Genomic DNA, 115,343 nt, shown 5'->3' with positions numbered 1-115,343 from the left:
TTGCGTGATAATTGTGCACCGTTTTGGTGCTGTATCGTGGTGCGTTCGTCCATTTTGGTGCGCGGAAAAGAAAGTCTCCGATTTCTGCTCAAGTCTTGAGCAATTTCGGATATAATTCCGCCCCTTTTTTTCAGTCCCATGGCAATCGCCCGATTCGCATGAAACTCATCGTCAAGGTCTTCCAGGAAATCACCATCAAGAGCCGGCCGGTGCGCAAGCGCTTCATCCGCCAGCTGGCGAAGAACATTCGCACGGTGCTCCGCGACCTCGACCCCGAGCTGCTGGTCGAAGGCGAGTGGGACAACCTCGAGGTCGAGACCAGGGTCACCGACCCCAAGGTCCTGCGCGAGATGATCGAGCGCCTGACCTGCACGCCGGGCATCGGCCACTTCCTGGAAGTGCACGAATACCCGCTGGGCGATTTCGACGACATCCTCGAGAAGTGCAAGGCCCATTTCGGCGACAAGCTGCCGGGCAAAGTCTTCTCCATGCGCTGCAAGCGCGCTGGCAAGCATCCGTTCACCTCCATCGACGTCGAGCGCTATGTCGGCGGTGGCCTGCGCCAGCACTGTGGAGCGGCGGGCGTATCGCTGAAGAACCCGGAAGTGGAAGTGCGCGTGGAAATCCGCCATGACCGCCTCTATGTCATCCATGCCCAGCACGATGGCCTCGGCGGCTACCCGCTGGGTGCGCTGGAGCAGGTGCTGGTGCTGATGTCCGGTGGCTTCGACTCCACCGTGGCGGCCTACCAGATGATGCGCCGTGGCATGATCAGCCACTTCGTGTTCTTCAACCTCGGCGGCCGCGCCCACGAACTGGGCGTGATGGAAGTCGCGCACTACCTGTGGAAGAAGTACGGCAGCTCCCAGCGCGTGCTGTTCGTCAGCGTGCCCTTCGAGGAAGTGGTCGGTGAGATTCTCACCAAGGTCGACGACAGCTACATGGGCGTGACCTTGAAGCGCATGATGCTGCGCGCCGCCAGCCGAGTGGCCGAGCGCCTGGAGATCGACGCGCTGGTGACCGGCGAGGCGATTTCCCAGGTTTCCAGCCAGACCCTGCCGAACCTCTCGGTGATCGACCGGGTGACCGATACCCTGGTCCTGCGCCCGCTGATCGTCAGCCACAAGCAGGACATCATCGACACCGCGACGAAGATCGGCACCGCCGAGTTCGCCAAGCACATGCCAGAATATTGCGGCGTGATCTCGGTGAACCCGACCACCCAGGCCAAGCCGCACCGAGTCGACTACGAAGAAACCAAGTTCGACATGGCCGTGCTCGACCGCGCCCTGGAGCGCTCCACCCAGATGACCGTCGACCGCGTGATCGACGAACTGGGCAAGGACCTGGCGGTGGAAATGGTCGATGAAGTGCTGGCCGGGCAGATCGTCGTGGACATCCGCCACCCGGACGCCCAGGAAGATGAACCGCTGGCCATCGAGGGCATCGAAGTACTGCCGATGCCGTTCTACGCGATCAACAGCAAATTCAAGGAACTGGACCCCAATCGCCAGTACCTCCTGTATTGCGACAAGGGCGTGATGAGTCGTCTGCACGCCCACCACCTGGTCAACGAAGGGCACACCAATGTGCGTGTTTACCGTCCGCAATAAAGGCGCGGACCAACGCCGCCAGCCCGGACTGTTCGGCGGCAGCATCCGCCACCGACCTCCCGACACATTGGGTGCGTAAGCTCACGCCCTGACCATTTGCACCGCCGCGCCACGGCCCGGCCCCCGCTGCCGAAATCGGCAGCCGAAGATTCACTATCGAGACTGACACTGTGATCGAAAAACTGCGCAACATCGCCATCATCGCCCACGTCGACCATGGCAAGACCACCCTCGTAGACAAGCTCCTGCGCCTGTCCGGCACCCTCGACCGCAAAGAAGCGGAAAACGAGCGTGTGATGGACTCCAACGACCAGGAAAAAGAGCGTGGCATCACCATTCTGGCGAAGAACACCGCGCTGAAATGGAACGACTACAGCATCAACATCGTCGACACCCCCGGCCACGCCGACTTCGGTGGCGAGGTTGAGCGCGTGATGTCGATGGTCGACTCCGTACTGCTGGTGGTCGACGCCCAGGACGGCCCCATGCCGCAGACCCGTTTCGTGACCCAGAAGGCCTTCAAGGCCGGCCTGCGTCCGATCGTCGTGGTGAACAAGATCGACCGTCCGGGCGCGCGTCCTGACTGGGTCATCGACCAGATCTTCGACCTGTTCGACAACCTCGGCGCCACCGACGAGCAACTGGACTTCCCGATCGTCTACGCCAGTGCCCTGAACGGCATCGCCGGCATGGACCACGAGAAGATGGACGACAACATGGACGCGCTGTTCCAGGCGATCATCGACCACGTCCCGGCGCCGAAAGTCGACGTCGACGGCCCGTTCCAGATGCAGATCTCCCAGCTGGACTACAACAGCTTCCTCGGCGTGATCGGCATCGGCCGCATCGCCCGCGGCAAGGTCAAGACCAACACCCCGGTCGTGGCCATCAGCGACGACGGCACCAAGCGCAACGGCCGTATCCTGAAGATCATGGGCCACTCGGGCCTGCAGCGCATCGAAGTCGCTGAAGCCGAAGCCGGTGACATCGTCTGCGTCTCGGGCATGGACGAGCTGTTCATCTCCGACACCCTGTGCGACCCGCAGAACGTCGAAGCGCGCCCGCCGCTGACCGTCGACCAGCCGACCGTGAGCATGACCTTCCAGGTCAACGACTCGCCGTTCGCCGGCAAGGAAGGCAAGTTCGTCACCAGCCGCAACATCAAGGACCGTCTGGACAAGGAACTGCTGCACAACGTGGCCCTGCGCGTCGAGCAAGGCGACTCCCCGGAGAAGTTCAAGGTCTCCGGCCGTGGCGAACTGCACCTCTCGGTACTGATCGAAACCATGCGTCGTGAAGGCTTCGAGCTGGCCGTAGGCCGTCCGGAAGTGGTCATCATCGAGACCGCCGAAGGCGAGAAGCAGGAGCCTTACGAGAACGTCACCATCGACATCGAAGAGCAGCACCAGGGCTCGGTGATGGAGCAGATGGGCCTGCGCAAGGGCGATCTGACCAACATGATCCCCGACGGCAAGGGTCGCGTGCGCCTGGAATACACCATCCCGGCGCGTGGCCTGATCGGCTTCCGTAACAACTTCCTGACCCTGACCTCGGGCACCGGCATCCTGACCTCGACCTTCAGCCACTACGGCCCGATCAAGGCCGGCGAAGTGACCAACCGTCAGAACGGCGTACTGGTCTCCATGGCCACCGGCACCGCGCTGACCTACTCGCTGGAAACCCTGCAGAGCCGCGGCAAGCTGTTCCTCGGCCCAGGCGACGAGATCTACGAAGGCCAGCTGGCCGGCATCAACAGCCGCGACAACGACCTGGTGATCAACCCCACCAAAGGCAAGAAGCTCGACAACATGCGCGCTTCGGGCAAGGACGAAGTCATCGCCCTGGTTCCGCCGATCCGCTTCACCCTGGAGCAGGCGCTGGAATTCATCGCCGATGACGAGCTGGTGGAAGTGACGCCGAAGTCGATCCGTCTGCGCAAGAAGATGCTGAACGAGAACGACCGCAAGCGCTACGAGCGCGCCAAGGTCTAAGTCGACCAGCAGTACGAGAAAGCCGGGCTTATGCCCGGCTTTTTTTTGCCCGTGGTAAAGGCCGCCAGCAATTGTAGGAGCGAGAGGGTGTCGTAGGACGCGTCTGATTTTTCCTCGGAGCGTGGCTGAAAGGCAGTCTCGCGACGTCAGAGTATTCGAAGCTGTGAGATCGTGGACGCAGGCCACGGAGCCGGGCCGATATACTCAGCTATCCGGGCGTACGCGTCCGGGTCGGGATGGATTCGCACAGAACCTCAAGGATTCGAAAGCATGCAATGGATTTTCATGCTGGTCGGCCTGGTCATCGGCGCCGCTGCGGGCGAGTCGATTACCGGGGCGGTACTCGGCGCGGTGGTGGGCCTCGCGCTAGGGCAGACCTTCGCGCTGCACAGCCTGCAAAGGGAAAATGCCAGCCTTCGTGGCGAACTGAAGGCCTTTGGCGAGCGCTTCGACCAGGGCACCAAGGCTCTCTATGAGCGGCTGCTGCAGGTGGAGCGCGGCGCTGCCGGGCAGGTGCCGCCGGCCGGCGTCGAGTACACCGCGCCCGAGGTGCCCGTTGCTCCGCCCAGGGCTGAGGTAGGCGCCGACGGCGAGCCTGAATTCGAGGCACCCACCCGCGAAGCTGTTGCCACCGAGCTGGAGTGGAGTATCGAGCTGCCTGCCGACGAGCAGGCGCCCGCCCCAGCGGCCGCTGCGCGGGAGGGAGCAGCTGTCGAGTGGTCGGACCTGGTGCTCGAACCCCTGGACAAGCCAGCAACCCAGGCGCGTGTCGAAGAGCCCGAGGTTCAGCCGCACGCGGCTCCTGCCGCCCCGCCGGCGCCACCACAACCGCCAGTTCCTTCACTGTTCGACCGCGCCTTCGGAGCCGCCCGCGACTGGCTGCTGGGCGGCAATACCGTACTGCGCGTCGGCGTGCTGCTGTTGTTCCTCGGCCTGGCCTTCCTGCTGCGCTACGCCACCGAAGGCATGACCATGCCGCCGCAGGGGCCGTACATCGGCACCGCGGCCGCCGCGCTGGCGTTGCTCGGCCTGGGTTGGTGGCTGCGTCATCGGCGCCCGGCCTATGCGCTGATTCTCCAGGGCACCGGCATCGCCGTGCTCTACCTGACGGTGTTCGCCAGTATCAAGCTGTACCCGGCGATGAACCACGGCGAAGTGCTGATCGATCCGCAGGCCGGGTTCGTGCTGCTGGTGGCGGTCACCCTGTTCTCGGCGATCCTGGCCATTCTCCAGGACGCGCTGGGCCTGGCCGCCGCTGCCGCGCTGGGCGGTTTCGCCGCGCCGATCCTGGCTTCCACCGGCGGCGGTAGCCATGTCGCGCTGTTCAGCTACTTCGCCCTGCTCAACGCCGGTATTTTCGCCATCGCCTGGTTCAAGGCCTGGCGCCTGCTCAACCTGATCGGTTTCTTCGGCACCTTCGGCATCGGCCTGGCCTGGGGCCTGCGCTCGTACCAGCCGGAGCTGTTCGGAACGACCGAGCCGTTCCTGGTCCTGTTCTTCCTGACCTACGTCGCCATCGGCCTGCTGTTCGCCCGCCGGCGCCTGCGCGAGGCGGCTGGCGCGCCGGAGGATGACTCCCGCGAGGCGCTGCTGCGCTGGTCGGCGCGGCAGACCGACTACGTCGACGGCACCATCCTGTTCGGCACGCCGCTGGTGGGCTTCGGCCTGCAGTACGGGATCATCCAGCACCTGGAGTTCGGCGCTGCGTTCAGCGCCCTGGCGCTGGGCCTGTTCTACATGGTGCTCGCCCGCGTGCTGGCCGGTCGCACTGCCGGCCGCGCGCTGCTGCTGGTGGAAACCTGCCTGGCGCTGGGCGTGGTATTCGGCACCCTGGCAATTCCACTGGGCCTGGATGCGCGCTGGACGTCTGCCGCCTGGGCCGTGGAAGGCGCCGGTATCTTCTGGCTCGGCCTGCGCCAGCAGCGACCGCTTGCGCGGACTTTTGCCCTGCTGTTGCAAGTGGGCGCAGCGCTGGCGTTCCTCGCTGGGCTGCATGCCGACCCGCAATCGCTGACGCTGCTCGAAGGTGCACCGCTGGGCGCGTTGATGCTCGGCGTGGCATTGCTGTTCAGCTTCTGGAACCTGCGCAACGCCGATCCACACATTCTGCGCAGCTGGGAGCCGAGTGCGCGCCCGGTCCTGGCAGCTTTCGGCCTGGCCTTCCTCTACCTGATCGCGCCCCTGCTGCTTGGCGCGGACGGCACGGCCATGACCTGGGCCATCGCCGGGCTGGCCACGCTGTTCGCCGCGCTGCGCCTGCGCTCGCGCACCTTCCTGGCCTGCGCATTTGCCGTGCAGCTGTTGGGCGGGGCGGTGTTCCTCCTGCATCTGCATGGCGCGCAGGAAGGCGGTGGTGTGCTGGGCTCCGGCTGGCGCGGGCTGGTAACGGCCTCGCTGATTGGCCTCGCGCTGATCGCTGGCATGCTGGTCGCTGCGAGAGACGCCATGGTCCGCGACGACCGCCGGCTGATGCTGGGATTGAGCGTGGTCCTGCTGCTGGGCCTGGCCTTCGTCAACCTCGCCGTGCTTTTCGTGCTGCCGTGGCAAACGGCGGCGGCGGTGTGGGCGGGCAGCGGCTTGCTGATCCTCTGGTTGAGCCTGCAATTGCAGCAACGCGCTGCTTTCGTCTTCGGCCTGGTGCTGCAGGTGATTGGCGCGGGCGCTTTCCTCTTCGGTGGCGCCGCGCTGTTCGGCGACCTGCCCAGCGAGGGCCTGAAGCCGTTGGCGCACATGGGCTTCTGGACTCCGGCAGTGCTGGCGCTGGCCGCTCTGGTCGGCGCTTGGCGCCTGCACCGAGCCAGCGAGCGCGAGCGCAACCTGGCGCTGGGTGGTCTTGGAATGGAGCAGCTTTCGCAGTTGCTGCTGGTCTGGGGCGCCGGTTGGTGGGCATTGACCGCGCTGTGGGAGATCGCCCGCTTCGTGCCCAGCGAGATGCGTGAGCACGTAGCGGTGCTGGTGGCTGCGATCAGCGTGGGCTTCTGGTCGCTGCTGGCGCGCCGCGAGCAATGGCGCGCGCTGGCGCTGCTGTGCCTGGCGCTGGTGCCGGTGTCGCTGGTGGCCCTGGCCAGTGCCTGGAACCTGCAGTACCACCCGCTGGCAGAGCTGGGCTGGCTTGGCTGGCTGGCGGTGTTCGTGGTGCACTTCTTCATACTGCGCCGCCTCGATGCGCTGCTACCGCGCCTGGCCGCGCGCACGGCCCATGTGCTGGGCTGCTGGTTGATCCTCGGCGTGCTGGCGCTGGAGCTGCGCTACCTGTTCTTCGCCCTGGCCGAGCACTACAACGCCTGGCGCTGGCTGGGTTGGGCGCTGGTACCGAGCCTGTTCCTGATCCTCATGGGCGGTGTGGCGCGCCTGCCGTGGCCGGTGGCCGCCTTCGAGCGCGAGTACCGCGCCATCGCCGCCGCTCCGGTAGCCCTGGCGCTGCTGGGCTGGTTCTGGCTGGTCAACCTGTTCAGCAACGGCGCGGCCGACCCGCTGCCGTACCTGCCGCTGCTGAACCCGCTGGAGCTGGGCATGCTCATCGTGCTCGCGGCGATCTTCCAGTGGACGCGCCTGGGGCTGCCGCAACTGGGCGTGGCCGAATCGACCCTGCGCCTGCCGGTGCAGGCGCTGCTGGGCGCCTCGCTGTTTGCCCTGCTGACCATGGCCGTGTGCCGTACCGCGCACCATTGGGGCGGCGTGCCGTTCGAGTTCGATGCCCTGAGCCAGTCCATGCTGGTGCAGGCCGGGCTGTCCATCGTCTGGGCCCTGATCGCGCTGGGCCTGATGATCGCCGGGCATCTGCGTGGCCGGCGTGATTTCTGGCTGGTCGGCGCGGTGTTGCTAGTCGTGGTGGTGATCAAGCTGTTCCTGGTCGACCGCGCCAGTGGCGGCAGCCTGGAACGCATCATTTCCTTCATCGGTGTCGGCGTGCTGATGCTGATCGTCGGCTACTTCGCGCCGCTGCCGCCGCGCCGGCCTGTGCCCGAAGAGTCATCGCAACAGGAGCAACCCTCCGCATGAAGCTCAAGACACTCGTACTTTTCATCGGCGCGTGCCTGCTGGGTAATTACGCCAGTGCTGCGCCCGCGCCGGCGGATTTCGCCAATCGCGTGCCGCTGGAGGTTTCCGGCAACGGCCCGTGGTACCGCGTGCAACTGCCCATCGAAGTGCTGTTCGCGGCCCGCCATGGTGACCTGCGCGACGTGCGCATCTTCAACGCCGAGGGCGAGGCGCTGCCCTACAGCCTGCGCACCAGCGCGGCGAGCGAGAAAGAGGTGCGCAGCGAGGTGCAGGCGCGCATCTTCCCGCTGCGTGGAGCCTCCGGCAGTGCGGCCGGCGACAACCTGAAGATCGTCCGCAGCACCACCGGTACCATCCTGGAAATCACCCCGAATGCGCCGACGCCGGACAAGGCCCAGGTGCTCCGCGGCTGGCTGCTGGAGACCGGTGCCGACGACCTGCCGCTGGACCGTCTGCAGCTTGACTGGACGGCCGACGGCGACGGCTTCCAGCGCCTGCGCATCGAGGCCAGCGACGACCTCGAACACTGGCGCTCGCTGGGCGAGGGACAACTGGCGCGGCTGGACTTCAACGGCCAGCGTATCGAGCAGAACGACATCGCCCTGCCGGGCGAAACAGCGCGCTACCTGCGCCTGTGGTGGGAGTCGCCGGAGCAGGCTGCGCAGCTGGTGGGCGCCACGCTCAGTGGCAGCCGCAGCAGTAGCGGCCCGGTGCCGATGCTCTGGTCCGAACCGCTGGCGGCCAAGGCCGACACTAATGGTGACTTCAGCTGGAGCCTGCCGCTGGCACTGCCGGTGGAACGCGTGCGGATTCCTCTGCAGCAGGACAACACCCTGGCGCCGGTGGTCATCTCTGGTCGCCACGACGGCAACGTGCAGTGGACTCCGCTGGCGCGCGGCGTGCTGTATCGCCTGCCGGGGCAGGGTGGCGAGATTACCCAGGAAGAACTGGAGCTGCCTGGCAGCACGTTGGGCCAGTTGCGCCTGCAAGTAGATTCGCGCGGTGGTGGCCTCGGCGGCTCGACAGCGCACCTGAGCGTGGGCGTGCGCGCCAGCGAACTGGTGTTCCTCGCGCGCGGCGGTGCGCCCTATGAGCTGGCGGTGGGCAACGGTTCGATCACCGATGGCAGCCTGCCGTTGACCACCCTGGTGCCCGGCTACGAGCCCAAGCGGCTGGCGGGCATGGGCGAGGCACGGCTCAAGGGCACTCTTCAGGCTCCTGCCACACCCGCGACGGCCAAGGAGGCGAAGGCCGATACAAACTGGAAACGCTACGGCCTGTGGGCGCTGCTGCTGGCGGGCGTCGGCCTGCTCGCGCTGATGGCGCTGAGCCTGCTGCGGAGCAATCGCCAGGCCAGCTGATCGACGCGGATCGCCGCAAGATAGGGGTGTCGCCTGTAGAAATTCTGATACTGTCTTGGTTGTTCTGATTACCGAATAACAACAAAGCATGGAGTAGCAGAATGATCAGAAAGGCGCTCACCCCGCTGGCGGCTGCGTGCGCGATGGCCATTGCCGCACAGGCCTCCGCAGCCCCTTCGCCGTATTCCACCATGGTCGTCTTCGGCGACAGCCTGAGCGATTCCGGACAGTTCGCCGACGCCGGCGGCCCTGCCGGTGCCAGCACCCGCTTCACCAACCGCGTCGGCCCCACCTACCTGGACGGCAGCGGCGAGATTTTCGGCCCCACAGCGCCGATGATCCTGGGCGGCAAGCTGGGCATCAATGGCACCGACCTGAACCCCTCCACGTCGCTGTTCCCCGGCACCGTGGACGGCAACAACTGGGCGGTCGGCGGTTATCGCACCGACCAGATCTACGATTCCATCACCGCGCCCGGTGGCTCTGTCGTCACCTCCGGCTCCGACAGCCGTACCCGTGACGGCTACCTGGTGAACAACCGCGCCGACCCGAACGCACTGTATTACCTCACCGGCGGCGGCAACGACTTCCTCCAGTTCCGCATCACCGACGACCCCACGGCCCGCGCCGCCGCTGGCCGCCTGGTGGACAGCGTCGATGCGCTGCACAACGCCGGCGCGCGTTACATCATGGTCTGGCTGCTGCCTGACCTGGGCCAGACGCCGGCCACCAACGGCACCGCGCTGGAATCCTTCGGCACCCAGCTGTCGGGTATTTTCAACGAGGAGCTGGCCGCGCAGCTGGCCGCCTCCAATGCCAACGTCATTCCGCTGAACATCCCGGCGATGTTCAAGGAAGTCCTGGCCAACCCGGGCGCCTATGACCTGGCCACCGACCAGAACCTGATCGGCACCTGCTTCAGCGGCAACAGCTGCCCCGAGAACGCGGTGTATGGCCGCCACGGCAGCAACCCCGATCCGACCAAGCTGATCTTCAACGACGGTGTGCACCCGACCATCGCCGGCCAGACGCTGATTGCCGACTATGCCTACTCGGTGCTCTCTGCCCCGTGGGAAGCGACCATGCTGCCGGAGATGGCCCTGGGCACGTACAACGCCTACCAGGACCAACTGCGCAGCCAGTGGCTGGCGGACTGGGAAAGCTGGCAGGGTGTGAACCAGTGGCGTGGCTTCGTCAGCGGCGGCGCGCAGCACCTGGACTACGACGACCAGGACAGCGCGGCCGACGGCTCCGGCTACGGCGCCAACCTGACCCTGGGCACCAGCTATCGTCTCGACGATGCCTGGCGCGTCGGTGGCTCGCTGGGCTTCTACCGGCAGAAACTGGAACTGGGTTCCGACGACTCCGACTACAAGCTCAACAGCTACCTGGGCAGCCTGTTCGTGCAGTTCCAGCAGAACCGCTGGTGGGCTGACGCCTCTGTCACTGGCGGCAAGCTCGACTACGAAGATGCGAACCGCAAGTTCAGCATCATCAACCACGAAGTCGAAGAAAAGGCCGACACCGACGGCAGCCTGCTGGCCTTCAGCGGTCGCCTGGGCTACGACATTGCCCAGGGCGGCGAGAACTGGCACCTGTCGCCCTTCGTTAGTGCGGACTGGGCGCGGGTGAAAGTGGACAGCTACGAAGAGGGCAGCGGCCGTTCCACCGCGCTGGCCTATGACGAGCAGAATCGCTACTCCCGGCGCCTCGGCGTGGGCCTGCAGGGCAAGTTCGACGTATCGCCGCAGACCCAGTTGTTCGGTGAAGTCGCGGTAGAGCGGGAATATGCCGACGACACCCAGAACGTCGGCATGAACTTCACCAGCCTGCCGGACATCGGCTTCAGCCTGCAGGGCTATACCCCGCAGAGCCACCTGCAGCGCGCCACCATTGGCGTTGCCCAGAAGCTGACCCCGGAGCTGACCCTGCGCGGCGGCTACAGCGCACACCGCAGCAGCGACGACCTGGCACAGGGGGTGAACCTGGCGCTGAGCCTGGACTTCTGATCGTCTGAGGTGAATGAGGCGGGGTGACGGGCGGATACGGCCGTCACCCCGTTTTCTTTCACGTGGGCCGCTCGCCGCGCGGCCGAAGGTCGCGGGGCCGACCGGCGTTGGGGAACTGCCCGTGAGCGGCGGGCTCCAAGCATTCGGTGAGCCTCCGTGCAAGGAGGCATCGCGGTCGTTTCCACGCTAGAATGCGCCCTGATTTTTTCCATCTTCTCCCCTGGAGTCTTCCATGTCCCGCGTTACCCTGAGCCGCTACCTGATCGAGCAGACCCGCAGTCACAACACCCCGGCCGACCTGCGTCACCTCGTGGAAGTGGTGGCCCGCGCGTGCAAGGAAATCAGCCACGCCGTTTCCAAGGGCGCGCTGGGTGGCGTGCTGGGCAGCATGGAGACCGAGAACGTCCAGGGCGAGGTGCAGAAGAAGCTCGACGTCCTCTCCAACGAAATCCTCCTGGAAGCCAACGAGTGGGCCGGCAACCTGGCCGGCATGGCTTCCGAGGAAATGGACCACCCCTACCAGATCCCGGGCAAGTACCCGAAGGGTGCGTACCTGCTGGTCTTCGACCCGCTGGATGGCTCCTCCAACATCGACGTCAACGTCTCGGTTGGCACCATCTTCTCCGTGCTGCGTTGCCCGCAGGAATACCTGAGCCAGAACGACAGCCTGCGCGAGGAAGCCTTCCTGCAGAAGGGCACCACCCAGGTCGCCGCCGGCTACGCTATCTATGGCCCGCAGACCATGCTGATCCTGACCCTGGGCAACGGCGTCAAGGGTTTCACCCTGGACCGTGAGCTGGGCAGCTTCGTGATGACCCACGACAACATCACCGTGCCGACCCAGACCGCCGAGTTCGCCATCAACATGTCCAACCAGCGCCACTGGGAAGCTCCGGTGAAGCGCTATGTCGATGAGTTGCTGGCTGGCAAGGAAGGCCCGCTGGCCAAGAACTACAACATGCGCTGGATCGCCTCGATGGTGGCCGACGTGCACCGCATCCTGACCCGCGGCGGCGTGTTCATGTACCCGCGCGATTCCCGCGAGCCGGAGAAGCCCGGCAAGCTGCGCCTGATGTACGAAGCCAACCCGATGTCCTTCATCATCGAGCAGGCCGGCGGCGCCGCCACCAACGGCCGCCAGCGCATCCTCGACATCCAGCCCGACAGCCTGCACCAGCGCGTCGCGGTATTCCTTGGCTCGAAGGAAGAAGTCGAGCGCGCCACCGCCTACCACCAGGAAGGCTGATGGCCGCCGCGCCCTGGCAGTCGTTGCTCGACTGGTGGTTTGGCAACGCGCTGGACGCCAACGAAGTCGCCGCCCAGCGCAACGCCCTGTGGTTCGGCAAGAGCGCCTGCCAGGACGTGGACTCGGAAAACCGTTTCGGCGGCCTGGTACGCCAGGCCCTGGACGGTGGTCTGCAGGAATGGGAGCGCGAGCCGCAGAGCTGGCTGGCGCTGATCCTGCTGCTGGACCAGCTGCCGCGGATGATCTTCCGCGATACCCCGCGCGCCTACGCCGGTGATGCCCGCGCCCAGCAACTGGTGCGCCAGGGCCTGGCTGCCGGTTTTGACCGCCAGCTGCCGCGCATCGAGCGGGTGTTCGTCTACATCGTGCTGGAACACGCCGAGGACCTGGCCAGCCAGAACGAGGCGGTGCGCCTGTACGAAGAACTACAGAGCGAATCCAGCGATAGCGAGAAGGTGCTGTTCGCCGGCTACCTCGCCTATGCGCGCAAGCACCAGGTGGTGATCGACCGCTTCGGTCGCTTCCCGCACCGCAATCTCATCCTGGGCCGTGATTCGACGGCCGAAGAAGCGCAGTTCCTCACGGAACCTGGCTCACGTTTCTGACTCCAACCCGGCGGCCGAACCGGTCGCCCTGTGCCAAGCTTGTTGGCCTGCCCCCCAAACAATGGAGTTGTCGATGTCCTTCCGCCGCCTCGCGCTCGTCGCGTTCTGTGTCGTCCTGGCCGCTTGCAGCAAAGTGAACCAGGAGAACTATTCCAAGATCAAAACCGGCATGAGCAAGGCCGAGGTGGAAAGCCTGCTCGGCAAGCCTGCCGAATGCTCCGGCGCACTGGGGGTTTCCAGCTGCACCTGGGGAGACGAGAAGGCTTTCATCAGCATCCAGTACGCTGGCGACAAAGTGCTGCTGTTCTCGGCCCAGGGCCTGAAGTAAGCCTGGGGGACGGGGCGGGCAGCCAAGGAGCAACGCAATGCGTCGATCCCTTATCTGGCTGGCCTGCCTCGCCGCGTTGAGCGGTTGTGCCGGTTCCTCGCCGCAACCGCCGCAGACCGTGCAGGTCGACCTCAAGCGCTACGAGGGCACCTGGTACGAGCTGGCGCGCAAGCCGATGTTTTTCCAGCGCCACTGCGCGCAGTCGGAAGCCCACTATCAGTTGCAGCCTGATTCCAGCATTGCGGTGACCAATCGCTGCCTGACCACCGACGGTGAGTGGGACCAGGCCACCGGCCGCGCCGAAGCGCAGGTGCCGGGCCGCACCGACAAGCTCTGGGTGCGTTTCGACAATACCTTCACGCGGATCTTCCCGGGGCTCGCCAAGGGTGACTATTGGGTGCTCTACGTCGACGACGATTACCAGACCGCGCTGGTGGGCAACCCGAATCGCGAGTACCTCTGGCTGCTGTCGCGCAAGCCGGTGGTGCCGGATGCCACCCGCATGAAGCTGCTGGGGCTGGCCCATGAGCGCGGCTACCAGACCGACGACCTGATCTGGCGGGTAGCCGATTCCAGTTCGACAAGCCAATGAAAAACGCCCCGGGGGCGTTTCTTCAGGGTCGGTATATGCCGAATTTCACCGGCTGCCTCGACGTAGGATGGTGTGGAGCGCAGCGATACCCATCGATGGCGCGCGCTGACAGCATGGGTATCGCTGCGCTCCACCCATCCTACGAGAGCGATATAGTCAGCTCAGCAGCTCGCGGAGGACGTGGGCGAAATCGCGGGCGCTTTGCTCTTCAAGCGCGTGCCGGCCTTCGCGCACGCGCCATTGTCCGGCGACCATCACATCGCGCACCTGGCGGTCGCCGCCGGCGAACAGCCAACGGTTGAGGATCGCGTCACCACGGGCGGTCTGCAGGTAAGGGTCGCCACCGTTGAGCACCAGCAGGTCGGCGCGCTTGCCGACAGCCAGTTCCCCCGTGGGCTGGCCAAGCGCCTGGGCGCCGCCGCTGAGGGCGGCATCGAACAGGGTGCGGCCAACCATCGGCTGGTCCTTGCCGTAGAGGCGGTTGCGGCGCTGGTCGCGCAGGCGCTGGCCATATTCCAGCCAGCGCAGTTCCTCGACCACGCTCAGTGATACATGGCTGTCCGAGCCGATGCCGAAACGACCGTTCTGGGCGAGGTAATCCACCGCCGGGAAGATGCCGTCGCCCAGGTTCGCCTCGGTGGTCAGGCAGAGGCCGGCGACCGCGCCGCTACGGGCCATGGCGGTGACTTCGCCGGGTTCGGCGTGGGTGGCGTGGACCAGGCACCAGCGTTCGTCCACCGCGACGTTCTCGTACAGCCACTGCAGCGGACGGCGACCGCTCCAGGCCAGGCAATCGTCGACTTCCTTCTGCTGCTCGGCGATGTGGATGTGCACCGGGCAGCCGCTGGAATCAGCGCCCAGCACCTCGGCGATCTGCTGCGGTGTCACCGCGCGCAGGGAGTGGAAGCACAGGCCAAGGCCCTGCTGTGGCTGGTCTGCCAGGTGCGTGCGCAGCCCGTCGATCAGTTTCAGGTAGCTGTCCGTGCTGTTGATGAAACGGCGCTGGCCTTCGCTCGGCGACTGGCCGCCGAAGCCGGCATGGGAGTAGAGCACCGGCAGCAGGGTCAGGCCGATGCCGGCATCCGCCGCGGCCTGGCTGACGCGCAGCGCCAGTTCCGCCGGGTTGGCGTAGGGCTGGCCGTCGATGTCGTGGTGCACGTAATGGAATTCGGCGACGCCGGTGTAACCGGCCTTGAGCATCTCGATGTACAGCTGGCGGGCGATCACCCCGACCTGCTCGGGCGACAGGCGACCGACCAGGCGATACATCAGGTCGCGCCAGGTCCAGAAGCTGTCGTTGGGGTTGCCGGCAACTTCCGCCAGGCCCGCCATGGCGCGCTGGAAGGCGTGGGAGTGCAGGTTCGGCATGCCCGCCAGGACCGGCCCGGCGATGCGCTCGGCGCCTTCTGCGCTGGCGTCCGGGGTGATCGCGGTGAACAGGCCCGCGGCATCGATCTCGAAGCGGACGTTGCGCGCCCAGCCAGAAGGCAGCAGGGCAGTTTCGGCGAACAGAACGGACATGCGGGAGGTCCTCGCAGGTTTCTTGGAATTTGTATATACATATACAGACGTTTGCCGGGACCGTAAACTGCAAGGCAACCCGGCGGTCGTCAGAGGACTTGTATGCACGGGTCGAATCCGGTACATGCCGGAGTCAGACCGCAGTCGCCCTCCAAAGAAAGAACACCGTCGCCACGACAAGGAGTTTCCCGTGCCCGCATCGCCCACGCCTACCCCGCCCGCCGAGGGTTCGTCGCTCGCCGCGCAGATGGGGGAAATTCCCGCGCCGCTGTACGCTCGCGTCAAGCAGATGATCATCCAGCAGATCCAGTCCGGAACCTGGCCGCCGCATCACCGCGTGCCGTCCGAGGCGGAGCTGGTCGCCGAGCTGAGTGTCAGCCGCATGACCATCAACCGCGCACTGCGCGAGCTGACTGCCGACGGCCTGCTGGTGCGCATGCAGGGCGTCGGCACCTTCGTCGCCGAGCCCAAGGGCCAGTCCGCGCTGTTCCAGGTGCAGAACATCGCCGAGGAAATCACCGCCCGCGGGCACAAGCACCACCTCGTGGTGATCAGTCTGGTGGAAGAGCTGGCCAGCGCCGAGCGCGCGCTGGCGCTGGACGTGCGCGAGGGCCAGCGCATCTTCCACTCGGTGATCGTGCACTACGAGAACGATATCCCGGTGCAGATCGAGGACCGCTACGTCAACGCGGCCGTGGCGCCGGACTACCTCAAGCAGGATTTCACCGGGCAGACGCCCTTCGCCTACCTCACCCAGGTCGCCCCGCTGAGCGAGGGTGAGCACGTGGTCGAGGCGGTGCTGCCCAGCTCCGAAGAGTGCAAGCTGCTGTCCGTCGACCGCCATGAACCATGCCTGCTGATCCGCCGGCGCACCTGGTCGGGACGCAATACCGTGACCAGCGCACGCCTGCTCTATCCGGGTTCGCGCTATCGCCTGGAAGGACGATTCAGTTCATGAGTGACGTGCGAATTCTGCGCGCCGCCGACTACCCGGCGATGCCCTGGAAGAACGGCGCGGGCACGACCCGCGAGATCGTCCGCGATGCTGGCGATGGCCTGGAAGGTTTCGGCTGGCGCGTGTCCATTGCCGATGTCGGCGCCCCCGGGCCGTTCTCCGCCTTCACCGGCTACCAGCGCGTCATCAGCGTACTGGAAGGCGAGGGCATGCGGCTGAACGTCGACGGTGTCGATTCCCGCGCTCTAAAAGCGCTCGACGCTTTCGCCTTCGATGGCGCGAGCGCGGTGGAATGCACGCTGCTCGGCGGCGCGATCCGCGATTTCAACCTGATCTATTCGCCCACGCGCTACCGGGCGCGACTGCAATGGTTGAAGGTGGACGGCGCGACGCATTTCTTCAGCAGCGCTTCCACAGTGCTGTTGTTCAGCGCGGGCGAGGGCATCCATTCCAGCCTGAACGGCGAGGCGGGCGGTGTGCTGGGCCTGCATGACACACTGATTGCCGAGAGCGATGGTGCGCTGCGGGAGTGGCGGTTCGCGGTGGCGGGCTGTGCGGACATCTGCGTAATCGAACTCGACCCACGCTGAACGAGAAAAGGGCGCCTTCGAGGCGCCCTTTTTTATCAGGGGGACGGCAGGACGCTGTGAGTAGGATGGCGTGGAGCGATACCCATCAATTGCCGCGCGGCGATCCGCATGGGTATCGCTCCGCTCCACCCATCCTACGGCCCTCAGGGGGAGGGCAATCCCGAGCGCAGATTCCACCTGTGGCGACGGAGCTCATACGCCCTGTGTGGGTGTCAGTCATATAACCGCTCGTAGCCAATCCACCGACTCATCACCCCATCCTCCACCCACGCCCGTGCGGCGGCGATGTCCGGAGCGAAGTAGCGGTCCTGCTCGTAGTGCGGCACTTCGCTGCGGATCAGCGTGCGCACTTCCTGCAGTTGCGGCGAGCTTTGCAGCGGCGCATGGAAGTCCACGCCCTGGGCGGCGGCGAGCAGTTCGATGGCGACCACACCGGCGCTGTTGGCGGCCATGTCCTGCAGGCGGCGGGCGGCGAAGGTGGCCATGGACACGTGGTCTTCCTGGTTCGCCGAAGTCGGCAGACTGTCCACCGACGCCGGGTGCGCCCAGGTCTTGTTCTCCGATGCCAGGGCCGCCGAGGTGACCTGGGCGATCATGAAGCCGGAGTTCAGCCCGCCTTCCTTGACCAGGAACGCTGGCAGTCCGGACATCGCCGGGTCTACCAGTTGGGCGATGCGCCGCTCGGACAGCGCGCCGATCTCCGAGATCGCCAGTGCCAGCACATCCGACGCCATGGCCACCGGCTCGGCATGGAAGTTACCGCCTGACAGAACATCGCCGTCAGCGCTGAATACCAGCGGATTGTCGGAAACCGCATTGGCCTCGCGCAGGAAAATGCTGGCGGCGAAGCGCAGGTGATCCAGGCACGCGCCCATCACCTGCGGCTGGCAGCGCAGCGAGTACGGGTCCTGCACGCGCTTGCAGTCGATGTGCGACTGGTTGATCGGGCTGTCATGCAGCAACTCGCGGTACAGCGCGGCGACCGTGATCTGCCCCGGCTGGCCGCGCACCTCCTGGATGCGCGCGTCGAACGGCACGAACGAGCCTTTCAGCGCCTCCACGGTCAGGCTGCCGGCGACCACCGCGGAGATGAACAGCCGCTCCGCCGCGAACAGCCCGCGCAGGGCCAGCGCAGTGGACACCTGGGTGCCATTGATCAGCGCCAGTCCTTCCTTCGGCCCCAGCACCAGTGGCTCGGCCCCTGCGATGGCGAGGCCCTCAGTGGCGTCGAGGATGCGCCCTTCATGGCGCACCTGGCCGACGCCCAGCAGGGTCGCGGACATGTGCGCCAGCGGCGCGAGGTCGCCGGAGGCGCCCACCGAGCCCTGGGAGGGAATGCACGGGTAGACCCGCGCGCGGTAGAGCTTGAGCAGCGTTTCGATCACTGCCGGGCTGACGCCGGAGAAGCCACGCGCGAGCGAACCGATCTTCAGCGCCATGATCAGTGCCACGCTGGCGTCATCCAGCAGCGCTCCGGTGCCGGTGCAGTGGGAAAGGATCAGGTTGCGCTGCAGTGTGGCAAGTTGCTCCTCGGGAATGGAGGTGCGCGCCAGCAGGCCGAAACCGGTATTGATGCCGTACACGGTGCGCTGGTCCGCGATGATCTGGCTGACCGTCTGCGCGCTACGCAGGATGGCCTCGCGGCATGCGTCGGCAAGCTGCAGGTCGGGCTGGTGCTGGTAGATGGCGCGCAGCTGGTCGAGGTCGAACTGGCCGGGCGTCAGGAGCAGGGATTCGGGCATGTCGGCATCCTGGATTCGGTGAAGTGTTACCGTGGATTGTTCCTGTATATACAGGTATAGCATTCGCTGTGCCATGGCGCGCCAGGGCCCATGCCTTCGTTGCCGGTCGCGCTGTGAGGCCACTCGAGAGAAAGTGAATGTCACCCGCGGTGGCATTTCCAGTCCGATGGTTGTGGGCAAACCGCGCCGTGGCGGCTAAACCCTAAGGACATCAACGCGCCCGGAGTCGCCCATGTCCGCCCCCCGTTGCCTGTTCGCGCTGCTACTGGCCTTCGGCTTGTGTGCCCAGACCCTTGCTGCCGGCTGTCCCTATCCGAAACCCGTGGTATTCGCCGGGCTGAACTGGGAGAGCGGGATGTTCACCACCGAGGTCCTGCGCTTCATCCTGGAGAAGGGCTACGGCTGTCAGACCGATGCCGTGCCGGGTAACACGGTGACCATGGAGAACGCGCTGAAGCAGAACGACATCCAGGTCACCGGCGAGCAGTGGGCTGGGCGCAGCACGGTGTGGCAGCAGGCGGAGCAGGCCGGGCAGGTGTTCTCCGTAGGGGAGACAGTGAAGGGCGCCAGCGAAGGCTGGTGGGTGCCGGACTACGTGGTGCACGGCGATGCCAAGCGCGGGATCAAGGCCTCGGCGCCGGACCTGAAGTCAGTGAGCGACCTGCCTAACTACAAGGCCCTGTTCAAGGACGACGAGGAGCCCGGCAAGGGCCGCTTCTACAACTGCCCCACCGGCTGGACCTGCGAGATCGTCAACACGCAGAAGCTCAAGGCCTATGGGCTGGACGGCAGCTACGTGAACTTCCGCACTGGCGCCGGCCCCGCCCTGGACGCTGCGATCACTTCGGCCATCGCCCAGGGCAAGCCGGTGCTCTTCTATTACTGGGCGCCGACGCCATTGCTGGGCCGCTTCAAGCTGGTGCAACTGGAGGAGCCGCCGTTCGACGAGGCGGCCTGGAAGACCCTCACCGACCCGAACAACCCCAATCCCAAGGGGTCGCGCTCGCTGCCGGCGAAGATCAGCATCGGTGTGTCCCGCGATTTCCACGACAAGGCGCCGCCACTGGTGCAGGTGTTCGAGAAGGTCGAGTTGCCGCTGCCCATGTTCAACGCGCTGCTGGCGGATATGGCGCAGCACCACCGCGACGTGGCGGATGTGCGGGCGAAGTTCTTCCGCGAGCACCGGGAGTTGTGGTCGAAATGGGTGACGGCGGAGGCGGCGGGGAAGATCGACGCCGCATTGAAGTAATGCTGTGGCGTTGGTTCGCGAGCAAGCTCGCTCCTACAGGCCGACCACCACCGCGCTCTTTGTAGGAGCGAGCTTGCTCGCGAACATCGCCGCTGCGGACTGGCATTCCCTGCTCGGAAAACACTTGTCTATACAACCTGTGTCCCTTCGTAGCGAGCGGTGTTACCGAACGCAACGAAACGGTGCATGGAAGCCTTCTTCTGGTGCGGTTGTCTGTCAGCCGCCCCTTTCCGTCATCCGCTGTCGATGGCCGTAATTTCGTTTTTAATTCTTATAAATCAATACCTTGATATCAACTGTTGGCGGCCCATGCACGGCATCAGTCAAGGTTGGCCTTTGCTTTGCTTATACTTGTACATACAAGCATAGACATGATGGTGGCGAACCCCTCGGCACTGTCGAACGAACCGCCAAAGCCCTCACCGGCTTAACGATCCGAGCAAGCGAAGGAGCCTTCCGTGACCAAATTCCGCGACGTCGAAATCCGTGCCCCGCGCGGCACCCAACTGAACGCCAAGAGCTGGCTGACCGAAGCGCCGCTGCGCATGCTGATGAACAACCTCGACCCGGAAGTCGCCGAGAACCCCAAGGAGCTGGTGGTGTACGGCGGCATCGGTCGCGCCGCGCGCAACTGGGAGTGCTACGACAAGATCGTCGCCACCCTGAAGGAGCTGAATGAAGATGAGACCCTGCTGGTGCAGTCCGGCAAGCCGGTCGGCGTCTTCAAGACCCACGCCAACGCCCCGCGCGTGCTGATCGCCAACTCCAACCTGGTGCCGCACTGGGCCAACTGGGAGCACTTCAACGAGCTCGATGCCAAGGGCCTGGCCATGTACGGCCAGATGACCGCCGGCTCGTGGATCTACATCGGCAGCCAGGGCATCGTCCAGGGCACCTACGAAACCTTCGTCGAAGCCGGCCGCCAGCATTACGACGGCAACCTGAAAGGCAAGTGGGTGCTCACCGCCGGTCTCGGCGGCATGGGCGGTGCCCAGCCGCTGGCCGCGACCCTGGCCGGCGCCTGCTCGCTGAACATCGAATGCCAGCAGAGCCGCATCGACTTCCGCCTCGCCAGCCGCTACGTCGACGAGCAGGCCAAGGACCTCGATGACGCCCTGGCGCGCATCGCCCAGTACACCGCCGAAGGCAAGGCCATCTCCATCGCCCTGCTGGGCAACGCCGCGGAAATCCTCCCGGAGCTGATCAAACGCGGCGTACGCCCGGACATGGTGACCGACCAGACCTCCGCCCACGACCCGCTCAACGGCTACCTGCCGGCCGGCTGGACCTGGGAGCAGTACCGCGACCGCGCGCAGACCGACCCGGCCGCCGTGGTCAAGGCCGCCAAGCAATCCATGGCCGTGCACGTCAAAGCCATGCTGGAGTTCCAGAAGCAGGGCGTGCCGACCTTCGACTACGGCAACAACATCCGCCAGATGGCCAAGGAAGAGGGCGTCGCCAACGCCTTCGACTTCCCCGGCTTCGTCCCGGCCTACATTCGCCCGCTGTTCTGCCGTGGCGTCGGCCCGTTCCGCTGGGCCGCGCTGTCCGGTGACGCCGAGGACATCTACAAGACCGACGCCAAGGTCAAGGAACTGATCGCCGACGACGCCCACCTGCACAACTGGCTGGACATGGCGCGCGAGCGCATCAGCTTCCAGGGCCTGCCGGCGCGCATCTGCTGGGTCGGCCTGGGCCAGCGCGCCAAGCTCGGCCTGGCATTCAACGAAATGGTCCGCAGCGGCGAGCTGAAAGCACCGATCGTGATCGGCCGCGACCACCTCGACTCCGGCTCGGTGGCAAGCCCCAACCGCGAGACCGAAGCCATGCGCGACGGCTCCGACGCCGTGTCCGACTGGCCGCTGCTCAACGCCCTGCTGAACACCGCCAGCGGCGCCACCTGGGTCTCGCTGCACCACGGCGGCGGCGTGGGCATGGGCTTCTCCCAGCATTCGGGGATGGTGATCGTCTGCGACGGCACCGACGAAGCTGCCGAGCGAATCGCCCGCGTACTGACCAACGACCCAGGCACCGGCGTGATGCGCCATGCCGATGCGGGTTACCAGATCGCGATTGATTGCGCCAGGGAGCAGGGCCTGAACCTGCCGATGATCACTGGCAAGTAAGGCGCAGCCGGGCCTGCGCGTAGGGCGCATAACCTGGAACAGGTTATCCGCCGTTGTGCCGGCGGATAACGCTGGCGCGTTATGCGCCCTACGGCGGCCAGGCAGCCGTGAGTGATGCAACAAGGACCAGGGAGAGGGCCGCCGCACGGCGTGGTGCGGCGGCTCGGTCCGTCAAGCAATGCAGTACATCGACAAGACAAGAATCCCTTCGGGAGAACAATAACGATGTCCCAGGCCAGTGATAGCTCCAAACCCCTGATCGAGGTGCGCTCGATCGACTACATCCCCGAGGCCGAGCGCCACGGCAAGCTCTACAGCCAGTTCACCCTATGGCTGGGCGCCAACCTGCAGATCACCGCCATCGTCACCGGCGCCCTCGCCGTGGTGCTGGGCGGCGATGTGTTCTGGTCGCTGATCGGCCTGCTCATCGGCCAACTGCTGGGCGGCGGCGTAATGGCGCTGCACGCCGCGCAAGGGCCCAAGCTCGGCCTGCCGCAGATGATCTCCAGTCGCGTGCAGTTCGGCGTCTACGGCGCGGCCATTCCGATCGTGCTGGTGTGCCTGATGTACCTGGGCTTCACCGCTACCGGCACGGTGCTTTCCGGCCAGGCGCTGGGTCAGCTGTTCGGCGTCAGCGACAGCGTCGGCATCCTGATCTTCGCCAGCGTCATCGTGCTGGTCACCGTGCTCGGCTACCGCGTCATCCATGTCATCGGCCGCATCGCCAGCGTCATCGGCGTGATCGCCTTCGTCTACCTGTTCAGCCGCCTGATGAGCCAGACCGATGTCGGCGCGCTGCTGGAAATCCGCCATTTCAGCTGGAGCAGCTTCCTGCTCGCGGTGTCGCTGGCCGCTTCCTGGCAGATCGCCTTCGGGCCGTATGTCGCGGACTACTCGCGCTACCTGCCGAGCAAGACGTCCTCGGTGAAAACCTTCTTCGCCGTGGGCGCCGGCTCGGTGATCGGCGCCCAGGTGGCGATGATCTTCGGCGTGTTCGCCGCGGCCATGGCCAATGGGCAGTTCGCCGGCCGCGAAGTGGCGTACATCGTCGGTCTCAGCGGCAGTGGCGCCGTCGCCGCACTGCTGTACTTCACCATCGCCTTCGGCAAGATCACCATCTCGACGCTCAACTCCTACGGCAGCTTCATGTGCATCGCCACCGTGATCAGCGGTTTCCGTGGCCACCTGGAAGTGACTCGCCTGCAACGACTGGTCTTCGTGCTGGTCATCGTCGGCGCTGCGACCCTGATCGCACTGCTCGGCCAGCATTCGTTCCTCGGCGCGTTCAAGTCCTTCATCCTCTTCCTGCTGGCGTTCTTCACCCCGTGGAGCGCGGTCAACCTGGTGGACTACTACTGCATCACCCGCGAGCACTACGACGTGCCGGCGCTCTCCGATCCGGATGGCCGCTACGGCCGCTGGAATGTTCCCGGCATCAGCGTCTATGTGATCGGCGTCCTGGTGCAATTGCCGTTCATTTCCACCAAGTTCTACACCGGCCCGCTGGTGGATGCCCTCGGCGGCGTGGATATCTCCTGGATCATCGGCCTGGTGGTCCCTGCGGTTCTCTATTACCTGGTCGCCCGGCGCGTCACGCGGGCAGTACCGGACCGGCTGATCCTGCCGGCCCGCACCTGAACAGACCGGCCCGGCCGCGCAGCCACAAGCCCGCGCGGCCCTTGCACTGCCCAACCTCATTCACGTTTAGGAGCATCAGATGAACAACACCAAGAAGACGCTGCTGGGCCTGTTCCTGTCCGCCGGTCTGCTGGGCGGCACCCAGGCATCGGCCCAGGCCGCCGGCTGGTGCGAGAGTGGCAAGCCGGTGAAATTCGCCGGGCTGAACTGGGAGAGCGGCATGCTGCTCACCGACCTCATGCAGATCATCCTGAAGAACGGCTACGGCTGCGAAACCGACAGCCTGCCGGGCAACTCCATCACCATGGAGCAGGCGCTGGCGAACAACGACATCCAGATCTTCAGCGAGGAATGGATTGGCCGTAGCGACGCCTGGAACAAGGCTGCCGCTGCGAACAAGGTGGTCGGCGTGGGCGCGCCCATCGTCGGTGCCACCGAAGGCTGGTACGTGCCGCGCTTCGTGATCGAAGGCGACAAGGCGCGCAACATCGAAGCCAAGGCGCCGAACCTGAAGGCTGTCACCGACCTCGCCCAGTACGCCGAGGTCTTCCGCGATCAGGAAGAGCCGGGCAAGGGCCGCTTCTACAACTGCCCGGCCGGCTGGACCTGCGAGCTGGAAAACTCCGAGATGCTCAAGAAGTACGGCCTCGAGGACAAGTTCACCAACTTCCGCCCCGGCACCGGCCCGGCCCTGGATGCCGCCGTATTGTCGAGCTACAAGCGCAAGGAGCCTATTCTCTTCTACTACTGGTCGCCGACGCCGCTGATGGGCCAGGCCGACCTGGTGAAGCTGGATGAGCCGGGCGTGAACAAGGACGTGAAGATCCAGGTCGGCCTGTCCAAGGCCTTCCACGACCAGGCGCCGGAACTGGTGGCCGTGCTGGAGAAGGTCAACTTGCCCATCGACCTGCTGAACCAGAACCTGGCGAAGATGGCCAAGGAGAAACTGACCTCCGAGCAACTGGCCAAGGCCTTCCTCAAGGAACACCCGGAGGTGTGGACCACCTGGGTCAGCGAGGACGCTGCGAAGAAGGTCCAGGCCGCGCTCTGATGCCGCCGATTCCGGGGATGCCCAGCGTCCCCGGTGATGCCCCACTCCTGACGAGTACGTGCCATGTTTCCCGAACGCTTCACCTTCTCCATCGCCGACTGGGTCAACGGTTGGGTCGATGCCCTGGTCACCAACTACGGCGACGTGTTCCGCCACATCTCCGACACCCTGCTGTGGGCCATCGTCAACCTGGAGAGCGTGCTGCGTGCGACGCCCTGGTGGCTGATGCTGGTCATCGTCGCCGGCATCGCCTGGCACGCCACGCGGCGTATCCTGCCGACCGTGGTGATCGTCGGGCTGCTGTTCCTGGTGGGTGCCGTGGGCCTGTGGGACAAGCTGATGCAGACCCTCGCGCTGATGATGGTCGCGACCATCATCTCGGTGCTGATCGGCATTCCGCTGGGCATCCTCGCCGCGCGCAGCGACCGCTTCCGGGCGATCCTGCTGCCGCTGCTGGACATCATGCAAACCATGCCCAGCTTCGTGTACCTGATCCCGGTGCTGATGCTGTTCGGCCTGGGCAAGGTGCCGGCGATCTTCGCCACGGTGATCTACGCCGCGCCGCCGCTGATCCGCCTCACCGACCTGGGCATCCGCCAGGTTGACCGCGAAGTGATGGAAGCCATCACCGCATTCGGCGCCAACCGCCGCCAGCAACTGTTCGGCGTGCAGCTGCCGCTGGCGCTGCCGAGCATCATGGCCGGCATCAACCAGACCACCATGATGGCCCTGTCGATGGTGGTCATCGCCTCGATGATCGGCGCCCGTGGCCTGGGCGAGGACGTGCTGGTGGGCATCCAGACGCTAAACGTCGGCAAGGGCCTGGAGGCGGGGCTCGCCATCGTCATCCTCGCCGTGGTCATCGACCGCATCACCCAGGCTTACGGCCGCTCGCGCCACCATGAGGCCAGCAAATGAGCAAGATCCAGGTCAAGAACGTCTACAAGATCTTCGGCGCCAAGGCCGATGCGGCCCTGGCGATGATCCGCCAGGGCAAGAGCAAGGCGGAAGTGCTCGCCGCCACCGACTGCGTGGTCGGGGTGAACGACCTGTCGCTGTCTATCGAGGCCGGGGAAATCTTCGTCATCATGGGCCTGTCCGGCTCCGGCAAGTCGACCCTGGTACGCCACTTCAACCGCCTGATCGACCCCACCAGCGGGCAGATTCTGGTCGACGGTGAGGACGTGCTCGGCTACGACGCGGCCGCGCTGGAAAACTTCCGCCGCCGCAAGATCAGCATGGTGTTCCAGAGCTTCGGCCTGCTGCCGCACAAGAGCGTGCTCGACAACGTCGCCTACGGCCTGAAGATCCGTGGCGAGAGCAAGGCGCTGTGCCAGGAGCGCGCGCTGCACTGGATCAACACCGTGGGCCTGAAGGGCTACGAGAAGTCCTACCCGCACCAGCTCTCCGGCGGCATGCGCCAGCGCGTCGGCCTGGCCCGCGCCCTGGCGGCGGACACCGACATCATCCTCATGGACGAAGCCTTCAGCGCCCTCGACCCGCTGATCCGCGCGGACATGCAGGACCAGTTGCTGGAGCTGCAGAAGACCCTGCACAAGACCATCGTCTTCATTACCCACGACCTCGATGAAGCCGTGCGTATCGGCAACCGCATCGCCATCCTCAAGGACGGCCAGCTGATCCAGGTCGGCGCGCCTACCGACATCCTGCACAAGCCTGCCGACGAGTATGTCGACCGCTTCGTCCAGCGCCGCGTCGCTGCGATCTAACGCCATTTATCGGCGGGGAAGGGGGCTTCCCCGCCTACAGGAGTTCCGCATGTCGTCCTCTTCCACCATCACTTTCGGCAACGGCCCGCTGCGCTGGCAGGACCTGGTCGCGGTGGCGCGCCAGGGCGCGCGCCTGCAACTGTCGCCGGCCGCTTGGGCGCGCATCGACAACGCCCGTGGCATCGTCGAGCGCATCGTCAGCCGGGGTGAGCGGGCCTATGGCATCAGCACTGGCCTGGGCGCGCTGTGCAACGTGGTACTGCAGGGCGAGCAACTGGCGCAGCTGTCGCGCAACACGTTGCTCAGCCATGCCTGCGGTGTGGGCGAGCCGCTGAAGGACGAGCAGACCCGCGCGATCATCGCCGCCGCCATCGCCAACTACAGCCACGGCAAATCCGGCCTGCACCGCCGCGTGGTGGAAGCGCTGCTGGCGCTGCTCAACCACGGCATCACCCCGCGCGTGCCGTCGCAGGGGTCGGTCGGTTATCTCACGCACATGGCCCACGTTGGCGTGGCGCTGCTCGGCATCGGCGAGGTGAGCTATCGCGGCGAGGTCGTCCCCGCTGCCCGCGCCCTGGCCGCCGAAGGCCTGGAACCGGTGCAGCTGGGCGCCAAGGACGGGCTCTGCCTGGTCAACGGCACGCCGTGCATGACCGGCCTGAGCTGCCTGGCACTGGACGACGCGACCCGCCTGACGCAATGGGCCGACGTGATCGGCGCCATGAGCTTCGAGGCCCTGCGCGGGCAGATCGACGCCTTCGACGCCGAGATCATCGCGCTCAAACCGCACCCGGGCATGCAGAAGGTCGGCGCCAACCTGCGCGCGCTGCTCGAAGGCAGCGAAGTCATCGCCAGCAGCAAGGGTATCCGCACCCAGGACGCGCTGAGCATCCGCTCCATGCCGCAGATCCACGGCGCTTGCCGCGACCAGCTGGAACACGCGGCGAAGCAGATCGAGACCGAATTGAATTCCGCCACCGACAACCCGTTGGTGCTGGGCACGCCGGATGACTACCGCGTGGTATCGCAGGCCAATCCCCACGGCGAATCCGTGGCCATGGCCGCCGACCTGCTGGCCATTGCCGTGGCCGAGTTGGGCGGCGTGGCCGAGCGCCGCCTGGATCGCCTGATCAACCCGCTGGTCAGTGGCCTGCCGGCCTTCCTGGTCAGCCAGCCGGGCGTCAACTCGGGAATGATGATCGTGCAGTACGTCGCCGCCTCCCTGGCCGGTGAGAACCGCCAGCTGGCGCAACCGGCGGTGGTGGACAACTTCGTCACCTCCGGCCTGCAGGAAGACCACCTGAGCCTGGGCACCAGCGCGGCACTCAAGCTGGGCCGCGCCATCGACAACACCCGACGCATCTTCGCCATTGAATACCTGCTGGCCGCCCAGGCCTTCGAATTCCTCAAGCCGCAGCGCTTCGGCGCCGGCACCGACTGTGCCTGGAGCCTGTTGCGCGAACAGGTACCGGCCTACGACAGCGACCGCTGGCTGGCGCCGGACATCGACCGCGCCACCGCGCTGCTGGCTGACCCGGCGGCGCTGGATAGCGTTGGTGCGAGCATCGGGAGACTGCAATGAAACATCTTTGGCACCACTGCCACGCGGCAACCATGAAGGGCGGCCGCTACGCCATCATCGAAGACGCCGCGATCATCACCGAGGGTGAACGCATCAGCTGGATCGGCCCGCGCGCCGAGCTACCCGAGCGCCCCGTGCAGAGCACCGACCTGGGCGGTGCGTGGGTCACGCCCGGCTTCATCGATTGCCACACGCACCTGGTGTTCGGTGGCGACCGCAGCGGCGAGTTCGAGCAGCGCCTGAACGGCGTCAGCTACGCCGAGATCGCGGCGGCTGGCGGCGGCATTGCCAGCACCGTGCGCGCCACCCGCGAGGCCAGCGAGGACGAACTGCTGGCCAGCGCCATCAAGCGTGCCCGCCCGTTGTTGGCTGACGGTGTGACCGTACTGGAAGTGAAGTCCGGCTATGGCCTGGACCTGGACAGCGAACGCCGCATGCTGCGCGTCGCTCGGCGCCTGGAGCAGGAGCTGCCGGTGACGGTACGCACCACTTGCCTGTCCGCCCATGCGCTGCCGCCGGAATACGCTGGGCGCGCCGACGAGTACATCGATCAGGTCTGCACCCACATTCTCCCGGCGCTGGCCGAGGAAGGGCTGGTGGACGCGGTGGACGCGTTTTGCGAACACCTTGCGTTCTCCCCCGCGCAGGTCGAACGGGTGTTCCAGGCTGCGAAGCGACTAGGCCTGCCAGTAAAACTGCATGCCGAGCAGTTGTCCTCGCTGCATGGCTCGAGCCTCGCGGCGCGCTACGGCGCGCTGTCCGCCGACCACCTGGAGTTCATGGACGAAAGCGACGCCCTCACCATGGCCGAGGCCGGCACCGTGGCCGTGCTGCTGCCGGGCGCTTTCTTCGTCCTGCGCGAAACCCAGTTGCCGCCGATGGACGCCCTGCGCAAACACGGCGTGAACATCGCCATCGCCAGTGACCTCAACCCCGGCACCTCGCCGGCGCTGTCCCTGCGCCTGATGCTGAACATGGCCTGCACTGCCTTCCGCCTGACCCCGGAAGAAGCGCTGGCTGGCGTCACCCTCAACGCCGCGCGAGCGCTGGGCATGGCCGACAGCCACGGCAGCCTGGAAGCGGGCAAGGTCGCCGACTTCATCGCCTGGAACATCCAGCGCCCCGCCGAACTGGCCTACTGGCTCGGCGGCGACTTGCCCAAGCGCGTCATTCGTCATGGCGAAGAGCTGTGAGTCTGGTTCTTGTAGGACCGAGGGGGACGCCTGGTCCTTGCTCGCGAACCCCGCTCCGCAGCGGATCTGTTCGCGAGCAAGCTCGCTCCTACAGGTCCTTATTCGCCCGTCTTGGAGATAGACCCCATGGATAACGTTCTCAAATTCAAACGCGGCCGCGTGCCCCTGCTGATCAGCATGCCGCACCCCGGCATCCGCCTGACTCCGGCCGTGGAAGCCGGCCTGGTGGACGAGGCGCGCGAGCTGGCCGACACCGACTGGCACATCCCGCAGCTCTATGCCTTTGCCGAAGAACTGGGCGCCAGCACCCTGGCTGCCGGCTATTCGCGCTACGTCATCGACCTCAACCGCCCGGCCGACGACAAGCCGCTGTACAGCACTGCCACCACCGGCCTCTACCCGGACACCCTGTTCGACGGTCGCCCGCTGTTCAAGGAAGGGCAGGCGCCTTCCGCGGAAGAGCGTGCGCGTTACCTCAAGGAAGTCTGGACGCCGTATCACCAGACCCTGGCCGGCGAACTCGCACGGCTGAAGGCAGAATTCGGCTATGCGCTGCTGTGGGATGCCCACTCGATTGCCTCGGTCATCCCGCACCTGTTCGACGGCAAACTGCCCGACTTCAATATCGGCACCAACAGCGGCGCGAGCTGCGATGCGCAGCTGGCCGAGCGACTGGTCGCAGTGTGCGCCGAGGCTCCAGCCTATCGCCACATCCTCAACGGGCGCTTCAAGGGTGGCCATATCACCCGCCACTACGGCCAGCCGCAGGACAACGTGCACGCGGTGCAACTGGAACTCGCGCAGTGCAACTACATGGATGAGCATGCGCCCTTCGGCTACCGCGAAGACCTCGCCGCGCCGACCGCCCAGGTACTCCGGCGCATGCTGGAAACCTTCATCGCCTGGGGCCGCGAGCGCTACGGCCGCTGAGTTTTACACAGCCTCCTGCCGCGCCGGGGCTTGTCGGCGCGGCGCCACCGGACCACGCATCCCGGCGGCGCTTCCCCGGTGTGGCAGGGGGCTGTCTTTTATTCGAAGCGGTGCTGCGCCAGTTGCCCGTCTGCATGCCGCACCAGCATCTCCAGCAGCAGCGCCTGGGTGTGCGGAGGCGTCTCATCGGCTCGGGTCAGGGCGTAGAGCGTGACCTTCACCGGAGGCGACAGCGGGCGCAGTGCGGTGAGTCTTTCGTCCGCGCCCAGTGCTGTGAAGGGATCGACCAGCGCCAATCCTGTTCCTGCCTCCACCAGTGTGCGCGCCAGCGCGTAGGTCTGTACTGAAATGCGCACGCGAGGTGGCGGTTCGACGTTCGCCAGATGACTTTCCAGGCGTGCCGACAGCGGGTCGGACGTGGACAGTCCGATCATCGGCTCGCCGGCCAACTCGCCCAGGGTCAGCGCCTTGCCCAAACGGTCTTCCGGCCAGTGCGCGCGTGGTGCCAGGGCTACCAGCGGGCCGCTGGCGATGACCTGCGAGCGCAGGCCGGGGTGGTCGGTCTGTTGCAGGGTCAGGGCGAGGTCCAGCTCGCGCATCAGCAGGTTCTGGATCAGCTCGCGGGAATGCTGGGTCGCCAGTTCGCAGCTGCTCTGTGGATAACGGTCGGTCCATTCGCGGATCACCGACGGTAGCAGCGACAGCGCCAGGGCCGGCGTGGCGCCCACGCGCAGGCGGTTCTCCGGCTGGCCGCGCAGGCTCTGCGCCAGTCGACGCACGCCCTGCAGGCTTTCCGTGACCTTGGCGACTTCGCGCTCCAGCTCCAGCGCCTCGGGGGTCGCCTGCAGTTTGCCGCGCACGCGCAGGAACAGCGGGAAGCCCAACTGCTGCTCGGCGTGCTGCAGCACCTTGGTTACCGCCGGCTGGGAGACGTGCAGCAATTGCGCGGCGCCGCTGACCGAGCCGGTCTCGCGGATGGCCTGGAACACTTCGATATGGCGCAGGCGCATGGCTTGCCTCCGTCAGCGGATTCGCCAAGGTATAACCCTGGTTTATGGGCTGCCCATGTTTATTCATTGTTCGCCGCCTGTCACCCGGCCCTAAGGTCGAGGCCTGGAATCGATTGGCAGTGAGACGGCAATGGCACAGCGGGTTTGCATCATCGGCGCGGGTGTGGTCGGGCTGGCCACGGCCCATGCGCTGGTCCTCGAAGGATTCGACGTCACCGTGCTGGAAGCGCGGGATGCGGCCGGGCTGGAAACCAGCTTCGCCAACGGCGGCCAGCTGTCCTACCGCTACGTGGCGCCGCTGGCCGATGCCGGCGTACCGCAGCAGGCTCTGGGGTGGCTGCTGCGCGGCGACTCGCCGCTGCGCCTGCGCCCGCGCCTGGATCCGGCGCAGTGGCGCTGGCTGATGGAATTCACGGCGGCCTGTCGGCGCTCGGTGAACCAGGCCAATGCGAAACATTTGCTGCGCCTCGCGCTGTTCAGCCAGAGCACGCTGGCGCAGTGGCGAGAGGATGGGCTGGACGGCTTCGACTGGCGGCGCAACGGCAAGCTGGTGGCCTTCCGCGATGAAGGCAGCTTCCGCAGTGCGCGGCAGAACCTGTCCGATCCTTCTGTGCAATTCGTGCTCTCGGCGCAGCAGTGCCGCGAGCTGGACCCAGCGCTGGCGCGTGCGCCCTTTGTCGGTGGCATCCATACGCCGGACGAGGAGGTCGCCGACTGCTTCCTGTTCTGCCAGCGTCTCGCCGAGCGACTTCAGGCATCGGGACGTTGCCGACTGGTGTATGCCCGCCCGGCTTCCCGGCTGATGATTCGCAATGGCGTCGTGATCGGCGTGGAGGCGGGCGGCGAGACCTTCGAGGCCGATCACGTGGTCCTCGCTGCCGGCTACCGCAGCGCCGCGCTGCTGCCGGGCGGCCCGCGCCTGCCGCTCTATCCGCTGAAGGGCTACAGCCTGACCGCGCCGATCCGCGCCGAAGACCACGCGCTGGAGGTAAGCCTCACCGACTACGACCGCAAGGTGGTCTACGCGCGCATCGGCGAACGTCTGCGCATTGCTGCCATGGTCGACATCGTCGGCTTCGACCCGTGCCTGGAGCCCAAGCGGCTGGCGCTGATCCGGCAGCAGGCGGCGGATACGCTGCCGGACGCCTGCGACTACGGCGCCGCCATTGAATGGGCCGGCATGCGTCCAGCCACGCCCACCGGCGTGCCCCTGGTGGGTGCCTGCGGGCCGCGCGGCCTGTGGCTGAATCTCGGCCACGGCGCGCTGGGCTTCACCCTCGCCTGTGGCAGTGCGCAACTGATTGCCGCACAGATCGCCGGGCGCCACCCGGATATCGACACGACCGGCCTGACGCCCGCGCGGCTGGCCGGCTGATTCCTTCGAATGGGGAGACTCACCATGCAACTCACACGCATCGCCACCAACGATCGCCTTTCCGGCGCTATGGTCTTCGGCTCGCTGGTGTTCCTCTCCGGGCAGGTACCCGGGCAGGCCACCGACATCCAGGGCCAGACCCGCGAGGTGCTGGCGAAGATCGACGCGCTGCTGGCCGAAGCCGGCACCGGGAAGGCGAGCATTCTCAGCGCGACCATTTACCTCAAGGACATCGCCGCCGATTTCGAGGCCATGAACGGCGTCTGGTCTGCCTGGCTGCCGGAAGGCTGCGCACCGACCCGCACCACGGTGCAGGCGCTGCTGGCACGGCCGCAGGTGCTGGTGGAAATCACCGTGATTGCCGCGCGGCCCTGACCCCCAACCCGACTCACAACAACAAGAAGGATCGCACCCATGAAACGACTTGCTCTGGGAATGCTGGCGGCGTCCAGCCTGGTCTGCGCGCTGGCGCAGGCCAACGAGGCACTGGACGGCACGCTGAAGAAAGTCGCCGAGCGCGGCACGATAACCTTGGGTTATCGCGACGCCTCGGTACCGTTCTCCTACCTGGGCGATAACAGCGGGCAGCCCATGGGTTACTCGGTGGACCTGGCCGGCAAGGTGGTCGAGCGCATCAGGCAGAAGCTCGGCCAGCCCGATCTCAAGGTGAAGTACAACCTGGTGACTTCGCAGACGCGCATTCCGCTGGTGCAGAACGGCACGGTGGACCTGGAGTGTGGCTCTACCGGCGTCACCGCCGAGCGCATGAAGCAGGTCGCCTTCTCCTACGGCTTCATCTACGTGAAAGGCCAGTTGCTGACCGCCAAGGACAGCGGCATCCAGGGCTTCGCCGACCTCAAGGGCAAGAACGTGGTGACCACCGCCGGCACCACCAACGAGCGCTACCTGAAGGCCTACAACGCCGAGCACAAACTGGGCATGAACGTGGTCAGCGCCAAGGATCATGGCGAAGCCTTCCTCATGCTGCAGTCGGGCCGCGCGGTAGCCTTCTACATGGATGACGCGCTGCTCTACGGCGAGAAGGCCAAGGCCCGCGATCCGCACCAGTGGGTAGTGGTGGGCGAGCCGCAATCGCGGGAAATCTACGCCTGCATGGTGCGCAAAGACGATCCGCAGTTCCTCGCCCTGGTCAACCAGACGCTGGCCGAGCTGTATTCCTCCGGCGAGATCAAGGGCATCTACCAGCGCTGGTTCGAGCAGCCGATCCCGCCGAAGAACCTCAACCTGGAATTCCCCATGACCGCCGAGCTGCAGGCGATCATCGCCAAGCCCACCAGCGAACCGGTGCAGTAATCCTAGCGCTGCAGGCCGAGGTGGCGGATCAGCGGTTGCGCCTCGGCCAGGCGCTCCCAGACATCGTCGAGCAATTCGGCGGGATAGTAGGAGGGCAGGCGCGGTAGCTCGCGGCGCGGCACCCAGGCGACCTCGCGGATATCGAACTCGTCGCCGCCCAGGCCGCGCAGGTTGTCCAGGCTGACCCGGCCATCCCAGGCGTCGACGCGATAGAACAGCTCCATGTGGAAGCGCCCGGCCACTGGCTCGGCGAACTCACGCACGTAGACCAGCGGGCCGACTTTCACGGCCAGCCCGGTTTCCTCCCGGCACTCGCGGCGCACGGTGTCGCGGGTGGACTCGTCCTTGTCCGACTCGAAGCCGCCGCCCGGTGGAATCCAGTACTCGTCGCCGGCGACGGCATGGCGCACCAGCAGGATTTCGTCGTTGCGTACCAGCAGCCCGGCGGCGCGGATACGGTGTTGCAGGGGGGAAGTCATTGCCAGTCGAGCCTCGCCAGTTTCCATTCGGCGCCGTCGCGCCACCATTCCAGTTTCACGGAATAATGCCCGGCGCTGTCGGGGATGAGGTTCTCGGCACCGGTAAGGGCGACCTGAGCGTCGGTATGGCCGCGATTGGTGTGGGTCGGGTCGACCCGGCTCTCGCTGCTGAGCAGGATCACCTTGACCTGCTGGTGCCGCAGGAACATCAGCGTCATGGTGCGCCTGGCCCAGTCGCGGTCGAACTCGCCGTTGGCGCGGAAGTCGCCAGCCAACTGATCGATCACGGCCCCGCTATTCTTGGCTTCGAGGTTGTCCTGCAACTGCTTCACGGCGGCGTCCAGTTGCGCGCGCGGGTCGTCGCGATCGCAGCCGGCCAAGGCGAGCACCAGCAGAAAAAGAGAAAGAAACAACTTCCGTGGCATGGCTCACTAACTCCCTTATGGGTTTTTCGCTGGCCCGAGTATCATGCCCGACACCGTGGGGGCCGAAGACTTTCGATGGAAGTCGCGCTGCGGCAACGCGACTTTCTATAAGGTGGCGACAGGCCCTAGGATGGTTACTGGTCCGGGAGCGACCGTACGCACTGATCCAGGAGCGAGCCATGCAAACTTTGTATCCGGAAATCAAGCCTTACGCCCGCCATGAACTGGCCGTCGAAGAGCCGCACGTCATCTACATGGACGAGAGCGGCACGCCCGACGGACTGCCGGTTCTGTTCATCCATGGTGGCCCGGGCTCCGGTTGCGATGCCATGTCGCGGCGCTTCTTCGATCCCAACATCTACCGCATCGTCACCTTCGACCAGCGCGGCTGTGGCCGCTCCACGCCCTATGCGAGCCTGGAGAACAACACCACCTGGCACCTGGTGCAGGACATCGAGCGCATCCGTGAGCACCTGGGCATCGACAAGTGGGTGCTGTTCGGCGGTTCCTGGGGTTCGACCCTCTCGCTGGCCTACGCCCAGACCCATCCCGAGCGCGTGCTGGCGCTGATCGTACGCGGCATCTTCCTCTGCCGCCCGCAGGAAATCCGCTGGTTCTACCAGGAGGGCGCGAGCCGCCTGTTCCCGGATTACTGGGAAGACTACCTGGCGCCGATTCCCGCCGACGAACATGACGACCTGTTGCATGCCTTCCATCGCCGCCTGACCGGCCCCGACCAGATTGCCCAGATGCACGCCGCGCGCGCGTGGTCCACCTGGGAGGGCCGGACCGCCACGCTGCGGCCGAACCCGGCGGTGGTGGATCGCTTCGCCGACCCGCACCGCTCGCTGTCCATCGCCCGCATCGAGAACCACTATTTCGTCAATGACGGCTTCCTCGAGCCAGACCAGCTGCTGCGCGACATGCACAAGATCGCCCACCTGCCGGGTGTGATCGTCCACGGCCGCTATGACGTGGTCTGCCCGCTCGACAACGCCTGGGCGCTGCACAAGGCCTGGCCCAACAGCGAACTGCAGATCGTCCGCGACGCCGGCCACGTGGCCGGCGAGCCGGGCATCACCGATGCGCTGATCCGCGCCACCAATGAAATCGGCCGCCGCCTGCTGAACCTGCCGCCGGAGGCTGAATGAAGGGTTTGATCCAGCGGGTGCGCGGCGCCCGCGTCGAGGTTGACGGCGAAATCGTCGGCGCTATCGACCATGGGCTGCTGGCTCTGGTAGGGGTGGAACCCCAGGACGACGAAGACTCGGTCAACCGTTTGTTGCACAAGCTGCTTAACTATCGAGTGTTTGGCGACGATGAAGGTAAAATGAACCTTTCATTGAGCGATGTCGGCGGCGGCCTGCTGCTGGTTTCGCAGTTCACCCTGGCCGCAGACACCCGCAAGGGCCTGCGACCGAGCTTTTCCAGCGCGGCGCCTCCTGCAAGGGGCGCCGCGTTGTTCGATCTACTCGTGGAACAGGCGCGAGAGCGTCATCCGCTGGTCGCCACTGGCCGTTTTGGCGCCAACATGCAGGTCCACCTGGTCAATGACGGGCCAGTGACCTTTCTACTGGAGGCTTGAACGCGCGGCAGCTTGTCATATCGCCGTGGGATGATGGTTAGGGCTTATGCATCTAGAACAATGCGCCTCCGGGAGCCGGAAGTACCCGTGGAAAAAATCGGGGAATCATTCAGTCTCACCGGGGTCGGAATTCAATCGCCGGCAATTTGGCATCGCCTTTGCTGGCTTTAATCGTTTTGTGTTCACGGACGAGGGGGACTCGTGATTTTCCGTTCCGTTCAACAACCGCTTTCGCGCCAAATCCTTCGCGGACTGGTCGGCTCCGCCCTGTTGGCGTTGAGCGCTACCCATGCCTGGGCCTTCAATCTCGACGACGTTGGCGAACAGGCCAAGGCGCTGGCTGCTGAGAAGTACAGCGCACCGACGAGCAACCTGCCATCGGAATTCAGCGAAATGAAATTCGCCGATTACCAGCAGATTCGCTTCCGTAACGAGAAGGCCTATTGGGCCGACGAGAAGACCCCCTTCAAGATCAGCTTCTATCACCAGGGCATGCACTTCGACACCCCGGTGAAGATCAATGAAGTCACGGCGACCGACGTCAAGGAGATCAAATACGATCCCTCCCGTTTCGACTTCGGTTCGCTGAAGTTCGACGCCAATGCGACCAAGGATCTGGGTTACGCCGGCTTCCGCCTGCTGTACCCGATCAACTCGCCGGACAAGCAGGACGAGATCGCCACCTTCCTGGGGGCGAGCTACTTCCGCATCATCGGCAAGGACCAGTGGTGGGGCCTCTCCGCCCGTGGCCTGGCGCTGGATACCGCGCTACCGTCGGGTGAAGAGTTCCCGCGCTTCCGCGAGTTCTGGATCGAGAAGCCCAAGCCCAAGGACAAGCACCTGGTGATCTTCGCGCTGCTGGACTCGCCCCGCGCGACTGGTGCGTACCGCTTCACCATCCGTCCGGGCAACGACACCGTGGTCGACGTGAAGGCCCGCGTGTTCTTGCGCGACAAGGTGAGCAAGCTGGGCCTGGCGCCGCTGACCAGCATGTTCCTGTTCGGCTCCAACCAGCCGTCGCCGGAGCACAACTTCCGTCCGGAGCTGCATGACTCCACCGGCCTGCAGATCCACGCTGGCAACGACGAGTGGATCTGGCGTCCGCTGAACAACCCGAAACACCTGTCCGTCAGCGCCTACAGCGTCGAGAACCCGAAAGGCTTCGGCCTGCTGCAGCGTGGCCGCGAGTTCTCCCGTTACGAGGACCTGGACGACCGTTACGACCTGCGCCCGTCCGCCTGGATCGAGCCGCAGGGCGACTGGGGCAAGGGTACCGTCGAGTTGGTGGAAATCCCGACCCCGGATGAGACCAACGACAATATCGTTGCCTTCTGGAACCCGGAGAAGCGCCCGGAAGCCGGCGAGCCGCTGGACTTCGCCTACCGCATGCGCTGGACCAAGGACGAGGAAGCCCTGCACGACGCGAAGAACGCCTGGGTCATGCAGACCCTGCGCTCGGTCGGCGACGTCAAGCAGAAGAACCTGATCCGTCAGCCCGATGGCAGCGTCGCGCTGGTTGTCGATTTCGTCGGCCCGACCCTGAAGGCACTGGCCGGTGATGCGCCGGTAAGCACTCAGGTGAGCACCGACGACAATGCCGAGGTGAAGGAAAACGCACTGCGCTACAACGCAGTGACCAAGGGCTGGCGTCTGACCCTGCGGATCAAGGTCAAGGATCCGAAGAAGCCGACGGAAATGCGCGCTGCGCTGGTAAACGGCGGCCAGACCATTTCCGAAACCTGGAGCTACCAGCTGCCTGCCGATGAATAACTCCACCGCTACCACCGCGCCGGTGGCCGACTATCTCGCGCACCTGCCCCTTTCGTCGCAGGAGCGTGAGCGGCTGGCCCAGGCCGGTTCCATCAGCGAGCTGCACGAGCAGCTCGCTGGCGATGTGCAGGGCGAAGACGCCGCTCTGGCTTCGGTCGGTGCACGTCTGCGCCATGGGTATGGCCAGGACCTCGACGACGCCCAGATGCTGGGCATGGACGACAACGGCCGCACCTACCTCAAGGCAGCGCCGCCGATCCAGCGCACCAAGGTGATCCCCGAACCCTGGCGGACCAACCCGATCATGCGCGGCTGGCGCCGCCTGACCGGGCGCAGCAACCCGGCCAAGCCCCCCCGCGACCTGCCCAAGGCGCGCTGGCAGCGGGTTGGCTCGCTGCGCCGGTTCATCCTGGTCCTGCTCATGCTCGGCCAGACCACCGTCGCCACCTACTACATGAAAGGCATCCTGCCCTACCAGGGCTGGGCCTTCGTCGACCTGGAAGAGATCAACCGCCAGACCTGGCTGCAGACCCTGGAGCAGGTGGTGCCCTACGCCATCCAGTTCGGCGTGCTGACGCTCTTCGCGATTCTCTTCTGCTGGGTGTCGGCGGGATTCTGGACGGCCCTGATGGGCTTCTGGGAGCTGCTCACCGGCCGCGACCGCTACCGCATTTCCGGCAGCAGCGCAGGCAGCGAGCCGATTGCCGCCGATGCGCGCACCGCCATCGTCATGCCGATCTGCAACGAAGATGTCCCGCGCGTCTTCGCCGGTCTGCGGGCGACCTACGAATCGGTGGCGGCCAGCGGTGAGCTGGATCGCTTCGACTTTTTCGTTCTCAGCGACACCAACCAGCCCGATATCGCCATGGCCGAAGAAAAGGCCTGGATCGAGCTGTGCAAGGAAGCCCTGGGCTTCGGTCGCATCTTCTATCGCCGCCGCCGGCGCCGGGTTAAGCGCAAGAGCGGCAACATCGACGACTTCTGCCGTCGCTGGGGCGGCCAGTACAAGTACATGGTCGTCATGGACGCCGACAGCGTGATGAGTGGCGATTGCCTGACCAAGCTGGTCCGCCTGATGGAGGCCAACCCCGAGGCCGGCATCATCCAGACCGCGCCCAAGGCGTCGGGCATGGACACCCTCTATGCGCGCATGCAGCAGTTCGCCACCCGCGTCTACGGCCCGCTGTTCACCGCCGGCCTGCACTTCTGGCAACTGGGCGAATCCCACTACTGGGGCCATAACGCGATCATCCGGGTGAAACCCTTCATCGAGCACTGCGCCCTGGCGCCGCTGCCGGGCAAGGGCTCCTTCGCCGGTGCGATCCTCTCCCACGACTTCGTCGAGGCCGCGCTGATGCGCCGCGCCGGCTGGGGCGTGTGGATCGCCTACGACCTGGAAGGCAGCTACGAAGAATTGCCGCCCAACCTGCTGGACGAGCTCAAGCGCGACCGCCGCTGGTGCCACGGCAACCTGATGAACTTCCGCCTGTTCCTGGTCAAGGGCATGCACCCGGTGCACCGTGCGGTGTTCCTCACCGGCGTGATGTCCTACCTGTCGGCACCGCTGTGGTTCTTCTTCCTGGTGCTGTCCACTGCGCTGCTGGCGGTGCACCAGTTGATGGAGCCGCAGTACTTCCTCGAGCCTCGCCAGCTGTTCCCGATCTGGCCGCAGTGGCACCCGGAAAAGGCCATCGCCCTGTTCTCCACCACCCTGACCCTGCTGTTCCTGCCCAAGCTGCTCAGCGTCATGCTGATCTGGGCCAAGGGCGCCAAGGGCTACGGCGGTGTGATCAAGGTAACCCTGAGCATGCTTCTGGAGATGTTCTTCTCCGTGCTGCTCGCCCCGGTGCGCATGCTCTTCCACACCCGCTTCGTGCTGGCCGCGTTCCTCGGCTGGGAAGCCCAGTGGAAGTCGCCGCAGCGTGATGACGACGACACCCCGTGGAGCGAAGCGATTCGTCGCCATGGCCTGCAGACCCTGCTGGGCCTGTGCTGGGCGCTGCTGGTGGCATGGTTGAACCCGCGTTTCCTGTGGTGGCTGTCGCCCATCGTCGGCGCGCTGATGCTGTCGATCCCGGTCTCGGTGATCAGCAGCCGGGTCAAGCTGGGCCTGGCCTCGCGCGATGAGAAGCTGTTCCTCATCCCTGAGGAGTACGACACCCCGCGCGAACTGCGTGCTACCGACGAGTACACCTACCAGAACCGCTGGCAGGCGCTGAAGGACGGCTTCGTCCGCTCTGCCGTGGACCCGGTACTGAACGCCCTGGCCTGCGCCATGGGTACTGCCCGCCACGGCCAGTCAGCCGCCATCGAATCGACCCGCGCTGCGCTGGTCGAGAAGGCGCTGGAAGCCGGCCCCGAGCAGCTCGACGGCAACCGCCGGCTGGCGCTGCTGAGCGATCCGGTGGCGCTGTCGCGCCTGCACCTGGCGCTCTGGCAGGGCGACAAGGAGCAGTGGATCGGTCCCTGGCGGCAATCGCTGCAAGCCGATGCCCATGCCCCGGCCGTGCCTCTGGCTCCGGTCGCGGAGCAGGGCGCCATGGCGCTGCCCGCCGCGCAATCCTGACCGCAGGCTGCCCCCGTCCCGCTCGGAGCGGGGGCGACCTGCCGGTTTCCGCTGTTTTCCCCGCGCACCGCTGCTGGTACCCTTCGCCAGCTATCCAGAAAAGATTGAGATATCCGGCGCATGGGGTACGCTTCGCACCCTTCTGCGCAAGGCCTGCTCTTGCGCGCCCGGTTCGATCGCTGGAAAAAACAACAAGTTCTTTCACTTGCTTGGGAGTATGGGGATGAAAAAGTACCTGGCATCGCTGGTGATGGGCGTCTGCGCCCTGGTCAGCGTGAGCGCGGCTCAGGCCGGCGCCATCGATGAAGCGGCCAAGCGCGGCACCCTGCGTGTAGGCATGGACCCGACCTACATGCCGTTCGAGATGACCAACAAGCGCGGCCAGATCGTCGGCTTCGAAGTGGACCTGCTCAAGGCCATGGCCAAGTCCATGAACGTCAAGCTGGAGCTGGTTTCCACCGCCTACGACGGCATCATCCCGGCCCTGCTCACCGACAAGTTCGACATGATCGGCTCGGGCATGACCCTGACCCAGGAACGCAACCTGCGCCTGAACTTCTCCGATCCCTTCATCGTGGTCGGTCAGACCCTGCTGATCCGTCAGGAACTGCAAGGCGAGATCAAGTCCTACAAGGACCTGAACGATGCGAAGTACCGCATCACCTCGAAGATCGGCACCACCGGCGAATTCGTCGCCAAGAAGCAGCTGTCCAAGGCGCAGTACCACGGTTTCGACAACGAGCCCGAAGCAGTCATGGACGTGGTCAACGGCAAGGCTGACGCCTTCATCTACGACTCGCCGTACAACGTCGTTGCCGTCGGCAAGTTCGGCGCCGGCAAGCTGGTGCACCTGGACCAGCCGTTCACCTACGAGCCGCTGGCCTTCGGCCTGAAGAAGGGCGACTACGACTCGATCAACTTCATCAACAACTTCCTCAAGCAGATTCGTGAAGACGGCACCTACGATCGTCTGCACGATAAGTGGTTCAAGAGCACCGACTGGCTCAAGGACATGGAATAATCCACGTCTGACGCTGGTTGACCCGACGCGCAGGCCCCCGGCCTGCGCGTTCGCATTTTCACGGTAGAGATTCGTGGCTAGAACGAAACGCGCAACCTGGCCCTGGCACGGGCTGACCGGTCTGATCCTTCTGTTGATCGGCCTGGCCATCTGGTACTCCACTTCGCTGATCTCCTACGAGTGGCGCTGGAACCGCGTCCCGCAGTACTTCGCCTATCAGGCTGAAGAACCGCTGCGTGCGGACAGCATCTCGCGGGTGGAGAAGGTCGAGCCGCAGGGCAGCGATGCCCGCGTCACGCTGGTGGACGAGGATGGCAAGCAGCAGGTGCTGACCGTTGCGGCGGATAGCCTGCAGTTCTCCGAAAACGACGACGTCGCCGAAGGCGATGTCGTCGGAGCGACCCGCCACTGGGCCGCCGGCCCGCTCACCTGGGGGCTGTGGACCACGCTGTGGATCTCATTCGTTTCCGGCGCGTTCGGCCTGTTCATCGGCCTGTTCACCGGTCTCTGCCGCCTGTCGAAGAACCCGACGCTGCACGACCTCTCGACCCTCTACGTCGAGCTGGTGCGCGGTACGCCGCTGCTGGTGCAGATCTTCATCTTCTACTTCTTCATCGGCACCGTGCTGAACCTCTCCCGCGAGTTCGCGGGCGTGGCGGCGCTGGCGCTGTTCACCGGTGCCTACGTGGCCGAGATCGTCCGTGCCGGCGTGCAGTCCATCGCCCGCGGCCAGGACGAGGCGGCGCGCTCCCTGGGCCTGAATGCGGCGCAGTCGATGCGACACGTGATCCTGCCGCAAGCCTTCAAGCGCGTGCTACCGCCGTTGGCGGGGCAGTTCATCAGCCTGGTGAAAGACACTTCCCTGGTCTCGGTAATCGCCATCACCGAACTGACCAAGAGCGGCCGCGAGGCGATCACCACCTCGTTCTCCACCTTCGAGATCTGGTTCTGCGTCGCCGCCCTCTACCTCGTGATCAACCTGCCGCTGTCGCATCTGGCGGGGCGCCTGGAGCGGAGGCTCGGCCAAAGTGATTGAAGTCCGTAACCTGACCAAGGTCTTCGATACCCGCGGGCAAGTCGTGCGCGCGGTGGATGACGTCACCACCGGTGTGGCCAAGGGTGAGGTCGTGGTGGTGATCGGCCCGTCCGGCTCGGGCAAGTCCACCTTCCTGCGTTGCCTGAATGGCCTGGAGGAGTTCGACTCCGGCTCGGTGAGCATCGACGGCCTCGACCTCGCCAACCCGAAGACCGACGTCAACGCCTACCGCCGCGAAGTCGGCATGGTCTTCCAGCACTTCAACCTGTTCCCGCACATGACCGTGCTGGAAAACCTGTGCCTGGCGCAGAAAGTCGTGCGCAAGCGCGGCAAGGCGGAGCGCGAGGCCAAGGCCAGGGCGCTGCTGGATAAGGTCGGCATCGGCCAGAAGGCCAATGAGTACCCGTCGCGCCTCTCCGGCGGCCAGCAGCAACGTGTGGCCATTGCCCGCGCGCTGTGCATGGACCCGAAGGTGATGCTGTTCGACGAGCCCACCTCGGCGCTCGACCCGGAAATGGTCGGCGAGGTGCTGGACGTGATGAAGACCCTGGCCGTGGAAGGCATGACCATGGTCTGCGTGACCCACGAGATGGGCTTCGCCCGCGAAGTGGCGGACCGCGTGCTGTTCTTCGATCACGGCAAGCTGCTGGAGGACGCCGCCCCGGCGGAGTTCTTCGCCCAGCCGAAGGATGCGCGCGCGCAGAGCTTCCTGCGGCAAGTGCTGTGACGTTTTTGCTGTCGTGAAAGAGCCGCCTTCGGGCGGCTTTTTTGTGTCTGGAGAGGTGGGTAGGAACAACTGTCTTTTCCTGGGGAGTCCGTACCAATGCATCCCCCTCACCCCAGCCCTCTCCCTCAGGGAGAGGGGGCAGCCCGAGCCGGCTGACACTGAGCTTTCATCCTGCACCTAACGGGCCCCTCTCCCCTTGGGAGAGGGTTAGGGTGAGGGCCGACCCGAGCGCAGAACTTTCACGTAGGCTCCGGCGACAAATCGCGGGCAAAAAGAAACCGCCCCGGAGGGCGGCTTCTTCTGCAGCGTCAGTCGCGGTTGCGGGTCAGCAGCGCGGGACGCTCGGTCTTGCGGCGCGGTTCCAGCTCTTCCAACTGCTCCGGTGTCGGGAAGCGGTCGGTGCGGACCAGGTCGCGCTTGTTGATCACTACCGGTTGGCGGGTCGGCTTGGCGGCGCCGTACTCGCTCGGCTCGCGCAGCGGGGCGTCGTTCATGCGCGAAGCCGGAGCCTTGCCACCGCGCTTGCGCTGGCCGGCCTTGCCCTGAGCGTTGCCGCCCTGACCCTGGGTGCGACCGCCGCCGTTAGGCTTCTTGGCGGCACGGCCCTGGCCTTGCCCTTGACCCTGGCCACGGTTCTGACCGCTTCCGCCCTGGCCGGCGCCCTGACCACCCTGGCCGCGCGGGCGTTGCTGGCCCTGAGCCTGGTTCTGGCCTTGACCCTGTCCCTGGCCCTGACCGCCACGGCGGCGCTGGCCGCGCTGCTGGTCCTTGTCCGGGAACGGGCTGACGTAGTCGGCACGGTTGCCAAAGTTGTCGAAGTCGTCGTCGAGGAACTCTTCCGGATCGCGGTTACCGTTGGCCTCGGCCTTGGGTGCGCGAGCCGGCTTGGGCTGCTGGCGGGCCTGGCCCTGCTGGTCCTGCTGTCGGGGCTGGCGAGGCTCGCGCGGCTCACGCGGCTCACGCGGCTCACGAGCCTGAGCGTTGGCATTCGGCTGAGCGTCGCTGCCCTGGCCGTCGCCCTTCTTCTTGCCGCGGCCGCCACGACGGCGGCGCTTGCCGGCTGGCTTGTCGCCGTCGGCGAATTCGCCTTCAGCTGCGGGGGCGGCGTTCTGCTGCTCCTCGCCCTGGGGCTGCTGCGGCTTGTCCTTGCTGCGGTCCTTGCGCTCGCCACGCTTGGCCTTGTCCTTGCGCGGCTGGCGCTGAGGCACTTCGCGCGCCTCGGGCTGCTGGACTTCGGGCAGCACGGTATCGGGATCGAAGCCCTGCATGTCGCCATCGGGAATGCGCTGCTTGGTCAGGCGTTCGATGGCCTTGAGCAGTTTGTCTTCGTCCGGCGCTACCAGCGAGATGGCCTCACCGGTGCGACCGGCACGGCCGGTACGGCCGATGCGGTGAACGTAGTCTTCCTCGACGTTGGGCAGCTCGTAGTTGACCACGTGAGGCAGTTGGTCGATGTCCAGGCCGCGAGCGGCGATGTCGGTGGCGACCAGGATGCGCACGTCGTTGGCCTTGAAGTCGGCCAGGGCCTTGGTGCGCGCGTTCTGGCTCTTGTTGCCGTGGATCGCGGCAGCCGGCAGGCCGTGCTTGCTCAGGTACTCGGCGAGGCGGTTGGCACCGTGCTTGGTGCGGGTGAACACCAGTACCTGTTCCCAGGCACCCACGGTCACCAGGTGCGCCAGCAGGGCGCGCTTCTGCACCGACGGGATGCGGAACACGCGTTGTTCGATACGCTCGACGGTGGTGTTCGGCGGAGTGACCTCGATGCGCTCCGGGTTGTGCAGGAGCTTGTTGGTGAGGTCGATGATGTCTTTGGAGAAGGTCGCCGAGAACAGCAGGTTCTGGCGCTTGGCCGGCAGCTTGGCGAGGACCTTCTTCACGTCGTGGATGAAGCCCATGTCGAGCATGCGGTCGGCTTCGTCGAGGACGAGGATTTCCACGCGGGACAGGTCGACGCTGCCTTGACCGATCAGGTCGAGCAGGCGGCCAGGGCAGGCGACCAGGACATCGACGCCCTTGGACATGGCCTGCACCTGCGGATTCATGCCGACGCCGCCGAAGATGCAGGCGCTTTTCAGCGGCAGGTCGCGGGCGTAGACCTTGAAGCTGTCGTGCACCTGGGCTGCCAGCTCACGGGTCGGGGTCAGTACCAGGACGCGGGCCTGGCGTGGGCCATGGCGGTGTTCGCGGTCCGGGTGGCCTTCGGGGAACAGGCGTTCGAGTACCGGGAGGGCGAAGCCGCCGGTTTTGCCGGTGCCGGTCTGTGCGGCAACCATGAGGTCGCGGCCTTGCAGTACGGCGGGGATGGCGCGTTCCTGAACGGGAGTGGGGCGCGCGTAGCCGGCGGCTTCAACGGCGCCAGCCAGGGCCTCGGAGAGACCGAGGGAAGTAAAGGACATGCGGGGTTCCTGTAGGCCGGCGACCTGCCGGCTCGAGGGCGCGTGATTTCAAGCTCGGGGCGAGCGCTCAGCCTTGGGCTGGAAGCACTCCGCTCACGATACGCCGGCGTTGCGCTGGCCGGGATCGTGGACGGTAAGCCCGGAGCAATGATCCTCAGCGGGGGAGCTTGAGGTTGTTCCAGAGCGCCAGGCTGGGTTCAGCCTGGTTCAGGGTGTAGAAATGCAGACCGGGTGCGCCGCCTTCCAGGAGACGTTCGCACATGTCGGTGATGACCTGCTCACCAAAGGCCTGGATGCTGGCGATGTCGTCGCCGTAGGCTTCCAGTTGCTTGCGAATCCAACGAGGGATTTCCGCGCCACAGGCGTCGGAGAAGCGGGCCAGTTTGGTGTAGTTGGTGATCGGCATGATACCCGGTACGACCGGAATGCTGACACCGAGTTTCTCTGCACGCTCGACAAAATGGAAGTAGCTGTCGGCGTTGAAGAAGTATTGTGTGATGGCAGAGTCGGCGCCGGCTTTGACCTTGCGCACGAAATTCGCCAGATCATCCTCGAAATTGCGCGCTTGCGGGTGAACTTCCGGATAGGCGGCAACTTCGATGTGGAAGTGATCGCCGGTTTCGGCGCGGATGAATTCCACCAGTTCGTTGGCGAAACGCAATTCGCCGCTGGCCATGCCCATGCCCGAGGGCAGGTCGCCGCGCAGGGCGACGATGCGACGGATGCCGGCGTCCTTGTAATGGGCCAGCAGGGCGGAGAGCTCGGCCTTGGTGTCGCCGACGCACGACAGGTGCGGGGCGGTGGGCACCTGCACGTCGCCGTCCAGCTGTAGCACGGTGGTCAGGGTGCGGTCGCGGGTGGAGCCGCCGGCACCGTAGGTGCAGGAGAAGAAGTCGGGCTTCTTCGCTGCCAGCTGGCGCGCGGTGGCCAGCAGTTTTTCATGGCCGGCTTCGGTCTTGGCGGGGAAGAACTCGAAGCTGAAACGGCGATCTTTCTGACTCATGGTCGTTCCTTCGGCGCCACATCATTGCGCGGCTGCCGGCATGTGCCGTCGACTTCAGAAGTAACGGCGATAATTGTCTATCTTCGTGCGCAGTCGCTCGGCGCTGGGCTCGTGCACATGGCCGAGGACGGCCAGGATACGCTGCGACTCCCCATGGTATTCGGCGATCTTGCTCCGCGCCCAGGTCGAGGGTGGCGGCTGCAGGTTGGTGATCCGGTCACACAGCTTGACGATCGCATATTGCTGCGCGCCGGTCGCCAGCCTTTCGAGGTAGGTATCGAATGGCAGCTTTTCGCCATTCACCACCTTGCTCAGGCGTTGGGCGCCTTCGGCGACGAACTCGCCGAAACGCGTCTGCAGTTCTTCGAAGGGCACCGGGGTGTCTTCGAGTACGTCGTGCAGCAGTGCAATCTGGACGGTCTCCGCCAGGCGCTCGATGGGCGCTTCGCGGTCGGCCGCCATCACTTCGTTGGCCACCATCGCCAGGTGGACCGCGTAGGGCAGCGTCGAGGCGGTCAGCGTCTGTCCGGCGTGCGCGCCGGCGGCGAAGATCCAGGCCTGGTTGTAGCTGTCCTGCAGGTCCATGCAAGGCTTCCAATGACGTCCAATGGCAAAGAGGGCAGACGATTGCTCGTCTGCCCTCTGGCACATCAGTAGCGGTAGGTGTCCGGCTTGAACGGGCCTTCCACGGTCACGCCGATGTACTCGGCCTGTTTCGGGGTCAGCTGGGTGACGACGCCACCGAAGCCTTTCACCATTTCCAGGGCCACTTCTTCGTCCAGCTTCTTCGGCAGTACTTCGACGGTCAGGCGCTGGGCCTTCTTCTCGGCGGAGAGATCGGCGTACTTCTGCTCGAACAGGAAGATCTGCGCCAGTACCTGGTTGGCGAAGGAGCCGTCCATGATGCGGCTCGGGTGGCCGGTGGCGTTGCCCAGGTTCACCAGGCGGCCTTCGGCCAGCAGGATCAGGTAATCGTCGTTGGCCGGATCGAAGTCGCCGGCGCCGGTGCGGTGGATCTTGTGCACCTGCGGCTTGACCTCTTCCCATGCCCAGGTCTTGCGCATGAAGGCGGTGTCGATTTCGTTGTCGAAGTGGCCGATGTTGCACACCACGGCGCGCTTCTTCAGCGCTTTCAGCATGCCGGCGTCGCAGACGTTGACGTTGCCGGTGGTGGTGACGATCAGGTCGATCTTGCCCAGCAGGGCGGCGTCAACGCTGGCTTCGGTGCCGTCGTTCAGGCCGTTCTTGTACGGGGAGACCAGCTCGAAGCCGTCCATGCAGGCCTGCATGGCGCAGATCGGGTCGATCTCGGAGACCTTCACGATCATGCCTTCCTGACGCAGCGACTGGGCGGAGCCCTTGCCCACGTCGCCGTAGCCGATCACCAGGGCCTGCTTGCCCGACAGCAGGTGGTCGGTGCCGCGCTTGATGGCATCGTTCAGGCTGTGACGGCAGCCGTACTTGTTATCGTTCTTGCTCTTGGTCACAGCGTCGTTGACGTTGATCGCCGGGACTTTCAGGGTGCCGGCCTTGAGCATGTCGAGCAGGCGGTGAACACCGGTGGTGGTTTCTTCGGTGACACCGTGGATGCGCTCGAGCATCTGCGGGTATTTCTTGTGCAGGATCTCGGTCAGGTCACCGCCGTCGTCCAGCACCATGTTGGCGTCCCACGGCTGGCCATCCTTGAGGATGGTCTGCTCGATGCACCACTCGTATTCCTGCTCGGTCTCGCCTTTCCAGGCGAACACCGGGATGCCGGCGGCGGCGATGGCGGCGGCGGCCTGATCCTGGGTGGAGAAGATGTTGCAGGACGACCAGCGCACTTCGGCGCCCAGCGCAGTCAGGGTCTCGATGAGGACGCCGGTCTGGATGGTCATGTGGATGCAGCCGAGGATCTTCGCACCTTTCAGCGGCTGGCTGGCGGCGTACTTGCGGCGCAGGCCCATCAGTGCCGGCATTTCGGATTCGGCAATGATCAGCTCGCGGCGGCCCCAGGCGGCCAGGGAAATGTCGGCGACTTTGAAGTCGGTGAAACCGGCAGGCGTGACAGCGCTCATGCGTAACTCTCCATTCGTTGTCTGCGAATGGGCGCCGTTGATGCGTTTGGCGATCGGCGGATGCCGACCGTGACGCGCCCCATCCGAGCCTGACAAGCCGAAGCGAATCGACCTGCTGCAGCGCCCCTCGGACAGGTGGCGGGAACGACCGGACAGTGCCGGCCGTTATTGAAGCCTGCGGATTATAGCCATGGCGCATGACAAGCCAAAGGCTTTTGGTCGCGATCACGCAGTGGATCGCGACCGGGTTCCCCGCCGCGCCCGCGCCAGGGGCCGTGAAAACCCTGGCGCGGGCGTCGTTTCGGGGATCGTGGGCGCCCGCAGTGCCGGGCGCCGATAATCGGGTGGGGTCAGATCACGCCGCTGTCGCGCAGCTTGCCGATGGCTGCCTGGTCCAGGCCGAGCACGCCTTCGAGGATTTCCTGGGTGTGCTGGCCGAGGGTCGGCGGGGCATTGCGGTATTCGACCGGGGTCTCGGACAGGCGGATCGGGCTGGCGACCTGCGGCACTGTGCCGGCCAGCGGGTGCGGCAGGTCCACGCGCAGCCCGCGGGCGATCACCTGCGGATCGGCGAACACCTGGGCCAGGTCGTTGATCGGCCCGCACGGCACGCTGGCCTGTTCCAGCACAGCGATCCACTCGGCGGTGGTACGCATCACGGTGGCCTGGCGGATCAGCGGGATCAGCACCTCGCGGTGCGCCACGCGCGCCTGGTTGGTGGCGAAGCGCTCGTCGGTGGCCCATTCCGGGTGGCCCGCCAGTTCGGCGAACTTGCGGAACTGGCCGTCGTTGCCGACGGTGAGGATCAGGTCACCGTCGGCGGTGGGGAAGTCCTGGTACGGCACGATGTTCGGGTGCGCGTTGCCCAGGCGACGCGGCGGGTTGCCGGTGGTCAGGTAGTTCAGGGTCTGGTTGGCCAGGCAGGCGACCTGCACGTCCAGCAGCGCCATGTCGATGTGCTGGCCAATGCCGCTGACATCGCGGTGGGCAAGGGCGGCGAGGATCGCGGTGGACGAGTAGAGGCCGGTGAGGATGTCGGTCAGTGCGACACCCACTTTCACCGGGCCGGCGCCTTCTTCGGCGTCGGAGCGTCCGGTCAGGCTCATCAGGCCGCCCAGGCCCTGGATCATGAAGTCGTAGCCGGCGCGTTTGGCGTAGGGGCCGAACTGGCCGAAGCCGGTGATCGAGCAGTAGATCAGCTTCGGGTTGAGCGCTTTCAGCGACTCGTAGTCCAGGCCGTAGGCCTTCAGTCCGCCGACCTTGAAGTTCTCCAGCACGATGTCGGCCTTGGCGGCGAGTTCGCGCACCAGTCGCTGGCCTTCGGGCTGGGTGAAGTCGATGGTCAGGGATTTCTTGTTGCGGTTCGCCGACAGGTAATAAGCCGCTTCGCTGGTGTCGCGGCCGTCGGTGTCCTTGAGGAACGGCGGGCCCCAGGCGCGAGTGTCGTCGCCGCTGCCGGGACGCTCGATCTTGATCACTTCCGCGCCGAGGTCGGCGAGGATCTGCCCAGCCCAGGGGCCGGCGAGAACGCGGGAGAGGTCGAGGACACGGATGTGCGAAAGGGCGCCGGACATGCAATCACCTGCAGCTTGGATAGGGGCGGGGAGGACGCGGTGCGGGGACTCCACGGTCCTCCCCGGGGCCTCTCGGGCGAGAGGTAAAGCGTGCGCTGGCCCAGGCGGGCCAGCGCGGGGCATTACTTAGAAGAACGCCTGGATGCCGGTCTGGGCGCGGCCGAGGATCAGCGCGTGGACGTCGTGGGTACCTTCGTAGGTGTTCACCACTTCCAGGTTGACCAGGTGGCGGGCGACGCCGAACTCGTCGGAGATGCCGTTGCCGCCAAGCATGTCGCGGGCCAGGCGGGCGATGTCCAGGGCCTTGCCGCAGCTGTTGCGCTTCATGATCGAGGTGATTTCGACGGCGGCAGTGCCTTCGTCCTTCATCCGGCCCAGGCGCAGGCAGCCTTGCAGGGCGAGGGTGATATCGGTCTGCATGTCGGCCAGTTTCTTCTGGATCAGCTGGTTGGCGGCCAGCGGGCGGCCAAACTGCTTGCGGTCCAGGGTGTACTGGCGAGCGGTGTGCCAGCAGGCTTCGGCGGCACCCAGGGCACCCCAGGAGATACCGTAGCGGGCGGAGTTCAGGCAGGTGAACGGACCACGCAGGCCGCGCACGTCCGGGAAGGCGTTTTCTTCCGGGCAGAACACGTTGTTCATCACGATCTCGCCGGTGATCGAGGCGCGCAGGCCGACCTTGCCGTGGATCGCCGGGGCGGACAGGCCTTCCCAGCCTTTTTCCAGGACGAAGCCGCGGATCTGGCCTTCGTCGTCCTTGGCCCAGACCACGAAGACGTCGGCGATCGGGCTGTTGGTGATCCACATCTTGGCGCCAGTGAGGCGGTAGCCGCCGTCGACTTTCTTGGCACGGGTGATCATCGAACCCGGGTCGGAGCCGTGGTCCGGCTCGGTCAGGCCGAAGCAGCCGATGTATTCGCCGCTGGCCAGTTTCGGCAGGTATTTCTGCTTGGTGGCTTCGTTGCCGAATTCGTTGATCGGCACCATCACCAGGGAGGACTGCACGCTCATCATCGAGCGGTAGCCGGAATCGATGCGCTCGACTTCGCGGGCGATCAGACCGTAGCACACATAGTTCAGGCCGCTGCCGCCGTACTGTTCGGGAATGGTCGCGCCGAGCAGGCCGGTTTCGCCCATCTCGCGGAAGATCGCAGGGTCGGTCTGCTCGTGGCGGAAGGCTTCCAGTACGCGCGGGGCCAGCTTGTCCTGGGCGAACTGCTGGGCACTGTCGCGCACCATGCGCTCTTCTTCGGTGAGTTGCTGATCCAGCAGCAGCGGATCTTCCCAGTTGAAGCTTGCTTTGGTCGCCATGGAGAACCTCGAACGCAGACAGTGAAAGACCCGCACAAGTCTAGGCGGGCTCGGTGTGGGCCATCCTAGTCAGCCGTCGGGAAGCCGGGCAACCGACTAATTCGCACGCTGTTGTGCTATTTTGTCACTCCGTAATTGCTGGGCTGCTGCTGGATTTTGCCTGCTTGCCTCTATTTCAGGCGCTCCTGGCGATTCCTGTGCATCACGATATTCCGAAGAGGCATTCGATGCGACGCAAGATCCCGACCACCGCGGCGCTGGTCGCCTTCGAGTCTGCCGCCCGCCACGAGAGCTTTACCAAGGCCGCCGACGAGCTGTCGCTGACCCAGAGCGCCATCTGCCGACAGATCGCCACGCTGGAGGAGTTCCTCGGCGTCGAGCTGTTCCGCCGTTCGCGGCGCGGGGTGAAGCTGACCGAAGCGGGGCTCAACTACAGCCGCCGTGTTGCCCAGCGCCTGGACGCCGTGGAGCGCGACACGCTGGCGGTGATGGGGCAGCAGGGCGGTGGCACGCTGGAACTGGCGGTGGTGCCGACCTTTGCGACGCAATGGCTGCTGCCACGGCTGAAGGACTTCAAGCGCCTGCACCCGGAAGTCACGGTGAACATGACCAACCGCACTCGGCCCTTCCTCTTCGCCGACACCGAGTTCGACGCGGCGCTGTATTTCGGCGACGGCGTGTGGTCCGGCACGGTGGCCAACTTCCTCATGCACGAGAACCCGGTACCGGTGTGCAGTCCCGAGCTGCTGGGTGGGTGTCGTGAACTGTCCGCTGCGCAGATCGCCGAATTGCCCTTGATGCAGCAGACCACCCGGCCCTACGCCTGGCGCCAGTGGTTCGGTTCGCTGGGCATGAGCGTGGCGCACGACATGAGCGGCACGCGCTACGAGCTGTTCTCCATGCTCGCCCAGGCGGCGATGCACGGCATGGGCGTGGCGCTGATCCCGCCGATGCTGATCCAGCACGAGCTGGCCGATGGGCGGCTTATCGTGCCGATGCAACATGCCTATTTGAGCGAAAATGCCTATTACCTGATGATTCCCGAGCGCAAGGTGGAATCGGCGACCCTCGGCGCCTTCCGCGACTGGCTGGTGGATGAGGCCGCACGATACCGCGCCGAAGCCGGCCTTGGCTGAACACCTGCTGCGCGTCGGCATAACTGCGTTGGAAACAGACTAAAAAATGCTCATTTACAGAACGTAAACTCCGCTTTTTCAGCCTGTTCCCGCCTTGTTCTGCTCTAGCTCGCAAGATGTTGAATAGGCTCTGAGTCATGGCAAGTTATCTGGCGCCGGCCTGGTCCAGACTTGCGTAGCCGGCGGGGCTTTCCCCGTCATCGCGCTCACGAGGCGCAACCTCCCAAGAAGGAGCTTCCATGAATTTCCACACCCGCAAATGGGTCAAGCCTGAAGACCTCAACCCGAACGGCACCCTGTTCGGCGGCAGCCTTCTGAAATGGATCGACGAAGAAGCGGCGATCTACGCCATCATCCAGCTGGGCAACCAGCGCGTGGTGACCAAGTTCATCTCGGAGATCAACTTCGTCAGTTCCGCGCGCCAGGGCGACATCATCGAACTGGGCATCACCGCCACCGAGTTCGGCCGCACCTCGATCACCCTGACCTGCGAAGTGCGCAACAAGATCACCCGCAAGAGCATCCTCACGGTCGACAAGATGGTCTTCGTGAACATCGGCCCCGATGGCCAACCAGCGCCGCACGGTCGCACCGAGATTCTCTACATCAAGGACCAGTTCAAGGACGACGCCATTCCCCAGCCCTGATGGCTGGCTCGCCAAGGTGATTGCCAGCGTGCCCGGAGCCAAGCCGAACCGCGGCGAAAACCTTTGCATTTGCGTCGATTGAATGTGAGCCTGTGCCCGCCCACGGCGGGCATGGGCCGACGCTGCTCCCCGCCGATCCAGCAGTACTGCATTCAGCAGAATGTTCCTGCAGAACAATGACCGGGGAGAGACCATGCACACCACCTTCGCATCCGCGCTGCGCCAACTGGCTGTGGCCACCTGCGCCAGCCTGCTGCTGACCGGCGCCGCGCACGCCGCCGCGATCAAGGCCGACACCAAGCCCGAGGCCGGCACCTTCAAGATGGGCATGCAGCCCTGGCTGGGCTATGGCCAGTGGTACGTCGCCGAGCAGGCTGGCGCCTTCAAGGCCAACGGCCTTGAGCAGGTCGAGCTGGTCAACTTCACCGAAGACAAGGACATGAACGCCGCCCTGGCCAGCGGCCAGATCGACGGCGGCAACCTCGCCACCCACACCGCCATGGCCATGGTCGCCGCCGGCCTGCCGGTGAAGATCGTCCTGCTGCTGGACCAGAGCACCAGCGCCGACGCGCTGATCGTCGACCCGTCGATCAAGACCCTGACCGATCTCAAGGGCAAGCAGGTCGCCTATGAAGAAGGCACCACCAGCGACATCCTCCTGCACAGCGCCCTGCGCAAGGCCGGCCTGACCATCGCCGATGTGCAGCCGGTGCCGATGCCTGCCGCCAACGCCGGCAGCGCGCTGATCGCCGGCCAGGTCCCGGCCGCCGTCACCTACGAGCCGTACCTGTCCGCCGCCAAGCAGCAGAACCCCAAGGTCAACCTGCTGTACAAGGGCTCGGATGACCCGGGCATCATCAGCGACGTGTTCGTGGTGCGCGACGACGTGCTGAAGGAGCGTCCCGGCCAGGTGCTGGCGCTGATCAAGAGCTGGGAAGCGGGCCTCAAACACTACAACGAGAAGAGCGCCGAAGGCCGTGCCGCCATCGCCAAGGGCGTGGGCGCCGACGAGTCCGAGCTGAGCAGCGCCTTTGACGGCGTGCACTTCTACTCGGTGAAGGAGAACCAGGCCGAGCTGAAAGGCTCCTTCCAGAAAGGCTCCTTCGAACACATCCAGAAGGCTGCCAGTGAAGCGGGCATCCTCCAGCAGCCGGTCACCCCGGCGCAGGCCATCGACGCGCGTTTCGTCGAAGCTCTCTGATCGCCTGATGCTCTGATACAACGCGCGCGCCGGCCCCGAGCCGGCGCGCGTCTTTCTCCGTTCGACGAGCCCGACATGAAAGCCCGTAAATCCAACCCGCTGTTCACCATCGGCAAGCCGATCGCGCAGCGCCATTTCCTGCTCATCGGCGGCGCCGTGTTCGTCCTGCTGGCGCTGCTCTGGTGGCTGGCCGGCGCCAGCGGCGCGGTGCCGAAGATATTCCTGCCGGCGCCCGGTGACGTCTGGGCGCGCATGCTCAAGCTGGCCGCCGATGGCACGCTGTGGTCGGACCTGAAGGTCAGCGTGTACCGCATCGCCGTGGCCTTCCTGGTGTCCTCGGTGATGTCCATCGTCATCGGCGTCTTCGCCGGCTGCTACGGCTTCTGGAAAGCCGCCACCGAGCCGCTGGTGGACTTCGTACGCTACATGCCCGTGGTCGCCTTCGTCCCCCTGACCATCCTCTGGGCCGGCACCAGCGACTTCCAGAAATTCCTGATTATCTGGATCGGTACCTTCTTCCAGCAGGTGCTGATGGTGATGGACGCGATCAAGCGCGTGCCGGCTGACTTCGTCGGCCTCGGTCGCACGCTGGGGATGCCGGATCGCCGCATCCTCCTGAAGATCGTCCTGCCCAGCGCATTGCCGGGTATATGGGACGCCCTGCGGATCAGCCTCGGCTGGGCCTGGACCTGGCTGGTGCTGGCTGAACTGGTGGCGGCGACTTCGGGCCTGGGCTACCGCATTACCGTGTCCCAGCGCTTCTTCCAGACCGACACCATCATCGGCTACATCTTGCTGCTCGGCTTCCTCGGCCTGATCACCGACCAGGCCATGCGCGCTGGCGAGAAGGTCCTGTTCCGCTACAACCGGAGGCGCAACTGATGGCGACTTTGGAAATCTCCGGCCTGAACAAGAGTTTCGCGGTCGGCAAGGAGCGCCGCGAGGTACTGCGCAACATCGACCTGACGCTGGCGGACAACGAGTTCGTGTCCATCGTCGGCACATCCGGGTGCGGCAAGAGCACGCTGCTGTCCATCGCTGCCGGCCTGGAAGAGTTCGACAGCGGCAGCGTGAAGGTCGACGGCGTGCCGATCATCGGGCCGGGCCTGGACCGTGGCGTGGTGTTCCAGTCCTACACGCTGCTGCCCTGGCTCACCGCGCGGCAGAACGTCGAGTTCGCCCTCAAGGCCGCAGGCATGTCCCGTGCGCAATGCCGCGAAATCGCCGACGAGCACCTGGAACTGGTGAAGCTGACGAAGTTTGCCGAGGCCTACCCGAACGAGTTGTCCGGCGGGATGAAGCAGCGCGTGGCGATCGCTCGCGCGTTGTCCTACCGGCCAAAGATTCTGCTGATGGACGAGCCCTTCGGCGCGCTGGATGCGATGACTCGCCACCAGATGCAGGAACTGCTCACGCGCATCTGGGAAACCCATCGACTGACGGTGATGTTCGTCACCCACGACGTGGAAGAGGCGGTCTACCTGTCCGACCGCATCGTGGTGATGGGGCTCGGGCCGGGGCGGATCAAGACCACCTTCGACGTGAAACTCGGCCGCCCGCGCCACGAGGACATGGCCGCCAGCGCCGAGTTCATCGACCTGCAGCGCCAGGTGCTGCGCTCGATCCGCGAGGAAGAGCAGGGCGTCTCCGCGCTCTGAGGGGCCAGGATTACCAGCGGCCGGAGGCTCCGCCACCGCCGCTGGAACCACCGCCGCCACGGAAGCCTCCACCGCCGCCGCCACCTCCACGCCCGCCGCGGCCGATCGAGCTGATGATCGTCATGAGCAGTTGCAGCACGCCCATGGTCAGCCACATCGGCGGCAGGAAGAAGATGTACAGCACCAGCGGGATCGAGAAGGCGCCGATCAACTGCTGTTGCAGCGCGGCGGGATTGGCTTCGCTGACCAGCAGCACGCCAGCGGCGATGCCGCCCACCAGCACGCTGCACAGCAGGTAGCGGCCCATGCTGCGCTGGCGCATCCAGGACACCGGCAACAGCATGCCCAGCAGCGGCACGCCGATCAGCAGGCCGAGTAACGCTGCCAGGCGGGTGGGCGGGATTTCCTCGGCGGCCGTCGCGTTGCGGTTCGAGTAGGCGTCGCTGTAGTTTTCCGCCGGGCCGGTATGTGGCAATTCGTCTTCGCTGCCGTCCGGCGTGGTTGCGGCGGAGGGCGGCTCGATCAGCGCGATCAGACTGTCGACGCCGGCCTGGATGCCGCCAGCGAAGTCACCTTTCTGAAAGAAGGGCACGATCTGTTCGCGGATGATCCGGCCGGCCTGGACGTCGGTGATGGTGCCTTCCAGCCCGTAGCCGACTTCGATGCGCAGCGTACGGTCATTCTTCGCAACCACCAGCAGCACGCCGTCATCGACACCCTTGCGGCCCAGCTTCCATTGCTCGAAAGCGCGCACCGCGTAGTCCTCGATGCTGTCCTCGCCAGTGGTGGGGACCAGCAGTACGGCGATTTGCGCGCCCTTGCGTTGCTCCAGGCCGGCGAGCTGGCTTTCCAGCTGCGCGCGCTGCCCGGCATCGAGGGTCTGGGTGAGGTCGGTGACGCGGGCGCTGAGCGGCGGAATGGCGACCGGCGCCGCCTGCAGCACGACCGCCCAGCACAGCAGCAGGGCGGCCAGCAGCCAGCGCGGCAGGGTCATTGTGCGGGCTGCGCCGGCGCGTTGCCGAAGTCCACTTTAGGCGCGGTGGAAATGGCGGCTTCGTTCTCGACGCTGAAGTTGGCCTTGGGCTTGTAGCCGAAGATCTTCGCTGTGATCACCTGCGGGAACTGGCGAATCATCACGTTGTATTCCTGCACGGCCTTCACATAGCGGCCACGGGCGACAGTGATGCGATTCTCGGTGCCTTCGAGCTGGGTCAGCAGGTCCTTGAACAGGCCGTCAGCCTTGAGCTGCGGGTAGTTTTCCGAGACCACCAGCAAGCGTGACAGCGCCGAGCTGAGCTGTCCCTGGGCCTGCTGGAAGCGCTTGACCGCTTCCGGGTCGTCGAGCTGGTCGGCATTCAGGGTGGTGCTGCCGACCTTGGCGCGAGCCTCGGTCACCTGGGTCAGCACGCTCGCCTCATGGGCGGCGTAGCCCTTCACGGTGCTGACCAGGTTGGGGATCAGGTCGGCGCGGCGCTGGTACTGGTTGAGCACTTCCGACCAGGCGGCCTTCACCCCTTCGTCGCCGGATTGCATGGCGTTGTAGCCGCAGCCGGAGAGCAGGGTGACGAGGATGTAAGCGGTCAGGAACTTGATCAGGCGTGGCATGGCAGAGGCTCGTGCTGGCGAAAAGGCCCAGTCTAGGCCAGTTATGGCTGAGGAGGCAGGTGGAAATGTCCGAAACAGCCAGCGCTTGCCCCTCATGGGGTGGCTCAGGGTAGAATTGCCCTGGTCTATACCAGGAGTTCGTTTTCGTGCTCGCCACTACCCTGGTGCTGCTGGCCGCCCTGCTGCACGCCACCTGGAACACCCTCGTCAAGTTCAGCAACGACCGCCTACTGGTGGTTGCGTGCATGGACATGGTCGGCCTCGCCGCCGCGCTGGTCCTGCTGCCCTGGATCGAGATTCCTCCTGCTGAAGTCTGGCCCTGGCTGCTGGCCGCCGTGTCGCTGCAACTGGTCTATCGCGTGCTGCTGATCCAGGCCTACAAGGTCGGCGACCTGGGCCTGGTCTACCCGCTGATGCGCGGGCTGTCGCCGCTGGTGGTGCTGGCGCTGACCCTCTACTTCGGCGGCGAGCACCTGACTGACAAGCAGATCCTCGGCATCCTGCTGATCCCGGTCGGCATGCTGTTCCTGCTCAAGGGCGGTGGCGGCTCGAAGCTACCGTGGATCGCGTACCCCACCGTGCTGCTGATGGGCCTGTGCATCGGCAGTTACACCTGGACCGACGGCAACGCGCTCAAGCTCTGGCCCAAGCCGCTCGACTACCTGGTGTGGCTGTCGCTGCTCTCCGGTCTGCCGTTCCCGCTGGTGGCCCTGTTCGGCCGAACCCGTGCCTTCGCCAAGTTCTGGATCAACGACTGGAAGCTCGGCCTGAGCGTCGGTTTCTGCGTGCTGCTCAGCTACGGGCTGGTGCTCTGGGCCATGCAACTGGGCTCTATCGCCGAGGCCGCCGCGCTGCGCGAGACCAGCGTGCTGCTGGTGGTGCTGTTTGGCATGCGCTTCCTCAAGGAACCCTTCGGCCTGCCACGCCTGGCGGCGTGCAGCCTGGTGCTGGCGGGCATGCTGGTGATGAAACTCTGAGGATTGGCTCGCGCTACGGAGCAACCCGCCAAGCCGGTCAAGGACGCGGCGTGCGGCGATGACCTAAGCTGCGCGCTTTCCCCTCGACGAGAGTCCCGCCATGCCCATTGCCTTCTGGTGCGTCCTGATCGCGATCTTCCTGCCTTACGTCGGCACCAGCATCGCCAAGTTCACCGGCGGCGGCTTTGGCCCCCGGCAGAACCACGACCCGCGCACCTTCCTCGCCAGCCTGGAGGGCTATCGCAAGCGCGCCAACGCCTTCCAGATGAACAGCTTCGAGGTGACCCCGGCCTTCGCCGCGGCGGTGATCATCGCCTACCTGGTGAACAACGCCGAGCCCGCCACCATCGACCGCCTGGCCATCGCCTGGGTCACCAGCCGCCTGCTTTACCTGATCTTCTACATCGCCGACCTGGCGCTGCTGCGCTCGCTGGCGTGGTTCCTCGGCATGGCGCTGATCATCGCGATCTTCGTCGTTTCCGCCTGACCCGACGCTGCCTGAACGGCAGCTGAACGAATGGCGCGGCGCTGCGGCGGATGGCCGCAGCGACGGGCGCGCGGTCTGGATCATTCGGGGAACGGGGCGGATAATCCGGCGCTTCCGTGTCTGGCCGTCCTACAAGAGTCCCCCCATGAAGTTGAAGACCCTGCTCGTTCTGCTGCTGGCCGGTACCGCGCTTGCCGGCTGCCATCGCCTGGACCCCAACTCGCCGGAGTACAAGCGCCAGGCGGTGTTCAAGGAGATGCTCAAGACCAGCGAGGACATGGGCGGCATGTTGCGCGGTCGAATTCCGTTCGACGCGGACAAGTTCCGGGCCAACTCGACCAAGCTGGGTGAACTGGCCGACAAGCCCTGGCAGTACTTCCCCACTACCCAGCCGCCAGCTGACAAGGTGGAAAGCGACGACACCCGCGCCAAGGCAGAAATCTGGCAGCGCCAGCTGGAGTTCCAGGCCGACGCCAAGACCTTCGAACAGGCCGTCCGCGCCCTGGGCGAAAACACCCGCAATGCCGCGCCGACGCCTGAAGGCGTGCGCAAGGACTTCGCCGCGGTGGAAGACGCCTGCGAAGCCTGCCACAAGAAATTCCGCGCGCTCTGACGCGCGCTTTTTTGTAGGGTCGAGCTGACTCGCGAACGAGCCAGTTCGATCCTACAGGTTCATTCCTCCAGTTCGCGCTTGGCCTGCTCCAGTTCGGCGCGGGCTTCGGCCAGCTTGTCCTTGCGCTTCTCGATCTTCTCGGCGTCACCCTTGTTCATCGCCTTGCGCAGGTCCTTCTCGCGCTGGGCGACTTCCTTCTCCGCGTCCAGCACATTCTGCTTGCGCTCCTGCGTGAGGCTGGCGTCGGTGCAATAGGTCTTCACCTTTTCCAGGGCGGTCTGCAGGCCGGCGATGCGGTTGCCGTTGCCTTGGGCCTTGGCCTGTTCGAGCTGGGTTTCGAGAGCGGCGCGCTTGGCGGCGCAGCCGGTCAGCGGTTGCCCGGACGCCTCGGCGGCGAGTAGCGGGCTGGCGCAGCCGAGGGCGAGAACGGCGGCCATCAGGGCAGAGCTTCGGAACATTTTCGGAGTCCTTGGTTACCAAACACTATGACGTTGGAGTCAACGGCTAGAGTTTGCCATGGACGGGAGCGCAAGGGGCTGCCCCAGGGCAATGCCTCCGAATCTGGCCCGGACTCGCAATGCCCGCCGGGCGGGCAAGGAGAGGCGGTATGCGGGTGGCGATGCGGATGGTGCAGGTACTCATCGCGCTGTTGGTGCTGGCGCTGCTGGTGGGCGGCTGGTGGTACGTACCCGGCGAGCTGACGCAGCGGCCGACGCTCACCGGCAGCAGCGAGGATGCCTCGGTGCGCCAGGGCCAGCGCCGCCGCAGCTACGTGCTCTACGTGCCGCAGAAATTGGCCGAGCGCCCGGCGCTGCTGGTGGTGCTGCACAGCTCGCAGAGTAACGGCGAGCGCATGCGCCGCGACAGCGGCTACCGCTTCGACGCGCTGGCAGATCGCGACGGTTTCCTGGTGCTCTACCCCGATGGTTTCGAAGGCCATTGGAACGACTGCCGGCGGGCCGCCTCCTACAGCGCCCGGCAATTGAATATCGATGACGTCGGCTTTCTCTCGGACATGATCGCCCGCCTGCAGCGCGAGCGCAGCGTCGATCCTGCGAGGGTCTTCGTTACGGGCTATTCCAATGGTGGGCAGATGGCCTTGCGGATGGCGGCGGAAGCACCGGACAAGGTCGATGGCGTCGCCGCGGTGGCTGCCAGCCTGCCGAGCACCGACAACGATGCCTGCCGTCCCGCCGAGCAGCCCAAGGCGGCGCTGTTGATGAATGGCACGCGGGACCCGATCAATCCTTACGCGGGTGGCCGGGTGACGTTGTTCGGCTTCGGTGACCGGGGCAATGTGCTGTCCGCCGAGGATTCCGCTCTGGCGTTGGCGAAGCGCAATGGTTTGGGAGGCGAGCCGCAGGTGGACAAGCTGACCCAGCCGGGGCCGGTGTGGGCACAGCGGCAGCGCTGGGATGCCGGCGACGGGCCACCCGTGGAGCTGGTGACGGTGTTCGGCGGCGGGCATCTGATTTCGCAGCCGCTATACCGGCCGCCGCGCATGCTCGGCCAGGTCGATCCGCAACTGGATGGGCCGGCTGAAATCTGGCGGTTCTTCAGCGATCTCTCACCTGGCGAGCAGCCACATAGCGAGCAGCCGCTCTAGAGTTCGATCACCCGACAGGGATCGAAGCCGCTGTCCTCACCGGGGTAAGCGCCGGGGTTGGCGACGATGCGACCCCGGCCGACGCGGTAGTCCAGGCATTCGTGAACGTGACCGTGGATCCACAGGTCACAGCGCTCGACCAGTGTTTCCAGGTTGGAAGCGAAGGCCGGCGACAGCGCATCGCCCACGTAATGCGCCGGAATCGAGCGCGCGCTGGGTGCGTGGTGGGTGACCACCACCGTGGGCCCGGCGGAGGGTTGTGCCAGCTCTGCTTCCAGCCATCGGGAGGTCGCCACGCAGATATCGGCGCTCATGCCTGGAGTGAAGGGTTGGGTGAAGTAGTCGACCGTAGTGAAGTCCGGCATGAGCAACTGGGCCTGCTCGTAGGCCAGTTCAGATGCGTGCTCGCCATAGAGCTGAAAGTCGGTCCACAGCGTCGCGCCGAGAAAGCGGACGCCCCCCAGGACCACGGCATCCTGTTCCAGGAAGTGGATATCCAATGCTCGCGCCAGGTTGCGCATGGCCTGGGTCAGTTCGGGCAAGTCGGAGTGATAGAGCTCGTGGTTACCGGCGACGTAGATGATTTCGCTGTCAGGAAATTCCTCGCGCGCCCAGTGCAGACCTTGCAGGTGTTCATGAATATCACCGGCCAGCACAACCACGTCCGCTGCGGCCTGCGGTAACTCGCGGCGGCCGTTGGGGAAGTGTTCGTGGTGCAGGTCGGAAAGGACTCTCAGACGCATGGCGTGTAACTGACGTGTAGGAATCAGCCGAGCATAGCGAAGGATGATGCCTTTGACATGGGTCATGGCATTGCCGATGTCTCTCTAAAACCCCTACGAAATTAAGGGATGATTCAGAAGGTTCCTTCAGCTTCCGCTTGGGCCCGCTGTTCCGGCGCCCCAAGGAGGACTCATGAAACTCATCTGGATCGTACTGCTGGCCGTCGCGGCCACCTTTGGCCTGGCCCTGTTCGTCGACCCGCCAGCGACGCTGGACATCTGGGTCGTGCGCAAGCAGGCCATTCTCTTCACTGGCGTCGCGTCTTTCGCACTGATGTCGCTGATCATGCTGCTGGCGGTGCGCCCCGTGTGGCTGGAGAAGCCGCTCGACGGCCTCGACCGTATGTACCGCGCGCACAAGTGGGCGGGCATCCTGGCCATCGTGCTGGGCCTGCTGCACTACCTGATGGAACTGGGTGGGCCGCTGCTCGCCGAGTTCATCGCCAAGCCGGCCAAGGGGCCGCGCGTGGAAACCTTCCTCGACGTATTCCGCGGGTCGGCCAAGGACCTGGGCGAGTGGTCGGCCTGGCTGCTGGCGGCAATGCTGGTCATCACGCTCTGGCAGCGCTTCCCGTACCACTTGTGGCGCTATGTCCACAAAACCCTCGCGGTGGTCTATCTGGTGCTTGCTTTCCATGGCGTGGTACTCGCGCCGTCTGGCTACTGGACGCAACCGGTCGGCTGGCTGGTGGCACTCTGCGCCGCAGTGGGCAGCCTGTGTGCGCTCTGGGCGCTGACCGGGCAGATCGGCCGCCGACGCACCCATGAGGGTGTCGTGGTAGCGGTTGAGCGTCCCGGCGAGCGGATGCTGGAGGTGACCTGCAAGCTGCAGGGGCGCTGGCAGCATCGCGCCGGGCAATTCGCTTTCCTCACCTGCAACCGCCTGGAGGGCCAGCATCCCTTCACCATCTCCAGCGGTGACTTGGGCAACGGCGAGGTGCGCTTCAGCATCAAGGCATTGGGGGACTACACGCAGCGCCTTCAGAGTGGGCTGAAGGTCGGTGATCCGGTGAAGGTAGAGGGGCCCTACGGTTGCTTCGACTTCCGCCGCGACAAGGGCGAACGGCAGGTCTGGATAGCCGGTGGTATCGGTATTACACCGTTCCTGGCGTGGCTCGATTCACTGCAGGCGCGACCGGATGACTGCCCGGAGGTGACGCTGCTGTACTGCGTGCGTTCGCCGTCCGATGCCATCTATGCCGGTCGCCTGCGTGAGCTGTGCGCGAAGTTGCCGCGCATCGATCTGCGTGTGCATTACAGCGAGAGCGAAGGCTACCTGCAGGCAGCCGACCTGGGCCTGCAGCCCGGTGTGCACGGGCGTTGGCCGAGCGTGTGGTTCTGCGGCCCGCAGGCGCTGGCCGAGTTGCTGCGCCGGGATCTGCGCCGCCAGGGCATGCCGAGCAACCGCTTCCACCAGGAAGCCTTCCAGATGCGCTGAAGCGCTCAGAAACCGGCAACGCCGAGGTCGTGCAGTTGCGCGCGCAATTGCACGACTGCCGGCGCTTTGAAGAAGGCTTCCAGTTGTGCCGCGCGCACCTTGCCTATGCCTGGTTGCATCTGCCACTGCACTGTGTCGCGGGCCGCCAGCACGGGCCAGTCGTCTCCCGCAGGATGGGCGTTGGGGGACGGTGCGCCCAGTGCACGCAGCCAAGTAGCGAACGATCGCTGACGAGCGAGCTGGAATTGCTGATGCAGACTCGCTGCACTTCGCTCACCGAGCCCGGGAACCAGGCTCAGTTGCTCTGGCGTCAGCGTCATCCAGGTGAGCATCCCCGTCAGTAGCCCGGCTTCGTGCAGCCGTCTCCAGGTGCCTGCTCCGACACCGGCTAGCCCTAGCCCGTTCTTTCCACCGAGCCATTCCAGGCGGGCGAGGAACTGTTCCTCGCAGCCCTCCGTGGGCTGCCAGCAGGAGAGGGCGTTGAACTGGTCTTCTTCTGGTGCGGCTATGTCGGGACGAGTCGGCGAGCGCCAGACCACGCCGTCGAGTCGTGGAATGGTCAGCCCGGCCAGAGCGATGGCGACCTGGTCGCCGGGGCGGATGTCCAGGCTGCGCCAGCGCTTGAGCGAGCCGACGCCGACGCGCTGGATGGTTCGCCCGTCCAGCTCCACCGGGGCCAGATGCAGCACAGGTGTCACCCGGCCACTGCGGCCGACCTTGAACGCCACGCGACGAACCTCCGCCAGTGCCTGTTGATGCGGATACTTCCACGCCACCGCCCAGCCCGGCGCTTGTGCGCTCCAGGCCTTGCCCGGTGGCCGGCGGCCCTGGCGGATGACAATGCCATCGCTGGCGAAGGGCAGCGGCTGGCGATACCAGCGCTCGCGCCAGGACTCGATTTCAGATTGCCCTGTCACCGGCTCGGTCAGGTTGGCGCTGTCATCGAATCCCAGCTGGCGTAGGCGTGCCAGGCGCTCTGGCATGTCCAGTGGACCGTCCGGCAGCTCCCAGACGAACAGGCCGATCTGTGCGCCTTCGTCGCCCAATTCCTTGCGGGCCATCAGGCCGGCGATCTTGCCGCGGGCACCTGCGCCGCCCTGCAACGCTTGCACATGCTGTGGCAGTCGCCAGTACAGCTCGCCTTGCAGTACCAGATGGCCTGGTTTGCCCGGCAAGTGCTTGGGGATAGCGTCGATCCGTTGCGCGTTGGCGGTCCAGTCCTGCCCGGCGCTGCCGTCGCCGCGGCTGATTGCCTGGCTGAAGCGACCGTCGCGGTAGATCAGCGTGACGGCTACGCCGTCGACCTTGGGCTGCACCCAGAGGTCGGTGCGGTTGGCCAGCCAACTGCGCACAGCCGAGGCATCGGGAAGTTTGTCGAGGCCGGTGTGGGCGAAGGGATGGTGGTTCGTCCCCGCGCTGCTGGCCAACGGCGACTCGGGGGCCGCGTGGACTTGCGGGAAACAGTCCTGCCACTGAGTCAGTCGTTCGCGTGCCTGGTCGTAAAGCTCATCGGCCACGGGGGACTTTCCGTCCCGGTGGTAGGCGTCATCCCACTGCGCCAGCTGCCCGCGGAGTGCCTCGATCTGCCGAGGCGCCTGCTCGGCCGGCCAGTCGGGGCAGGCACGAACGGTAAGAGGAAGGCAAAACAGCAAGGTGATGGCGAGGCGGAGCATGGCGAGCGACCGTGCAGTGGAAACCCGCAAGGCTAGGAGCCGAAAGCGGCGATCGATGCCGGAAAGAGCGTGGATTCTTCGCCAAGGCTTGTGGGAGATCAGAAACGAAAAAGCCCCGCCGAGGCGGGGCTTTTTCCTGCTACCGAGCCTTACAGGCCGGCGGCATCACGCAGGGCGGCGGCCTTGTCGGTGCGCTCCCAGGTGAAGGCGGTGAAGGTGTCACCGTCGTAGGTCATTTCGAACGGGTTGCGGCCGAAGTGGCCGTAGGCTGCGGTCGGCTGGTACATCGGGTGCAGCAGGTCGAGCATCTTGGTGATCGCGTACGGACGCAGGTCGAAGTGCTCGCGGACCAGTTGGATGATCTTGTCATCGCTGATCTTGCCGGTGCCGAAGGTGTTGATCGAGATGGAGGTCGGCTGGGCCACGCCGATGGCGTAGGACACCTGGATCTCGCAGCGCTCGGCCAGGCCGGCGGCAACGATGTTCTTGGCGACATAGCGACCGGCATAGGCTGCGGAGCGGTCGACCTTGGACGGGTCCTTGCCGGAGAACGCGCCGCCGCCGTGACGGGCCATGCCGCCGTAGGAGTCGACGATGATCTTGCGGCCGGTCAGGCCGCAGTCGCCCACCGGGCCACCGATGACGAAGTTGCCGGTCGGGTTGATGTGGAACTGGGTGTCCTTGTGCAGCAGTTCGGCCGGCAGCACTTGCTTGATGATCAGCTCCATCACGCCTTCGCGCAGGTCCTTGTAGCTGACTTCCGGGTTGTGCTGGGTGGACAGCACGATGGCGTCGATGCCGACAACCTTGCCGCCTTCGTAGCGGCAGGTGACCTGGGACTTGGCATCCGGGCGCAGCCACGGCAGCAGGCCTGATTTGCGGGCCTCGGCCTGGCGCTCCACCAGACGGTGGGAGAAGCAGATCGGCGCAGGCATCAGCACGTCGGTTTCGTTGCTGGCGTAGCCGAACATCAGGCCCTGGTCGCCAGCGCCCTGGTCTTCCGGCTTGGCGCGATCGACGCCCTGGTTGATGTCGACCGACTGCTTGCCGATGATGTTCAGCACGCCGCAGGTGGCACCGTCGAAGCCGACGTCGGAGCTGTTGTAGCCGATGTCGATGATGACCTTGCGCACCAGATCTTCCAGGTCGACCCAGGCGGAGGTGGTGACTTCACCGGCGATGATCGCGACACCGGTCTTCACCAGGGTTTCGCAGGCCACGCGGGCGTATTTGTCCTTCGCGATGATGGCGTCGAGCACCGCATCGGAAATCTGGTCCGCGATCTTGTCCGGATGGCCTTCGGAGACGGATTCGGAGGTGAAAACTGAGTATTCGCTCATCTAACGGTTCCTATCATTTACCGGTGGGTGAGGACGCTTCGCGAATCCGGTTTGGCGAAGTGCCGCACCTGGATCTGAAAGCCATTGCGTAAACCGATGTAAACACTTTCGCCGGACGCGAGCCCGGCGGCGTCGGCCCAACGGGCCAGGTCTTCCTGTTCGAACCCCAGCCAGAGATCACCACAGGCCTCGCGGGCCCAGCTCTGGTCGTGGCTGCAGAGTTCGGTCACCAGCAGGCTGCCACCGGGTTTCACCAGGTGTGCCAGCTGCTTCACGGCCTCCGCCGGTGCGGCGAAGTGATGCAGCACCATGTTCAGCACCACGCAATCCGCCGCGTCGTCGACGTCCTGCAGGGCGTCGCCCAGCCGCAGCCGGACGTTGTTCAAACCATCGCTGGCGCAACGTTGCCGCGCCATTTCAAGCATGGTCTCGCTGTTGTCCAGCGCCGTGACCTGATCGAAACGCCGGGCCAGCTCGGGGAGAAACCCGCCGTCGCCGGGGCCGACTTCCAGCGCCGTGGCGCCGGCGGCGAAGCTCAGTGCATCGAGCAGCGCCAGTACGCTTTCGCGGTATTGCGGCAGTCCTGCGATCAGGTCCTGGGTCGCCTGGAACTTTTCCGCACTGCGGGCGAAGTAGTCGCGACTCACGGCGGCACGTTGGGCGTGTACGCCGTCGACACGGGCGCTGACGTCATCGGCCAGTGCCAGTTCGTCCACTTCTTCTAGCAGCGCTCCGTGCAGCGTGCCGCCCAGGCTTTCGCCCTGGGGCAGGGCGCGGCGATAGAAGATCGCGTTGCCTTCGCGACGGGTGGCGACCAGGCCGGCCTGGGCCAGCACCTTCAGGTGATGGCTCATGCCCGACTGACGCACGCCGAAGATATGCGCCAGCTCCAGTACGCCGAACGAATCGTTGGCCAGCACCCGCAGGACGTTCAGCCGCAGCGGATCGCCGCCGGCCTTGCACAGGGCAGCCAGCTGGTCGCAATCGTCGTGGCGGATTTCGGGCAGGCGCAGACTCATGGGTTGCGCAGTCTAGTCATGGCATTCGGGGCGGGCAAGGGCTGTATCAAAAAGTTTTGATATTGCCGGATGAGTGGTTTTTGATCAGTTTGCGGCGATAAACCGGTGCCCTGTGTCAGCCATCTGCCGATCTGTCATTGCCCCGCGGGGCCCGGCTGGGCGAAAATACCGGCCTTTTTTCATTCCCTTCGATCTTTCGAAGCAGCCCCCGCAGGAGATTCAGCGATGCCCAGCCGTCGTGAGCGAGCCAACGCCATCCGCGCACTGAGCATGGATGCCGTGCAGAAAGCCAACAGCGGCCATCCTGGCGCTCCCATGGGCATGGCGGATATCGCCGAAGTCCTCTGGCGCGACTACCTCAAGCACAACCCGAGCAACCCGCAGTGGGCCGACCGTGACCGCTTCGTGCTGTCCAACGGCCACGGCTCGATGCTGATCTACTCGCTGCTGCACCTCACCGGCTACGACGTCACCGTCGATGACCTGAAGAACTTCCGCCAGATGCACTCGCGTACCCCGGGCCACCCGGAGTACGGCTACACCGCTGGCGTCGAGACCACCACCGGCCCGCTGGGCCAGGGCATCGCCAATGCCGTGGGCATGGCGCTGGCCGAAAAAGTGCTGGCCGCGCAGTTCAACCGCAACGGGCACAGCATCGTCGACCACTACACCTACGCCTTCCTGGGTGACGGCTGCATGATGGAGGGCATCTCCCATGAAGTCGCCTCGCTGGCCGGCACCCTGCGCCTGAACAAGCTGATCGCCTTCTACGACGACAACGGCATCTCCATCGATGGCGAAGTCCACGGCTGGTTCACCGACGACACCCCGAAACGCTTCGAAGCCTACGGCTGGCAGGTGATCCGCAACGTCGACGGGCATGATGCCGACGAGATCAAGACCGCCATCGACACCGCCCGCAAGAGCGACGCGCCGACCCTGATCTGCTGCAAGACCATCATCGGCTTCGGTTCGCCCAACAAGCAGGGCAAGGAAGAAAGCCACGGCGCCGCCCTGGGCGTCGACGAAGTGGCCGCCACCCGCGCCGCGCTGGGCTGGAACCACGCCCCGTTCGAGATTCCGGCAGACATCTACGCCGAGTGGAGCGCCAAGGACAACGGTGCCACCCGCGAAGCCGAGTGGAACAAGCGCTTCGCTGCCTATCAGGCCGCGCACCCGGAACTGGCCGCCGAGTTCGAGCGTCGCGTGGCCGGTGAACTGCCGGCCGACTTCGCCGAGAAGGCCGCCGCCTACGTCGCCGACGTCGCCCTGAAAGGCGAGACCATCGCCAGCCGCAAGGCCAGCCAGAACGCCCTGAACGCCTTTGGCCCGCTGCTGCCGGAACTGCTGGGCGGCTCCGCCGACCTCGCCGGCTCCAACCTGACCCTGTGGAAGGGCTGCAAGGGCGTGAGCGCCGACGATGCCAACGGCAACTACCTGTTCTACGGCGTGCGCGAATTCGGCATGAGCGCCATCATGAACGGCGTGGCCCTGCACGGCGGCTTCATCCCCTACGGCGCAACCTTCCTGATCTTCATGGAATACGCCCGCAACGCGGTGCGCATGTCCGCCCTGATGAAGCAGCGCGTGCTGTACGTGTTCACCCACGACTCCATCGGTCTGGGCGAAGACGGCCCGACCCACCAGCCGATCGAGCAGCTGGCCAGCCTGCGCCTGACCCCGAACCTGGACACCTGGCGCCCGGCCGATGCCGTGGAATCCGCGGTGGCCTGGAAGTACGCCATCGAGCGCGCTGACGGCCCGTCCGCGCTGATCTTCAGCCGCCAGAACCTGCCGCACCAGCCGCGTGACGCCGCCCAGCTGGCCGACGTTGCCCGCGGTGCCTACGTGCTGAAGGACTGTGACGGCGAGCCGGAACTGATCCTGATCGCCACCGGCTCCGAAGTCGGCCTGGCCGTGCAGGCGTTCGACAAGCTCAGCGCCGAAGGCCGCAAGGTACGAGTGGTCTCCATGCCGTCCACCAGCGTCTTCGATCAGCAGGACGCCGGCTACAAGCAGGCCGTGCTGCCGGTTCAAGTGGCCGCGCGTATCGCCATCGAGGCCGCCCACGCCGACTACTGGTACAAGTACGTTGGCCTGGAAGGCCGCGTCATCGGCATGACCACCTTCGGTGAGTCGGCCCCGGCCCCGGCGCTGTTCGAGCACTTCGGCTTCACCGTCGAGAACGTGCTGGAAGTCGCCGCTGAGCTGCTCGAAGCCTGATCGAGGCTTCATTGTAGGAGCGAGCTTGCTCGCGAACCGCTTCGCTCGGTTCACGAGCAAGCTCGCTCCTATGAAGATCACCAAGGGATAACAATGTCCAAGCGCCCTTACCGAGTTGCCCTCAACGGCTACGGCCGTATCGGCCGCTGCGTGTTCCGTGCCCTGCACGAGCGCGGCGCCAAGGCCGGTTTCTCCATCGTCGCCCTGAACGACCTGGCGGACCTGGCCAGTCTCGAATACCTGACCCGTTTCGACTCCACCCACGGCCGCTTCCCCGGCGAGGTGAGCGTGGCCGACGGCTGCCTGCACGTGGGCGGTGATTGCGTGAAGGTGTTCCGCGAGGCTGAGCCCGAGGCTATCGACTGGCGCGCCCTGGATGTCGACCTCGTGCTGGAATGCTCGGGCGTCTATAACACCCGCGCCGATGGCGAGCGCTTCCTTGCGGCCGGCGCGCCCCGCGTATTGTTCTCCCAGCCGATGGCCAGCGAGGCGGACATCGACGCCACCGTGGTCTTCGGCATTAACCAGCAGGGCCTCTCCGGTGCCGAAACGCTGGTTTCCAACGCGTCCTGCACCACCAACTGCAGCGTGCCGTTGCTCAAGCTGCTGAACGAGGCGGTGGGCATCGAGTACGTCTCGATCACCACCATCCACTCGGCGATGAACGACCAGCCGGTGATCGACGCCTACCACCACGAAGACCTGCGCCGCACGCGTTCGGCCTTCCAGTCGGTGATCCCGGTGTCCACGGGGCTGGCGCGGGGTATCGAGCGCCTGCTGCCGGAACTCGCCGGGCGAATCCAGGCCAAAGCCATTCGGGTACCGACGGTGAACGTCTCGGCCCTGGACATCACCCTGCAGGTCTCCCGCGATACGTCCGCCGAGGAGATCAACTGCGTGCTGCGCCAGGCTGCCGCCGAAGGCCCGCTGAAAGGCCTGCTGGCCTACACCGAGCTGCCCCACGCCAGCTGCGATTTCAATCATGACCCGCACTCGGCCATCGTCGATGGCAGCCAGACCCGCGTATCCGGCCCTCGCCTGGTGAACGTGCTGGCCTGGTTCGACAACGAGTGGGGGTTCGCCAACCGCATGCTCGACACCGCAGGGCACTTCCTGCACGTCGCCGCTACTGAACGTTAATCAAACAGCCCCTACAGGACTGACTGTCATGACCGTGTTGAAGATGACCGACCTCGACCTCCAAGGTAAGCGCGTACTGATCCGCGAAGACCTCAACGTTCCGGTGAAGGACGGTGTGGTCAAGAGCGACGCGCGCATCCTGGCCTCGCTGCCGACCATCAAGCTGGCCCTGGAGAAGGGCGCGGCGGTGATGGTCTGCTCGCACCTGGGCCGCCCGACCGAAGGCGAATACTCCGAAGAGAACAGCCTGCAGCCGGTCGCCGACTACCTGTCCAAGGCCCTGGGTCGCGCGGTGCCGCTGGTCAAGGACTATCTGGGCGGCGTCGACGTGAAGCCGGGTGAAGTCGTGCTGTTCGAGAACGTGCGCTTCAACAAGGGCGAGAAGAAGAACGCCGACGAGCTGGCCCAGCAATACGCTGGCCTGTGCGACGTGTTTGTCATGGATGCCTTCGGCACCGCCCACCGCGCCGAGGGTTCCACCCACGGCGTAGCCAAATTCGCCAAGGTCGCCGCGGCGGGCCCGCTGCTGGCCGCCGAGCTGGAAGCCCTGGGCAAGGCCCTGGGCAACCCGGCGCGTCCGATGGCCGCCATCGTTGCCGGTTCCAAGGTGTCCACCAAGCTCGACGTGCTGAACAGCCTGGCGCTGATCTGCGACCAACTGATCGTCGGCGGCGGCATCGCCAACACCTTCCTCGCCGCGGCGGGCCACAAGGTCGGCAAGTCGTTGTACGAAGCCGATCTGGTTGACACTGCCAAGGCCATCGCCGCCAAGGTCAGCGTACCGCTGCCGGTGGACGTGGTGGTTGCCAAGGAGTTCGCCGAGACCGCTGTTGCCACCGTCAAGGACATCGCTGACGTGGCCGACGATGACATGATCCTGGATATCGGCCCGAAGACTGCTGCCCAGTTCGCCGAGCTGCTGAAGACCTCCAAGACCATTCTCTGGAACGGTCCGGTTGGCGTGTTCGAGTTCGACCAGTTCGGCGAAGGCACCAAGACGCTGGCCAAGGCCATCGCCGAAGGCTCCGCCTTCAGCATCGCCGGCGGTGGCGACACCCTGGCTGCCATCGACAAGTACGGCATCGGCGAGCAGATCTCCTACATTTCCACCGGTGGTGGCGCCTTCCTCGAGTTCGTCGAGGGCAAGGTCCTGCCGGCCGTCGAAGTGCTGGAACAGCGCGCCAAGGCCTGAGCCGGCGTGCTGCCGGGGTGACAGTAAAGCAAACCTCCGCGGCATCCTCGGGTCACAAGCCTTGTACGGATGCCAAGGAGAACGGTCATGCGAGCTGTCACCCCTCTGTTGTCGTTTTGCCTCGTGCTGGTGGGTTGCGCCGGAGGCGGCGGAACGCCCAGTACCTGTGAAGTGATGAGCCCGCCCTCGGTCATGGTGCCTTCGGACCAGAACCGCGAGCGGGTGGAAAGCCAGAGTAGCGGCGATCCGACTCCTGACCAGAAGCCGGTGAACTGCCCCTGAGGCGTCGCCCCGGCGGTCGGGATCACGAACTGGCAGTGCCGCCCGCGCCCTGGCGCAGGCGTCACTGGTGTTCCTGCGGCGGGACGGGCAATCTGGCGCATTGGATATCCGGCGGCGCGTCCGCCCGAAGGAGAGTCGCCCGATGCTGCGTTATATCGTCCCGGCCCTGGCCCTATTGCTGGTGGCGGGCTGCTCGAGCCATTCGTCCGGCGGCAAGTCGGCTTCGGGCAGTGGTTGGAACCACTGGGTCTGTGACAGCAAGGCCGAGGTGCAGTGGCGCTACGTCGATCCCAGCAAGTCGGTGGTCGACCTGAAGCTGGGTGAGGACGACGTGGTCCATCACCTGGAAGAGGAACCCGGCGGCTCCGGCGCTTTCTATAGCGACGGGCTGATCGGCTTGAGCATCAAAGGCGACCAGGGCCTGGTCTACTGGGTCGAGAGCAACGACCTGATCGGCCGTGGTTGCAGGGCGCCCTGAGCGCCGATTGTCCGGCGTGTGCCGGAAGACTTGAACACGGCCTGCCCCTGCGGCAGGCTTCCAAACATGTAGTTAAGGGGCTCGTGTAACCGAGCCTGACTTCTGGGAGAAGCGAAGACCATGGCACTCATCAGCATGCGCCAAATGCTGGACCACGCCGCCGAGTTCGGCTACGGCGTTCCGGCTTTCAACGTCAACAACCTGGAGCAGATGCGCGCCATCATGGAAGCGGCCGACAAGACCGATTCCCCGGTGATCGTGCAGGCCTCCGCCGGTGCCCGCAAATACGCCGGTGCGCCTTTCCTGCGCCACCTGATCCTCGCGGCCATCGAAGAATTCCCGCACATCCCGGTGTGCATGCACCAGGACCACGGCACCAGCCCTGACGTCTGCCAGCGCTCCATCCAGCTGGGCTTCAGCTCGGTGATGATGGACGGCTCGCTGAAGGAAGACGGCAAGACCCCGGCCGACTACGAGTACAACGTCCGTGTGACCCAGCAGACCGTTGCCTTCGCCCACGCCTGCGGCGTGTCCGTGGAAGGTGAGCTGGGCTGCCTGGGCTCCCTGGAAACCGGCATGGCTGGCGAAGAAGACGGCGTTGGCGCCGAGGGCGTGCTGGACCACAGCCAGCTGCTGACCGACCCGGAAGAAGCTGCGGACTTCGTCAAGAAGACTCAGGTCGACGCCCTGGCCATCGCCATCGGCACCAGCCACGGCGCCTACAAGTTCACCAAGCCGCCGACCGGCGACGTGCTTTCCATCGAGCGCATCAAGGAAATCCACAAGCGCATCCCCAACACCCACCTGGTGATGCACGGCTCCTCCTCGGTGCCGCAAGAGTGGCTGAAGGTGATCAACGAGTTCGGCGGCGACATCAAGGAAACTTACGGCGTGCCGGTCGAGGAAATCGTCGAAGGCATCAAGCACGGCGTGCGCAAGGTCAACATCGACACCGACCTGCGCCTGGCTTCCACCGGTGCCATCCGCCGCATGATGGCCGAGCAGCCGAGCGAGTTCGACCCGCGCAAGTTCTTCGCCAAGACCATCGTCGCCATGCGTGATATCTGCATCGCTCGCTACGAAGCCTTCGGCACTGCCGGCCATGCCTCGAAGATCAAGCCGATCTCCCTGGAAGGCATGTTCCAGCGTTACGCCAAGGGTGAGCTGGTGTCGAAGGTCAACTGATCTCGAGCCCGGTTCCCGCTCTCGCTCTGTTTCTGAAGAGTTGAAGAGTTGAAGAGCCCCGCGCTGCGGGGCTCTTTCATATCCGCCAGAAGGAAATCGCCGATGTTGCGCGCCTTGCTTTCCGTCTTGCTGCTGGCGCTTCTCGCGGGTTGCTCGTTGCACTCGACACAGCCGCCTGCGCCAGCGCCCAAGCCGCCTGTGGAGTTGCCCGTGGATGCGCAGAACTGCCTGACGCACCAGGAGTGCACGCTGAAGACCTCGCGCACCTTGCTGTTCGTCTTCGATTACGCGGAAGCGGGCGCCGCGCTGGTGGAAAATGAAAACCGCGTGCTCAGTACCCCGGAAAAGGCGCCGAAGAAGGGCTGGCCGGCGATCCGCATCCAGTTGGCTGATCCGGACGGCGGTCGCTTCGAGTTCTCCAGCGAATGCCGGCAGAAGCGCTGCCGTATCAAGGAATCGCGCCTGCTCAGCTGCTACCGTATTTATCTGGACGGTAAGGCCTGCCGGTTCCGCTGAGCGCTGGTGCTCCGGCCGGATGGGCTCTGGAGGCACGATGACGGATGTACACGGCAGTGCGCGGGAGGGGTTCTCCCGCGAAGCGAAGACCTACGCTCACGGGCGCCCGGACTATCCCGACGAGCTGCTGGGCTGGCTCGGCGAAGAGCTGGGGATCGGCACGGGCAGGAGCGTTGTCGATCTCGGTGCAGGCACCGGGAAGTTCACCACGCTACTGCTGCGCACGGGGGCGCAGGTCACCGCCATCGAGCCGGTGGCGGCGATGCGAGAGCAGCTCAGTGTAGCGTTGCCCGCCGTGAAGGCGCTGAATGGCACGGCACAGGCGATACCTCTGGCGGCAGAGAGCGTCGATGCGCTGACTTGCGCCCAGGCCTTCCACTGGTTCGCCGATGAGCGGGCGCTGGAGGAAATCCATCGCGTCCTGCGGCCGGGCGGCCACTTGGGCCTGGTCTGGAACGTGCGCGACGAGCGGGTCGACTGGGTGGCCCAGGTGACGCGGATTCTCGAACGCTACGAGGGCAGCACGCCGCGTTTCCATACCGGGCAATGGCGCCGCGCCTTCGCCGGGTCGCGTTTCGAGGACTTGCGCCTGCGTGAGTTCAGCTACCAGCACATTGGCCCGCCGGAGCAGGTCATTGTTGCGCGCACCCTCTCGGTGAGCTTCATCGCGGCGCTGCCCGACGAGCAAAAGCAGCGTGTCGCCGAACAGCTGCACGAGCTGATCGCCACGCATCCGGCGCTGAAGGGGCGTAGCGAAGTCGCTTTCCCTTACCGTACCGAGGCCTATAGCACCCGCGCGCTGGCCTGATCGGTGAATGCGGTAGACTGGCGGACGTTTCCTCCGCCAGTCGTTTCCCATGCAGCCGCTTCGTTACCTCCAGGCCTATCCTCCACAACTCCAGGACCAGGTGCGCCAGCTCATCGAGCAGGACCGCCTCGGCGAGTATCTGGAGCGTCGCTACCCCGGTCGCCACGACGTGCAGAGCGACAAGGCGCTGTATAGCTATGCCATGGACCTCAAGCAACAGTACATGCGCACTGCGCCTGCGGTGGACAAGGTGCTCTACGACAACAAGCTGGACGTGGTGCAGCGGGCGCTTGGCCTGAATACGGCGATCTCGCGGGTACAGGGTGGCAAGCTCAAGGCGAAGAAGGAGATCCGTGTTGCCTCGTTGTTCAAGGAGGCAGCTCCCGAGTTCCTGCAGATGATCGTTGTCCACGAGTTGGCGCACCTGAAGGAGCGCGATCACAGCAAGTCCTTCTACCAGCTCTGCGAGCACATGCTGCCCGGTTATCACCAGCTGGAGTTCGACCTGCGCGTCTACCTGACCTGGCGCGACTTGCCTCAGTAGTAGAGGCGCCCGAGGTAGAACAGCCCCAGGCACCACGGCAGCAGCAAGGCGAGGCCCAGGTAACGCAGCGCTTTGCGCGGGCCGCGCTCGCCCTGGTTCAGCCAATGGGTGCCCGCCAACGTAAGCGCATAGACCGCCAGGCCTGCCAGCAGCCACTCGTATTGCTCCGTTGTGGGCGAAACCGGGCCAAGATGGGTGTGGGTCAGATGCCACGCGCAAAGGATTATGGCCGGCACGAGCAGTACCAGTGCTATCAGGACTCGACCTGCGAGACGCAGCAGGAAGGCGATGAACAACCCGACCAGGCCCGCGCTGGCAATCAGCACGGTAAACATTTGGTCCAGGTAGACGAGGTCAGGCGCCGGCTCGAGTGAGCGTGGCTGTGCGAGCAGGCGCAACAGGGGCGCGCCGAGCACAAGGACGATCAGGCAGAACAGCCAGCCAATCAGGGGGCGCGGCATTCGAATCTCCTGATGAAGTTGCTGCGGGAAGCCCCTGACGTTCCGGATGGGGTCGGTCGCCTGGGGTTGTTCACCGCCGCAAAGCCCAGATTAATCAATGCTTTGGCTAAATGCCATGATTTTGTCGGGAATGATTCCCGAAAATGAGAAGGCCCCTCCTGGGAGGGGCCTTGCTATCAGAACAGATCGATCGGCGCTTCTTCGTCCGCCGGCATACCGCTGCCAGGAGTGCTGCCAGGCGCCAGTTCGTTCATCGACGGCGGCGTGTCTTCGTTCTTGAACAATTCGAAATACGCGCCTGGTGTGCCCGGAGGCGCCGCGCGCCCCGTGACCGGGTCGATACGCAGGCTGACCAGGCCGGGCGGTTCGGGCAGCAGGTGCGACGGTTTGTCTTTCAGCGCCGCGCCCATGTAGCGCATCCAGATCGGCAGGGCGACGTTACCGCCGTACTCGGCGCGGCCAAGGCTTTCCGGCTGGTCGAAGCCCACCCACACGGTGGTCATGAAATCGGCGTTGAAGCCGGAGAACCAGGCATCCTTCGACTCGTTGGTGGTGCCGGTCTTGCCTGCCAGATCGTCGCGCTTGAGCGCCAGGGCACGACGGCCGGTGCCGCGCTTGATCACGTCCTGCAGCATGCTGGTCATGATGTACGCGGTACGGGCGTCGAGGACGCGTTCGGCTGCGGCTGGTTCGATCGTGGTCTTGGCCTGGCTCGGGTCGTCGTTGCCGAAGGCGTCGGTGGCGGCCGGTTGTGGCTGCGCCTGTACCTGCTCCGCGTCGTGGGGAATGCTGGGCGGATTGGCTTGGTACAGCACCTGGCCGTCGCGGCTTTCGATGCGCTGGACGATATAGGGCGAGACCTTGAATCCGCCATTGGCGAAGACGGTCCAGGCGCTGGCGATCTCCATCGGGGTCAGGGTCGCGGTTCCCAGGGCCATGGACAGGTTTGGCGGCAGGTCATCCTTGTTCAGGCCGAACTTGCTGATGCAGTCGCGCGCGCGGTTGACGCCCAGGGCCTGGAGGATGCGGATCGAGACCATGTTGCGCGACTTGTAGAGCGCTTCGCGCATGGGAATCGGGCCGAGGAAGGTATTGGTGTCGTTCTTCGGGCGCCAGACCTTGTCCAGGTACTCGTCGTAGAACACCACCGGGGCATCGTTGATCAGCGAGGCGGCAGTAAAGCCGTTGTCCAGCGCGCAGCTGTAGATGAACGGCTTGAAGCTCGAGCCGGGCTGGCGGCGGGCCTGGGTGGCGCGGTTGTAGTTGCTCTGCTCGAAGGAGAAGCCACCGACCAGCGCCATGATCGCGCCGTCCTGCGGGTTCAGCGACACCAGGGCACTCTGCGCGACAGGCACCTGGGTCAGGCGCAGCGAGCCGTCGTCCTTGCGTTGCACGCGAATCACATCGCCGGCCTGCACCACGTCGCTGGGCTGGCTGGGCATGCGGCCCATGCTGTTGTTGCTCAGGTACGGGCGGGCCCATTTCATGCCGTCCCAGCTCAGGGCCTCTTCCTTGCCGTCGCGGGTCATGACCATGGCACCGCTTTTCTCGACCTGGACGACGATGGCCGGCTCCAGGCCGCCCAGCGGGCGCTGCTGCGCGATAGCCTGGCGCCAGGCGTCGCGGGTCTTGCCAGGCAGGCGGGTTTCGGGGCCGCGATAGCCATGGCGCTGGTCATAATCCTGCAGGCCTTCGCGCAGGGCGGTATTGGCGTCTTCCTGCAGATCACTGCGTACGGTGGTGTAGACGCGATAGCCTTCGGTGTAGGCGTCGCCGCCAAAGCGGCCGACCAGTTCGGCGCGGGCCATCTCGGCGATGTAGGGGGCGGCCAGTTCCGGAGTCTGAACGTGGTAGGAAGCGCCTACCGGTTCCTGGATAGCTGCCTGGTAGCGCTGCTGGTCGATGAAACCGAGCTTGAGCATGCGCTCGAGGATCCAGTTGCGTCGTTCCAGGCTGCGCGCGGCATTCGCCAGCGGGTTGTAGCGCGACGGCGCCTTGGGCAGGCCGGCGATCATCGCCATCTGGGCCAGGCTCAGGTCCTTGATGGACTTGCCGTAGTAAACCTGGGCTGCAGCCTCGACGCCGTAGGCGCGGTTGCCCAGGTAGATCTTGTTGACGTAGAGCTCGAGGATCTCGTCCTTGGTAAGCGAGCGCTCGATCTGCAGGGCGAGCAGTATCTCGTTGATCTTGCGGGAAAAACTGCGCTCGTTGGTGAGGAAGTAGTTCTTCGCGACCTGCATGGTGATGGTGCTGCCGCCGGTCTGGATGTGACCGGTCTTCAATAATTGCGCGGCAGCACGCATCAGGCTTTTGACGTCCACGCCATAATGGTTGGCGAAATTGTCATCTTCAGCCGATAACAGTGCGTGGGTGAAATCCGGGGGGATTTCAGCAAATCGAATCGGCGTTCGGCGCATCTCGCCAAACTCTGCTATCAATTTGTTATCAGCACTGTACACGCGCAGCGGCATCTGCAATCGCACGTTGCGCAAGGCCTCCACGGAAGGGAGGTTCGGGCTGAGGTACAGATAGGCGCCGCTGAAACTGAGCAGCACTCCACAAATAATGGTGACACAAGTCCACCACAGAAACTTCAGCAGGCGCATCGGAAGGTCTTGGATTTCCAGAGAAAAGAAAGAGTTAAGCGGATGGCGCGGTAAAAAGGGAAAAGCTGATCACATTATAAGCAGTTTTTTTGCTGGCGAGCCATTTGCGAAGCTGTCAAGTCTGGTATCTAATGTGGAAAAACATAAATCGTCCGTAAGTCTCGGATGCTGATAGGAAATCAGTCGTGCTAGGGCTCTTCAATAAGAAAGCGAACACGCTGCTGGGGATAGACATCAGTTCGACTTCGGTCAAACTTCTCGAATTGAGCCGCTCTGGAGGCCGCTACAAGGTAGAGGCCTACGCTGTCGAGCCGCTCCCGCCCAATGCAGTGGTAGAAAAGAACATCGCTGAGCTGGAGGGTGTCGGCCAGGCGTTGTCACGTGTGGTCGCCAAAGCGCGGACCGCTGTGAAAACGTCTGCGGTCGCGGTTGCCGGCTCGGCGGTCATCACCAAAACCATCGAGATGGACGGCGGACTCTCGGACGACGAGTTGGAGAACCAGCTCAAGATCGAGGCCGACCAGTACATCCCCTATCCCCTCGAAGAGGTCGCGATCGACTTCGAGGTGCAAGGCACGTCCGCGCGCAACGCAGAGCGCGTCGATGTTCTTCTTGCCGCTTGCCGCAAGGAAAACGTCGAGGTGCGCGAAGCTGCGCTGGCGCTCGCGGGTCTGACGGCCAAGGTCGTCGACGTTGAAGCCTATGCGCTGGAGCGAGCATTCAGTCTGCTGGGAGACCAGTTGGGCGGCAATGCCGACGAGCTCACAGTTGCGGTGGTGGATATCGGCGCCACCATGACCACGCTGAGCGTCCTGCACCACGGTCGCACTATCTATACGCGCGAACAGCTCTTCGGTGGGCGCCAGTTGACCGAGGAAATCCAGCGTCGCTATGGCCTGTCGGTCGAGGAAGCGGGCCTTGCCAAGAAGCAGGGTGGTCTTCCGGATGACTACGACAGCGAAGTGCTGCAACCGTTCAAGGATGCCGTCGTTCAGCAGGTATCCCGTTCATTGCAGTTCTTCTTCGCCGCCGGCCAGTTCAACGATGTGGATTACATCCTGCTGGCGGGTGGCACAGCGTCCATCCCTGACCTGGATCGCCTGATCCAGCAGAAGATCGGTACTCCGACCCTGGTGGCCAACCCGTTCGCCGACATGGTGTTGAGCGGCAAGGTCAACGCCGGTGCGCTGGCCAGCGATGCGCCCGCGCTGATGATTGCCTGCGGTCTGGCGATGAGGAGTTTCGACTGATGGCACGCATCAACTTATTGCCCTGGCGAGAGCAACTGCGCGAGGAGCGCAAGCAACGCTTCCTGGTGATCCTCGGTGCTGTGCTGCTGGCTTCCGGGGCTCTGATTTTCTTGGGCGACCAGTACTTCAATTCGGCCATCGAGAACCAGAGCGCGCGTAACGACTTCCTGCGCAAGGAAATCGCCGTGCTGGATGCCCGGATCAAGGAGATCAGCGAGCTGAAGACCCGTCGCCAGCAGTTGCTGGAAAGGATGAAGATCATCCAGGACCTGCAGGGCAACCGTCCGATCATCGGCCGGGTCTTTGATCAACTGGTTCGTACCTTGCCCGATGGCGTGTTCTTCACTGAGCTGAAGATGTCCGGGAAGTCGATTTTCATTGCGGGGGCGGCCGAATCCAACAATCGCGTCTCCAACCTGATGCGCAACCTGGATGCGTCGGAGTGGCTGACATCGCCGAACCTCACCGAGGTGAAGGCCGTCACCCAGGGCGCACTGGATCAGGCGAACGTCTTCCAGCTGACCGTGCAGCAGACGCAGCCCGGCGGCGAGGAACAGAACAAGACCAGCGCCGCGCAAGGAGCCAAGAAATGAGTCTGGCCAGTTCTCTGGAGAGCTTGCGCAAGATCGATTTCAACGATCTTGACCTGAACAACCTCGGCTCCTGGCCGGCAGCGGTCAAGTTCATTGCCTGCGTGCTGGTGATGGCTGTGGTGCTGGCGCTCGGGTACAACTTCCACCTGAAGGATCTGCAGGATCAGCTGGATCGCAATCGCGAGGAAGAGCAGACCCTCAAGCAGCAGTTCTCGACCAAGGCCTTTCAGGCGGCAAACCTGGACGCCTACAAGGTGCAGATGAAGGAGATGGAAGAGTCCTTCGGTGCCTTGCTGCGTCAACTGCCGAGCGATACCGAAGTGCCGGGGCTGCTGGAAGACATCACTCGCACCGGTCTGGGTAGTGGCCTGGAGTTCGAAGAGATCAAGCTGCTGCCGGAAGTTACCCAGCAGTTCTATATCGAGCTGCCGATCCAGATCAGCGTCGTGGGTGGCTATCACGACCTGGCCACCTTCGTCAGCGGTGTGGCCAGCCTGCCGCGGATCGTGACGCTGCATGATTTCGACATCAAGCCGGCGAGTGCGGACAGCACCTCGAAGCTGCGTATGAGTATTCTGGCGAAGACCTACCGGTACAACGACAAGGGCGTGAAGGCTACTGTCCCGGCTGCAGGAGCGAAGAAGAAATGAGGGGGCGCCTGATCATTTGCAGTTTCCTGCTCCTGACCCTTAACGGCTGTGGTTCGGGAAGCGACTTTGCCGACTTGCAGAGTTTCATGGACGAAGTGCGCGCTCGCCCGAAAGGTGCCATCGAGCCGCTGCCGAAGTTCCAGGCTTACGAGGCCTTCACGTACAGTGCGGCGTCCTTGCGCAGCCCTTTCCAGCCGCCGGTGAAGATTGATCTGGCCGTCAAGCAGAAGGGCAACAAGGTCATCAAGCCTGACGAGACCCGGGTCAAGCAGTTCCTCGAAGGCTTCAATATCGAGACCTTTGAAATGGTCGGTACGCTGGGCAAGGACAGTCAGGTGTTTGCGCTCGTCAAAGGTGCAGGAGGGGTGCACCGGGTCCGGGTGGGTGACTATCTTGGGCGCAACGACGGCAAGATCGTTGCGATCAGCGAAGCCAAGATCGACGTGATTGAAATCGTTCCTGATGGTGAGGGTGGCTGGCTGGAACGTCCGCGCAGCCTGACTCTCAAGGAACGCTCCTAAGGGCGGGGATGAACATGGATAACAAACAGCAGTCTGCACGACGGATTCAGACGATGAATAAAACGCTTTCCCGCCTGGGCATTTCCGTGCTCGCGGCCGTATTCGCACCGACCCTGCTGGCTGCAAACCTGCAGAGTGTCGACGTGGCGGCCCTGCCGGGCGACCGCGTGGAGCTCAAGCTCGGCTTCGACGAGCCGGTGGCTGCACCGCGTGGCTATACCATCGAGCAGCCCGCGCGTATCGCACTGGATCTGCCGGGCGTGCAGAACAAGCTGGGCAGCAAGAACCGCGAGCTGGGCGTGGGCAACGCCCGCAGCCTGACCGTGGTCGAGGCCAAGGACCGTACGCGCCTCATCGTCAACCTGGCTACCCTGGTGCCTTACTCCACTCGTGCGGAAGGTTCGAATCTTTACGTTGTGGTGGGTGCTGGCGCTGCGCCGTCGAGTTCCTATGCTTCTGCTGCGCCAACTGCGGCCGCCGCCAAGCCCGCCCAGCCCAAGCCTTACATTCCGGCAGGCAAGGCGATCCGCAACATCGATTTCCAGCGTGGCGAACAGGGCGAAGGCAATGTCGTGATCGATCTGTCCGATCCGACCGTCAGCCCCGACATTCAGGAGCAGGGTGGCAAGATTCGTCTGGACTTCCCGCGCACTCAGCTGCCGGACAACCTGCGCGTCCGCCTGGATGTGAAAGACTTTGCCACGCCGGTACAGCTCGTCAACGCTTCCGCTGTCGGCGACAAGGCCAGCATCACCATCGAGCCGACCGGGCTGTACGACTACCTCGTCTACCAGACCGACAATCGCATGACCGTCAGCATCAAGCCGCTGACCCAGGACGATGCCGAGAAGCGCAAGAAGGACGCCTTCGCCTACACCGGTGAAAAGCTCTCGCTGAACTTCCAGGACATCGATGTGCGCTCGGTGCTGCAACTGATCGCCGACTTCACCGACCTGAACCTGGTGGCCTCGGACACCGTGCAGGGCAACATCACCCTGCGCCTGCAGAACGTGCCGTGGGATCAGGCGCTGGACCTGGTGCTCAAGACCAAGGGCCTGGACAAGCGCAAGGTGGGCAACGTGCTGCTGGTTGCGCCGGCTGATGAAATCGCCGCTCGCGAGCGTCAGGAACTGGAGGCGCAGAAGCAGATTGCCGAGCTCGCCCCCCTGCGTCGTGAGCTGATCCAGGTGAACTACGCCAAGGCGGCGGATATCGCCAAGCTGTTCAGCTCCGTCACTGGCGGCGCTGCTGCCCCGGGTGTCGCTGCCGCGGCTCAGGGCGAAAATCGCGGCTCGATCACCGTCGACGACCGTACCAACAGCATCATCGCCTACCAGACTCAGGATCGCCTGGACGAGCTGCGCCGCATCGTCGCACAGCTGGACATCCCGGTTCGCCAGGTGATGATCGAGGCGCGGATTGTCGAGGCCAACGTCGATTACACCAAGGAGCTGGGCGTGAACTGGAGCGGTTCGTTGTCCGGTCACGGCAACTTCGATGTTTCGGGCGGCACCAACAGCACAGGCAATACCTTCGTCGATCTGGGAACCTCGAATGTCACGCCGACCTCGGGTATCAGCATCGGCTTCACCACCAACAACACCATCCTGGATCTCCAGTTGAACGCCATGGAGAAAACCGGCAACGGTGAAGTGGTCTCGCAGCCGAAGGTTGTCACCTCTGACAAGGAAACGGCGAAGATCCTCAAGGGCTCGGAGATTCCTTACCAGGAAGCCAGCTCCAGCGGCGCGACCTCGGTGTCCTTCAAGGAGGCGGCGCTGTCCCTGGAAGTGACCCCGCAGATCACGCCGGACAACCGCATCATCATGGAAGTGAAGGTCAACAAGGACGAGCCGGACTACGCCAACGCCCTGAACGGCGTACCGCCGATCAAGAAGAACGAAGTGAACGCGAAGGTGCTGGTCAACGATGGCGAAACCATCGTGATCGGTGGCGTGTTCTCCAACACCCAGACCAAATCGACGGCTAAGGTGCCGTTCCTGGGCGACGTGCCGATGATCGGCCGCCTGTTCAAGAACGACTACGTGACCGACAGCAAGAACGAGCTGCTGGTTTTCCTTACCCCGCGGATCATGAATAATCAGGCCATTGCAGTCGGCCGTTGATCAATGTCGTGTCCAATTTGATTCTGGTAGGCCCGATGGGGGCTGGTAAAAGCACCATCGGGCGTCTTCTCGCCAAAGAGCTTCACCTCGTCTTCAAAGATTCGGATAAAGAGATCGAGCAGCGCTGCGGAGCCAACATCCCCTGGATATTCGATGTCGAGGGCGAGGCGGGCTTCCGCGAGCGTGAGCAGGCGATGCTGGCCGAGTTGTGCGATGAAGGGGGCATGGTCATTGCCACCGGTGGCGGCGCGGTGATGCGCGATGCCAATCGCCTCATCCTCAAGGCCGGCGGCAAGGTGATCTACCTGCACGCCTCGGTCGAGCAGCAGATTTCCCGCACGGCGCGCGACAAGAATCGCCCGTTGCTGCAGAAGCCCAATCCGGACCAGATCCTCCGTGATCTCATGCAGATGCGCGACCCGCTTTATCGCGAAATCGCCGATGTGATCATCGAAACCGACGAGCGGCCTCCACGCCTGGTCGTCCTGGAGATTCTGGAGCGGTTGCGTGAGCTTGAGCGCCATTAACGGCGCTGCAATCTGCGGTATCCTAGTCCCCTTTCTTGCCTGGGGGTTTCATGCGCATACTCAACGTCGATCTGGCCGATCGTAGCTACCCGATCTATATCGGTGAAGGGCTGCTGGACGATCCGCGCTACTTCGAGCCGCATATTCGCGGCCGCCAGGTAGCCATCGTCACCAACGAAACCATCGCGCCGCTGTACCTGGATCGACTGCAGAAGACCCTGGCCGGCTACAAGGTCACCACGGTCGTGCTCCCCGACGGCGAGGCCTACAAGCAGTGGGAAACCCTGCAACTGATCTTCGATGGCCTGCTGACCGCGCGCCATGATCGCAAGACCACCCTCATCGCCCTGGGCGGTGGCGTCATCGGCGATATGACCGGTTTCGCGGCGGCCTGCTACCAGCGCGGTGTCGACTTCATCCAGGTGCCGACCACCCTGCTGTCCCAGGTGGACTCCTCGGTCGGCGGCAAGACCGGCATCAACCACCCGCTGGGCAAGAACATGGTCGGGGCGTTCTACCAGCCCCAGGCCGTGGTCATCGATACCGCGACCCTGAAGACCCTGCCGCCGCGCGAGCTGTCGGCGGGCCTGGCGGAAGTGGTCAAGTACGGCTTCATCTGCGACGAGCCCTTCCTCACCTGGCTGGAAGCGCACATGGATGACCTCCTGGAGTTGGAGCCCACTGCGCTGACCGAGGCCATCGAGCGCTCCTGCGCAGCCAAAGCGCGAGTGGTCGGCGCCGACGAGAAGGAAACCGGCGTCCGCGCCACGCTCAACCTGGGCCACACCTTCGGCCACGCCATCGAGACCCACATGGGCTATGGCGTCTGGTTGCACGGCGAGGCCGTGGGTGCGGGAACCGTGATGGCACTTGAGATGTCGCATCGGCTGGGATGGCTGACAAAGGCCGAACTCGACCGCGGTATCCGCCTGCTTGCCGCGGCGAAGCTGCCGGTGGTCCCGCCGCAGGAAATGAACGCCGAGCATTTTCTCGAGCACATGGCTGTCGACAAGAAAGTGCTCGATGGCCGTTTGCGTCTGGTATTGCTCCAAGGGCTGGGGGGCGCGGTCGTGACCGCCGAATTCCCCCGTGAGATTCTGGAAGAAACACTGCGCGCTGACTACCAGACACTGGTCGGTCAGGCAGGAGAACACTGAGGTCCCATGTCCAGCTTGCATGCCGATGAGGCCTTCCTGGCCCACTACCAGTTCAGCCACGATCCGTTCGCACCGCGGGTTCCAGGCTTCAAGTTCTTCCCGGCGCAGCGCAAGCCCGTACTGGGCCAGCTGCACCACCTGGCGCGCTACAGTCACCTGCTGCTGGCCGTCACCGGCCCGCTGGGCAGCGGCAAGACGCTGCTGCGCCAGGCTCTGGTGGCCAGTACCAACAAGGACGCCGTCTCCAGCGTGGTGATTTCCGGTCGCTCGGTGACCGACGAAGCCACACTGCTGCGCCAGCTCGCGCAAGGCCTGGGTATCACCCAGACCAGCATCGAGGCGATCCTGGCCAAGGTTGCTCAGCTGGCAATCACCGGGCAGGACGTTTATCTGCTGGTGGACGACGCCGAGCAACTGCGCGACGACGCCCTCGAAGTCCTGTTGCTGCTGGCTGCCGGCAACTCCGAAGCGCGCCTGCACGTCTTCCTGTTCGGCGAGCCCGAGTTGCTGTCGCGCCTGGAAGTGCTGTCCGAAGGCGAGGAGCGCTTCCACGCCATCGAACTGCAACCCTACAGCGAGGAAGAAACCCGCGAATACCTCGCGCAGCGCCTGGAAGGTGCTGGGCAGGGCATCGAGCTGATCTCCGTCGACCTGCTGGCCGACATTCACGAACAATCCGGTGGTTGGCCGGGCACTATCAACCAGACCGCACGCGACGCGATGATCGAGGCGATGCTGGCGGATCGCAGTGGCGAGCGCAAAGCGGCCGGTGCCGGCTTCAAGCTGCCGAAGAAACATCTGGCCATCCTGGGCGTGGTCGCGATTGGCGTCATCGCTGCCTGGTTCATGCAGGGCAAGACCACCAAGCCGGAGACAGCGAGCAACACCGCTGCGCAGACTTCGTCGCAACTGCCGCTGAATGGCGCCGCACCGCAGCCGAACGCTCAGCCGCAGCCCGATGCTCAGGGCAATGGCCCGTCGGTGGAATTCGCAGGCTCCAACCAGCCGCTGCCGCTGCCGCTGGTAGGCGAAAGCCAGCCGGTGATCCGCGAGCCGATGGCCCAGGCCGGCGGCCAGGAAGATTCCGACGAAGGCGCCATGCCGTCCGCAGCCATTCCGCCGACCGTGACCACCAGCGCGCCGCCTGTGACGCCGCTGGCCAACAACGGCCCGAAACCGCTGAACCCGGTTCCGCCGGCCCCCGCCCAGCAGCAGGCCGCTATCCAGCCCGCGCCGACTCCGGCAGCTACGCCGCGCCCGGAGCCGGTCAAGCCGGCCGCTACCGCACCGGCCAAGCCAGTCCAGACTGCCAAGCCCGCAGCGCCCAAACCTGCCACCACTGTTGCCAGTGCCAAGCCGGCGACCGCCGCCAGCAAACCCGCCGCAGCCGCCGGCAGTGCTGGTGGCAGCAGCTGGTATCAGTCCCAGGCCGGGTCGCGCTACTCCGTGCAGGTGCTGGGCACCGGCTCCGAAGCCAGCGCCAAGGCCTTCATCAGCCAGCAGGGCGGTGGTGACTACCGCTACTTCCGCAAGAACCTGCAGGGCAAGCCGTTCTATGTGGTGACCTACGGCAACTTCGCTGACCGCAATGCCGCCCAGGCCGCGATCAAGAAGCTGCCGGCGAAGATCCAGGCCTCCAAGCCCTGGGCTCGCCCCTTCTCCAGCATCCAGCAGGACATCGCCGGGGCGCGCTGAAAGGTCGCACTGTCGCAATACTGAAAAAGCCGAGCCCCATATCCTGGGGCTCGGCTTTTTTATTGGCTTGTTTCTTTTGTCGCGTTCTTATAAAAATGCGACATCGGGTGTCAGCAGTGCGTCAAAAAAATTCAGTGACGTCGCTTTCCCCGTGTGTACAATGACCTCCCTTTGCCTATCGGAAACCGCCGCTTGAGCGGGTAGACAGGCGAAGTGCTTGAAGAGGGTCTGCTGACGTTTCGTCATGGCCAGGGCCGGAACCGCCGCTACGTTGGGTAAGACGTGGCACCTCGCGCGGAACGGTCATTCCAGGTGAACCAGGGGCGTAAGCGGCGCTGCACGATAGATGCGGCCCGAGCCTTCAGGGTGCGCGGGAAACGAGCCTGCACGGCGAAACAGGGCGATGGCGAAACGTCAGCAGACCCTGGAATTTATAAAAGTTTTGCCGGTGAGAGTTCCCTATGAAAGCAGGTCTGTACCATCCTGAGACGTTCAAGGATAACTGCGGATTCGGTCTGATCGCCCATATGACGGGCGAGGCAAGCCACGAACTTCTGCAAACCGCCATCGAAGCACTGACCTGCATGACCCACCGAGGTGGGATCAACGCGGACGGGAAAACCGGGGACGGCTGTGGGCTGCTGATCCAGAAGCCCGACCAGTTCCTGCGCGCCGTGGCCAAGGAGTCCTTCGCGACCGAGCTGCCCGGCCAGTACGCCGTGGGCATGGTCTTCTTCAACCAGGATCCGGTGAAAGCCGAGGCCGCCCGCGCGAACATGAATCGCGAGATCGAGCGCGCCGGCCTGAAGCTGGTCGGCTGGCGCAAGGTGCCGATCGACACCAGCGTCCTGGGTCGCCTGGCGTTGGAGCGCCTGCCGCAGATCGAGCAGGTGTTCATCGGCGGTGAAGGCCTGTCCGACCAGGAATTCGCGGTCAAGCTGTTCAGCTCCCGTCGCCGCTCCTCCGTGGCTAACGCCGAGGACGCCGACCACTACATCTGCAGCTTCTCGCACAAGACCATCATCTATAAGGGCCTGATGATGCCGGCGGACCTCGCCGCCTTCTATCCGGACCTTTCCGACGAGCGCCTGAAGACCGCCATCTGCGTCTTCCACCAGCGCTTCTCGACCAACACCCTGCCGAAATGGCCGCTGGCCCAGCCGTTCCGCCTGCTGGCGCACAACGGCGAGATCAACACCATCACCGGCAACCGCAACTGGGCCCAGGCCCGTCGCGCCAAGTTCGCCAACGAGTGGATGCCTGATCTCGACGAGCTCGGCCCGCTGGTCAACCGCGTGGGTTCCGACTCCTCCAGCATGGACAACATGCTCGAGCTGATGGTCACCGGCGGCATGGACATGTTCCGTGGCCTGCGCATGATCATTCCGCCGGCCTGGCAGAACGTCGAGACCATGGACGCCGACCTGCGCGCGTTCTACGAATTCAACTCGCTGCACATGGAGCCGTGGGACGGCCCTGCCGGCGTCGTGCTGACCGACGGCCGCTATGCCGTCTGCCTGCTCGACCGCAACGGCCTGCGCCCGTCGCGCTGGGTTACCACCAAGAACGGCTACATCACCCTCGCCTCGGAAATCGGCGTGTGGGACTACAAGCCCGAGGATGTCATCGCCAAGGGCCGCGTCGGCCCGGGCCAGATCCTCGCGGTGGATACCGAGACCGGCCAACTGCTGCAGACCGACGACATCGACAACCGTCTGAAGTCGCGCCACCCGTACAAGCAGTGGCTGCGCCAGAGCGCTCTGCGCATCCAGGCTACCCTGGACGACGACCAGGGCGTGGCCAGCTACGACGGCGACCAGCTCAAGCAGTACATGAAGATGTTCCAGGTCACCTTCGAGGAGCGTGACCAGGTGCTGCGCCCGCTCGCCGAGCAGGGCCAGGAAGCGGTCGGCTCGATGGGCGATGACACCCCGATGGCGGTGCTGTCCAAGCGTATCCGTTCGCCCTACGACTACTTCCGCCAGGTCTTCGCGCAGGTCACCAACCCGCCGATCGACCCGCTGCGCGAAGCGATCGTGATGTCCCTGGAAACCTGCTTAGGGATTGAACAGAACATCTTCGAAGAGTCCCCGCACCACGCCAACCAGGCGATCCTGACCACCCCGGTGATCTCCCCGGCCAAGTGGCGGACCCTGATGAACCTGGAGCGTCCGGGCTTCGACCTGCACCACATCGACCTGAACTACGACGAGTCCGTCGGCCTCGAAGCGGCCGTGCGCAACATCGCCGACCAGGCCGAGGAAGCCGTACGTGCCGGCAAGGTGCTGCTGGTCTTGTCCGACCGTCACATCGCCCCCGGCAAGCTGCCGGTGCACGCGGCACTGGCCGTCGGCGCCGTGCACCATCGCCTGGTGCAGACCGGCCTGCGTTGCGACTCCAACATCCTGGTGGAAACCGCCACCGCCCGTGACCCGCACCACTTCGCGGTGCTGGTGGGCTTCGGCGCGTCCGCGGTCTACCCGTTCCTCGCCTACGAGGTGCTGGCCGACCTGATCCGTACCGGCGAAGTGCTGGGCGACCTCTACGAGGTGTTCAAGTACTACCGCAAGGGCATCTCCAAGGGGATGCTGAAGATCCTGTCGAAGATGGGTATCTCCACCATCGCCTCCTACCGTGGCGCCCAGCTGTTCGAAGCCATCGGCCTGTCCGACGAAGTCACCGACCTGTGCTTCCCGGGTACCCCGAGCCGCATCCAGGGTGCGCGCTTCCTCGACATCGAGAACGAGCAGAAGCTGCTCGCCAACGAAGCCTGGAACAACCGCAAGGCGATCCAGCAGGGCGGCCTGCTGAAGTTCGTCTATGGCGGCGAGTACCACGCCTACAACCCGGACGTGGTGAACATCCTGCAGGCCGCCGTGCAGCAGGGCGACTACGCCAAGTTCAAGGAGTACACCGGACTGGTGGACAGCCGGCCGGTGTCGATGCTGCGCGACCTGCTCAAGGTGAAGACCGTCGAGCAGCCGCTGAGCCTGGATGAGATCGAGCCGCTGGAGTCCATCTTCAAGCGCTTCGACGCTGCCGGTATCTCCCTCGGCGCGCTGTCGCCGGAGGCCCACGAAGCACTGGCCGAGGCGATGAACCGCCTGGGCGGTCGCTCCAACTCCGGTGAGGGCGGTGAAGACCCGGCGCGCTACGGCACGCTGAAAAGCTCGAAGATCAAGCAGGTGGCCACCGGCCGCTTTGGCGTGACCCCGGAATACCTGGTCAACGCCGAAGTCCTGCAGATCAAGGTGGCCCAGGGCGCCAAGCCCGGTGAGGGCGGCCAACTGCCCGGCGGCAAGGTCAACGGCCTGATCGCCCGCCTGCGCTACGCGGTTCCCGGCGTGACCCTGATCTCGCCGCCGCCGCACCATGACATCTACTCCATCGAAGACCTCGCCCAGCTGATCTTCGACCTCAAGCAGGTCAACCCGCAGGCGCTGGTCTCGGTGAAGCTGGTTTCCGAACCGGGCGTAGGCACTATCGCCGCTGGCGTGGCCAAGGCCTATGCCGACCTGATCACCATCTCCGGCTACGACGGCGGTACCGGTGCTTCGCCGATCACCTCCATCAAGTACGCTGGTAGCCCGTGGGAGCTGGGCCTCGCCGAGGCGCACCAGACCCTGCGCGGCAACGACCTGCGCGGCAAGGTTCGCGTGCAGACCGACGGCGGCCTGAAGACCGGCCTGGACGTCATCAAGGCGGCCATCCTCGGTGCCGAGAGCTTCGGCTTCGGTACCGCGCCGATGATCGCCCTGGGCTGCAAGTACCTGCGCATCTGCCACCTGAACAACTGCGCCACCGGCGTCGCCACCCAGAACGACAAGCTGCGCAAGGACCACTTCATCGGCACCGTGGACATGGTGGTGAACTTCTTCACCTTCATTGCCAGCGAGACCCGTGAATGGCTGGCCAAGCTCGGCGTGCGCAGCCTGGAAGAGCTGATCGGCCGCACCGACCTGCTGGAAATCCTGCCGGGCGAGACGCCCAAGCAGGGCAACCTCGACCTCACGCCGCTGCTGGGCAGCGACCTGATCCCGGCCGAGAAGCCGCAGTTCTGCGAAGTCGAGAAGAACCCGCCGTTCGACCAGGGCCTGCTGGCCGAGAAGATGGTCGACCTGGCCCGCGGCGCCATCGAAGGCGCCAAGGGCGGCGAGTACGAACTGGATATCTGCAACTGCGACCGTTCCATCGGCGCGCGGATTTCCGGCGAGATCGCCAAGGTCCACGGCAACCAGGGCATGGCCAAGGCGCCGATCACCTTCCGCTTCAAGGGCACTGCTGGCCAGAGCTTCGGCGTGTGGAACGCCGGCGGCCTGCACCTGTACCTGGAAGGCGACGCCAACGACTACGTGGGCAAGGGCATGACCGGCGGCAAGCTGGTCGTCACCCCGCCCAAGGGCAGCCCGTTCAAGTCGCAGGAGTCGGCCATCGTCGGCAACACCTGCCTGTACGGCGCCACTGGCGGCAAGCTGTTCGCCGCCGGTACCGCGGGCGAGCGTTTCGGCGTGCGCAACTCCGGCGCCCATGCCGTCGTGGAAGGCACCGGTGACCACTGCTGCGAATACATGACCGGCGGTTTCATCTGCGTTCTGGGCAAGACCGGCTACAACTTCGGCTCCGGCATGACCGGCGGCTTCGCCTATGTCCTCGACCTGGACAACACCTTCGTCGACCGCGTGAACCATGAGCTGGTGGAAATCCAGCGGATCAGCGGCGAAGCGATGGAAGCCCAGCGCAGCCACCTGCGCAAGGTGCTGGTCGAGTACGTGGCGGAAACGGCGAGCGAGTGGGGCGCACATCTGCTGGAGAACCTCGACGACTACCTGCGTCGGTTCTGGCTGGTGAAACCGAAGGCTGCCAGCCTCGGTTCCCTGCTCTCCAGCACTCGTGCCAACCCGCAATAAGCGCCTGAAGTTTGATGAGGTCTGAAAATGTCTGAACGTCTTAACAATGACTTCCAGTTCATCGAAGTCGGGCGCAAGGATCCGAAGAAGAAGCTTCTTCGCCAGCGCAAGCGCGAGTTCGTGGAAATCTACGACCTGTTCAAGCCGCAACAGGCGGCTGACCAGGCCCACCGTTGCCTGGGCTGCGGCAACCCGTACTGCGAGTGGAAGTGCCCGGTGCACAACTTCATTCCCAACTGGTTGAAGCTGGTCTCCGAAGGCAACATCCTCGCCGCCGCCGAACTGTCCCACCAGACCAACACCCTGCCGGAAGTCTGTGGCCGGGTGTGCCCGCAGGATCGCCTGTGCGAAGGCGCCTGCACCCTGAACGACGGCTTCGGCGCGGTCACCATCGGCTCGGTGGAGAAGTACATCACCGACACCGCCTTCGCCATGGGCTGGCGCCCGGACATGTCCAAGGTCAAGCCCACCGGCAAGCGCGTCGCCGTGATTGGCGCGGGCCCGGCGGGCCTGGGCTGTGCCGACGTGCTGGTGCGCAACGGCGTGGCCCCGGTGGTGTTCGACAAGAACCCGGAAATCGGCGGCCTGCTGACCTTTGGTATCCCCGAGTTCAAGCTGGAGAAGCAGGTGCTTTCGCGCCGTCGCGAAGTCTTCACCGGCATGGGCATCGAGTTCCGCCTGAACACCGAGATCGGCAAGGACGTGACCATGGAGCAACTGCTCGATGAGTACGATGCCGTATTCATGGGCATGGGCACCTACACCTACATGAAAGGCGGCTTCCCCGGCGAGGACCTGCCCGGCGTGCACGACGCGCTGGACTTCCTGATCGCCAACGTGAACCGCAACCTGGGTTTCGAGAAGTCGCCGGAAGACTTCGTCGACATGAAGGGCAAGCGCGTCGTCGTGCTGGGCGGTGGCGACACCGCGATGGACTGCAACCGCACCTCGATCCGTCAGGGCGCGAAAGGCGTGACCTGCGCCTACCGCCGTGACGAAGAGAACATGCCAGGCTCGCGCAAAGAGGTGAAGAACGCCAAGGAAGAAGGCGTGAAGTTCCTCTTCAACCGCCAGCCCATCGCCATCGTCGGCGAGGACAAGGTGGAAGGCGTGAAGGTGGTCGAGACCCGTCTCGGCGAGCCCGATGCGCGTGGTCGTCGCAGCCCCGAGCCGATCCCGGGCTCCGAGGAGATCATCCCGGCCGAAGCCGTGCTGATCGCCTTCGGCTTCCGCCCGAGCCCGGCGCCGTGGTTCGACCAGCACCAGGTGGAAATCGACAGCCAGGGCCGCGTCATCGCCCCGGCCGCTGCGCAGTTCAAGCACCAGACCAGCAACCCGAAGATCTTCGCCGGCGGCGACATGGTCCGCGGTTCCGACCTGGTGGTGACGGCGATCTTCGAAGGCAGAACGGCCGCCGAAGGCATCCTGGACTACCTCGGCGTTTAAGCTGCTGCGCTAGCTCAGGCGGCGTTGGAAACAGGCTCGGAATGCTCATTTGCTGCAGCAAACTCCGCTTCCTCGCCTGTTTCCGCCTTGCCTGAGCGTCGCTCGCGACGCTTAAATCACAGAGGGTCGCAGCGACAAACTGTCGCGATGGACGAAAGGCACGGCACCCGCCGTGCCTTTTCGTTTGGGCTTTGCGAAAATGCCCGCACTTTTTTTCCGGATGCCGTTATGACTGCCCTGAAGAACGATCGCTTCCTTCGCGCCCTGCTCAAGCAGCCCGTTGATGTCACTCCCGTCTGGATGATGCGCCAGGCCGGCCGCTACCTGCCGGAGTACCGCGCCACGCGCGCCAAGGCCGGTGACTTCATGAGCCTGTGCATGAACCCGCAGATGGCCTGCGAAGTGACCCTGCAGCCGCTGGACCGCTACCCGCAGCTGGACGCAGCGATCCTTTTCTCCGACATCCTCACCATTCCCGACGCCATGGGCCAGGGCCTGTACTTCGAGACCGGCGAAGGCCCGCGTTTCAAGAAGGTCGTGACCACCCAGGCTGACATCGACGCCCTGCCGATCCCGGATCCGGAGAAGGACCTGGGCTATGTGATGGACGCCGTGCGCACCATCCGCCGCGAGCTGAACGGCCGCGTGCCGCTGATCGGTTTCTCCGGCAGCCCCTGGACCCTGGCCACCTACATGGTCGAAGGCGGCTCCAGCCGTGACTTCCGCAAGACCAAGGCGATGCTCTACGACAGCCCGCAGGCCCTGCACGCGCTGCTGGACAAGCTGGCCCAGTCGGTCACCAGCTACCTCAATGGCCAGATCCTTGCCGGCGCACAAGCCGTGCAGATCTTCGATTCCTGGGGTGGTGCGCTGTCGGCAGCGGCCTACCAGGAGTTCTCCCTGGCCTACATGCAGAAGATCGTCGACGGTCTGATCCGCGAACACGAAGGGCGCCGTGTGCCGGTAATCCTCTTCACCAAGGGCGGCGGCCTGTGGCTGGAGTCCATGGCCAATACCGGCGCCGAGGCCCTGGGGCTGGACTGGACCTGCGATATCGGCAGCGCCCGCGCCCGCGTCGGCGGCAAGGTTGCCCTGCAGGGCAATATGGACCCGGCTGTGCTCTACGCCAAGCCGGACGCCATTCGCACTGAAGTCGCGCGCATCCTCGGTGCCTTCGGTAACGGCAATGGCCACGTGTTCAACCTCGGCCACGGCATCACCCCGGAAGTCGACCCGGCCCATGCCGGTGCCTTCTTCGAGGCTGTGCACGAGTTGTCGGCGCAGTACCACTGAGCCTGGCGCCGAACTGAAAAAGCCCCGCGCATGCGGGGCTTTTTCGTTTCTGGCTCCGGGGTTCGCGAGCAAGCTCGCTCTTACAGGCAGCGCTTTTTTGTAGGAGCGAGCTTGCTCGCGAACCGACCCGGCACCGGGCCTTCCGGCGTATCGCGAACCAATCTCACACCGACAATAGCCAATCCGCGCGTGGGAGCAGGCTCCGTCCGCGATCGGCCCGAACAGCAGAGGTATTTTCCCCGAAAACAAAAAAGCCCCGCCGTAAGGCGAGGCTTTTTCGTTCCCTCATGGAGCATCAAGCCCCAACAGAGCGCATTACGCGGCGTCGCCCACCAGGCCGGCGGCGCGCTGGGCCTTGCGGCGGTTGGACACCAGCAGGCCGGAGCAGACCACCACGACGGTCAGCAGGGTGGTGGCAACGACTTCCATGCGGTGATCCGGACGGATCAGCATGATTGCCAGGGCGCCGACGATGAAGATGATCACCGCCCAGGTCAGCCAGGGGAACAGCCACATCTTCAGTTTCAGCTGGTGGCCTTGGGCGAGCAGCTTCTTGCGCATGCGCAGCTGCGACAGGGCGATCACCAGGTACACCAGCAGGGCGATGGCGCCGGAGCTGGCCAGCAGGAAGTTGAACACTTCGGCCGGGGCCAGGTAGTTGGCGAAGGTGCACAGGAAGGCCATGGCGGTGGACAGCAGTACGGCATACACCGGGGTACGGCTGGCGCTGGTCACCTGGGCGATCTTCGGTGCGTCACCGCGCTTGCTCAGCGAGTACATCATGCGCGAGGCGGTGTAGAGCGCCGAGTTCAGGCAGCTGGTTACCGAGACGAGGACGATGATGTCGACGATCAGCTTGGCGTACGGGATGTGCAGGTGTTCCAGCACGGTCTGGTAGGAGCCCATGCTCACCAGGCGCGGGTCGTTCCACGGCACCAGGCAGACCACGATCAGGATCGACAGCAGGTAGAACAGCGCGATACGCCAGATCACCGAGTTGGTGGCGCGGGTGATCTGCTGCTCCGGGTCCTTGGACTCGCTGGCGGCGATGGTGACGATTTCCGAACCCATGAAGGAGAACATGGTGGTCAGCAGCGCCGCGAGCACGGCGCCCCAGCCCTTGGGCAGGAAGCCTTCGCTGGTCAGGTGGCCGATGCCGGAGACTTCGCTGTTGGGCGAGAAGCCGAAGATGGCCGCGCAGCCCAGCACCAGGAAGGCGATGATCGAGACGACCTTGATCAGCGCCAGCCAGAACTCGAACTCACCGTAGTTCTTCACGCTGAACAGGTTGGTCACGGTCAGCGCGGAGGTGATCAGGAAGGCCAGCACCCAGATCGGCGCGCCAGGGAACCAGGCGTGGATGATGGCCGCGGCGGCGTTGGCCTCCAGCGGGATCACCAGGACCCAGAACCACCAGTACAACCAGCCGATGGTGAAGCCGGCCCAGTGGCCGATGGCACGGTCGGCGTAGGTGGAGAAGGAGCCGCTGTCCGGCTGCGCGACGGCCATTTCGGCCAGCATGCGCATCACCAGGACCACCAGCAGGCCGGCGACCAGATAGGAAATCATGACGGCCGGGCCGGCTTCGGCGATGGCGTGGCCGGAGCCTACGAACAGGCCTGCGCCAATGGCGCCGGCGATCGAAAGCATCGTGACGTGACGATTTTGCAGGCCCTGGGAGAGCCCGGAGGTTGGGGTGCTGCTCATGCTTTACCTACAACTACGGAGGGAATTGCGTACTGCGGGAGTCGAGGTCCGTTTCAGGATTCCAACAAGTCGTTCGACATTGTGAACGCAAGGATCGCGCCACACTTTGTTACGACTTAAGTCGTAGGTTGGGAATTTATCCCACAACGCCCGCCTGGCAGGCGTTATCGGATCTGATATTAATGTCTTTGCACGACCGTTCCATGTCGTTTTAAGGCATGAGTATTTCTAGATGTGTAGAAACTACCCATTTCTGCCCGGTGCGGGGAGGTCGCGAGGTAACACTGGTAGTCGCGACAGGTGCAAGGCCACCAGCAGGCCGATGCCTAGCAGGCTGGCGATGAACAGGCCCACACCGCTCCAGCCGTACTGGTGCCAGAACAGGCCGCCAGCGGTGCCGGCGACGCTGGAGCCGGTGTAGTAGCTGAACAGGTACAGCGACGACGCTTGCCCCTTGGCCTTCAGGGCGCGGCGGCCGATCCAGCTACTGGCCACCGAGTGCGCGCCGAAGAAGCCGAAGGTGAACACCAGCAGGCCAACCAGTACCAGGGCCAGCGGTTGCAGCAGGGTGATCAGTACGCCACCGAGCATCAGCGCGATCATCGCCCAGAGCACCTTGCGCCGGCCCAGCTTGTCGGCCAGCGAGCCGACCCACGCCGAGCTGTAGATGCCCGACAGGTAGACCAGCGAGAGCACGCCGACGATGGCCTGGCTCAGGTGATAGGGCTCTGCCAGCAGGCGGTAGCCGATGTAGTTGAACAGGGTGACGAAGGCGCCCATCAGCAGGAAGGCTTCGAGGAACAGCCAGGGCAGGCCGGCGTCGCGGAAGTGCCCGGTGAAGCCTTCGATGAGCCGGCGCGGCTTGAGCGGTGCCGGGCGGAAGTTCTTCGATTCGGGAAGGATGCGCCAGAACAGGAGGGCCGCAGCCAGGGCGAGCACGCCCAGGGTGGCCAGTGCGACGTGCCAGTTCACGTAGTCCACCAGTACGCCGCTGATCAGTCGGCCACTCATGCCGCCGATGGCGTTGCCGCCGATGTACAAGCCCATGGACAGCCCGATGTGCTGCGGGTGGATTTCCTCGGAAAGGTAGGTCATGCCCACCGCCGCCAGGCCGCTGAGGGACAGGCCGAGCAGCGCGCGCATGGCCAGCACGCCGTGCCAGGTCGGCATCAGCGAGCTGCCGATGGTGAACAGGGCGGCGAGGACCAGCGAGGCGACCATGATCGACTTGCGCCCAATGGCGTCGGAGATCGGCCCGGTGACCAACAGGCCGAAGGCCATGGTGATGGTGGAGATCGACAGCACCAGGCTGCTTTGCGCGGCGGTCAGGTCGAACGCTTTCGACAGCACCGGCATCATCGGCTGCACACAATAGAGCAGGGCGAAGGTGGCGAAGCCGCCGGAGAACAGCGCCAGCGACGTGCGCATGAAAGCCGGGGTGCCTTTCTCGATGTAGGTTTCGATTTCCTCGACGACACGCACCACGTCGCTGTTGGCTTCGCGCGCGCTTTCTCGCAGATCAGGCAGCGGTTCGGCCGGATCGTTGGCGGCGGACGGCTCTGGTACGACCGACGGCTCGGCCGCCATAGGCTGTTCTTCCCGCAAAGCCCGCAGGGCAGGTTGACTCACGACACACCTCAGGTTGGTAAAAGCAGGAGAGCCTGGAATGGCGGCAAGGGCCCGCGCGGCCAGGCAGGGAGCAGGTTGGTAGTCGTTATTGGGCTTGTGTGGAAAGGATAAGGAGCGGGCTTTATTATTTCCAATATATTAATCGACACGTTTGATTTGTTTTACGAATCGATTCCGGTGACATTAGTTCAGCTCGCGAACCGCACGGCACGGGCTCAACCTGTCGCGGACGAAGTCCGCTCCTAGCCAACCCGGAACACCGTCACTCCAGCAGGGGGATACATGGAGCTGCGACACCTGCGTTACTTCATCGCCGTGGCGGAGGAGCTGCACTTCGGCCGCGCCGCCGAGCAGTTGGGAATTTCCCAGCCGCCGCTGAGCCAGCAGATCCAGGCGCTCGAGGAAGAGATCGGCGCGCGCCTGCTGGAGCGCACCAACCGCCGGGTGGCGCTGACCGAGGCCGGCAAGCTGTTTCTCGACGAGGCCCGACAGGTATTGCAGCAGGTGGACCGCGCCGTGCTATTGGCCCGCCGAGCGCACCAGGGCGAGATTGGCGAGCTGAAGGTCGGCTTCACCGCGTCGGCGCCGTTCACCTCCAGCATTCCGCGCGCGATCCTGGCTTTCCGCCAAGCCTATCCGGACGTCCACCTGGACCTGCAGGAGTTGAGCAGCGGGCAGGCGGTACAGGCGTTGCTGGAGGAGCGCGTGCAGGTCGGTCTGATCCGGCCGATCCCGTTGCCGGAAACCCTGGAAGCCGTGGAGCTGTTCAGCGAACCGCTGGTGGCCGTGCTGCGCGCCGATCATCCGCTGGCGCAGGCCAGCCAGGAGGGGCTGGAGTTCGCCGCATTGGCGGACGAACCCTTTGTATTCTTCCCGCGCAGCTACGGCACGGGCCTCTACAGCCAGTTGATGGCGCTGTCGCGGCAGGCCGGCTTCAGCCCGCGCATCGCCCAGGAGGCGGGCGAGGCGATGACCATCATCGGCCTGGTGGCGGCGGGGTTGGGCGTGTCGATGCTGCCGGCGTCGTTCCGCCGTACGCGGGTGGACGGTGTGGTCTACCGCACCTTGAGCGATCCGGGCGCGACCAGTTCGGTGTGGCTGGTGCGGCGGCGCAACGAGACGTCGCGCCTGGCGCAATCGTTCTTCGACCTGGTGACCCAGGAAGTCCAGGCCGGCAGGGCTGGCTGAGGGTTCAGGGCGCGGTGTTCTGCAGGATCTGCTGGTAGCGACGCTGGTACTCGACGTAGTCGAGGTTCTCCAGCTGCAGCGCCTGGATCTGCTCGTCCCGCGACAGGCCTGCGGTCTCCCTGGTCGCCGGCTGCACCACGCTGCGCTGCGGCGCGACGGTGGGCGCGGCAGCGACGCGGGTGCCGGCCAGCAATTCGTCGATCACCGGGTCCATTTTCGCCTTGGTGCCCTGCCACTTCATCATCGACAGGCCGCCCTTGGCCCGCAGGTGATACTCGGCGTGGCCGACCAGCTCCCGCGAGGGGCCGCGCACGGTGATCTCGGCGGTCGACAGGTACGGAGCCATGTCCCAGGAGCGTCGAGCGTCGTAGGTCACCTGGTAGCGGCAGTCCGCCGGAGGCTGGCCGTCGTAGACCTGCGCCGTGATGCCATGACGGGCAAAGCCGTCCTGCAGCACAGGCACGAAGTCCGACACCATCACCTTGGGGTTCTTCTCGATACAGACGACGGCATCGGCCTGGGCCAGCGGTTCGACCTGCACCGAGGTGCAGCCCAGGCTCAGCAGTGCTGCGCCGATGGGCAGTAGTAGAATCGGGTAGCGCATGGAGTTCTTCCGTGAAAACGCCCTGCCCGGCAGGGCAGGGCGAAGGGATTACTTCGCGTAGTCGGCCTTCAGCGCGACCCCGGCGATAACGGCGCCGGCGTGGCACTCGAACTGCTGGGCGTCCTTGTACTCGTTGCGCTTGTAGTAGCTGACGATGTTGGTCACGGCGGTGGCGCCGGCCTTCTTCGCCGAATCCTGCAGGGTGATCAGCGCCGATTGCAGCGCCCAGCGGCAGGCTTCCTCGTCGCTCTTGTTGAAGGCGTTGGTCTTCTTGTTGGTGATGGCGCCGGACTGGATCACATTCAGCTTGGCGCCCGCCGGGTTGCCCGCCAGGTAGAACTTCACGCTGCCATCGAGCTTGCCGGTCTTCACCGCCTCGGCGACGACGTCGTCGAAGGGCAGGTGCAGGGTGGTGTCGCGAGCCTGGCTGATGCCGGGGATGGACGCGCAAAGCGCGAGGGCGAGCAGCCCGAGGGTCTTGCGTTGCATGGATCGACTCCTTGTCGATGGGTGGGATCAGTTGCTCGGCGGGGCGAGGTGCAGGTTCTGCAGGATCTTGTTGTTGAGGATCGCGACCCACTTGTTGTAGTTGCGGTGGATCTGCCCGTCCTTCTCGTCCAGGCCGCGGCTGCTGCGCAGCTTGATGGAGTACTGCTGGCTGCTGTAGGGAATGCTGATCTCGGCGTGGTGGCGTTCACGCACGGTGATCTCGGCGTAGATGACGTTGCCGGAATCCTGCTGCACCTCCCACTTCTGTTCTTCCAGCGCATCGCGGATGGCCGCCTGTACCTGCACGGATGTGCGGTTGCTATCGGGCGGCAGCGACTGGTCGATGTTCTCGACGGGTTTGGTGGTGCAACCGACGGCCATCGCGGTGGCCACGCACAGCAGCAGGCTGCGGATCAGTCGGGACATGGCTTGCTCTCCTTGCAGTGTCGTTGGGCGGTATCGTTCTTGCGGTTACGGTGGAAATGGCTCAGCGCCAGCGGCGGAAGACCAGCGAGGTGTTGATGCCGCCGAAGGCAAAGTTGTTGTTCATCACGTACTCGTTGCTCATTGCGCGCGGCTCGCCCCGCAGGTAGTCGAGCTCGCCGCAGCGCGGGTCGATCTCGTCCAGGTTCAGGGTGTGCACGTAGCGATCGCTGTTCATCATCTCGATGCTGAACCACGACTCCAGCGCGCCGCACGCTCCCAGAGTGTGGCCCAGGAAACTCTTCTGCGAGCTGATCGGCATGCGCTTTCCGAAGAGTTCGCTGGTGGCCAGGGTCTCGGCGATGTCGCCCTGTTCGGTGGCGGTGCCGTGGCCGTTCACATAGCCGATGGCATCGGCGTGCAGGCCGGCGTCTTCCAGCGCGAGCTCCATCGCGCGGCGCATGGTCGACTGCTCCGGGCGGGTGGTGTGCTGGCCATCGGCGTTGCTGCCGAAGCCGACGATCTCGGCGTGGATATGCGCGCCGCGGGCCAGGGCGTGCTCCAGCTCCTCGAGTACCAGCATGCCGGCGCCTTCGCCGATCACCAGGCCGTCGCGGCCGCTGTCATAGGGGCGCGGGGTGCTGTGCGGGGCGTCGCTCTTCAGGCTGGTGGCGTAGAGTGCGTCGAACACCATGGCCTCGGTCGGGCAGAGTTCCTCGGCACCGCCGGCGAGCATCAGCGGCAGGCGGCCGAAGCGGATCGCCTCGTAGGCGTAGCCGATGCCCTGGCTGCCGCTGGTGCAGGCGCTGGAGGTCGGGATCACCCGGCCCTTGAGGCCGAAGAAGATGCTGATATTGGCTGCCGTAGTGTGCGGCATCATGCGCACATAGGAGTTGGCGTTGAGGCCGTCGGCCACCGAGTTGAGCAGCATGTTGCCGAACGCCTTGATCTCGTCGGTGCTGCCGGTGGACGAACCGCAGGCCACGCCCATGCGCCCATCGCGGATCGACTCGTCGCCCAGCAGCCCTGCATCGGCCAGCGCACGCTCGGCGGCGCCCACCGACAGGCGCGAGACCCGCCCCATGCTGCGCAGTTGCTTGCGCGTCCAGTGCTTGGGCACGGTGAAATCCAGCACCGGGCCGGCCAGGCGGGTATTGAGCTCGGTGAAGCGGTCCCAGTCGTCCATGCGGCGGATGCCGCTCTGGTTGGCGCTGAAGTTCGCCTCGATGCTCGCCCAGTCCGAACCCAGGGAGGTGATGCCGGACATGCCGGTGATGACCACGCGCTTCATCAGCACAGCCCTCCGTTGACCGCCAGCACCTGGCGGGTGATGTAGCCGGCCTCGGCCGACATCAGGAAATTCACCGCGCCGGCGACTTCTTCCGGGGTGCCCATGCGCTGGGCGGGGATCATCTTGAGGATTTCCTCCACCGGTACCTGCTCGTCGAGCATCGCGGTGTCGATCAGCCCCGGCGCAACGCAATTCACCGTGATCCTGCGTTTGCCCAGCTCGATGGCCAGCGCCTTGGCGGCGCCGATCACGCCGGCTTTGGAGGCGCTGTAGTTGACCTGGCCGCGGTTGCCGATCAGCCCGGAGACCGAGGTGATGCAGACGATGCGCCCCGGCTGGCGGCGACGGATCATCGGCATGATCACCGGGTGCAGGACGTTGTAGAAGCCGTCGAGGTTGGTGCGCAGCACCTGGTCCCAGTCTTCCCCGGTCAGTGCCGGGAAGGCGCCGTCGCGGGTCAGGCCGGCATTGCACACCACGCCGTAATACGCGCCGTGGGTTTCCACGTCGGCTTCGAGGATGGTGCGCGCGGCCTCGCGGTCGGCTACGTCGAACTGCAGCACGCGGGCGCTGCGGCCCAGCGCCTGGATTTCGGCCCGCACGGCGTCGGCTTCGGCGCGGCCGCTCCGGCAGTGCAGCACGATGTCGTGGCCGGCCTGGGCCAGACGCAGGGCAATGGCGCGGCCAATGCCGCGGCTGGAGCCAGTTACGAGGATGGAGTTAGTCATACGCTTGGCTCTTTCGGCTCTCGGCTCTCTGTTCTGGAGCCTCGGGAGAAGGTTCTTGTAGATAGCTCGCCACTTCCGGCGGGCGGAACACGGTCAGGCGCGCCAGCGCCTTGATGCCCGGCCCATCCAGATGGCATTCGAAGACACCCATGCCGTTGTCGTCCTGCAGGGTGCGGATGGCATGGATGGTGATTTCAGACCCGGCGGGGAAGCTCGCCACGTCGCACTGGTACTGGCGGGTGCCGAGCAGGAAGCCCAGCTCCACCGGCTCGCCGCGCACGCGCGCCTGGCAGCCGGCATAGGCGGCGATGCTCTGCGCCATCAGCTCCACGCCGACCCAGGCCGGCAGGCCGCCATCGGCCTCGTTGAACAGGCCGCCCGGGCGCACTGTCAGGCGCGTGCGGATGTCTTCCTCGCCGAAGTCGAGTACTTCGTCGATGAGGATCATGTCGCCCGCATGGGGCAGCAGGGAGGCGATCGGCCAGTCGATCATCGGGTCACTCCAGACTCATTGCTCATCTCGCCCAGGATCAGGCTGATGTTGTTGCCGCCGAAGGCGAACGAATTGCTCATCAGGTAGCGCGGACCGTTCAGCGGCAGGCTGGGGCCCTCGTCGCGGACCAGCGCCAGTGTCGGTAGCTGCGGATCGGCGACGCCATCCCAGCGCTGCGGCGGCAGGCGGCTTTCCGGGTTGTGCTCGCCCAGCAGCAGCCAGCAGAACGCTGCTTCCAGTGCTCCGGCGGCGCCGAGGGTATGCCCGGACAGCGGCTTGGTCGAGGAGCAGGGCACGCCCTGGGGAAACTCCGCCTGCACGGCGAGGCTTTCCATGGCGTCGTTGTGCGCGGTCGCGGTGCCGTGCAGGTTCAGGTAGGCGATCTGCTCGGCTGCCAGTTCCGCCTCGGTGAGTGCCTTGCGCATTGCCTCACGGGCGCCCCGGCCTTCGGGATCGGGGGCGGAAATATGGTGTGCGTCGGAGCTGGCGCCGGCGCCGAGCAGGGCAATGCGGGACGGCTCGCGAGTCATCAGGAACAGCGCGGCGCCTTCGCCGATGTTGATGCCCTTGCGGTTGGCCGAGAATGGATTGCAGCGTTCGTCTGAGACCGCTTCCAATGAGCCGAAGCCGTTGAGCGTCAGCTCGCACAGGCTGTCCACGCCGCCGCACAGCACCGCGTCGCACAGGCCCAGCTTGAGCAGTCGCCGGGCGCTCTGCAGGGCTCGGCCACTGGAGGTGCAGGCGGTCGAAATCACGTAGCTCGGCCCAGCCAGCCCATAGTGTTCGGCGAGGAATACGGCCGGGTCGGACAGCTCCTGGTGCGAATAGTGGAAGCCTTCCGGCAACTGCCCATGCAGGGTGTGATGGCGGATGCCCTGGGTGGTTTCCTGGATGCCCGAGGTGCTGGTGCCCAGCACTACCGCCACGCGTGCAGCGCCATGGCGCTGGATGGCGGCGCGGATGGCCGGGTCGATCTGCGTTGCTGCGGCGAGCAGCAGGCGGTTGTTGCGGGTGTCGTGGCGTTTGTCGGGAATGGCCGCCATGCGCGCCTTCACCGCGCCCACCGGCAGGCTTCTGCCCGGCACCCAGCCCGCCTGCACCTGCGTGCCGGCGGACTCCCCGGCCAGCAGCGCGGCGGCCACTTCGCGGCGGTCGTTGCCCAGGGTGCAGATCAGGCCCAGCTCGTTCAGGTAAGTGGCGGTCATGGCGCGGCGCTCTCGGTGTTCAGGGGCGTCACCTGGTAACGGGTGTCGGCGGCTTGCAGGGTGAAATCCTGTGCCGAACGGTAAGTGATCTTCCAGCGCTGTTGCAGATGGCGCGTGGCGCCGTCTGTCCGGTAGTCATTGGCCTGGTAGCGCGCGGCAAGCTGATCCTGCGGAGTCAGTGCGAACAGCATCACGGCGAACAACTCCCGTGCTTCGGGATTGGGCGGCAGCAGACCGTCGTTGCTCCATGCTCCGTCACGCAGCAATTGCCGCGACAGCGGGATGCCCAGCGGGTCGATCAGCGACCAGCGCAGGGCGCCACCTTCCTGCTGAATCACCAGCAGCCAGTCCTGGGAAGAGCCCACCTGCTCGCGCTGGATGTGCAGCTGCAACGGCGTCGCCAGCAGCGGCAACGCGGAGGGCAGCGGCGCGTGCTGGGCGCAACCGGCCAGCAGCAGGAACAGGGCAAGGCTCAGCCAGCGGATCATGCGGGGCGGTTCTCCAGCGGCTTGCGCACCACGGCGTTGACCAGGGTTTCCTCGCGCTGGCCGAACGGCCTGGCCTTGCGAATGCCCCAGCGCTCCAGCAGGCCGAAGTCCTTGGAGCGGCTCCACCACAGGTAAGGGTAGGAGACGTTCTTCTCGCTGAACTCGAAGCCTTGCTCGCGGAGCATCTGCAGGTACTGCGCGGCGCTCTTCTGCACGTGCATCGGGTGGCGGAAGAACCAGCGGATTACCCAGGTATCGATGTACGCCTCGGTGGACTCGGCGAACAGCAGCAGGCCACCCGGCTTGAGCACGCGCCAGAACTCGGCCAGGGCGCGCTCCTGCTCCACGAGGTGGTGGAAGGTCTGGTGGCAGAACAGGATGTCGACGCTGGCCGAGGGCAGCATCAGGTCGGCGCAGTCGGCGCAGTTCAGCTCCACCTCGACATTCTCCCGCGCGGCTTCCACCGCCGAGCAGTCGAGGCTGTGCGGGTCGGCGTCGAGGCCGATCATGCGGCCGGGTTTGAACGCCTCGCGCAGCAGGCGGAACGAACGGCCCTGGCCGCAGCCGGCGTCCAGCAGCACCGGGTTCTGCGGGATGTCCCAACTGACCAGGCGCTTGAGATCGTTGATCGCCACGCGCAGCACATGGTGCTGCCAGGTGTGGCTCTGCAGGAACCAGAAACCGAAACGGGTTTCTTCGACGTAGGTGGAAGCGGGGCGGGTCATGACAGTCCTTGTCCTTAGCTGGCGCAGATTTCGGAAAGTACCCGCAGGCGGCGCTGCGGTTCGGCGACGAAGGGGTTGCGCGTGTCCCAGGCGTAGCCGGCGAGGATGGAGCAGATCATCCGGCGAATTTCCGGGTCGGCCTTCTCGTAGAAGATCACGTCCTGGAAGCTGCCGTCGTACCAGCCCTCGACGTAGGCGCGGAAGGTGTCCACGCCGCGCTTGAGCGGCTGGGCGAAATCACCTTGCCAGTCCACTGCCTCGCCCTTGAGCTGACGGTCGAGCAGGTTGGCCGCCATGCTGGAGGAGCGCATGGCGATGGTGACGCCGGAGGAGAACACCGGGTCGAGGAATTCTGCCGCGTTGCCCAGCAGGGCGAAGCCCGGCCCGGCGAGGCGTTTCACGTTCGCCGAGTAGCCGCCAAGGGTGCGCGCCGGGGTGTCCCACACGGCGTTCTTCAGCAGCGGACGCAGGTTCGGTGCGGCATCGACGAAGCCTCTCAGGCAGGCGTCCAGGTCATCCAGCTTGCCTTCGAAGTGACGGTCCTCGGCGACCACGCCAATGGAGGTGCGGCCATCGCTGAAGGGGATGGTCCAGTACCAGATGCCGCGTTCTTCGGGATGGATGCTGATGAGGATCTTCTCGCGGTCGAAGTGCGGCGCCTCAATGCGGTCCTCGATATGCGTGAACACCGCGCGGCGCACCGGGAAGCCCGACGGCGCTTCGAGGTCGAGCAGGCGCGGCAGCACGCGGCCGTAGCCGCTGGCGTCGAGCACGAAGGCGCATTCCACTTCGTACTCGCTGCCGTCCAGGCGGCGTACGCGCAGGCGCGGGCAGGCGCCGTCGAAGTCAGCGGCGACGATCTCTTCCTCGTAGCGGATTTCCACGCCCTGCAGTTCGGCCTGGTCGGCCAGCAGCTGGTCGAAGCGCGCACGCTGGACCTGGAAGGTCGAACCCTTGCCGTCGGTGAATTTGTCGCGGAAATCGAAATCGGTGTAACGCTCGCCCCAGCCGAACGCCGCGCCGTGCTTGGTCTGGAAACCAGCGGCCAGCACGGCGTCGAGCATCCCGGCCTCTTCGACGAAGTCCAGGCAGTGCGACAGCAGGCTCTCGCCGATGGAGAAGCGCGGGAAGCGCTGGCGCTCGAGCACCAGCACGTCGTGGCCCTTGCGCTTGAGCAGCGCGGCGGCGATGGCGCCGGAAGGGCCCGCGCCGATGACGACGACGGTGCGTTGTTGCAGTTCAGGGGCGGGCATCAGAAGGGCTCCTTGCCGGGGCGTGATCCTTGGAAACGGGAGTGGCGTGCGGGCGACGCACGCCGCAGAGGGCGGGCAGCAGGGTGGCGAACAGGCTCATCAGTAGCAGGCTGAAATACAGCAGCGAGTCGATGTGGCCCTGCTGGAACAGCAGGTTGAGAAAGACGATCTCGGTCAGCCCGCGAATGTTCAACAGCAGGCTTTCCTTCCACAGCTGTCCGCCCGTGGCGCCGGGCAGCGCCCAGCGCAGGCCGAGCCAACTGCCGGCGAGCTTGCTGATCACCGGCAGCGCCAGCAGCGCACCGAGGTACAGCCAGGAATAGCCGGAGAGTGCGTGGTGGAAATCGATCTGCAGGATGCCGAAGGCCAGCACCAGCGGCACCAGCAGGTAGTTCTGCAAGGCCTGCGCCGCGCGTGGCGACACTGGCAGGCGGAATGGCTGGCGCACCGCTGCCTGGGCCATCAGCCAGGTGATGGCGAACACCAGGGTGTTCAAATGCCAGTGCTGGAAGGCGACCATCAGGCCGAAGAACGGCAGGCTGTAGGCCAGCGCGTGGCGCACTCGAATCAGGCGCAGCAATAAGGGCGCAACACCCGCCAGCAGCGGCCACAGCAGCTGGCCCGGATCGCTGCTGCCCTGTGCCAGGCCGAACAGGCTCCAGCACCACAGGTCCATCAGCACTGCCGCGTGCATCAGCCGGCGCGTGGCGTCCTCGGGGTAGTCGATATTGCGCAGGAACAGGTAGAGCACCGGGATCGCCGTGATCGAGAACAGCAGGCCGATGCCCAGCACGCTCATGCCCTCGTGCACGCCCAGCAACCACCAGGCGCTGGCCATGCCGCAGGCCAGCGGCACGGCGAAGCTGGGCAGGGCGATTTTCAGGCTCTGGCGGCTGACGTCGAGGTCGATCATGTCGCTGAGGATGTGTCCCAGCAGCAGCGCGAAGCCGATGTCGTAGAGCGGCCGCAGCCAGGGCGCAGTAACCAGCGTGCGCACCTCGAAGCCCTGGCTCTGAAGCACGATGAACAGCAGCGGCAGGAGCAGCCCGGCCACCAGCAGCTGACTGACGATGGGCAGCAGGCGCAGGTGGCGCCCGCCGATCACCGCGAGGGCGAACAGCGGCGGCATCGCCAACCAGAACAGGACCGTCAGCACGCCTGGACTCCTTCGCGGTCGCCTTCACCCGCCCAGGGGCAGAACAGGAAACAGAACGCCAGGCCGAGCCCAACGGCCAGGCCGAAGTTGCTGATCACCGGCGTGCTGGAGAGCGCCAGCAGGCCGAACGACAGCCAGGTGGTGATGGCGGCCAGCAGCACGCCGACCAGGCTTACCGCTGCGCCGCCTACGCGTTCGCGCATGAGGATCGTGTAGTCCACGCCAATGGCGGTCACCAGCAGCAGGCCGAACAGGCTGAACAGCGTCAGCGGCTGGCCCAGCCAACCCAGGCTGGCGAGGCTGCACAGCGCGGCCAGCAGCGGCAGCAGGACGATGCGCAGGGCGCCGCGCGGACCGAAGGGTTTGAGCAGCAGGGCGAAGATCAGCACGCAGGAGAGCAGCTTGAGTTCGGTGGCGCTGATCTGGGTGGCGGCGAACAGGCGGTTCAGCTCGCCGAGGCGATCCACCAGTTGCACACCTTCCAGGTCTTTCGCCTGCTCGGCCAGCACGCCGGCATCGGACAGTCCTTGCAGGCTCACCAGTCCGGCCACGCCGCCGTCCACCGTGCCCAGCCAGAGCGGCCGCCAGGGTTCACCCAATGGGCCTTCCAGGACCTGGTCGAGGGATTGCTCCGGGAGCTTTTCCAGCTGATCCAGCTCGGCTTGCAGCGCGGCTTGTGGAATGCCCAGGTCGAGCAGCGCCTGCCAGTGTTGCGGCAGCTGGCGCAGGGCTTCGCGAGCCTGCTGTTGCTGCTGTGCGGTGGCGAGCAGTTGGTTCAGCGCGAGATAGCCCTTGAGTTGCCCGGAAGCGACCAGCTTGTCCAGCCGCGTGGCCAGATCGGCCTGACGTTGCAGCAACCGGGTCTCGTCGGCGGCGCGCACCAGGAAGAACTGGCTGGTGGGCTGGTAGCCGGTGATGCGCGCGGTGGCCTGCGCTTCGGCGAGCAATTGCGGCTTGTTGCCGAGCCATTGGCGCAGGTCGTTCTTGACCTGCAATTGCCAGAGACCACCGGCGCAGAACAACGCCACCACGGCGAGCAGAGGCCAGCTTCGGGTGCGCTTGATCAGTGCTTCACGCAGGCGGATCAAACGTTCGCCGAATCCGAGCAGAAGCGGTTGCGGGGCGATGGCGTCGCCGCGCAGCAGGAGCGGCAGCAGGCCGATCACGCAGAGATAGGCGGCGAGCAGGCCGGCCACCGAGAAGGTCGCCACCTGGGTCAGTGCCGGGAACGGCGTGCAGGCCAGGGCGAGGTAGCCGATCAGGTTGGTCAGCAGGCTCAGCAGCAGCCCGCGATGGCTCAGGCGCAGCGCTTGCCACGGCTGCCACGGTTTCAGGCTCCAGGCCTTGGAGAGGTAGTGCAACGGATAGTCCGAGGCGACGCCGATCAGGCTCGCGCCCAGCACCAGGGTCAGCAGGTTGACCTTGCCGAACAGCGCGATGCACGCGGTGGCGCCGGCCAGCACGCCGACCAGGACCGGCAGGAAGGCCAGCAGTGCGCGAATGCGGCGGAAGGCGAGCAGCAGCAGGAGCAACGTGCCCAGCGCGGCGCCGCCGCCGACCCAGGTCATCTCGCGGCTGGCCTGGTGTTGGCCATCGGCGGCATAGAGCAGGCCGCTGGCAGCGACGAGTTGTCCGTTATCGGCGGCCAGTTGCAGGCGCGCCTCGGCGACCTGCGCGGCGACTTCCCGCGGCAGGTTCATGTCGAAGGCATCGGCGCGGGTGCGGGCGCGCAGCAGTACCCAGCTGCGGCCGTCGTCCTCGGCAATCAGTGCGCCGCTGCCGATGTCCAGCTGCACCTTGGAAGGCAGCGGCTGGTGGTGCTGGATGCGCAGGGCGAGGCCGAACCAGTCCTGATCGTTGGGCACCAGGCCGAAGCCGGAGAACGGATCGAAGAGTTGTTCCACGCGCTGCTGGATGAACGCGGCGGGCTCGCCTGCGAGTTGCTGGCGGTCGTCGTCGCTGAGCAGCGCCAGTCGGCCTGTGCGCAGCTGTTCGCGCAGTGCCGGCAGGTCAGCCTGCACGCCCCACTGCACATTTTCGTAGAGACCGCTGGCCTGCCAGCGCTCGGCCAGCTCGCGGGCGTGGGCGATGGCCGTGTCACGCTCGGGGTAGCCGACCAGTACGATCAGTTCGCGGTTGAGCGGTTCCTGCATGCGCTGCTCGGCTTGCTTCTGCAAGGCGTCACGGCTGCTGCCGGGCACCAGCTCCAGCAGATCGGTGCTCAGCGGCGGGCCATGGCGCCATTGCCAGGCCGCGAGGGCGAGCAGCGCCAGCAGCCCGGCGATCACCAGGCGCGGCAGCCACTGCGGCCGCTCAGCGGGCAAAGTCGCTGCGCTCCGCATCGGTCAGGCTGTCGCCGGGTTGACTGCTGGTCATGCGCAGCACGGTGCGGTCGCCCTGGGCTTCGTGCAGTTCGATGCGCTGCACCAGCTCACCACCGGCGATCTCGATGCTGTCGAAGATCTGCTTGAGCAGCACGGCGCGTGGCGTGAGGGTCAGTTTCCAGTCGTTCGACTCGCCACTCAGCGCGAGGTCGAAGTCCCGTTGCAGGCCGCTGCTGTCGCCTTCCAGCACGGCGAGGAACAGGCGGTTCTGCTGCGCGCTGGCACTGCGTTGCGGCAGTTGCTGCCAGCCGTTGGCGTCGCGCCGGGCGATGCCTTTGTCGTCAATACGGTAGTCCTGCTTGAGCGGCGTCTGCAGCAGCCAGAGCAGGCCGTGCTGCTTGGCGAGGACGAAATGGCCCTTGCTCACCAGCGGTTGTGGCAGGGAGCGCAGGTGCTTCTCCTGGACGAAGTCGCCACGCACCACGGCCGGCTTGCCCAACTGAGCGGCCAGTTGCGCCAGGTCGAAGGCGTGGGCCAGCGGAGCCAGCAGCAGGCCGCAGACCAGCAAGGCGCGCTTCAACATGCTTCGGCCTCCAGCGCGCGCTGTACGGCGGCGATGAACACCGGCGGGGAGGCCATCTGCATCTCGCGGCTGGCGATTTCCACCGCCACCTGGCTGCTGCTGGCGCGGGTCAGGCGCTCGCCGGTTTCGGCGTCGCTGATCAGGTAGTTGATCTTCAGGCGGTTCTCCCACTCCACCAGATCGGCGCGCACTTTGATGCGCTGGCCGAAACGGGCGCCGCGCACATAGCGCAGCTGCAGGTCGATCACCGGCCAGGCGTAGCCGGCTTCGCGCATCTGCGCGTAGTTGTGGTCGAGCTTGTCGAGCAGGGCGCAGCGGGCGACTTCCAGGTATTTGACGTAGTGGCCGTGCCAGACCACTTCCATCATGTCCACGTCGAAGAACGGCACGAGGATTTCCACCTCGGCCTGCAACACGCCGGCCTTACGCATAAAGCCCCCAGTGGCGCGCGCGGATGCGCTCCAGGCACAGGCGCAGCTCGCCTTCCAGGGCGCGATCCTCGATCAGCGGCGGGAAGTCCTGCGCCAGTTGTTCGTGCATGCCGCCCAGCGGTGCCGGCAGCGGGCGCGCGCCGGCCTCGTTGCAGCGCAGCCAGACGCCCTGTTGCGCGGCGAGCAGCGTCGCCGCGGCAACCTGTTCGCTCAGCTCCAGGCTGCGCAGGGCATCGCGCGCGGCGATGGTGCCCATGCTCACCTTGTCCTGGTTGTGGCACTCGGTGGAGCGCGAGAACACGCTGGCCGGCAGGGTGTTCTTCAGCGCCTCGGCGGTCCAGGCGCTGGCGCCGATCTGCACGGCCTTGAAGCCGTGGTTGATCATCGCGCGGTCGGCCGGCGCGCCCGAGAGGTTGCTCGGCAGGCCATGGTTGTAGCGGGTGTCCACCAGCAGCGCGAGCTGCCGGTCGAGCAGGTCGGCGACGTTGCCGACCAGGTTCTTCAGGCTGTCCATGGCGAAGGCGATATGGCCGCCGTAGAAGTGCCCGCCGTGGAGGACGCGTTCGTCCTCGGCGTCGATGATCGGGTTGTCGTTGGCGCTGTTCAGTTCGATCTCGATGAACTGCCGCAGCAGGCCCAGGCTGTCGGCCAGCACGCCCAGTACGTGGGGCGCGCAGCGCAGCGAGTAGCGGTCCTGCAGACGGTGCAGCGGCGCGGTTGGCGCGTCGATGGCGAGGTCCTGGCGAATCCACGCGGCGACCTGCATCTGCCCCGGGTGCGGCTTGGCGGCGAACAGGCGTTCGTCGAAGTGTTCCGGGTTGCCCTGCAGGGCGATCACGTTGAGCGCGGTGATGCGAGTGGCGAGCTTGAGCAGGTAGTCGGCGCGCACATAGGCGAGGCAGGCGAGACCGGACATCACCGCGGTGCCGTTCATCAGCGCCAGGGCTTCCTTCGGGCGCAGTACCAGCGGCTGCCAGCCCAGCTCGGCGTGGACTTCGGCGGCGCTGCGGCGCTCACCGCGCCAGAGCACGTCGCGCTCGCCGGCGAGCGTGGCGGCGACGTAGGACAGCGGTGTGAGGTCGCCGCTGGCACCCACCGAACCCTCTTCCGGGATCAGCGGCAGGATGTCGTGTTCGAGGAAGGCGTGCAGGCGCTCCAGCAGTTCCAGGCGCACGCCGGAAACCCCGTGGCTCAGCGAGCGCAGGCGTGCGGCCAGCACGGCGCGGGTGGCCTGCGGATCGAGCAGCTTGCCCAGGCCGCAACCGTGGAAGGTGAACAGGTGCTGCGGCAGCGCCTCGACATGCTCCAGCGGCACCGCGACCACGCAGGAATCGCCATAGCCGGTGGTCACGCCGTAGATCACACCTTCCTTGTCCAGCAGGGTGTCGAGGAACTGCGCGCCACGGGCGATGCGCGCGCGGAAGTCGGCGTCGTCGTCCAGGCGGCTTTCGACGCGGCGCTCGGCGAGGGCGACGATCTGTTCGATGCTCAGGTGGCCTTGGCCGAAAACCGGCGCTTCAGTGGCTGTCGTCATGGGCTTTCCAGAACGGGTAGAAGTTGAACCACTGCTGCGGCGCGCGCAGGCAGTAGTGTTCCAGGCGTTGGGCGTAGCGCTGGGTCCAGTGTTTCAGGACCTCGGCGCGGTCGCTGCGGCGCCACTGGATGCGTTCGGCGAAGGGCTCCAGGTACACGCGGTAGCGGCCTTCTTCCTTGAGGCAGAACATCAGGTTGGCCGGGCACTGCAGCAGCCCGGCGAGCAGCCAGGGGCCCTGCGGGAAGGCGGCCGGCGCGCCGAGGAAATCCACTTCGACATTGCGCCCGCCGTGCAGCGGAATGCGGTCCCCGGCGATCGCCAGCCATTCGCCGGCGTCCAGGCGTTGGGAGAGCTGCAGCATGATCGCCGGGTCCAGTTCGCTCACCTGGATCAGTCGCAGGTGGCTGGCGCCGGACTCGCCCAGCAGCTTGTTGAACTGCTCGGCGTGGCGGGTGTGCACCAGCACGTTCATGCGCACCTTTTCGCCCAGCTCGGCCAGTGCGCGGCAGACTTCGAGATTGCCCAGGTGCGCGCCCACCAGCAGTTGGCCACGGCCGCTGCGCAACTGCGCGCGCAGGTTGTGCGGGTCGTCCAGTTCGATGCTGGCGAGGTCCAGGCGGCCGGCCCAGACGTCGAGCTTGTCGAGGATCGCATCGGCGAAGGCCATGAACTGGCCGAACACCCGGCCAGTGCTCGGGCGCAGCGCAGCATCGCCGCTGTGCTCCGACAGGCGCTGTTGATACTCGCGCATGGCCCCGCGGGCACGGGCGCCGAAGAGGAAGAAGTACAGCACGATCAGGTGCAGCAGCGGCGACAGCAGGCGTCGGCCCAGCGTGCGCGCCGCCCAGGCGGTAAAGCGCATCAGCAACAGGCTGCCGCGCTCGCGCTGCTGCGCCCAGTGCTGCGCGCTCACACAGGGCTCCGCAGACGACGCCAGAGGATTGCCGGCGAGCGCCAGAGCATGCCGAAGAACAGCCGCGCATGCATGGAGGAGATCAGTGCGTTGTCGTGGAACAGGCGGAAGTGCGAGAGGCCGTCCAGCGGGTAGTGCACCCTGGTCGGCAACCATTGCATCGGCTGGTTGCGCCAGGCCAGGCGGACGAGGATCTCGGGGTCGAAATCCATGCGTTTGCCCAGCGTAGTGCTGTCGATCAGCTTGAGCGTGGGCGTGAGCGGGTAGACCCGGAAGCCGCACATGCCGTCGCGGATCGACAGCGACAGGCTGTTGATCCACACCCACACGTGGGTCAGGTAGCGTGCGTAGAGCCGCCCCTTGGGCACACTTGCGTCGTACTGCGGGTAGCCGCAGATCAGCGCGCCGGGGTGTTCGCGTGAGGCGTCGAGGAAGCGCTGCACGTCGCCCAGGTCGTGCTGGCCGTCGGCGTCGACCTGCAGTGCGTGGGTGAAGCCCAGGCGCGCGGCCTCGCGCAGGCCGGCCATCACCGCGCCGCCCTTGCCCTGGTTCACCAGCAGGCGCACCAGCCAGGTGTCATGAGCTTCGGCGAGTTGGTCCATGACTACTGCGCATTCGCGGCTGGAGGCGTCGTCCACCAGCACGCAGGGCAGGCCGGCGGCGAGCAGTTCGGCCACGACCTTGGGCAGCGCGTGCT

99 protein-coding genes, 1 pseudogene and 1 riboswitch (1 of these 101 only partly in view) are annotated in these 115,343 nt (G+C 65.3%); of the genes and pseudogenes, 61 read left to right on the top strand and 39 right to left on the bottom strand.

All coding sequences use genetic code 11. The annotated features are described in order from the left end of the window. The first annotated feature begins 158 nt into the window (after positions 1-158). From thiI to RS899_RS24445, 9 genes are all read left to right on the top strand, one after another. Positions 159-1,613, top strand: a complete 1,455-nt coding sequence (thiI, locus tag RS899_RS24485; RefSeq protein WP_054910503.1) for a tRNA uracil 4-sulfurtransferase ThiI — start codon at positions 159-161, stop codon at positions 1,611-1,613. Between the two features lie 170 nt (positions 1,614-1,783). Then, entirely contained in the window at positions 1,784-3,604 is a 1,821-nt protein-coding gene (gene typA, locus RS899_RS24480) for a translational GTPase TypA (protein WP_045215809.1), read from the top strand. Between the two features lie 270 nt (positions 3,605-3,874). Next, positions 3,875-7,606, top strand: a complete 3,732-nt coding sequence (locus RS899_RS24475; protein ID WP_315808286.1) for a DUF2339 domain-containing protein — start codon at positions 3,875-3,877, stop codon at positions 7,604-7,606. Next, positions 7,603-8,967, top strand: a complete 1,365-nt coding sequence (locus RS899_RS24470; protein ID WP_315808285.1) for a DUF3999 domain-containing protein — start codon at positions 7,603-7,605, stop codon at positions 8,965-8,967. Before RS899_RS24475 ends, RS899_RS24470 begins: the two co-directional genes overlap by 4 nt. 101 nt (positions 8,968-9,068) lie before the next feature. Further along, a complete protein-coding gene (estP, locus tag RS899_RS24465; protein ID WP_315808284.1) occupies positions 9,069-10,976 on the top strand; it encodes an esterase EstP in 1,908 nt (635 codons plus the stop codon). Positions 10,977-11,208: 232 nt separating this feature from the next. Next, positions 11,209-12,222 carry a class 1 fructose-bisphosphatase gene (locus RS899_RS24460; RefSeq protein WP_054911293.1) on the top strand — a complete coding sequence of 338 codons (1,014 nt, stop codon included), beginning with the start codon at positions 11,209-11,211 and terminating at the stop codon, positions 12,220-12,222. After that, complete coding sequence (locus RS899_RS24455) at positions 12,222-12,827, top strand: DUF924 family protein (RefSeq protein ID WP_315808283.1); 606 nt, start codon at positions 12,222-12,224, stop codon at positions 12,825-12,827. The genes RS899_RS24460 and RS899_RS24455 overlap by 1 nt, the downstream gene beginning before the upstream one ends. 73 nt (positions 12,828-12,900) lie before the next feature. After that, positions 12,901-13,155, top strand: coding sequence for an outer membrane protein assembly factor BamE domain-containing protein (bamE, locus tag RS899_RS24450; protein ID WP_024766664.1), 255 nt, complete (start codon positions 12,901-12,903; stop codon positions 13,153-13,155). Between the two features lie 37 nt (positions 13,156-13,192). Further along, entirely contained in the window at positions 13,193-13,747 is a 555-nt protein-coding gene (locus RS899_RS24445; RefSeq protein ID WP_315808282.1) for a lipocalin family protein, read from the top strand. 156 nt (positions 13,748-13,903) lie between these two features. On the opposite strand, the gene RS899_RS24440 is transcribed toward RS899_RS24445, so the two are convergent. After that, positions 13,904-15,268: a formimidoylglutamate deiminase gene (locus RS899_RS24440; RefSeq protein WP_315808281.1), complete on the bottom strand. Its 1,365-nt coding sequence runs from the start codon at positions 15,266-15,268 to the stop codon at positions 13,904-13,906. A gap of 247 nt (positions 15,269-15,515) precedes the next feature. Here RS899_RS24440 and hutC point away from each other — a divergent pair, with 247 nt between their 5' ends. Both hutC and RS899_RS24430 read left to right on the top strand, forming a co-directional pair. Continuing rightward, the gene (hutC, locus tag RS899_RS24435) at positions 15,516-16,226 is read left to right on the top strand and encodes a histidine utilization repressor (protein ID WP_315810473.1); all 711 of its coding nucleotides are present in this window, start codon (positions 15,516-15,518) and stop codon (positions 16,224-16,226) included. Continuing rightward, the gene (locus RS899_RS24430) at positions 16,223-16,813 is read left to right on the top strand and encodes a HutD family protein (RefSeq protein ID WP_315808280.1); all 591 of its coding nucleotides are present in this window, start codon (positions 16,223-16,225) and stop codon (positions 16,811-16,813) included. Before hutC ends, RS899_RS24430 begins: the two co-directional genes overlap by 4 nt. A 212-nt stretch (positions 16,814-17,025) precedes the next feature. On the opposite strand, the gene hutH (RS899_RS24425) is transcribed toward RS899_RS24430, so the two are convergent. Further along, entirely contained in the window at positions 17,026-18,555 is a 1,530-nt protein-coding gene (hutH, locus tag RS899_RS24425) for a histidine ammonia-lyase (RefSeq protein ID WP_315808279.1), read from the bottom strand. A gap of 232 nt (positions 18,556-18,787) precedes the next feature. On the opposite strand from hutH (RS899_RS24425), the gene RS899_RS24420 reads away from it, so the two are divergent. The 9 genes from RS899_RS24420 (at position 18,788) to hutG (ending at position 30,054) form a co-directional block, all read left to right on the top strand. After that, a complete protein-coding gene (locus tag RS899_RS24420; protein WP_315808278.1) occupies positions 18,788-19,804 on the top strand; it encodes an ABC transporter substrate-binding protein in 1,017 nt (338 codons plus the stop codon). A 458-nt stretch (positions 19,805-20,262) separates the two neighbouring features. Next, on the top strand, positions 20,263-21,930 hold the full coding sequence (gene hutU, locus RS899_RS24415) for a urocanate hydratase (protein ID WP_315808277.1): 1,668 nt from the start codon (positions 20,263-20,265) through the stop codon (positions 21,928-21,930). Positions 21,931-22,155: 225 nt separating this feature from the next. Then, positions 22,156-23,568, top strand: a complete 1,413-nt coding sequence (locus RS899_RS24410) for a cytosine permease (RefSeq protein WP_315808276.1) — start codon at positions 22,156-22,158, stop codon at positions 23,566-23,568. A gap of 79 nt (positions 23,569-23,647) precedes the next feature. Next, positions 23,648-24,619 (top strand): ABC transporter substrate-binding protein, encoded by a 972-nt coding sequence (locus RS899_RS24405; protein ID WP_054910861.1) that lies wholly within the window; start codon positions 23,648-23,650, stop codon positions 24,617-24,619. A 63-nt stretch (positions 24,620-24,682) separates the two neighbouring features. Next, complete coding sequence (locus RS899_RS24400; RefSeq protein ID WP_315808275.1) at positions 24,683-25,537, top strand: proline/glycine betaine ABC transporter permease; 855 nt, start codon at positions 24,683-24,685, stop codon at positions 25,535-25,537. Further along, positions 25,534-26,349, top strand: a complete 816-nt coding sequence (locus tag RS899_RS24395) for a quaternary amine ABC transporter ATP-binding protein (RefSeq protein WP_054910860.1) — start codon at positions 25,534-25,536, stop codon at positions 26,347-26,349. Before RS899_RS24400 ends, RS899_RS24395 begins: the two co-directional genes overlap by 4 nt. A 49-nt stretch (positions 26,350-26,398) precedes the next feature. Then, positions 26,399-27,931, top strand: coding sequence for a histidine ammonia-lyase (gene hutH / locus RS899_RS24390; protein ID WP_315808274.1), 1,533 nt, complete (start codon positions 26,399-26,401; stop codon positions 27,929-27,931). After that, on the top strand, positions 27,928-29,124 hold the full coding sequence (gene hutI / locus RS899_RS24385) for an imidazolonepropionase (protein ID WP_315808273.1): 1,197 nt from the start codon (positions 27,928-27,930) through the stop codon (positions 29,122-29,124). Before hutH (RS899_RS24390) ends, hutI begins: the two co-directional genes overlap by 4 nt. Positions 29,125-29,250: 126 nt before the next feature. After that, positions 29,251-30,054, top strand: a complete 804-nt coding sequence (gene hutG / locus RS899_RS24380; protein WP_315808272.1) for an N-formylglutamate deformylase — start codon at positions 29,251-29,253, stop codon at positions 30,052-30,054. Between the two features lie 98 nt (positions 30,055-30,152). Here the strand turns inward: hutG and RS899_RS24375 are convergent. Continuing rightward, positions 30,153-31,131 (bottom strand): annotated as a pseudogene (locus RS899_RS24375) (LysR family transcriptional regulator). A gap of 63 nt (positions 31,132-31,194) precedes the next feature. On the opposite strand from RS899_RS24375, the gene RS899_RS24370 reads away from it, so the two are divergent. Genes RS899_RS24370 through RS899_RS24360 form a run of 3 tightly spaced genes read left to right on the top strand, consistent with a single transcriptional unit; the run spans position 31,195 to position 33,753 of the window. Next, positions 31,195-32,439 (top strand): D-amino acid dehydrogenase, encoded by a 1,245-nt coding sequence (locus tag RS899_RS24370; protein WP_315808271.1) that lies wholly within the window; start codon positions 31,195-31,197, stop codon positions 32,437-32,439. A gap of 24 nt (positions 32,440-32,463) precedes the next feature. Then, entirely contained in the window at positions 32,464-32,814 is a 351-nt protein-coding gene (locus RS899_RS24365) for a RidA family protein (protein ID WP_315808270.1), read from the top strand. Positions 32,815-32,853: 39 nt separating this feature from the next. Then, complete coding sequence (locus RS899_RS24360) at positions 32,854-33,753, top strand: transporter substrate-binding domain-containing protein (RefSeq protein ID WP_315808269.1); 900 nt, start codon at positions 32,854-32,856, stop codon at positions 33,751-33,753. A 2-nt stretch (positions 33,754-33,755) separates the two neighbouring features. Here RS899_RS24360 and RS899_RS24355 read toward each other — a convergent pair whose 3' ends face one another. Continuing rightward, positions 33,756-34,232, bottom strand: coding sequence for an NUDIX domain-containing protein (locus RS899_RS24355; RefSeq protein WP_054910852.1), 477 nt, complete (start codon positions 34,230-34,232; stop codon positions 33,756-33,758). Next, entirely contained in the window at positions 34,229-34,657 is a 429-nt protein-coding gene (locus tag RS899_RS24350; RefSeq protein WP_315808268.1) for a hypothetical protein, read from the bottom strand. Before RS899_RS24350 ends, RS899_RS24355 begins: the two co-directional genes overlap by 4 nt. A 179-nt stretch (positions 34,658-34,836) precedes the next feature. Between RS899_RS24350 and pip the strand changes: the two genes are divergently transcribed. The 7 genes from pip (at position 34,837) to RS899_RS24315 (ending at position 43,362) form a co-directional block, all read left to right on the top strand. Then, positions 34,837-35,808: a prolyl aminopeptidase gene (gene pip, locus RS899_RS24345; protein WP_315808267.1), complete on the top strand. Its 972-nt coding sequence runs from the start codon at positions 34,837-34,839 to the stop codon at positions 35,806-35,808. Then, positions 35,805-36,242 carry a D-aminoacyl-tRNA deacylase gene (gene dtd / locus RS899_RS24340; protein ID WP_024764182.1) on the top strand — a complete coding sequence of 146 codons (438 nt, stop codon included), beginning with the start codon at positions 35,805-35,807 and terminating at the stop codon, positions 36,240-36,242. The genes pip and dtd overlap by 4 nt, the downstream gene beginning before the upstream one ends. Before the next feature lie 201 nt (positions 36,243-36,443). Further along, entirely contained in the window at positions 36,444-38,012 is a 1,569-nt protein-coding gene (locus RS899_RS24335; RefSeq protein WP_082450897.1) for a glucan biosynthesis protein G, read from the top strand. Next, on the top strand, positions 38,005-40,578 hold the full coding sequence (gene mdoH, locus RS899_RS24330) for a glucans biosynthesis glucosyltransferase MdoH (RefSeq protein WP_315808266.1): 2,574 nt from the start codon (positions 38,005-38,007) through the stop codon (positions 40,576-40,578). Before RS899_RS24335 ends, mdoH begins: the two co-directional genes overlap by 8 nt. A gap of 223 nt (positions 40,579-40,801) precedes the next feature. Then, positions 40,802-41,599 carry a transporter substrate-binding domain-containing protein gene (locus tag RS899_RS24325; RefSeq protein ID WP_054910848.1) on the top strand — a complete coding sequence of 266 codons (798 nt, stop codon included), beginning with the start codon at positions 40,802-40,804 and terminating at the stop codon, positions 41,597-41,599. A gap of 73 nt (positions 41,600-41,672) precedes the next feature. After that, positions 41,673-42,635 (top strand): amino acid ABC transporter permease, encoded by a 963-nt coding sequence (locus RS899_RS24320; RefSeq protein ID WP_315808265.1) that lies wholly within the window; start codon positions 41,673-41,675, stop codon positions 42,633-42,635. Then, a complete protein-coding gene (locus RS899_RS24315; RefSeq protein ID WP_233297439.1) occupies positions 42,628-43,362 on the top strand; it encodes an amino acid ABC transporter ATP-binding protein in 735 nt (244 codons plus the stop codon). Before RS899_RS24320 ends, RS899_RS24315 begins: the two co-directional genes overlap by 8 nt. A 308-nt stretch (positions 43,363-43,670) precedes the next feature. Here RS899_RS24315 and RS899_RS24310 read toward each other — a convergent pair whose 3' ends face one another. From RS899_RS24310 to RS899_RS24285, 6 genes are all read right to left on the bottom strand, one after another. Continuing rightward, positions 43,671-45,758 (bottom strand): DEAD/DEAH box helicase, encoded by a 2,088-nt coding sequence (locus RS899_RS24310; protein ID WP_315808264.1) that lies wholly within the window; start codon positions 45,756-45,758, stop codon positions 43,671-43,673. 154 nt (positions 45,759-45,912) lie between these two features. Then, positions 45,913-46,761: a methylenetetrahydrofolate reductase [NAD(P)H] gene (gene metF, locus RS899_RS24305; RefSeq protein WP_024764178.1), complete on the bottom strand. Its 849-nt coding sequence runs from the start codon at positions 46,759-46,761 to the stop codon at positions 45,913-45,915. Between the two features lie 54 nt (positions 46,762-46,815). Then, on the bottom strand, positions 46,816-47,346 hold the full coding sequence (locus RS899_RS24300; protein WP_233297436.1) for an HD domain-containing protein: 531 nt from the start codon (positions 47,344-47,346) through the stop codon (positions 46,816-46,818). A 65-nt stretch (positions 47,347-47,411) separates the two neighbouring features. After that, on the bottom strand, positions 47,412-48,818 hold the full coding sequence (gene ahcY, locus RS899_RS24295) for an adenosylhomocysteinase (protein ID WP_045215888.1): 1,407 nt from the start codon (positions 48,816-48,818) through the stop codon (positions 47,412-47,414). Between the two features lie 22 nt (positions 48,819-48,840). Further along, positions 48,841-48,953: riboswitch (S-adenosyl-L-homocysteine riboswitch) on the bottom strand. Between the two features lie 215 nt (positions 48,954-49,168). Further along, positions 49,169-50,392 carry a CaiB/BaiF CoA transferase family protein gene (locus RS899_RS24290; protein ID WP_054910844.1) on the bottom strand — a complete coding sequence of 408 codons (1,224 nt, stop codon included), beginning with the start codon at positions 50,390-50,392 and terminating at the stop codon, positions 49,169-49,171. A gap of 126 nt (positions 50,393-50,518) precedes the next feature. Next, entirely contained in the window at positions 50,519-51,700 is a 1,182-nt protein-coding gene (locus RS899_RS24285) for an acyl-CoA dehydrogenase (RefSeq protein WP_038803335.1), read from the bottom strand. A 227-nt stretch (positions 51,701-51,927) separates the two neighbouring features. On the opposite strand from RS899_RS24285, the gene gcvA reads away from it, so the two are divergent. The 5 genes from gcvA (at position 51,928) to RS899_RS24260 (ending at position 56,342) form a co-directional block, all read left to right on the top strand. Beyond that, a complete protein-coding gene (gene gcvA / locus RS899_RS24280; RefSeq protein ID WP_054910843.1) occupies positions 51,928-52,836 on the top strand; it encodes a transcriptional regulator GcvA in 909 nt (302 codons plus the stop codon). 239 nt (positions 52,837-53,075) lie between these two features. Next, entirely contained in the window at positions 53,076-53,483 is a 408-nt protein-coding gene (locus RS899_RS24275; protein WP_045215897.1) for an acyl-CoA thioesterase, read from the top strand. Between the two features lie 193 nt (positions 53,484-53,676). Continuing rightward, positions 53,677-54,684: an ABC transporter substrate-binding protein gene (locus RS899_RS24270; protein WP_315808263.1), complete on the top strand. Its 1,008-nt coding sequence runs from the start codon at positions 53,677-53,679 to the stop codon at positions 54,682-54,684. Between the two features lie 75 nt (positions 54,685-54,759). Further along, positions 54,760-55,566, top strand: a complete 807-nt coding sequence (locus RS899_RS24265) for an ABC transporter permease (protein WP_024764172.1) — start codon at positions 54,760-54,762, stop codon at positions 55,564-55,566. After that, on the top strand, positions 55,566-56,342 hold the full coding sequence (locus RS899_RS24260; RefSeq protein WP_315808262.1) for an ABC transporter ATP-binding protein: 777 nt from the start codon (positions 55,566-55,568) through the stop codon (positions 56,340-56,342). Before RS899_RS24265 ends, RS899_RS24260 begins: the two co-directional genes overlap by 1 nt. A gap of 10 nt (positions 56,343-56,352) precedes the next feature. Here the strand turns inward: RS899_RS24260 and RS899_RS24255 are convergent, their stop codons facing one another. Both RS899_RS24255 and RS899_RS24250 read right to left on the bottom strand, forming a co-directional pair. Then, complete coding sequence (locus RS899_RS24255; RefSeq protein WP_315808261.1) at positions 56,353-57,336, bottom strand: YgcG family protein; 984 nt, start codon at positions 57,334-57,336, stop codon at positions 56,353-56,355. After that, entirely contained in the window at positions 57,333-57,947 is a 615-nt protein-coding gene (locus RS899_RS24250) for a LemA family protein (RefSeq protein WP_037011389.1), read from the bottom strand. Before RS899_RS24250 ends, RS899_RS24255 begins: the two co-directional genes overlap by 4 nt. A gap of 146 nt (positions 57,948-58,093) precedes the next feature. Between RS899_RS24250 and RS899_RS24245 the strand changes: the two genes are divergently transcribed. From RS899_RS24245 to RS899_RS24235, 3 genes are all read left to right on the top strand, one after another. Beyond that, positions 58,094-58,924: an EamA family transporter gene (locus RS899_RS24245; RefSeq protein WP_315808260.1), complete on the top strand. Its 831-nt coding sequence runs from the start codon at positions 58,094-58,096 to the stop codon at positions 58,922-58,924. 100 nt (positions 58,925-59,024) lie between these two features. Next, on the top strand, positions 59,025-59,411 hold the full coding sequence (locus tag RS899_RS24240; RefSeq protein ID WP_054911273.1) for an MAPEG family protein: 387 nt from the start codon (positions 59,025-59,027) through the stop codon (positions 59,409-59,411). Positions 59,412-59,556: 145 nt separating this feature from the next. After that, positions 59,557-60,024 (top strand): c-type cytochrome, encoded by a 468-nt coding sequence (locus RS899_RS24235; protein WP_054911274.1) that lies wholly within the window; start codon positions 59,557-59,559, stop codon positions 60,022-60,024. 59 nt (positions 60,025-60,083) lie between these two features. On the opposite strand, the gene RS899_RS24230 is transcribed toward RS899_RS24235, so the two are convergent. Next, positions 60,084-60,482, bottom strand: coding sequence for a DUF1090 domain-containing protein (locus RS899_RS24230; protein WP_169887123.1), 399 nt, complete (start codon positions 60,480-60,482; stop codon positions 60,084-60,086). A gap of 149 nt (positions 60,483-60,631) precedes the next feature. Between RS899_RS24230 and RS899_RS24225 the strand changes: the two genes are divergently transcribed. Continuing rightward, positions 60,632-61,630: an alpha/beta hydrolase family esterase gene (locus tag RS899_RS24225; RefSeq protein ID WP_315808259.1), complete on the top strand. Its 999-nt coding sequence runs from the start codon at positions 60,632-60,634 to the stop codon at positions 61,628-61,630. Here RS899_RS24225 and RS899_RS24220 read toward each other — a convergent pair. Beyond that, positions 61,627-62,373: a metallophosphoesterase gene (locus tag RS899_RS24220; protein ID WP_315808258.1), complete on the bottom strand. Its 747-nt coding sequence runs from the start codon at positions 62,371-62,373 to the stop codon at positions 61,627-61,629. The genes RS899_RS24225 and RS899_RS24220 overlap by 4 nt on opposite strands. 172 nt (positions 62,374-62,545) lie before the next feature. Between RS899_RS24220 and RS899_RS24215 the strand changes: the two genes are divergently transcribed. Next, positions 62,546-63,850, top strand: coding sequence for a ferredoxin reductase family protein (locus RS899_RS24215; RefSeq protein WP_315808257.1), 1,305 nt, complete (start codon positions 62,546-62,548; stop codon positions 63,848-63,850). 5 nt (positions 63,851-63,855) lie between these two features. On the opposite strand, the gene ligB is transcribed toward RS899_RS24215, so the two are convergent. The 3 genes from ligB to RS899_RS24200 form a co-directional block, all read right to left on the bottom strand. Further along, positions 63,856-65,523: an NAD-dependent DNA ligase LigB gene (gene ligB, locus RS899_RS24210; protein ID WP_315808256.1), complete on the bottom strand. Its 1,668-nt coding sequence runs from the start codon at positions 65,521-65,523 to the stop codon at positions 63,856-63,858. Positions 65,524-65,672: 149 nt separating this feature from the next. Then, positions 65,673-66,863 carry a methionine adenosyltransferase gene (gene metK / locus RS899_RS24205; RefSeq protein ID WP_054911279.1) on the bottom strand — a complete coding sequence of 397 codons (1,191 nt, stop codon included), beginning with the start codon at positions 66,861-66,863 and terminating at the stop codon, positions 65,673-65,675. Positions 66,864-66,880: 17 nt separating this feature from the next. Further along, positions 66,881-67,882: an ArsR/SmtB family transcription factor gene (locus RS899_RS24200; protein ID WP_045215932.1), complete on the bottom strand. Its 1,002-nt coding sequence runs from the start codon at positions 67,880-67,882 to the stop codon at positions 66,881-66,883. A 225-nt stretch (positions 67,883-68,107) separates the two neighbouring features. Here RS899_RS24200 and tkt point away from each other — a divergent pair, with 225 nt between their 5' ends. The 9 genes from tkt to RS899_RS24155 all read left to right on the top strand — a co-directional run bounded on the left by tkt (position 68,108) and on the right by RS899_RS24155 (position 76,250). Continuing rightward, the gene (gene tkt, locus RS899_RS24195) at positions 68,108-70,105 is read left to right on the top strand and encodes a transketolase (RefSeq protein WP_315808255.1); all 1,998 of its coding nucleotides are present in this window, start codon (positions 68,108-68,110) and stop codon (positions 70,103-70,105) included. A gap of 93 nt (positions 70,106-70,198) precedes the next feature. Then, positions 70,199-71,245, top strand: a complete 1,047-nt coding sequence (gene epd, locus RS899_RS24190; protein WP_315808254.1) for an erythrose-4-phosphate dehydrogenase — start codon at positions 70,199-70,201, stop codon at positions 71,243-71,245. Positions 71,246-71,273: 28 nt separating this feature from the next. Continuing rightward, a complete protein-coding gene (locus RS899_RS24185; protein ID WP_315808253.1) occupies positions 71,274-72,437 on the top strand; it encodes a phosphoglycerate kinase in 1,164 nt (387 codons plus the stop codon). Between the two features lie 87 nt (positions 72,438-72,524). Beyond that, on the top strand, positions 72,525-72,719 hold the full coding sequence (locus tag RS899_RS24180) for a hypothetical protein (RefSeq protein WP_024764156.1): 195 nt from the start codon (positions 72,525-72,527) through the stop codon (positions 72,717-72,719). 142 nt (positions 72,720-72,861) lie between these two features. Then, entirely contained in the window at positions 72,862-73,197 is a 336-nt protein-coding gene (locus RS899_RS24175) for an MliC family protein (RefSeq protein WP_233297428.1), read from the top strand. Positions 73,198-73,317: 120 nt separating this feature from the next. Then, positions 73,318-74,382 carry a class II fructose-bisphosphate aldolase gene (fba, locus tag RS899_RS24170; protein ID WP_024764154.1) on the top strand — a complete coding sequence of 355 codons (1,065 nt, stop codon included), beginning with the start codon at positions 73,318-73,320 and terminating at the stop codon, positions 74,380-74,382. Between the two features lie 210 nt (positions 74,383-74,592). Continuing rightward, positions 74,593-74,898: a hypothetical protein gene (locus tag RS899_RS24165; RefSeq protein ID WP_315808252.1), complete on the top strand. Its 306-nt coding sequence runs from the start codon at positions 74,593-74,595 to the stop codon at positions 74,896-74,898. A gap of 37 nt (positions 74,899-74,935) precedes the next feature. Next, positions 74,936-75,706: a class I SAM-dependent methyltransferase gene (locus RS899_RS24160; protein ID WP_315808251.1), complete on the top strand. Its 771-nt coding sequence runs from the start codon at positions 74,936-74,938 to the stop codon at positions 75,704-75,706. Between the two features lie 49 nt (positions 75,707-75,755). Next, positions 75,756-76,250 (top strand): YgjP-like metallopeptidase domain-containing protein, encoded by a 495-nt coding sequence (locus RS899_RS24155; protein ID WP_054911084.1) that lies wholly within the window; start codon positions 75,756-75,758, stop codon positions 76,248-76,250. On the opposite strand, the gene RS899_RS24150 is transcribed toward RS899_RS24155, so the two are convergent. Both RS899_RS24150 and RS899_RS24145 read right to left on the bottom strand, forming a co-directional pair. Beyond that, positions 76,244-76,711: a hypothetical protein gene (locus tag RS899_RS24150; RefSeq protein WP_054911085.1), complete on the bottom strand. Its 468-nt coding sequence runs from the start codon at positions 76,709-76,711 to the stop codon at positions 76,244-76,246. The two genes, RS899_RS24155 and RS899_RS24150, sit on opposite strands and share 7 nt — an antisense overlap. A gap of 176 nt (positions 76,712-76,887) precedes the next feature. After that, positions 76,888-79,317: a penicillin-binding protein 1A gene (locus RS899_RS24145; RefSeq protein WP_315808250.1), complete on the bottom strand. Its 2,430-nt coding sequence runs from the start codon at positions 79,315-79,317 to the stop codon at positions 76,888-76,890. Positions 79,318-79,502: 185 nt separating this feature from the next. Between RS899_RS24145 and RS899_RS24140 the strand changes: the two genes are divergently transcribed. The 11 genes from RS899_RS24140 (at position 79,503) to hemE (ending at position 95,482) form a co-directional block, all read left to right on the top strand. Next, positions 79,503-80,567: a pilus assembly protein PilM gene (locus RS899_RS24140; RefSeq protein ID WP_024764148.1), complete on the top strand. Its 1,065-nt coding sequence runs from the start codon at positions 79,503-79,505 to the stop codon at positions 80,565-80,567. Further along, a complete protein-coding gene (pilN, locus tag RS899_RS24135; RefSeq protein ID WP_315808249.1) occupies positions 80,567-81,160 on the top strand; it encodes a type 4a pilus biogenesis protein PilN in 594 nt (197 codons plus the stop codon). The genes RS899_RS24140 and pilN overlap by 1 nt, the downstream gene beginning before the upstream one ends. Next, positions 81,157-81,810: a type 4a pilus biogenesis protein PilO gene (gene pilO / locus RS899_RS24130; protein ID WP_233297423.1), complete on the top strand. Its 654-nt coding sequence runs from the start codon at positions 81,157-81,159 to the stop codon at positions 81,808-81,810. Before pilN ends, pilO begins: the two co-directional genes overlap by 4 nt. Beyond that, positions 81,807-82,331, top strand: a complete 525-nt coding sequence (gene pilP, locus RS899_RS24125) for a type 4a pilus biogenesis lipoprotein PilP (protein WP_024764145.1) — start codon at positions 81,807-81,809, stop codon at positions 82,329-82,331. Before pilO ends, pilP begins: the two co-directional genes overlap by 4 nt. A 53-nt stretch (positions 82,332-82,384) precedes the next feature. Beyond that, positions 82,385-84,457, top strand: coding sequence for a type IV pilus secretin PilQ (gene pilQ / locus RS899_RS24120; protein WP_233297421.1), 2,073 nt, complete (start codon positions 82,385-82,387; stop codon positions 84,455-84,457). Between the two features lie 35 nt (positions 84,458-84,492). Beyond that, positions 84,493-84,984: a shikimate kinase AroK gene (gene aroK, locus RS899_RS24115; protein ID WP_052239087.1), complete on the top strand. Its 492-nt coding sequence runs from the start codon at positions 84,493-84,495 to the stop codon at positions 84,982-84,984. 50 nt (positions 84,985-85,034) lie between these two features. Further along, positions 85,035-86,141: a 3-dehydroquinate synthase gene (aroB, locus tag RS899_RS24110; protein WP_315808248.1), complete on the top strand. Its 1,107-nt coding sequence runs from the start codon at positions 85,035-85,037 to the stop codon at positions 86,139-86,141. Between the two features lie 6 nt (positions 86,142-86,147). Further along, positions 86,148-87,836 carry an AAA family ATPase gene (locus RS899_RS24105; RefSeq protein ID WP_233297419.1) on the top strand — a complete coding sequence of 563 codons (1,689 nt, stop codon included), beginning with the start codon at positions 86,148-86,150 and terminating at the stop codon, positions 87,834-87,836. Between the two features lie 461 nt (positions 87,837-88,297). Beyond that, the gene (gene gltB, locus RS899_RS24100; RefSeq protein WP_315808247.1) at positions 88,298-92,743 is read left to right on the top strand and encodes a glutamate synthase large subunit; all 4,446 of its coding nucleotides are present in this window, start codon (positions 88,298-88,300) and stop codon (positions 92,741-92,743) included. A 27-nt stretch (positions 92,744-92,770) separates the two neighbouring features. Further along, the gene (locus tag RS899_RS24095; RefSeq protein WP_054910032.1) at positions 92,771-94,189 is read left to right on the top strand and encodes an FAD-dependent oxidoreductase; all 1,419 of its coding nucleotides are present in this window, start codon (positions 92,771-92,773) and stop codon (positions 94,187-94,189) included. A gap of 228 nt (positions 94,190-94,417) precedes the next feature. Continuing rightward, the gene (gene hemE, locus RS899_RS24090) at positions 94,418-95,482 is read left to right on the top strand and encodes a uroporphyrinogen decarboxylase (protein ID WP_315808246.1); all 1,065 of its coding nucleotides are present in this window, start codon (positions 94,418-94,420) and stop codon (positions 95,480-95,482) included. Between the two features lie 315 nt (positions 95,483-95,797). Here hemE and gabP read toward each other — a convergent pair whose 3' ends face one another. After that, positions 95,798-97,189 (bottom strand): GABA permease, encoded by a 1,392-nt coding sequence (gene gabP, locus RS899_RS24085; RefSeq protein ID WP_315808245.1) that lies wholly within the window; start codon positions 97,187-97,189, stop codon positions 95,798-95,800. Positions 97,190-97,432: 243 nt separating this feature from the next. Beyond that, positions 97,433-98,776 carry an MFS transporter gene (locus RS899_RS24080; RefSeq protein ID WP_054910029.1) on the bottom strand — a complete coding sequence of 448 codons (1,344 nt, stop codon included), beginning with the start codon at positions 98,774-98,776 and terminating at the stop codon, positions 97,433-97,435. A 324-nt stretch (positions 98,777-99,100) separates the two neighbouring features. On the opposite strand from RS899_RS24080, the gene RS899_RS24075 reads away from it, so the two are divergent. Then, complete coding sequence (locus tag RS899_RS24075; protein WP_045215991.1) at positions 99,101-100,006, top strand: LysR family transcriptional regulator; 906 nt, start codon at positions 99,101-99,103, stop codon at positions 100,004-100,006. Positions 100,007-100,010: 4 nt separating this feature from the next. Here RS899_RS24075 and RS899_RS24070 read toward each other — a convergent pair whose 3' ends face one another. The 17 genes from RS899_RS24070 to RS899_RS23990 all read right to left on the bottom strand — a co-directional run. Then, complete coding sequence (locus tag RS899_RS24070; RefSeq protein ID WP_315808244.1) at positions 100,011-100,610, bottom strand: Sbal_3080 family lipoprotein; 600 nt, start codon at positions 100,608-100,610, stop codon at positions 100,011-100,013. A gap of 48 nt (positions 100,611-100,658) precedes the next feature. After that, positions 100,659-101,099 carry a hypothetical protein gene (locus RS899_RS24065; protein WP_054910027.1) on the bottom strand — a complete coding sequence of 147 codons (441 nt, stop codon included), beginning with the start codon at positions 101,097-101,099 and terminating at the stop codon, positions 100,659-100,661. 27 nt (positions 101,100-101,126) lie between these two features. Beyond that, positions 101,127-101,525: a hypothetical protein gene (locus tag RS899_RS24060; protein WP_054910026.1), complete on the bottom strand. Its 399-nt coding sequence runs from the start codon at positions 101,523-101,525 to the stop codon at positions 101,127-101,129. Positions 101,526-101,586: 61 nt separating this feature from the next. Then, entirely contained in the window at positions 101,587-102,813 is a 1,227-nt protein-coding gene (locus tag RS899_RS24055; protein ID WP_315808243.1) for a beta-ketoacyl-ACP synthase, read from the bottom strand. Beyond that, positions 102,813-103,541: a 3-oxoacyl-ACP reductase FabG gene (gene fabG, locus RS899_RS24050; RefSeq protein ID WP_315808242.1), complete on the bottom strand. Its 729-nt coding sequence runs from the start codon at positions 103,539-103,541 to the stop codon at positions 102,813-102,815. Before fabG ends, RS899_RS24055 begins: the two co-directional genes overlap by 1 nt. After that, positions 103,534-104,034 carry a hotdog family protein gene (locus RS899_RS24045; protein ID WP_315808241.1) on the bottom strand — a complete coding sequence of 167 codons (501 nt, stop codon included), beginning with the start codon at positions 104,032-104,034 and terminating at the stop codon, positions 103,534-103,536. Before RS899_RS24045 ends, fabG begins: the two co-directional genes overlap by 8 nt. Further along, entirely contained in the window at positions 104,031-105,239 is a 1,209-nt protein-coding gene (locus RS899_RS24040; RefSeq protein ID WP_315808240.1) for a beta-ketoacyl-[acyl-carrier-protein] synthase family protein, read from the bottom strand. Before RS899_RS24040 ends, RS899_RS24045 begins: the two co-directional genes overlap by 4 nt. Continuing rightward, complete coding sequence (locus tag RS899_RS24035) at positions 105,236-105,727, bottom strand: hypothetical protein (protein WP_315808239.1); 492 nt, start codon at positions 105,725-105,727, stop codon at positions 105,236-105,238. The genes RS899_RS24040 and RS899_RS24035 overlap by 4 nt, the downstream gene beginning before the upstream one ends. After that, on the bottom strand, positions 105,724-106,452 hold the full coding sequence (locus RS899_RS24030; RefSeq protein WP_054910020.1) for a class I SAM-dependent methyltransferase: 729 nt from the start codon (positions 106,450-106,452) through the stop codon (positions 105,724-105,726). The genes RS899_RS24035 and RS899_RS24030 overlap by 4 nt, the downstream gene beginning before the upstream one ends. Before the next feature lie 14 nt (positions 106,453-106,466). Then, the gene (locus tag RS899_RS24025) at positions 106,467-107,705 is read right to left on the bottom strand and encodes an NAD(P)/FAD-dependent oxidoreductase (RefSeq protein ID WP_315808238.1); all 1,239 of its coding nucleotides are present in this window, start codon (positions 107,703-107,705) and stop codon (positions 106,467-106,469) included. Continuing rightward, entirely contained in the window at positions 107,692-108,861 is a 1,170-nt protein-coding gene (locus RS899_RS24020; protein ID WP_315808237.1) for a sodium:proton antiporter, read from the bottom strand. Before RS899_RS24020 ends, RS899_RS24025 begins: the two co-directional genes overlap by 14 nt. After that, complete coding sequence (locus RS899_RS24015) at positions 108,855-111,185, bottom strand: hypothetical protein (protein WP_315808236.1); 2,331 nt, start codon at positions 111,183-111,185, stop codon at positions 108,855-108,857. The genes RS899_RS24020 and RS899_RS24015 overlap by 7 nt, the downstream gene beginning before the upstream one ends. Next, on the bottom strand, positions 111,175-111,768 hold the full coding sequence (locus tag RS899_RS24010; protein ID WP_315808235.1) for an outer membrane lipoprotein carrier protein LolA: 594 nt from the start codon (positions 111,766-111,768) through the stop codon (positions 111,175-111,177). The genes RS899_RS24015 and RS899_RS24010 overlap by 11 nt, the downstream gene beginning before the upstream one ends. After that, entirely contained in the window at positions 111,762-112,199 is a 438-nt protein-coding gene (locus RS899_RS24005; RefSeq protein WP_054910015.1) for an acyl-CoA thioesterase, read from the bottom strand. The genes RS899_RS24010 and RS899_RS24005 overlap by 7 nt, the downstream gene beginning before the upstream one ends. Further along, on the bottom strand, positions 112,192-113,733 hold the full coding sequence (locus tag RS899_RS24000) for an aromatic amino acid ammonia-lyase (protein WP_315808234.1): 1,542 nt from the start codon (positions 113,731-113,733) through the stop codon (positions 112,192-112,194). Before RS899_RS24000 ends, RS899_RS24005 begins: the two co-directional genes overlap by 8 nt. Further along, positions 113,717-114,595 (bottom strand): glycosyl transferase, encoded by an 879-nt coding sequence (locus RS899_RS23995; RefSeq protein WP_315810472.1) that lies wholly within the window; start codon positions 114,593-114,595, stop codon positions 113,717-113,719. Before RS899_RS23995 ends, RS899_RS24000 begins: the two co-directional genes overlap by 17 nt. A gap of 47 nt (positions 114,596-114,642) precedes the next feature. Then, positions 114,643-115,343, bottom strand: partial view of a glycosyltransferase family 2 protein gene (locus RS899_RS23990; RefSeq protein WP_054910013.1) — the 3' portion only. It continues 43 nt past the right edge of the window; 701 of the gene's 744 nt are visible here — the last part of the coding sequence; the start codon falls outside the window, past its right edge; its stop codon occupies positions 114,643-114,645.

It is taken from the genome of Pseudomonas sp. C9-3 (assembly GCF_032392015.1).
In the GTDB taxonomy this organism is placed as follows: Bacteria; Pseudomonadota; Gammaproteobacteria; order Pseudomonadales; family Pseudomonadaceae; genus Pseudomonas; species Pseudomonas nitroreducens.
The sequence above is the reverse complement of the archived record's forward strand: the minus strand, read 5'-3'. Positions and strand labels throughout refer to the sequence as shown.

Coding starts and splice junctions, on each gene's coding strand:
- thiI (WP_054910503.1), top strand. CDS start 159: ATGAAACTCATCGTCAAGGTCTTCCAGGAAATCACCATCAAGAGCCGG.
- RS899_RS24475 (WP_315808286.1), top strand. CDS start 3,875: ATGCAATGGATTTTCATGCTGGTCGGCCTGGTCATCGGCGCCGCTGCG.
- RS899_RS24470 (WP_315808285.1), top strand. CDS start 7,603: ATGAAGCTCAAGACACTCGTACTTTTCATCGGCGCGTGCCTGCTGGGT.
- estP (WP_315808284.1), top strand. CDS start 9,069: ATGATCAGAAAGGCGCTCACCCCGCTGGCGGCTGCGTGCGCGATGGCC.
- RS899_RS24460 (WP_054911293.1), top strand. CDS start 11,209: ATGTCCCGCGTTACCCTGAGCCGCTACCTGATCGAGCAGACCCGCAGT.
- RS899_RS24455 (WP_315808283.1), top strand. CDS start 12,222: ATGGCCGCCGCGCCCTGGCAGTCGTTGCTCGACTGGTGGTTTGGCAAC.
- bamE (WP_024766664.1), top strand. CDS start 12,901: ATGTCCTTCCGCCGCCTCGCGCTCGTCGCGTTCTGTGTCGTCCTGGCC.
- RS899_RS24445 (WP_315808282.1), top strand. CDS start 13,193: ATGCGTCGATCCCTTATCTGGCTGGCCTGCCTCGCCGCGTTGAGCGGT.
- RS899_RS24440 (WP_315808281.1), bottom strand. CDS start 15,268: ATGTCCGTTCTGTTCGCCGAAACTGCCCTGCTGCCTTCTGGCTGGGCG.
- hutC (WP_315810473.1), top strand. CDS start 15,516: ATGGGGGAAATTCCCGCGCCGCTGTACGCTCGCGTCAAGCAGATGATC.
- RS899_RS24430 (WP_315808280.1), top strand. CDS start 16,223: ATGAGTGACGTGCGAATTCTGCGCGCCGCCGACTACCCGGCGATGCCC.
- hutH (WP_315808279.1), bottom strand. CDS start 18,555: ATGCCCGAATCCCTGCTCCTGACGCCCGGCCAGTTCGACCTCGACCAG.
- RS899_RS24420 (WP_315808278.1), top strand. CDS start 18,788: ATGTCCGCCCCCCGTTGCCTGTTCGCGCTGCTACTGGCCTTCGGCTTG.
- RS899_RS24410 (WP_315808276.1), top strand. CDS start 22,156: ATGTCCCAGGCCAGTGATAGCTCCAAACCCCTGATCGAGGTGCGCTCG.
- RS899_RS24405 (WP_054910861.1), top strand. CDS start 23,648: ATGAACAACACCAAGAAGACGCTGCTGGGCCTGTTCCTGTCCGCCGGT.
- RS899_RS24400 (WP_315808275.1), top strand. CDS start 24,683: ATGTTTCCCGAACGCTTCACCTTCTCCATCGCCGACTGGGTCAACGGT.
- RS899_RS24395 (WP_054910860.1), top strand. CDS start 25,534: ATGAGCAAGATCCAGGTCAAGAACGTCTACAAGATCTTCGGCGCCAAG.
- hutH (WP_315808274.1), top strand. CDS start 26,399: ATGTCGTCCTCTTCCACCATCACTTTCGGCAACGGCCCGCTGCGCTGG.
- hutI (WP_315808273.1), top strand. CDS start 27,928: ATGAAACATCTTTGGCACCACTGCCACGCGGCAACCATGAAGGGCGGC.
- hutG (WP_315808272.1), top strand. CDS start 29,251: ATGGATAACGTTCTCAAATTCAAACGCGGCCGCGTGCCCCTGCTGATC.
- RS899_RS24370 (WP_315808271.1), top strand. CDS start 31,195: ATGGCACAGCGGGTTTGCATCATCGGCGCGGGTGTGGTCGGGCTGGCC.
- RS899_RS24365 (WP_315808270.1), top strand. CDS start 32,464: ATGCAACTCACACGCATCGCCACCAACGATCGCCTTTCCGGCGCTATG.
- RS899_RS24360 (WP_315808269.1), top strand. CDS start 32,854: ATGAAACGACTTGCTCTGGGAATGCTGGCGGCGTCCAGCCTGGTCTGC.
- RS899_RS24355 (WP_054910852.1), bottom strand. CDS start 34,232: ATGACTTCCCCCCTGCAACACCGTATCCGCGCCGCCGGGCTGCTGGTA.
- RS899_RS24350 (WP_315808268.1), bottom strand. CDS start 34,657: ATGCCACGGAAGTTGTTTCTTTCTCTTTTTCTGCTGGTGCTCGCCTTG.
- pip (WP_315808267.1), top strand. CDS start 34,837: ATGCAAACTTTGTATCCGGAAATCAAGCCTTACGCCCGCCATGAACTG.
- dtd (WP_024764182.1), top strand. CDS start 35,805: ATGAAGGGTTTGATCCAGCGGGTGCGCGGCGCCCGCGTCGAGGTTGAC.
- mdoH (WP_315808266.1), top strand. CDS start 38,005: ATGAATAACTCCACCGCTACCACCGCGCCGGTGGCCGACTATCTCGCG.
- RS899_RS24325 (WP_054910848.1), top strand. CDS start 40,802: ATGAAAAAGTACCTGGCATCGCTGGTGATGGGCGTCTGCGCCCTGGTC.
- RS899_RS24310 (WP_315808264.1), bottom strand. CDS start 45,758: ATGTCCTTTACTTCCCTCGGTCTCTCCGAGGCCCTGGCTGGCGCCGTT.
- metF (WP_024764178.1), bottom strand. CDS start 46,761: ATGAGTCAGAAAGATCGCCGTTTCAGCTTCGAGTTCTTCCCCGCCAAG.
- RS899_RS24300 (WP_233297436.1), bottom strand. CDS start 47,346: ATGGACCTGCAGGACAGCTACAACCAGGCCTGGATCTTCGCCGCCGGC.
- ahcY (WP_045215888.1), bottom strand. CDS start 48,818: ATGAGCGCTGTCACGCCTGCCGGTTTCACCGACTTCAAAGTCGCCGAC.
- RS899_RS24290 (WP_054910844.1), bottom strand. CDS start 50,392: ATGTCCGGCGCCCTTTCGCACATCCGTGTCCTCGACCTCTCCCGCGTT.
- RS899_RS24285 (WP_038803335.1), bottom strand. CDS start 51,700: ATGGCGACCAAAGCAAGCTTCAACTGGGAAGATCCGCTGCTGCTGGAT.
- gcvA (WP_054910843.1), top strand. CDS start 51,928: ATGCGACGCAAGATCCCGACCACCGCGGCGCTGGTCGCCTTCGAGTCT.
- RS899_RS24275 (WP_045215897.1), top strand. CDS start 53,076: ATGAATTTCCACACCCGCAAATGGGTCAAGCCTGAAGACCTCAACCCG.
- RS899_RS24270 (WP_315808263.1), top strand. CDS start 53,677: ATGCACACCACCTTCGCATCCGCGCTGCGCCAACTGGCTGTGGCCACC.
- RS899_RS24265 (WP_024764172.1), top strand. CDS start 54,760: ATGAAAGCCCGTAAATCCAACCCGCTGTTCACCATCGGCAAGCCGATC.
- RS899_RS24260 (WP_315808262.1), top strand. CDS start 55,566: ATGGCGACTTTGGAAATCTCCGGCCTGAACAAGAGTTTCGCGGTCGGC.
- RS899_RS24255 (WP_315808261.1), bottom strand. CDS start 57,336: ATGACCCTGCCGCGCTGGCTGCTGGCCGCCCTGCTGCTGTGCTGGGCG.
- RS899_RS24250 (WP_037011389.1), bottom strand. CDS start 57,947: ATGCCACGCCTGATCAAGTTCCTGACCGCTTACATCCTCGTCACCCTG.
- RS899_RS24240 (WP_054911273.1), top strand. CDS start 59,025: ATGCCCATTGCCTTCTGGTGCGTCCTGATCGCGATCTTCCTGCCTTAC.
- RS899_RS24235 (WP_054911274.1), top strand. CDS start 59,557: ATGAAGTTGAAGACCCTGCTCGTTCTGCTGCTGGCCGGTACCGCGCTT.
- RS899_RS24230 (WP_169887123.1), bottom strand. CDS start 60,482: ATGTTCCGAAGCTCTGCCCTGATGGCCGCCGTTCTCGCCCTCGGCTGC.
- RS899_RS24225 (WP_315808259.1), top strand. CDS start 60,632: ATGCGGGTGGCGATGCGGATGGTGCAGGTACTCATCGCGCTGTTGGTG.
- RS899_RS24220 (WP_315808258.1), bottom strand. CDS start 62,373: ATGCGTCTGAGAGTCCTTTCCGACCTGCACCACGAACACTTCCCCAAC.
- RS899_RS24215 (WP_315808257.1), top strand. CDS start 62,546: ATGAAACTCATCTGGATCGTACTGCTGGCCGTCGCGGCCACCTTTGGC.
- ligB (WP_315808256.1), bottom strand. CDS start 65,523: ATGCTCCGCCTCGCCATCACCTTGCTGTTTTGCCTTCCTCTTACCGTT.
- metK (WP_054911279.1), bottom strand. CDS start 66,863: ATGAGCGAATACTCAGTTTTCACCTCCGAATCCGTCTCCGAAGGCCAT.
- RS899_RS24200 (WP_045215932.1), bottom strand. CDS start 67,882: ATGAGTCTGCGCCTGCCCGAAATCCGCCACGACGATTGCGACCAGCTG.
- tkt (WP_315808255.1), top strand. CDS start 68,108: ATGCCCAGCCGTCGTGAGCGAGCCAACGCCATCCGCGCACTGAGCATG.
- epd (WP_315808254.1), top strand. CDS start 70,199: ATGTCCAAGCGCCCTTACCGAGTTGCCCTCAACGGCTACGGCCGTATC.
- RS899_RS24185 (WP_315808253.1), top strand. CDS start 71,274: ATGACCGTGTTGAAGATGACCGACCTCGACCTCCAAGGTAAGCGCGTA.
- RS899_RS24180 (WP_024764156.1), top strand. CDS start 72,525: ATGCGAGCTGTCACCCCTCTGTTGTCGTTTTGCCTCGTGCTGGTGGGT.
- RS899_RS24175 (WP_233297428.1), top strand. CDS start 72,862: ATGCTGCGTTATATCGTCCCGGCCCTGGCCCTATTGCTGGTGGCGGGC.
- fba (WP_024764154.1), top strand. CDS start 73,318: ATGGCACTCATCAGCATGCGCCAAATGCTGGACCACGCCGCCGAGTTC.
- RS899_RS24160 (WP_315808251.1), top strand. CDS start 74,936: ATGACGGATGTACACGGCAGTGCGCGGGAGGGGTTCTCCCGCGAAGCG.
- RS899_RS24155 (WP_054911084.1), top strand. CDS start 75,756: ATGCAGCCGCTTCGTTACCTCCAGGCCTATCCTCCACAACTCCAGGAC.
- RS899_RS24150 (WP_054911085.1), bottom strand. CDS start 76,711: ATGCCGCGCCCCCTGATTGGCTGGCTGTTCTGCCTGATCGTCCTTGTG.
- RS899_RS24145 (WP_315808250.1), bottom strand. CDS start 79,317: ATGCGCCTGCTGAAGTTTCTGTGGTGGACTTGTGTCACCATTATTTGT.
- pilN (WP_315808249.1), top strand. CDS start 80,567: ATGGCACGCATCAACTTATTGCCCTGGCGAGAGCAACTGCGCGAGGAG.
- pilO (WP_233297423.1), top strand. CDS start 81,157: ATGAGTCTGGCCAGTTCTCTGGAGAGCTTGCGCAAGATCGATTTCAAC.
- pilP (WP_024764145.1), top strand. CDS start 81,807: ATGAGGGGGCGCCTGATCATTTGCAGTTTCCTGCTCCTGACCCTTAAC.
- pilQ (WP_233297421.1), top strand. CDS start 82,385: ATGAATAAAACGCTTTCCCGCCTGGGCATTTCCGTGCTCGCGGCCGTA.
- aroK (WP_052239087.1), top strand. CDS start 84,493: ATGGGGGCTGGTAAAAGCACCATCGGGCGTCTTCTCGCCAAAGAGCTT.
- aroB (WP_315808248.1), top strand. CDS start 85,035: ATGCGCATACTCAACGTCGATCTGGCCGATCGTAGCTACCCGATCTAT.
- RS899_RS24105 (WP_233297419.1), top strand. CDS start 86,148: ATGTCCAGCTTGCATGCCGATGAGGCCTTCCTGGCCCACTACCAGTTC.
- gltB (WP_315808247.1), top strand. CDS start 88,298: ATGAAAGCAGGTCTGTACCATCCTGAGACGTTCAAGGATAACTGCGGA.
- RS899_RS24095 (WP_054910032.1), top strand. CDS start 92,771: ATGTCTGAACGTCTTAACAATGACTTCCAGTTCATCGAAGTCGGGCGC.
- hemE (WP_315808246.1), top strand. CDS start 94,418: ATGACTGCCCTGAAGAACGATCGCTTCCTTCGCGCCCTGCTCAAGCAG.
- gabP (WP_315808245.1), bottom strand. CDS start 97,189: ATGAGCAGCACCCCAACCTCCGGGCTCTCCCAGGGCCTGCAAAATCGT.
- RS899_RS24080 (WP_054910029.1), bottom strand. CDS start 98,776: ATGGCGGCCGAGCCGTCGGTCGTACCAGAGCCGTCCGCCGCCAACGAT.
- RS899_RS24075 (WP_045215991.1), top strand. CDS start 99,101: ATGGAGCTGCGACACCTGCGTTACTTCATCGCCGTGGCGGAGGAGCTG.
- RS899_RS24070 (WP_315808244.1), bottom strand. CDS start 100,610: ATGCGCTACCCGATTCTACTACTGCCCATCGGCGCAGCACTGCTGAGC.
- RS899_RS24065 (WP_054910027.1), bottom strand. CDS start 101,099: ATGCAACGCAAGACCCTCGGGCTGCTCGCCCTCGCGCTTTGCGCGTCC.
- RS899_RS24060 (WP_054910026.1), bottom strand. CDS start 101,525: ATGTCCCGACTGATCCGCAGCCTGCTGCTGTGCGTGGCCACCGCGATG.
- RS899_RS24055 (WP_315808243.1), bottom strand. CDS start 102,813: ATGAAGCGCGTGGTCATCACCGGCATGTCCGGCATCACCTCCCTGGGT.
- fabG (WP_315808242.1), bottom strand. CDS start 103,541: ATGACTAACTCCATCCTCGTAACTGGCTCCAGCCGCGGCATTGGCCGC.
- RS899_RS24045 (WP_315808241.1), bottom strand. CDS start 104,034: ATGATCGACTGGCCGATCGCCTCCCTGCTGCCCCATGCGGGCGACATG.
- RS899_RS24040 (WP_315808240.1), bottom strand. CDS start 105,239: ATGACCGCCACTTACCTGAACGAGCTGGGCCTGATCTGCACCCTGGGC.
- RS899_RS24035 (WP_315808239.1), bottom strand. CDS start 105,727: ATGATCCGCTGGCTGAGCCTTGCCCTGTTCCTGCTGCTGGCCGGTTGC.
- RS899_RS24030 (WP_054910020.1), bottom strand. CDS start 106,452: ATGACCCGCCCCGCTTCCACCTACGTCGAAGAAACCCGTTTCGGTTTC.
- RS899_RS24025 (WP_315808238.1), bottom strand. CDS start 107,705: ATGCCCGCCCCTGAACTGCAACAACGCACCGTCGTCGTCATCGGCGCG.
- RS899_RS24010 (WP_315808235.1), bottom strand. CDS start 111,768: ATGTTGAAGCGCGCCTTGCTGGTCTGCGGCCTGCTGCTGGCTCCGCTG.
- RS899_RS24005 (WP_054910015.1), bottom strand. CDS start 112,199: ATGCGTAAGGCCGGCGTGTTGCAGGCCGAGGTGGAAATCCTCGTGCCG.
- RS899_RS24000 (WP_315808234.1), bottom strand. CDS start 113,733: ATGACGACAGCCACTGAAGCGCCGGTTTTCGGCCAAGGCCACCTGAGC.
- RS899_RS23995 (WP_315810472.1), bottom strand. CDS start 114,595: ATGCGCTTTACCGCCTGGGCGGCGCGCACGCTGGGCCGACGCCTGCTG.